Origin of the sequence: Mycobacterium sp. 4D054 (genome assembly GCF_052245755.1) — a bacterium.
GTDB lineage: Bacteria > Actinomycetota > Actinomycetes > Mycobacteriales > Mycobacteriaceae > Mycobacterium.
The window spans coordinates 228,795-328,499 of the sequence record NZ_JBQQCF010000001.1 but is presented as its reverse complement, the minus strand read 5'-3'; the positions used below and the strand labels follow the sequence as shown (position 1 = coordinate 328,499).

At 68.0% G+C, this 99,705-nt stretch carries 88 protein-coding genes and 2 tRNA genes (1 of these 90 cut by a window edge); 25 read left to right on the top strand and 65 right to left on the bottom strand.

Annotated features, from left to right (window positions below; translation table 11 throughout):
- Positions 1-437 precede the first annotated feature (437 nt).
- The 6 genes from tyrS to ACTWP6_RS01465 form a co-directional block, all read right to left on the bottom strand.
- A complete protein-coding gene (gene tyrS, locus ACTWP6_RS01490; protein WP_443186647.1) occupies positions 438-1,712 on the bottom strand; it encodes a tyrosine--tRNA ligase in 1,275 nt (424 codons plus the stop codon).
- A gap of 18 nt (positions 1,713-1,730) precedes the next feature.
- The gene (locus ACTWP6_RS01485; RefSeq protein ID WP_443186646.1) at positions 1,731-2,342 is read right to left on the bottom strand and encodes a DNA-3-methyladenine glycosylase; all 612 of its coding nucleotides are present in this window, start codon (positions 2,340-2,342) and stop codon (positions 1,731-1,733) included.
- Entirely contained in the window at positions 2,332-3,393 is a 1,062-nt protein-coding gene (locus ACTWP6_RS01480; protein ID WP_443186645.1) for an alpha/beta hydrolase, read from the bottom strand. The genes ACTWP6_RS01485 and ACTWP6_RS01480 overlap by 11 nt, the downstream gene beginning before the upstream one ends.
- Positions 3,394-3,402: 9 nt before the next feature.
- Positions 3,403-3,609 (bottom strand): Trm112 family protein, encoded by a 207-nt coding sequence (locus ACTWP6_RS01475; protein ID WP_443186644.1) that lies wholly within the window; start codon positions 3,607-3,609, stop codon positions 3,403-3,405.
- 3 nt (positions 3,610-3,612) lie between these two features.
- Positions 3,613-4,143, bottom strand: a complete 531-nt coding sequence (locus ACTWP6_RS01470; RefSeq protein ID WP_260752421.1) for a hypothetical protein — start codon at positions 4,141-4,143, stop codon at positions 3,613-3,615.
- 64 nt (positions 4,144-4,207) lie between these two features.
- The gene (locus ACTWP6_RS01465) at positions 4,208-7,180 is read right to left on the bottom strand and encodes an acyl-CoA synthetase (protein ID WP_443186643.1); all 2,973 of its coding nucleotides are present in this window, start codon (positions 7,178-7,180) and stop codon (positions 4,208-4,210) included.
- 112 nt (positions 7,181-7,292) lie between these two features.
- Here ACTWP6_RS01465 and ACTWP6_RS01460 point away from each other — a divergent pair, with 112 nt between their 5' ends.
- Positions 7,293-9,092, top strand: a complete 1,800-nt coding sequence (locus tag ACTWP6_RS01460) for an ABC-F family ATP-binding cassette domain-containing protein (RefSeq protein ID WP_443186642.1) — start codon at positions 7,293-7,295, stop codon at positions 9,090-9,092.
- 182 nt (positions 9,093-9,274) lie between these two features.
- Here ACTWP6_RS01460 and argH read toward each other — a convergent pair whose 3' ends face one another.
- Genes argH through argC form a run of 8 tightly spaced genes read right to left on the bottom strand, consistent with a single transcriptional unit; the run spans position 9,275 to position 17,645 of the window.
- The gene (gene argH, locus ACTWP6_RS01455) at positions 9,275-10,687 is read right to left on the bottom strand and encodes an argininosuccinate lyase (protein ID WP_443186641.1); all 1,413 of its coding nucleotides are present in this window, start codon (positions 10,685-10,687) and stop codon (positions 9,275-9,277) included.
- 34 nt (positions 10,688-10,721) lie between these two features.
- Positions 10,722-11,924 (bottom strand): argininosuccinate synthase, encoded by a 1,203-nt coding sequence (locus tag ACTWP6_RS01450; RefSeq protein WP_260752417.1) that lies wholly within the window; start codon positions 11,922-11,924, stop codon positions 10,722-10,724.
- A 26-nt stretch (positions 11,925-11,950) separates the two neighbouring features.
- Positions 11,951-12,466, bottom strand: coding sequence for an arginine repressor (locus ACTWP6_RS01445; RefSeq protein WP_260752415.1), 516 nt, complete (start codon positions 12,464-12,466; stop codon positions 11,951-11,953).
- Positions 12,433-13,368 carry an ornithine carbamoyltransferase gene (gene argF / locus ACTWP6_RS01440; RefSeq protein ID WP_260752412.1) on the bottom strand — a complete coding sequence of 312 codons (936 nt, stop codon included), beginning with the start codon at positions 13,366-13,368 and terminating at the stop codon, positions 12,433-12,435. Before argF ends, ACTWP6_RS01445 begins: the two co-directional genes overlap by 34 nt.
- Positions 13,365-14,552, bottom strand: coding sequence for an acetylornithine transaminase (locus ACTWP6_RS01435; protein WP_443186640.1), 1,188 nt, complete (start codon positions 14,550-14,552; stop codon positions 13,365-13,367). Before ACTWP6_RS01435 ends, argF begins: the two co-directional genes overlap by 4 nt.
- Positions 14,549-15,421 carry an acetylglutamate kinase gene (argB, locus tag ACTWP6_RS01430; RefSeq protein ID WP_260752411.1) on the bottom strand — a complete coding sequence of 291 codons (873 nt, stop codon included), beginning with the start codon at positions 15,419-15,421 and terminating at the stop codon, positions 14,549-14,551. Before argB ends, ACTWP6_RS01435 begins: the two co-directional genes overlap by 4 nt.
- Positions 15,418-16,614 carry a bifunctional glutamate N-acetyltransferase/amino-acid acetyltransferase ArgJ gene (gene argJ / locus ACTWP6_RS01425; protein ID WP_396884541.1) on the bottom strand — a complete coding sequence of 399 codons (1,197 nt, stop codon included), beginning with the start codon at positions 16,612-16,614 and terminating at the stop codon, positions 15,418-15,420. The genes argB and argJ overlap by 4 nt, the downstream gene beginning before the upstream one ends.
- Positions 16,611-17,645, bottom strand: a complete 1,035-nt coding sequence (gene argC / locus ACTWP6_RS01420; protein WP_443186639.1) for an N-acetyl-gamma-glutamyl-phosphate reductase — start codon at positions 17,643-17,645, stop codon at positions 16,611-16,613. Before argC ends, argJ begins: the two co-directional genes overlap by 4 nt.
- Positions 17,646-17,765: 120 nt before the next feature.
- Here argC and ACTWP6_RS01415 point away from each other — a divergent pair, with 120 nt between their 5' ends.
- The gene (locus tag ACTWP6_RS01415; RefSeq protein ID WP_443186638.1) at positions 17,766-20,918 is read left to right on the top strand and encodes an ATP-binding protein; all 3,153 of its coding nucleotides are present in this window, start codon (positions 17,766-17,768) and stop codon (positions 20,916-20,918) included.
- 2 nt (positions 20,919-20,920) lie between these two features.
- Here ACTWP6_RS01415 and pheT read toward each other — a convergent pair whose 3' ends face one another.
- The 3 genes from pheT to ACTWP6_RS01400 are packed head-to-tail and all read right to left on the bottom strand — an operon-like array spanning position 20,921 to position 25,318.
- Positions 20,921-23,407, bottom strand: coding sequence for a phenylalanine--tRNA ligase subunit beta (pheT, locus tag ACTWP6_RS01410; protein WP_443186637.1), 2,487 nt, complete (start codon positions 23,405-23,407; stop codon positions 20,921-20,923).
- On the bottom strand, positions 23,407-24,450 hold the full coding sequence (pheS, locus tag ACTWP6_RS01405) for a phenylalanine--tRNA ligase subunit alpha (RefSeq protein ID WP_443186636.1): 1,044 nt from the start codon (positions 24,448-24,450) through the stop codon (positions 23,407-23,409). The genes pheT and pheS overlap by 1 nt, the downstream gene beginning before the upstream one ends.
- Before the next feature lie 43 nt (positions 24,451-24,493).
- On the bottom strand, positions 24,494-25,318 hold the full coding sequence (locus ACTWP6_RS01400; RefSeq protein WP_443186635.1) for an adenylate/guanylate cyclase domain-containing protein: 825 nt from the start codon (positions 25,316-25,318) through the stop codon (positions 24,494-24,496).
- A 94-nt stretch (positions 25,319-25,412) separates the two neighbouring features.
- Between ACTWP6_RS01400 and ACTWP6_RS01395 the strand changes: the two genes are divergently transcribed.
- Positions 25,413-26,519 carry an oxygenase MpaB family protein gene (locus ACTWP6_RS01395; RefSeq protein WP_443186634.1) on the top strand — a complete coding sequence of 369 codons (1,107 nt, stop codon included), beginning with the start codon at positions 25,413-25,415 and terminating at the stop codon, positions 26,517-26,519.
- A gap of 4 nt (positions 26,520-26,523) precedes the next feature.
- Positions 26,524-27,762 (top strand): acyl-CoA dehydrogenase family protein, encoded by a 1,239-nt coding sequence (locus ACTWP6_RS01390; protein WP_443186633.1) that lies wholly within the window; start codon positions 26,524-26,526, stop codon positions 27,760-27,762.
- Here ACTWP6_RS01390 and ACTWP6_RS01385 read toward each other — a convergent pair.
- From ACTWP6_RS01385 to infC, 6 genes are all read right to left on the bottom strand, one after another.
- On the bottom strand, positions 27,759-28,238 hold the full coding sequence (locus tag ACTWP6_RS01385; protein ID WP_443186632.1) for a hypothetical protein: 480 nt from the start codon (positions 28,236-28,238) through the stop codon (positions 27,759-27,761). The two genes, ACTWP6_RS01390 and ACTWP6_RS01385, sit on opposite strands and share 4 nt — an antisense overlap.
- On the bottom strand, positions 28,219-29,115 hold the full coding sequence (locus ACTWP6_RS01380; protein ID WP_443186631.1) for a PE-PPE domain-containing protein: 897 nt from the start codon (positions 29,113-29,115) through the stop codon (positions 28,219-28,221). The genes ACTWP6_RS01385 and ACTWP6_RS01380 overlap by 20 nt, the downstream gene beginning before the upstream one ends.
- A gap of 294 nt (positions 29,116-29,409) precedes the next feature.
- Complete coding sequence (locus ACTWP6_RS01375) at positions 29,410-30,156, bottom strand: TrmH family RNA methyltransferase (RefSeq protein WP_443186630.1); 747 nt, start codon at positions 30,154-30,156, stop codon at positions 29,410-29,412.
- Positions 30,157-30,179: 23 nt separating this feature from the next.
- A complete protein-coding gene (gene rplT / locus ACTWP6_RS01370) occupies positions 30,180-30,569 on the bottom strand; it encodes a 50S ribosomal protein L20 (protein WP_011780528.1) in 390 nt (129 codons plus the stop codon).
- Positions 30,570-30,622: 53 nt separating this feature from the next.
- A complete protein-coding gene (gene rpmI, locus ACTWP6_RS01365) occupies positions 30,623-30,817 on the bottom strand; it encodes a 50S ribosomal protein L35 (RefSeq protein WP_260752385.1) in 195 nt (64 codons plus the stop codon).
- Between the two features lie 6 nt (positions 30,818-30,823).
- Entirely contained in the window at positions 30,824-31,435 is a 612-nt protein-coding gene (gene infC / locus ACTWP6_RS01360; protein WP_260758105.1) for a translation initiation factor IF-3, read from the bottom strand.
- Positions 31,436-31,676: 241 nt separating this feature from the next.
- On the opposite strand from infC, the gene ACTWP6_RS01355 reads away from it, so the two are divergent.
- The 5 genes from ACTWP6_RS01355 (at position 31,677) to ACTWP6_RS01335 (ending at position 38,290) form a co-directional block, all read left to right on the top strand.
- A complete protein-coding gene (locus ACTWP6_RS01355; RefSeq protein WP_260752384.1) occupies positions 31,677-32,057 on the top strand; it encodes a DUF1844 domain-containing protein in 381 nt (126 codons plus the stop codon).
- Positions 32,058-32,109: 52 nt separating this feature from the next.
- Positions 32,110-35,412: a bifunctional lysylphosphatidylglycerol synthetase/lysine--tRNA ligase LysX gene (gene lysX / locus ACTWP6_RS01350; protein WP_443186629.1), complete on the top strand. Its 3,303-nt coding sequence runs from the start codon at positions 32,110-32,112 to the stop codon at positions 35,410-35,412.
- A gap of 84 nt (positions 35,413-35,496) precedes the next feature.
- The gene (locus ACTWP6_RS01345) at positions 35,497-36,798 is read left to right on the top strand and encodes an alpha/beta hydrolase (protein WP_443186658.1); all 1,302 of its coding nucleotides are present in this window, start codon (positions 35,497-35,499) and stop codon (positions 36,796-36,798) included.
- A 10-nt stretch (positions 36,799-36,808) separates the two neighbouring features.
- Positions 36,809-37,051, top strand: a complete 243-nt coding sequence (locus ACTWP6_RS01340; RefSeq protein WP_260752379.1) for a PspA/IM30 family protein — start codon at positions 36,809-36,811, stop codon at positions 37,049-37,051.
- 48 nt (positions 37,052-37,099) lie between these two features.
- Positions 37,100-38,290 carry a winged helix DNA-binding domain-containing protein gene (locus tag ACTWP6_RS01335; protein ID WP_443186628.1) on the top strand — a complete coding sequence of 397 codons (1,191 nt, stop codon included), beginning with the start codon at positions 37,100-37,102 and terminating at the stop codon, positions 38,288-38,290.
- Here ACTWP6_RS01335 and ACTWP6_RS01330 read toward each other — a convergent pair.
- The gene (locus ACTWP6_RS01330) at positions 38,263-38,778 is read right to left on the bottom strand and encodes a GNAT family N-acetyltransferase (protein WP_260752371.1); all 516 of its coding nucleotides are present in this window, start codon (positions 38,776-38,778) and stop codon (positions 38,263-38,265) included. The two genes, ACTWP6_RS01335 and ACTWP6_RS01330, sit on opposite strands and share 28 nt — an antisense overlap.
- A gap of 2 nt (positions 38,779-38,780) precedes the next feature.
- On the bottom strand, positions 38,781-41,696 hold the full coding sequence (gene uvrA / locus ACTWP6_RS01325) for an excinuclease ABC subunit UvrA (protein ID WP_260752370.1): 2,916 nt from the start codon (positions 41,694-41,696) through the stop codon (positions 38,781-38,783).
- A gap of 167 nt (positions 41,697-41,863) precedes the next feature.
- On the opposite strand from uvrA, the gene ACTWP6_RS01320 reads away from it, so the two are divergent.
- Positions 41,864-42,541 (top strand): MBL fold metallo-hydrolase, encoded by a 678-nt coding sequence (locus tag ACTWP6_RS01320; RefSeq protein WP_260752368.1) that lies wholly within the window; start codon positions 41,864-41,866, stop codon positions 42,539-42,541.
- A gap of 34 nt (positions 42,542-42,575) precedes the next feature.
- Complete coding sequence (locus ACTWP6_RS01315; RefSeq protein WP_443186627.1) at positions 42,576-43,460, top strand: fructose bisphosphate aldolase; 885 nt, start codon at positions 42,576-42,578, stop codon at positions 43,458-43,460.
- A gap of 84 nt (positions 43,461-43,544) precedes the next feature.
- On the opposite strand, the gene ACTWP6_RS01310 is transcribed toward ACTWP6_RS01315, so the two are convergent.
- The 9 genes from ACTWP6_RS01310 to uvrB all read right to left on the bottom strand — a co-directional run bounded on the left by ACTWP6_RS01310 (position 43,545) and on the right by uvrB (position 51,111).
- Positions 43,545-43,988, bottom strand: coding sequence for a universal stress protein (locus ACTWP6_RS01310; protein ID WP_260752366.1), 444 nt, complete (start codon positions 43,986-43,988; stop codon positions 43,545-43,547).
- 204 nt (positions 43,989-44,192) lie between these two features.
- Entirely contained in the window at positions 44,193-45,152 is a 960-nt protein-coding gene (locus ACTWP6_RS01305; protein WP_313901320.1) for a hypothetical protein, read from the bottom strand.
- 162 nt (positions 45,153-45,314) lie between these two features.
- Entirely contained in the window at positions 45,315-45,992 is a 678-nt protein-coding gene (locus ACTWP6_RS01300) for a cutinase family protein (RefSeq protein ID WP_260752362.1), read from the bottom strand.
- Positions 45,993-46,121: 129 nt separating this feature from the next.
- Positions 46,122-46,442 (bottom strand): DMT family transporter, encoded by a 321-nt coding sequence (locus tag ACTWP6_RS01295; RefSeq protein ID WP_260752361.1) that lies wholly within the window; start codon positions 46,440-46,442, stop codon positions 46,122-46,124.
- The gene (locus ACTWP6_RS01290) at positions 46,442-46,768 is read right to left on the bottom strand and encodes a DMT family transporter (protein WP_260752360.1); all 327 of its coding nucleotides are present in this window, start codon (positions 46,766-46,768) and stop codon (positions 46,442-46,444) included. Before ACTWP6_RS01290 ends, ACTWP6_RS01295 begins: the two co-directional genes overlap by 1 nt.
- Positions 46,768-47,328 carry a TetR/AcrR family transcriptional regulator gene (locus tag ACTWP6_RS01285; RefSeq protein ID WP_260752351.1) on the bottom strand — a complete coding sequence of 187 codons (561 nt, stop codon included), beginning with the start codon at positions 47,326-47,328 and terminating at the stop codon, positions 46,768-46,770. Before ACTWP6_RS01285 ends, ACTWP6_RS01290 begins: the two co-directional genes overlap by 1 nt.
- A 61-nt stretch (positions 47,329-47,389) precedes the next feature.
- A tRNA-Cys gene (locus ACTWP6_RS01280) sits at positions 47,390-47,460 on the bottom strand.
- Positions 47,461-47,508: 48 nt separating this feature from the next.
- Positions 47,509-48,912, bottom strand: a complete 1,404-nt coding sequence (locus ACTWP6_RS01275) for an MFS transporter (protein WP_443186626.1) — start codon at positions 48,910-48,912, stop codon at positions 47,509-47,511.
- A gap of 39 nt (positions 48,913-48,951) precedes the next feature.
- Complete coding sequence (gene uvrB, locus ACTWP6_RS01270; protein WP_260752348.1) at positions 48,952-51,111, bottom strand: excinuclease ABC subunit UvrB; 2,160 nt, start codon at positions 51,109-51,111, stop codon at positions 48,952-48,954.
- Between the two features lie 82 nt (positions 51,112-51,193).
- Here uvrB and ACTWP6_RS01265 point away from each other — a divergent pair, with 82 nt between their 5' ends.
- Complete coding sequence (locus tag ACTWP6_RS01265) at positions 51,194-51,700, top strand: DUF402 domain-containing protein (protein ID WP_260758103.1); 507 nt, start codon at positions 51,194-51,196, stop codon at positions 51,698-51,700.
- An 86-nt stretch (positions 51,701-51,786) separates the two neighbouring features.
- Positions 51,787-52,311, top strand: coding sequence for a hypothetical protein (locus tag ACTWP6_RS01260; RefSeq protein ID WP_260752347.1), 525 nt, complete (start codon positions 51,787-51,789; stop codon positions 52,309-52,311).
- Here the strand turns inward: ACTWP6_RS01260 and coaE are convergent.
- From coaE to rpsA, 3 genes are all read right to left on the bottom strand, one after another.
- On the bottom strand, positions 52,308-53,525 hold the full coding sequence (coaE, locus tag ACTWP6_RS01255) for a dephospho-CoA kinase (protein WP_443186625.1): 1,218 nt from the start codon (positions 53,523-53,525) through the stop codon (positions 52,308-52,310). The genes ACTWP6_RS01260 and coaE overlap by 4 nt on opposite strands.
- A gap of 25 nt (positions 53,526-53,550) precedes the next feature.
- Positions 53,551-54,774 (bottom strand): zinc metallochaperone AztD, encoded by a 1,224-nt coding sequence (gene aztD / locus ACTWP6_RS01250; RefSeq protein WP_260752339.1) that lies wholly within the window; start codon positions 54,772-54,774, stop codon positions 53,551-53,553.
- Between the two features lie 116 nt (positions 54,775-54,890).
- Entirely contained in the window at positions 54,891-56,330 is a 1,440-nt protein-coding gene (gene rpsA, locus ACTWP6_RS01245) for a 30S ribosomal protein S1 (RefSeq protein ID WP_260752338.1), read from the bottom strand.
- A 152-nt stretch (positions 56,331-56,482) separates the two neighbouring features.
- Between rpsA and ACTWP6_RS01240 the strand changes: the two genes are divergently transcribed.
- A complete protein-coding gene (locus ACTWP6_RS01240) occupies positions 56,483-57,685 on the top strand; it encodes a PrsW family intramembrane metalloprotease (protein ID WP_443186624.1) in 1,203 nt (400 codons plus the stop codon).
- Here ACTWP6_RS01240 and ACTWP6_RS01235 read toward each other — a convergent pair.
- Both ACTWP6_RS01235 and polA read right to left on the bottom strand, forming a co-directional pair.
- Positions 57,682-58,491 (bottom strand): acyl-CoA thioesterase, encoded by an 810-nt coding sequence (locus ACTWP6_RS01235; RefSeq protein WP_443186623.1) that lies wholly within the window; start codon positions 58,489-58,491, stop codon positions 57,682-57,684. The two genes, ACTWP6_RS01240 and ACTWP6_RS01235, sit on opposite strands and share 4 nt — an antisense overlap.
- 83 nt (positions 58,492-58,574) lie before the next feature.
- On the bottom strand, positions 58,575-61,310 hold the full coding sequence (polA, locus tag ACTWP6_RS01230) for a DNA polymerase I (protein ID WP_443186622.1): 2,736 nt from the start codon (positions 61,308-61,310) through the stop codon (positions 58,575-58,577).
- Positions 61,311-61,464: 154 nt separating this feature from the next.
- Here polA and ACTWP6_RS01225 point away from each other — a divergent pair, with 154 nt between their 5' ends.
- Both ACTWP6_RS01225 and ACTWP6_RS01220 read left to right on the top strand, forming a co-directional pair.
- A complete protein-coding gene (locus ACTWP6_RS01225; RefSeq protein ID WP_260752330.1) occupies positions 61,465-61,926 on the top strand; it encodes a Zn-ribbon domain-containing OB-fold protein in 462 nt (153 codons plus the stop codon).
- Positions 61,923-63,122 carry a lipid-transfer protein gene (locus tag ACTWP6_RS01220; RefSeq protein WP_443186621.1) on the top strand — a complete coding sequence of 400 codons (1,200 nt, stop codon included), beginning with the start codon at positions 61,923-61,925 and terminating at the stop codon, positions 63,120-63,122. Before ACTWP6_RS01225 ends, ACTWP6_RS01220 begins: the two co-directional genes overlap by 4 nt.
- Positions 63,123-63,233: 111 nt before the next feature.
- Here ACTWP6_RS01220 and ACTWP6_RS01215 read toward each other — a convergent pair whose 3' ends face one another.
- The 6 genes from ACTWP6_RS01215 to ACTWP6_RS01190 form a co-directional block, all read right to left on the bottom strand.
- Positions 63,234-63,995 carry an ABC transporter ATP-binding protein gene (locus ACTWP6_RS01215; protein ID WP_443186620.1) on the bottom strand — a complete coding sequence of 254 codons (762 nt, stop codon included), beginning with the start codon at positions 63,993-63,995 and terminating at the stop codon, positions 63,234-63,236.
- Positions 63,982-64,839 (bottom strand): ABC transporter ATP-binding protein, encoded by an 858-nt coding sequence (locus tag ACTWP6_RS01210; RefSeq protein WP_443186619.1) that lies wholly within the window; start codon positions 64,837-64,839, stop codon positions 63,982-63,984. The genes ACTWP6_RS01215 and ACTWP6_RS01210 overlap by 14 nt, the downstream gene beginning before the upstream one ends.
- Positions 64,836-65,981, bottom strand: a complete 1,146-nt coding sequence (locus tag ACTWP6_RS01205; RefSeq protein WP_260752319.1) for a branched-chain amino acid ABC transporter permease — start codon at positions 65,979-65,981, stop codon at positions 64,836-64,838. The genes ACTWP6_RS01210 and ACTWP6_RS01205 overlap by 4 nt, the downstream gene beginning before the upstream one ends.
- Positions 65,978-66,988, bottom strand: coding sequence for a branched-chain amino acid ABC transporter permease (locus ACTWP6_RS01200; RefSeq protein WP_443186618.1), 1,011 nt, complete (start codon positions 66,986-66,988; stop codon positions 65,978-65,980). Before ACTWP6_RS01200 ends, ACTWP6_RS01205 begins: the two co-directional genes overlap by 4 nt.
- A gap of 94 nt (positions 66,989-67,082) precedes the next feature.
- Positions 67,083-68,294 carry a branched-chain amino acid ABC transporter substrate-binding protein gene (locus ACTWP6_RS01195; RefSeq protein WP_260752317.1) on the bottom strand — a complete coding sequence of 404 codons (1,212 nt, stop codon included), beginning with the start codon at positions 68,292-68,294 and terminating at the stop codon, positions 67,083-67,085.
- 224 nt (positions 68,295-68,518) lie between these two features.
- Positions 68,519-69,148 carry an ANTAR domain-containing response regulator gene (locus ACTWP6_RS01190; RefSeq protein ID WP_260752313.1) on the bottom strand — a complete coding sequence of 210 codons (630 nt, stop codon included), beginning with the start codon at positions 69,146-69,148 and terminating at the stop codon, positions 68,519-68,521.
- Positions 69,149-69,218: 70 nt separating this feature from the next.
- On the opposite strand from ACTWP6_RS01190, the gene ACTWP6_RS01185 reads away from it, so the two are divergent.
- A tRNA-Leu gene (locus ACTWP6_RS01185) sits at positions 69,219-69,295 on the top strand.
- A 78-nt stretch (positions 69,296-69,373) separates the two neighbouring features.
- Positions 69,374-70,702, top strand: a complete 1,329-nt coding sequence (locus ACTWP6_RS01180; RefSeq protein ID WP_396884539.1) for an adenylate/guanylate cyclase domain-containing protein — start codon at positions 69,374-69,376, stop codon at positions 70,700-70,702.
- Here ACTWP6_RS01180 and ACTWP6_RS01175 read toward each other — a convergent pair.
- From ACTWP6_RS01175 to ACTWP6_RS01145, 7 genes are read right to left on the bottom strand one after another with little or no spacing between them, the layout of a single operon-like run.
- Entirely contained in the window at positions 70,677-71,180 is a 504-nt protein-coding gene (locus ACTWP6_RS01175) for a Dps family protein (protein ID WP_260752310.1), read from the bottom strand. The two genes, ACTWP6_RS01180 and ACTWP6_RS01175, sit on opposite strands and share 26 nt — an antisense overlap.
- 32 nt (positions 71,181-71,212) lie before the next feature.
- Positions 71,213-73,003, bottom strand: a complete 1,791-nt coding sequence (locus ACTWP6_RS01170) for a DUF2339 domain-containing protein (RefSeq protein ID WP_260752308.1) — start codon at positions 73,001-73,003, stop codon at positions 71,213-71,215.
- 43 nt (positions 73,004-73,046) lie between these two features.
- Positions 73,047-73,691, bottom strand: coding sequence for a response regulator (locus ACTWP6_RS01165; protein WP_260752307.1), 645 nt, complete (start codon positions 73,689-73,691; stop codon positions 73,047-73,049).
- Positions 73,688-74,821 (bottom strand): MacS family sensor histidine kinase, encoded by a 1,134-nt coding sequence (gene macS, locus ACTWP6_RS01160; RefSeq protein ID WP_443186617.1) that lies wholly within the window; start codon positions 74,819-74,821, stop codon positions 73,688-73,690. Before macS ends, ACTWP6_RS01165 begins: the two co-directional genes overlap by 4 nt.
- Positions 74,818-75,570, bottom strand: coding sequence for an amino acid ABC transporter ATP-binding protein (locus ACTWP6_RS01155; RefSeq protein ID WP_260758102.1), 753 nt, complete (start codon positions 75,568-75,570; stop codon positions 74,818-74,820). Before ACTWP6_RS01155 ends, macS begins: the two co-directional genes overlap by 4 nt.
- Positions 75,571-75,609: 39 nt before the next feature.
- Positions 75,610-76,521, bottom strand: coding sequence for an amino acid ABC transporter permease (locus tag ACTWP6_RS01150; RefSeq protein ID WP_443186616.1), 912 nt, complete (start codon positions 76,519-76,521; stop codon positions 75,610-75,612).
- A 15-nt stretch (positions 76,522-76,536) separates the two neighbouring features.
- Positions 76,537-77,457, bottom strand: a complete 921-nt coding sequence (locus tag ACTWP6_RS01145) for an ABC transporter substrate-binding protein (protein ID WP_443186615.1) — start codon at positions 77,455-77,457, stop codon at positions 76,537-76,539.
- Positions 77,458-77,658: 201 nt separating this feature from the next.
- On the opposite strand from ACTWP6_RS01145, the gene ACTWP6_RS01140 reads away from it, so the two are divergent.
- From ACTWP6_RS01140 to ACTWP6_RS01115, 6 genes are all read left to right on the top strand, one after another.
- Positions 77,659-78,252 (top strand): HdeD family acid-resistance protein, encoded by a 594-nt coding sequence (locus ACTWP6_RS01140; protein WP_443186614.1) that lies wholly within the window; start codon positions 77,659-77,661, stop codon positions 78,250-78,252.
- An 80-nt stretch (positions 78,253-78,332) separates the two neighbouring features.
- Positions 78,333-79,793, top strand: a complete 1,461-nt coding sequence (locus ACTWP6_RS01135) for a cytochrome ubiquinol oxidase subunit I (protein WP_443186613.1) — start codon at positions 78,333-78,335, stop codon at positions 79,791-79,793.
- 9 nt (positions 79,794-79,802) lie between these two features.
- On the top strand, positions 79,803-80,843 hold the full coding sequence (cydB, locus tag ACTWP6_RS01130) for a cytochrome d ubiquinol oxidase subunit II (RefSeq protein WP_443186612.1): 1,041 nt from the start codon (positions 79,803-79,805) through the stop codon (positions 80,841-80,843).
- Entirely contained in the window at positions 80,840-82,459 is a 1,620-nt protein-coding gene (gene cydD, locus ACTWP6_RS01125; RefSeq protein WP_443186657.1) for a thiol reductant ABC exporter subunit CydD, read from the top strand. The genes cydB and cydD overlap by 4 nt, the downstream gene beginning before the upstream one ends.
- The gene (locus ACTWP6_RS01120) at positions 82,446-83,924 is read left to right on the top strand and encodes an ATP-binding cassette domain-containing protein (RefSeq protein ID WP_260758100.1); all 1,479 of its coding nucleotides are present in this window, start codon (positions 82,446-82,448) and stop codon (positions 83,922-83,924) included. Before cydD ends, ACTWP6_RS01120 begins: the two co-directional genes overlap by 14 nt.
- A complete protein-coding gene (locus ACTWP6_RS01115) occupies positions 83,921-84,427 on the top strand; it encodes a DUF4190 domain-containing protein (protein ID WP_260752299.1) in 507 nt (168 codons plus the stop codon). Before ACTWP6_RS01120 ends, ACTWP6_RS01115 begins: the two co-directional genes overlap by 4 nt.
- Here the strand turns inward: ACTWP6_RS01115 and ACTWP6_RS01110 are convergent.
- The 8 genes from ACTWP6_RS01110 to ACTWP6_RS01075 all read right to left on the bottom strand — a co-directional run bounded on the left by ACTWP6_RS01110 (position 84,411) and on the right by ACTWP6_RS01075 (position 94,549).
- Positions 84,411-85,292, bottom strand: a complete 882-nt coding sequence (locus ACTWP6_RS01110) for an acyl-CoA thioesterase II (protein WP_260752296.1) — start codon at positions 85,290-85,292, stop codon at positions 84,411-84,413. The genes ACTWP6_RS01115 and ACTWP6_RS01110 overlap by 17 nt on opposite strands.
- Before the next feature lie 17 nt (positions 85,293-85,309).
- Positions 85,310-86,728, bottom strand: a complete 1,419-nt coding sequence (gene pyk, locus ACTWP6_RS01105; RefSeq protein ID WP_260752295.1) for a pyruvate kinase — start codon at positions 86,726-86,728, stop codon at positions 85,310-85,312.
- A gap of 27 nt (positions 86,729-86,755) precedes the next feature.
- Complete coding sequence (locus tag ACTWP6_RS01100) at positions 86,756-88,264, bottom strand: glutamate synthase subunit beta (RefSeq protein ID WP_260752291.1); 1,509 nt, start codon at positions 88,262-88,264, stop codon at positions 86,756-86,758.
- Positions 88,257-92,813, bottom strand: a complete 4,557-nt coding sequence (gltB, locus tag ACTWP6_RS01095) for a glutamate synthase large subunit (RefSeq protein ID WP_443186656.1) — start codon at positions 92,811-92,813, stop codon at positions 88,257-88,259. Before gltB ends, ACTWP6_RS01100 begins: the two co-directional genes overlap by 8 nt.
- A 79-nt stretch (positions 92,814-92,892) precedes the next feature.
- Positions 92,893-93,306 (bottom strand): DUF2752 domain-containing protein, encoded by a 414-nt coding sequence (locus tag ACTWP6_RS01090; RefSeq protein WP_443186611.1) that lies wholly within the window; start codon positions 93,304-93,306, stop codon positions 92,893-92,895.
- A complete protein-coding gene (locus ACTWP6_RS01085) occupies positions 93,296-93,724 on the bottom strand; it encodes a TM2 domain-containing protein (RefSeq protein WP_260752289.1) in 429 nt (142 codons plus the stop codon). The genes ACTWP6_RS01090 and ACTWP6_RS01085 overlap by 11 nt, the downstream gene beginning before the upstream one ends.
- Before the next feature lie 112 nt (positions 93,725-93,836).
- Positions 93,837-94,079, bottom strand: coding sequence for a hypothetical protein (locus ACTWP6_RS01080; RefSeq protein ID WP_443186610.1), 243 nt, complete (start codon positions 94,077-94,079; stop codon positions 93,837-93,839).
- A 179-nt stretch (positions 94,080-94,258) separates the two neighbouring features.
- Complete coding sequence (locus ACTWP6_RS01075; protein WP_443186609.1) at positions 94,259-94,549, bottom strand: CDGP domain-containing protein; 291 nt, start codon at positions 94,547-94,549, stop codon at positions 94,259-94,261.
- Here ACTWP6_RS01075 and ACTWP6_RS01070 point away from each other — a divergent pair.
- A complete protein-coding gene (locus ACTWP6_RS01070) occupies positions 94,494-94,622 on the top strand; it encodes a hypothetical protein (RefSeq protein ID WP_443186659.1) in 129 nt (42 codons plus the stop codon). The genes ACTWP6_RS01075 and ACTWP6_RS01070 overlap by 56 nt on opposite strands.
- Before the next feature lie 79 nt (positions 94,623-94,701).
- Here ACTWP6_RS01070 and ACTWP6_RS01065 read toward each other — a convergent pair whose 3' ends face one another.
- The 5 genes in view from ACTWP6_RS01065 to trpC are tightly spaced (each overlapping or abutting the next) and all read right to left on the bottom strand, a layout consistent with a single transcriptional unit that may run on beyond the window.
- Positions 94,702-95,823, bottom strand: coding sequence for a hypothetical protein (locus tag ACTWP6_RS01065; RefSeq protein ID WP_443186608.1), 1,122 nt, complete (start codon positions 95,821-95,823; stop codon positions 94,702-94,704).
- A complete protein-coding gene (gene lgt / locus ACTWP6_RS01060; protein WP_443186607.1) occupies positions 95,790-97,043 on the bottom strand; it encodes a prolipoprotein diacylglyceryl transferase in 1,254 nt (417 codons plus the stop codon). Before lgt ends, ACTWP6_RS01065 begins: the two co-directional genes overlap by 34 nt.
- Entirely contained in the window at positions 97,040-97,828 is a 789-nt protein-coding gene (gene trpA, locus ACTWP6_RS01055; RefSeq protein WP_260752283.1) for a tryptophan synthase subunit alpha, read from the bottom strand. Before trpA ends, lgt begins: the two co-directional genes overlap by 4 nt.
- Entirely contained in the window at positions 97,825-99,087 is a 1,263-nt protein-coding gene (gene trpB / locus ACTWP6_RS01050; RefSeq protein WP_443186606.1) for a tryptophan synthase subunit beta, read from the bottom strand. Before trpB ends, trpA begins: the two co-directional genes overlap by 4 nt.
- Positions 99,088-99,705 carry the 3' portion of an indole-3-glycerol phosphate synthase TrpC gene (gene trpC, locus ACTWP6_RS01045; RefSeq protein WP_260752281.1) on the bottom strand. 201 nt of this gene lie beyond the right edge of the window, so only the last 618 of its 819 coding nucleotides appear in the window; the start codon falls outside the window, past its right edge — the gene reads right to left on this strand; its stop codon occupies positions 99,088-99,090. It lies immediately after the preceding gene.

The window sequence follows — 99,705 nt, the reverse complement described above, 5'->3', positions numbered from 1 at the left end:
TCATCAAACAAGACACCAAAAACTGGCATCCAAAAACAACCCACCCCTAAACGGGAAAAAGAGGCAGGCCAAAAAACAACAAACAAAAACCACCAAACACACTATTGAGTTCTCAAACAACACGCCCCAGACCTGCCGCGCAACAACCCCGGCTCGAAAGCCGTGATCCTCGTGCGGACAGACGAGGACATCCGCCGGAGCGGACTTCCCTCTGGAGTGCCGCCGCGCTCTCCGGGTTTTGGGCCCGTGTCGCAGCGACTCCGATAAGTTACGTCAGGGATAACGCCGAGTCAAATCTGCTGCTAGAGCGCGTTTTTCGAACGGTATCCGGTGCACGCCCCGTCAGGGGTTTTCGGCTCGCGATCATTCAACGACCGGCCCACCGGATTTGTTCCCCATTGCCGATTACGCGCTGACCAGGCGATTCGTCCACGACATCAGCCCACCCGCTCTATTCCGGCGACATTGCGCTTGCCGCGGCGGAGCACCAACCACTTGCCGTGGAGGTAGTCCGAGGGCTGGGGCGACCACTCGTCTGTGGTGATCTTCACGTTGTTGACCGACACCCCGCCTTCGGCGATGGTCCGGCGGGCCGCGCCCTTGCTCGCGGAAAGTCCTGTGGAGACAAGCAATTCCGTGATCGAGTCGTTACCGCCCGGCTCGAGCTGGGCCACCGAGGCCTCTCTCAGCGCCGCCGCCAACGTGGGTTCGTCGAGCTCCGCCAGCTCTGCGCGCCCGAACAGCGCCTGGCTCGCGTGCTCGACGGCCACGGTCGCCGCCTCGCCGTGCACCAGGTTGGTGAGCTCTCGGGCCAGCCGTCGCTGGGCCGCCCTTTCATGCGGACGTTCGGCCGTCGCCTGCTCGAGCTCGGCCAGCTCGTCGGCGTCGAGGAACGTGAACCAGCGGAGATACGGCACGACGTCGGCGTCGGCGGTGTTGACGAAGTACTGGTACCAGGCATACGGGCTGGTCATGTCCGGATCGAGCCAAAGGCTGCCGCCGCCGGTGGACTTGCCGAACTTCTTGCCTTCGGAGTCGGTCACCAGCGGAGTGGTCAGGGCGTGCACGCTGGCTCCGGCCTTCTGCCGGACCAGCCGCACGCCGGCGATGATGTTCCCCCATTGATCAGATCCGCCGACCTGCAGGGTGCAGCCGTACCGCTGGTGCAGTTCGACGTAGTCATTGGCCTGCAACAGCATGTAGCTGAACTCAGTGTAGGAGATGCCTTCCCCCTCAAGCCGCCGGCGGACGGTGTCGCGGTCGAGCATCACGTTGACCGAGAAGTGCTTGCCGACATCGCGCAGGAACTCGATCGCCGACAGCTCACCGGTCCAGGACAGGTTGTCGACGACGACCGCACCGGTGCGCGAATCGTCGAACTCCACAAACCGCTCAAGCTGACCGCGGATGCGATCCGCCCAGTCGGCGACGGTGTCGGCGGTGTTCAGCGTTCGCTCCCCCACATCGCGCGGATCACCGATCATCCCGGTGGCACCCCCGGCGAGCACGATCGGGCGATGGCCGGCCTGCTGGAATCGGCGCAGAGTCAACAGCGGGATCAAATGACCGGCGTGCAGGCTCGGCGCCGTGGGATCGAATCCGGAATACACCGTGACGGGTCCGTCGGCCAGGGCCTCACCCAACGCATCGCGATCGGTGGACTGTGCGATCAGTCCGCGCCATTCCAATTCATCGAGGATCGACGTGCCCATGGCACCGATCTTCCCGTACTAGTCGCTCTGGCCCGGCACCGGTGCCCGCGGACTGCGCCGGTAGGCCGACACCTCGGGATGGCCGGGCAGCCACATCCGCCACGGGCGGTCGGCGGCCTTGCTGACTCCGACGCGCGGCCCGGCCTCGCCGACCCGCAGGTCGCCCAGCTCCACGCGGACCGGAGCCGACGGATCGAACAGATCGATTCCGTTGTCGTCCATCGTGATCCCGAGCGCCGAGCACAGATTGCCGGGACCTCGCGCCAGCGCGGTTTCGCGCACCGCGGGTCCGCGACGGGTCCAGGCCCGGTCATGACCGGTGTCGATCACCGCCGCACGCATCAACACGGCCGCCGCGACGCCGTCGGTCGCGCACACCACGTTCGCGCAGACGTGAATGCCGTGGCTGCGGTAGGTGTAGAGCCGTCCGGGCGGACCGAACATCACGGAGTTGCGCAGACCCGGCCCGCGGTAGGAGTGTGCCGCGGCATCCGGCCACGGCCCGTCTTCGGGTCCGCCGTAGGCCTCGACCTCGACAATCGTCGCGGTCACCCGGCGGCCGGTCAGGCGGGACCCCAACAGCAGCCGCGCGGCAGTGAGCGGATCGACCTCGAGCAGATCAGCCGACACGTCCGGGCTGGAACACGTCAGCGAGAGCACCGGCGACGACGCGATACGCGACGTTCTCTTCGGCATGGATCCCGGGGAAGAAGTAGAAACCGTGCGGCATGCCGTCCGGGAAATACTCGTGCGCGACACCCCCAGCCGCGCGGATCCGAGCGGCGAATGATCGGGCGGAATCGACGATCGGATCGTGGGTGCCGGCCACGACGACCGCAGGCGGATAGTCCGTCAGATCGCCCTCGATCGGGCTGATCCACGGATGGTTCCACGCCGCGGTCGCCACATAGGCGCCGCGGATGAAACCGGCGAAGGCCATGTCATAGACGATGCCGCGCGGCGCCAGCTCCAGGAACGACGGCCATCGTTCGAACTGGAAGTCGGCGAATGCGCCCAGCATCACCACGGCGTCCGGCACCCGCACCCCCTCGTCGCGGGCCCGCAGCGGGATCGCAGCGGCGAAGTTCGATCCCGCCGAATCCCCCGCCACGACGACGTGGGTGGTGTCGGCGCCCAGATCCACTCCGTGCCGGCTGATCCAGGTGTAGACGTCGAACGCGTCGTCGAACGGGATGGGGAAGGCGTGTTCGGGCGCCGACCGGTAGTTGGCCGAGACCACCAGAGCGTTGTTGGTGAAGGCCAGTTTCCGGGCGAGAAAGTCGCAGTCCTCCGAGGAACCGACGGTGAACCCGCCGCCGTGGTAGTAGACGATCACCGGCAACAGACCGGACGCGCACGACCGGGGCCGATACACCTGGCAGCGCGCCACGCCGTCGCGCACCGGCAGATAGACCTGATCGACGTCGACGTCGGGTACCGCTTCGGCTCCGGTGGCCGGCACCAGCGCGGGATCGGCCTGTCGCCCATCGCCGATGTAGCCGGAGCGCACCGGCGCGATCATCAGGTCGCGCAGAGCAACCGGCTGACGGTTGTTCACGAGCACCCGGTACGTCGGCATCGCGGGATCGTCGGCATCGATGTAACTGAGCCCGTCGATCACCGTCGGCGCGGTGACGTCCTTCGTCCCTGGCGGAATCTCGCGCAGTGAATCCCGGACCAAACCGTCTACCTAGGACTGCCCGGCGGCCGACATCAGTCGCTGATGCTCCTCGTCGTCCACATCGACGGCCTCGTCGATCAGTAGCACCGGGATGCCGTCGTCGATGCGGTACTTGCGACGCAGCCGCGGGTTGTACAGCGCGTCATCGACCTCGACCAACGGGCCGCGGTCCTGCGGGCAGACCAGGATGGCCTTGAGGGTTTCGTCCAGCGCCATCGGTCAGCGACCCGGCATCGGGAAGATCGTGTCGCCGTCCTGGATCATCGGGTTGCCCTGATTGGGCGCCCACGCCGGACCCGTCGGGCCCATGCCGACCTGCGGGCCCGGAGACGTCGGACCGGACGGCGTCCCGTTCGCAGACTGGGCGAGCACCTTGCGCTGATAGTTCAGCGTCGACTGCAGCGCCTCGATCAGCGGGCCCTGGTTGGGACGCGAATCCAGGCCGGCCGCCAGCGCCTGGGTGTTGGCGATCGACGGCCGGATGCCGCGGGCGCGCAGGTTCATCACCTGCTCGATCAGCTTCGAGACCTGACCACCGCCGCGGCCGCTCTGGTACTCCTGCGAGATCATCATCAGGACCTGGTCGGGTGAGATGGCCGGCTTGGGCGGCTCCTCGGCTTTAGTGGTGGGCTGTGCGGACGCCGTCGGCGCGACGCCGACGACCAGGCCGAATCCGAGAGCGGCCCCGAGGAGCGCTCCCGTCGCCGCGCGGTGCAGCGACCAACCGGTCTTCTTGTCCTGCGTCGTCATCCCAACCTCCACGCAACCTCGGTAGTCGCCCCGGCGAGCCTAACAGCGCACACCGGGGCGGGCATCACTGCTGACCGCCCGCGATCTCGGTGCGCACGGCAGCGGTCAACCGCTTGTACCGATTGCTATCGGGGTCCAGGTACCAGGCGTTACGGGACGGCTTCGGGATGCCCTTCTCCTGCAGCGGCCCTGCCAGCGGACGGAACGTCGCGGTCAACGTCATATCGGAGACGACGTGCACGATGTCGGGGGCCTCACCGGCCGGCAGGTCGGCGAGCGCCTCGGACAGGTCGGCCGACGGGATGCTGCCGCCGGGGCACAGCGCCAGCGCGGTGACGGCCAGCGTGTCACCGTTGTCGGCTTCCACCCCGTAGGTGACCGCCATGTCGACGGCACCGAGTCTGCCGACCGCATCGTTGACCGTCGCGGCGAACACCGCCCCCCGCGCCGCGTGGATCACCGACGCGCGGTTGTCGACCAACCAGTAGTCGCCGTCCTCGTCGCGGCGGAACAGGTACTCGGTGGACACCCAGGTGTCGGCGGGGGCGAACACGCCGCGCTTGACCGAGGCCAGCGGGTCCACGGGTCCGCGCGGGTGCGCCAGCAGCACACCCACCTCCCCGGCCTCGGCACGCCGCACGAAACCCTGATCGTCCTCGAGGATCAGGTCGCCGTCGGGGTCGTAAGCGGCCAGCGCGATCTCGCCTCCGCCCGGCAGCGGCCTGCCCTTGCTGCCGATTTTGGCGCCCTTGACGTTGGCCAGCACCGCCTGACCGTCGGTGGTGGCGAAGAACTCGACGACGTTGGCCGGTTCGAACACCTCGACGACCCGCTTCCACAGCCCCGCGGGCATTCCGGAGCCGATGAACAGCCGGATCGGATGGCCGCCGTTCAGCGCGAACGCCGGGTCGTCGATGACCTCGCGCAGCATCGCCCAGGTGTAGGACACCACCGTCACGCCGTACTGCCGGATCTCCTGCAGGAAACGGTCCGGGCGCAACTCGCGCGACAGGGCCACCCGGGCGCCGCCGACGACCGCACCGCCGAGGCTGACCAGCAGTCCCGATTGGTGGTGCAGTGGGGTCAGGCAGTAGACGGTGTCGCTGCGGCTGAGATTGGCCGCCGAGGCGGTGCCGAACGCCGACAGCGCCCAGCGGTAGTTGGTGATCTGGCGGGCGACCAGGTCGCCGCTGATCGTGCTGAACCCGATGAACGCCAGGTCGCGGGCCAGGCCGGGGTTGGGCCGGTACCAGCCGGGCAGGTCCACCTGGTCCGGGTCGATCTTCTCCATGTCGACCACGTCGGCGTTGTCGGGCAAGTGGAGGTCGCGGGATTCTCCGCCGCCGAGCACCAGCACCCGCATGTCGAGCTTGCGCGCCACGTCGAGGTTGGTGGGGTCGGCGATGACCTCGGTCACCGCGCCCAGCCGCGCAGCTTCGGCGAGGTCGGCGTCGGGCGGCATCAGCACGGCCACCGCGCCGAGCCGGGACAGGGCCGCGATCGCGACCAGAGCGCTGGGCCGGGTTTCCATCAACACACCGACCCGGGTGCCCTGTCGCACACCGACCTCGATCAGGCCGCGCACCACGTTGTTGATGCGGCGGTCGACGGCCTCATAGGTGTGCACCCGCCCGTCGAATAGCAGTGCTTCACCGTTGGGCATATCTCGGGCCTGCTCACTCATGATGCGGCCCAACGAGATTCGCGTGTGGTCGTTGACCTGGCCGAGGCGGGCCAGGCGCGGCAGGGTGCGCGCGGTCTCCACGGCGAGGGCCCGCGCCGACTTGTTCGCCGTGACGAGCGCGTCGGCGGCGGACTTGGCCAGCGTGAAGGCCATCTCGGTGGCCGCGGTGGCACTGTGCGCCAGCCGTGAGGTCAGCGACACCCCGCTCTCGGTGGGCTCGGACGGCTGCACCGGCATCGGCGTGACCCCGTCGGGCATACTGCCACCGCTGTCGAGCCAGCGCACCCACTCGGCCACCGTCGGCCAGGTCTGGGTCGCGGCCTTGGATCCCACCACGAGCCCGAAATGGCCTGCGCGGATCAGGAACTCGTAGACATCGGCCTGCGGCGCGGCCCGCTTGATGCCCCGCACCGACGCCGGCTGCCCGATGTCGTCGACCTCGCCGATCACGGCGAGCACCGGGCAGCTGATGTCGGACAGCGTCACCAGGTCACCGTGGATCGAGAAGCCACCGGTCATCATGCGGTTGTGCGCGATGAACTGCTTGAGCAGCTCGGAGATCGCGGGCCCCGACCACGCGATCCAGCCCTCGGAGGCCAGGAACCGCCGCTGCTGCTCGCGCGGCAGCAGCGCCTCCCGGTCGTGTAGCTGACGCAGGAAATCCAACCGAGACTGCGCGGTCTTGACCGGATCGAGCATCTGAAATCCGGTGCGCGCCAACCATCCCGGGATGTCGATGCGGCTGAACACGTGGTCGGCCATGAAGTCGGCGGCCGCCGGTGCCAGGCTTGCCGGCAGGTTCATCGGAAGCGCGGCCAGCGTGTCGACCGGCGACCCGAACGCGACGATGCTGGCCAGATCCTTGGACCGGCGATACGCCGCCGTCTGATAGGCGAACATGCCGCCCTGCGAGTAACCGGCCAGGTGGACGTCACGCCCGGTGACGGTTTTGACCGTGTCGATGGCCTCGCTGAGCGCGACCACGTGATCGGCGAGGTTGCGCTGCATCCCGCCCTCGATCTTGTCGGGAGAACCGAAGTCGATGACCCACGGGTCGATTCCGGCCTTGTGCAGGATGCCGACGGCGCCCTCGTCGCGGGTGACGTCCCACATGTCGGCCGACATCATCATCGGGTGCACCATCAGCACCGGTGCGCCGACGGGCTTGCCGCCCGGCCGGGTATCGGGCGGGAAGTAGCGGCGCAGCCGGTACATCGGCACGCTCTGGACGATCTGGAACGGCGACGGCACGGCGCCGGTCTCCAGCCCGCCGTAGCGCAACACCTCGAGCCCGTTCTGTGCAGTCGCGACCAGTCGCCCCACAGGCCTCGTGATCGCCGAGAGGTCCACCACTGCTCACTCCCCACTGTGCCGTCCAGCCGCCTGATTCCGACGTGGTCATGATGGCACAGGGCGGATCGCCGGTTTCTGGTAACGACCGTGGGCCCACTAGTGTCAGCAGACGATGGCACACCTGCTCGGGGGTGAGAACCTCCACCTGGAGTACCCCACCGGGGTGGTGTTCGACTCGGTGACCCTCGGCGTCGGCGACGGCGAAAGGATCGGCATCGTCGGACGTAACGGCGACGGCAAGTCCACCCTGCTCGGGTTGTTGACCGGTCAGATCGCCCCGCACGCCGGCCGGGTGACGCGCCGCGGCGGGGTACGGGTCGGTGCGCTCGACCAGGCCGACATCCTCGATCCCGACCACACGGTGGGCTGGTCGCTCGTCGGCGGTCGGGCCGAACACGAGTGGGCCGGCGACGCCCGGATCCGTGATGTGATCGGCGGACTGGTCGCCGATATCCCGTTCGACGCGCCCGTCGGCACGCTGTCGGGCGGCCAGCGCCGCCGCGTGCAGCTGGCGGCGCTGCTGATCGACGAATGGGATGTCATCGCGTTGGACGAGCCCACCAACCATCTGGACATCCAGGGCATCACCTGGCTGGCCGAGCATCTCAAGCAACGGTGGGCGCGCGGATCGGGCGGGTTGCTGCTGGTCACCCACGACCGCTGGTTCCTCGACGAGGTGGCCACCACGACGTGGGAGGTGCACCCCGGCGGCAGGGGGGTGCGCGGCAGCGTCGTCGAGCCATTCGAGGGCGGCTACGCGGCCTACGTGCTGCAGCGCGTCGAACGCGATCGGCAGGCCGCGGCAGTGGAAGCCAAACGTCAGAACCTGATGCGCAAGGAACTCGCGTGGCTGCGCCGCGGACCGCCGGCACGGACGTCGAAACCGAAGTTCCGCATCGACGCGGCCAACGCGCTGATCTCGGATGTCCCGCCGCTGCGCAACAGCGTCGAGTTGTCCCGGGCGGCGATGGCCCGTCTCGGCAAGGACGTCATCGATCTGCTCGACGTCTCGGTGTCCTATCCGGGCGGCCGAGAAGTGCTGCACGACATTGAATGGCGGATCGCCCCGGGTGAACGCACCGGCATCCTCGGCGCCAACGGCGCGGGCAAGTCCACGCTGTTGGGCCTCATCGCGGGCACGGTGACGCCGACGACGGGTCGGGTCAAGCGCGGCAAGACCGTGCAACTGGCGGTGCTGGACCAGGAGTCGCGCGAGCTCGAGGCGGTGGCCGGCGACATGGTCCGCGAGGTCCTCGGCCGGCTGCAGACCAGCTACCAGATCGACGGCAAGGACGTCACGCCCGCGCAACTGCTTGAGCGCCTGGGCTTTCCCCGCGCGCATCTGTCGGCGAGGGTCGGCGAGCTGTCCGGCGGCCAGCGGCGACGGCTGCAGTTGATGCTGGTGCTGTTGTCCGAGCCGAATGTGCTGGTGCTCGACGAGCCGACCAACGATGTCGACACCGACATGCTCACCGCGACCGAGGATCTGCTCGATTCCTGGCCCGGCACCCTGATCGTCGTCTCCCACGATCGTTATCTGCTGGAACGCATCACCGATCAGCAATACGCGATCCTGGACGGCCGCCTCCGGCACCTTCCCGGCGGCATCGAGGAATACCTGCGACTGGCCGGGGAACGACCGGAGTCGCCCGAGCCGCGGGCGAAACCCGCTGCCGCCGAGCAGTTGTCGGGCGCGCAATTGCGCACCATCGAGAAGGAGATCGCCTCGATCGACCGGTCGCTGGCCAAGCTGGCCGACCGGATCACCGCCAAACACGACGAGATGGCCCACCATGATCAGTCCGACCATGTCGGCTTGGGCCAGCTCACCGAACAGCTGCGAGACCTGGAAAGCCAGGTGGCCGAACAGGAGTCGCGCTGGCTGGAGCTCTCGGAGAGGCTAGAGAGCTAGATGACCTACCTGCTGCGGCCGGTCGTGCTCTGTCTGCGCTACTGGCCGCAGCTGGCAATGCTCGCAGTATCGATGTGTTCTCGACGGTGATCCGGGCTCTCGACCACCGGATCGGCCAGGCGGCGCGCGGCCAGCCACTGGCGCACGGGCCGGGTGTCCGTGCCGATGGATGGTAGCGGCAGTTACCGCCTCAACCGGAGCCGCAACGAATCCGCGGCATCGCGCACCGCGCTCAACTGCCGGGCCACCTGGACCGGCGCAGTTCCGCCACGCGCGTCGCGTGAGTTGACCGAGCCCTCGGTGGTGAGGACGTCGCGCACGTCGGGGGTCAGGGCCGGATGGATGCCGGTGAGCTCGGCGTCGGCGAGCTCTTCGAGCCCGATCCCGCGGGCCTCGGCGGCGCGTACCGCCGCGCCGGCGGCTTCGTGGGCGACGCGGAACGGCACCCCGCGGCGCACAAGCCATTCGGCGACGTCGGTGGCCAGCGTGTAGCCCAGCGGGGCGAGCCCGGCCATCCGGTCGACGTCGAAGCGCAGGGTCGCGACCAGGCCCGCCATCGCGGGCAGCAGCAGCTCCAGCTGCGCCACCGAGTCGAAGACCGGTTCCTTGTCCTCCTGCAGGTCGCGGTTGTACGCCAGCGGTTGTGCCTTCAGGGTGGCCAGCAGCCCGGTGAGGTTGCCGATCAACCGGCCGGACTTGCCGCGGGCCAGTTCGGCGATGTCGGGGTTTTTCTTCTGCGGCATGATGGAGCTGCCCGTCGACCACGCGTCGTGCAGCGTGACGTAGCCGAATTCCGTTGTGCTCCAGAGGATGATGTCCTCGGCGAGGCGCGACAGATCGACGGCGATCATGGAGAACACGAACGCCGCCTCGGCCGCGAAATCCCGGGACGCGGTGGCGTCGATCGAATTGTCCGCTGCGGAACCGAAACCGAGTTCGTCGGCGATCGCGTCGGGATCAAGGCCCAGCGACGAGCCGGCCAGCGCACCGGAGCCGTAGGGCGACACCGCGGCCCGCTTGTCGAAGTCAGCGAGCCGGTCGACGTCGCGCAGCAGCGGGTGCGCGTGGGCGAGCAGATGGTGGGCCAGCAGCACGGGCTGCGCCGACTGCAGATGGGTTTTGCCCGGCATGATCGCGGTGGGGTGCGCGGCCGCCTGGGTCTGCAGTGCGGACACCACGTCGAGCACACCGTCGGCGACCCGCCGGATCGCGTCGCGCAGCCACATCCGGAACAGAGTGGCCACCTGGTCGTTGCGCGAACGCCCCGCCCGCAGACGGCCGCCGAGGTCGGGGCCGACCCGGTCGATCAGGCCGCGCTCCAGCGCACCGTGCACGTCTTCGTCGGTGACCAGCGGTCCGAAGCTGCCGTCGGCGACGTCAGCGCCGAGGCTGTCCAGACCGGCGAGCAGCCCGTCACGTTGTTCCTCCGTCAGCAGACCGGCACCGAACAGCACCCGCGCGTGCGCTTTCGACGCCGCGACGTCGTAGGGGGCCAGTACCCAGTCGAAGTGGGTCGACTTGCTGAGCGCGGCAAGGGCGTCGGCCGGTCCGTCGGCGAAGCGGCCGCCCCACAGCGAACCCTCGTTGGTGCTCATGCGTGTGCCCCCGTCGCCGCGGTGCCGCGCGCGGTCACTTGCCCGCCAGGTCCCGGCGCGCCGACAGGCTCGACGACAGTCCGTGCACGTGCACGAAACCCTTTGCCGCGGACTGGTCGAAGGTGTCGCCCTCGTCGTAGGTGGCGAGGTTGAAGTCGTACAGAGATTCCTGGCTCCGGCGTCCATTCACCGCGATGTGGCCGCCGTGCAGCACCAGCCGGATCTCGCCGGACACGTGCTCCTGTGTCTTGGCGACGAACGACTCCAGCGCGGTCTTCAACGGGGAGAACCAGAGTCCGTCATAGACCAGTTCGCCCCACTTCTGGTCGGTGGTGCGCTTGAACCGGCCGAGTTCGCGCTCCAGGGTGACGTGCTCGAGTTCGGTGTGCGCGGTGATCAGGACCATGGCGCCGGGCGCCTCGTAGATCTCGCGGCTCTTGATGCCGACGAGGCGGTCTTCGACCACGTCCAGGCGGCCCACCCCTTGGGCGCCGGCCCGCTCGTTGAGTTGCTCGATGGCCTGCAGCACGGTGACAGGGTTGCCGTCGATCGAGACCGGCACACCCTTCTCGAAGCCGACGATCACCTCGTCGGGGGTGCTCCAGTTGACCGTCGGATCCTCGGTGTAGTCGTAGACGTCCTTGGTCGGCGCGTTCCAGAGGTGTTCCAGGAAGCCGGTTTCCACGGCGCGGCCCCAGACGTTCTGGTCGATCGAGAACGGTGACCGCTTCGTCACGTTGATCGGGATCGCGTTCTCCTCGGCGAACGCGATGGCCTTCTCGCGGGTCCAGGCGTAGTCGCGCACCGGAGCCAGCACCTCGAGGTCCGGCGCCAGCGAGGCGAATCCGACCTCGAAGCGCACCTGGTCGTTGCCCTTGCCTGTGCAGCCGTGGGCGACGATGCCGCCGCTGTGCTCGCGGGCCGCGTCGACGAGGTGCTTGACGATCAGCGGCCGGCTCAGTGCCGAGACCAGCGGGTAACGGTCCATGTAGAGGGCGTTGGACTGGATGGCCGGCAGGCAGTACTGCTCGGCGAATTCGTCGCGGGCGTCGACGACGACGGCCTCCACGGCGCCGCAGTCCAGCGCACGCTGCCGCACCACTTCCATGTCCTCGCCGCCCTGGCCGAGGTCGATGGCCACCGCGACGACCTCACGGCCGGTCTCCTTGCCGATCCAGCTGATCGCCACCGAGGTGTCCAGACCGCCGGAATACGCGAGGATGACGCGCTCGGACATAACGAAACTCCTTCTGTTGAACTGCTTCAGGCTTGTGAAAGGTTCTCGATGGTGGCGGCCAGCTCGGCGCCGGTCATCGGTTCGCGGGCGATCACGAGGATGGTGTCGTCACCGGCGACGGTGCCCACCACGTACGGCAGCGCGGCCCGGTCCAGCGCGCTGGCCAGGTAATGCGCGGCGCCCGGCGGCGTGCGCAGCACGGCGAGGTTGGCGCTGGAGTCGGTGGACACCAGCAGATCTCCGAGCAGCCGGGTGACGCGTTCGGTGCCGCCCGCGACACCTCGCACCGGGCTGCCGTCCTCGGGGACGATGTAGACGCCGACACCGCCGTCGGCGCCCCGCAGTTTGACCGCGCCGAGCTCTTCGAGGTCGCGCGAGAGCGTCGCCTGCGTGACCTCGATACCCTCGTCGGCCAGCAGCGCGGCCAGCTCACCCTGGCTGCGCACCGACTGCGACGACAGCAGCGCAACGATGCGGGCCTGCCGGCCCGCGCGGGTGCCGGCCGCCGTCACCGCCCGACCCCCGCCCGCTCCAGCAGCCACACCAGCAGTGCCTTCTGCGCGTGCAGCCTGTTCTCGGCCTCGTCCCACACCGCGCTCTGCGGCCCGTCGATCACGTCGTCGGTGATCTCGTGGCCGCGGTGCGCGGGGAGGCAGTGCAGCACAACGGCTTCGGAATCCGCGCGGGCCAGCATGTCGGCGTTGACCTGGAACGGGCGGAACGGCCGCACCCGGTCGAGGCCGTCGTTCTCCTGCCCCATCGAGGTCCAGGTGTCGGTGACCAGCACGTCGGCGCCGGAGGCCGCCTGCACCGGGTCGTCGGTGAGCGTGACCGTGGCCCCGGTCTGGTGGGCCCGGGTCTCGGCTGCGGCGACGAACATCGGATGCGGCTCGAAACCCCGCGGCGCGGCGATGGTGACGTCGATGCCCGCGGTCACCCCGCCGAGCATCAGCGAGTGCGCCATGTTGTTCGCGCCGTCGCCGAAATAGCTCAGCCGCAACCCTTTCAGCGCGCCCTTGCGTTCGCCCAGCGTCTGCAGGTCGGCCAGCACCTGGCACGGGTGGAACTCGTCGGAGAGCGCGTTGATGATCGGCACGCGGGATCCCGACGCCATCGCGGTCAGGCGCTCCTGGGCGAAGGTGCGCCACACGATCGCGTCGACGTAGCGGGACAGCACCTGCCCGGTGTCTTCGAGGGTCTCCTCGCGGCCCAGCTGGGTGCTGCGGCCGTCGACCACGACGGCGTGCCCGCCCAGCTCGGCGATGCCCATCTCGAACGAGAAGCGGGTGCGGGTCGAGTTCTTCTCGAAGATCACCGCCACCCCGCGCGGCCCTTCGAGCGGCCGGCGGCTGAAGCGGTCCGTCTTGAGCTCGGCGGCCAGCGCCAGCACCTCGGCCTGCTCTTCGGGCGAGAAGTCGTCGTCGCGGAGGAAGTGCCGGGTCATCGGGGTGTCTCCTGTGCCGCCTGGTCGAGGATGGAGGGAAGTGCCGACAGGAACGTCGCTACGTGGGTCTCGGTGATCACCAGTGGCGGCGCCAACCGGACGACGGCGGGGGCCGCGGCGTTGACCAGGAAACCCGCTTCGCGTGCCGCGATTTCGACGGGCTTGGCGGCGTCGGCGGCGAGCACGATGCCGAGCAGCAGCCCGCGGCCGCGGACGTGGTCGACCAGCGGATGGCCGAGTCCCTCGATGCCGTGGGCGATCGTCTTGCCGAGCACGCCGGCGCGCTCCACCAGTCCTTCGTCGGCGAGCACCTTCAGCACCGCCAGGGCCGCGGCGGTGCACACCGGGTTGCCACCGAAGGTGCTGCCGTGCAGGCCGGGCGTGAGCAGCTCGGCGGTGGCGCCCACGGCCAGGCACGCCCCGATCGGCAGCCCGCCGCCGAGACCCTTGGCCAGCGTCACGATATCGGGGGTGATGCCGTCGTGCCGGTGGGCGAAGAACGCGCCCGTGCGGCCGATACCGGTTTGCACCTCGTCGAGCGCCAGCAGCGCGCCGTGCGCGGTGGTGATCTCGCGCGCGGCCGCCAGGTAGCCGGCCGGCGGGACGACGACGCCGCCCTCCCCCATGATCGGCTCGAGGAACACCGCGGCGGTGTCGTCGTCGACCGCGGCGCGCAGTGCGTCGACATCGCCGTAGGGCACGTGGGTCACGTAGCCGGGCAGCGGTTCGAACGGCGCCTGCTTGGACGGCTGTCCGGTCAGCGCGAGCGATCCCATCGTCCGTCCGTGAAACGCGCCCTGGGCGGCAACCAGTTTCGTGCGACCGGTGAGCCGGGTGATTTTGAACGCGACCTCGTTGGCCTCGGTGCCGGAGTTGCAGAAGAACGCCTTCGCCGGCGCGCCCAGCAGCCCGACCAGCGACTCGGCCAGCGCGACACCGGGTTCGGTGGCGTACAGGTTCGAGGTGTGGCCCAGCGTGTTCAGCTGGCGGGTCACCGCCTCGATCACCGCGGGGTGGCGATGCCCCAGCACGTTGACCGCGATACCGCCGAGCAGGTCGACGTAGGACTTGCCGTCGGTGTCGATGACGACCGCGCCGTCGCCGGCCGCCAGCGCCAGCGGCGGGGTGCCGTAGTTGTTCATCATCACCGTCGACCAGCGGTCCAGCAGGTTTCCGTCGGTCACGCGCTCACCACCTTCGTGCCCGCTCCCTCGTCGGTGAACAGTTCGACCAGCACGCAGTGCTCGACCCGGCCGTCGATGACGTGCGCGCTGGGCACGCCGCCGTCGATGGCGCGCAGGCACGCTTCGATCTTGGGCACCATGCCCTCCTCCAGGCTGGGCAGCAGGTCGGCCAATGCGTCCGAATTGATCTGGCTGACCAGGGAATCGCGGTCCGGCCAGCGGGTGTAGAGCCCCTCGACGTCGGTCAGCATCAGCAGCTTCTCGGCGCCGAGCGCCTCGGCCAGCGCGGCGGCGGCGGTGTCGGCGTTGATGTTGTACACCAGCCCGGCGGCGTCCGGGGCGATCGTGGACACGACCGGGATGCGGCCGGCGTCGATGAGGTCCAGCACGGCGTCGGTGTTGACCTTCTCGACGTCGCCGACCAGTCCGATGTCGGTGGCCACCCCGTCGACCATCACGGTGCGGCGCACCGCGGTGAACAGGTGCGCGTCCTCACCGGTGATACCGACGGCGTAGGGGCCGTACGCGTTGATCAGGTTCACCAGTTCGCGGCCGACCTGACCGAAGAGCACCATCCGGGCGACGTCGAGCACCTCAGGGGTGGTGACCCGGAAACCGCCCTTGAAATCGCCTGCGATGCCCAGCTTCTTGAGCATGGCCGAGATCTGGGGCCCGCCGCCGTGCACCACCACGGGGTGGATTCCGCAGTTGCGCAGGAAGACCATGTCGGCGGCGAACGCCGCTTTGAGCCTGTCGTCGGTCATCGCGTTGCCGCCGTACTTGACCACCACGATCTTGTCGTTCAGTGCGGTCAGCCACGGCAGCGCGGCGGCGAGCACCGCCGCCTTGTCCGAGGTGGTGACGGTCATGAGCTGTATGCCGAATTCTCTTCGACGTACGCGTGGGACAGATCGGTGGTGCGGATCGACGCCGCCCCCGAACCGACACCGAGGTCGACCACGACCGCGATCTGTTCACCCGACAGATCGACCTCACGCGCTCCCGGTGCGCCGACGCTGTTCACACACACCGGAGAACCGTTGAAGGACACGGTGATCCGCTCGGCATCGAGCTTCACCGGCGCCATGCCGACCGCGGCCAGCACCCGTCCCCAGTTGGGGTCGGAGCCGAACAGCGCGGTCTTGACCAGGCTGTCGCGGGCGATCACCCGCGCGGCGGTCAGCGCGTCGTCCTCACTCTCGGCGCCGGTGACGGTGATCAGCACCCGCTTGGTGACACCTTCGGCATCGGCCTGGAGCTGAGCGCACAGGTCGTCGCACACCCGCAGCACCGCGTCGTCGAGATCCTGCTGGCTGGGCGTCACCTCGCTGGCCCCCGAGGACAGCAGCAGGACGGTGTCGTTGGTCGAGCAGCTGCCGTCGATGTCAAGACGATCGAAGGTGCGTGACACCGCGTTCCTCAGCGCCGCCTGCAGAGCCTGCGAATCGGCGACGGCATCGGTGGTGATGACGCAGAGCATCGTGGCCAGCGACGGGGCCAGCATGCCGGCGCCCTTGGCCATCCCGCCGACCGTCCATTTGTCGTCGTGGTGCAGCGCAACCTGTTTGGGCACGGTGTCGGTGGTCATGATGGCCCGTGCGGCTTCCTCACCACCGGTGAGTCCGCCGGCCATCTCGTGCACGATCTCCCGGACGCCGGCCAGTACCTTGTCCATCGGGAGCCGGTCGCCGATCAGGCCGGTCGAGCACACGGCGACCTCGATCGCGCCGGTCTCGGTGCCCCAGTCCGACAGCGCGGACGCGACCGCCTCGGCGGTGGCATGGGTGTCCTGGAATCCGCCGGGACCGGTGCACGCGTTGGCGCCCCCGGAGTTCAGGATGACTGCGCGCAGCCGCCCGGTGGTCAGCACCTGCTGCGACCACAGCACCGGCGCGGCCTTGACCTTGTTGCGGGTGAACACGCCCGCGGCCGCATGGTCGGGGCCTTCGTTGAACACCAGCGCCAGATCCAGGTTGCCGGAGGCCTTGATCCCCGCGGCGATGCCGGTGGCCCGGAAGCCGGCGGGCGCGGTGACGCCCTGGGTGCGCAGCAGCTGTGTCATGGAGCCACTCCGACAGTCGAGAGACCTTCGGTCTCGGGCCAGCCCAGCGCGAGGTTCATCGACTGCACTGCTGCTCCTCCGGTTCCCTTCACGAGGTTGTCGATGGCGGCGACGGCGATGAACGTCGAGGCGTCCTCGTCGACCGCGATGGCGAGCTGCGCGGCGTTGCTGCCGATCACCGCACCCGTCTTGGGCAGCTGACCCTCGGGCAGCAGGTAGACGAAAGGTTCATCGGTATAAGCCTTCTCGTAGGCCGCCCGCAGTTGCGACACCGTCGCGTCGGTGCGCGCCGTGCAGGTCGCCAGTATCCCGCGCGAGGTGGGGATCAACACCGGGGTGAACGACACGGGGACGTCCGCGCCGGTGAGAGCGCGAAGCCCCTGGGCGATCTCGGGGGTGTGCCGATGCTTGCCCCCGATGTTGTACGCCCGTGCCGATCCGATGACCTCCGCGCCGAGCAGATCGACCTTGGCCGACCTGCCCGCCCCGGAGGTGCCGCTCACGGCCACCACGGTCACGGCGGGCTCGACGAGCCCTCCGGCGAGCGCGGGCCACAGCGCGAGCAGCGCCGCGGTCGGATAGCAGCCGGGCACCGCGACGCGTTTGGCGCCCCGCAGCCGCTCCCGGCCCCCGGGCAGCTCGGGCAGCCCGTAGGGCCAGCTACCCGCGTGCTCGCAACCGTAGAACCGCTGCCAGGCGGCGGGGTCGGTGAGCCGGAAGTCGGCGCCGCAGTCGACGATCAGGACGTCCGGGCCGAGCTGCTCGGCCAGGGCGGCCGAGTGCCCGTGTGGCAGGCCGAGGAAAACCACGTCGTGGCCGGTCAGCACGTCGGCTTCGGTCGGCTCGAGCGTGCGGTCGGCCAGGGGCAGCAGGTGCGGGTGGTGCTCGGCGAGCGTCGTTCCGGCGCTGGAGGCCGCAGTCAGCGCGCCGATGGTCAGCCTGCCGTCCGCGTAGGCCGGATGACCGAGCAGAAGACGCAGAATCTCTCCCCCGGCATAACCGCTGGCACCGGCGACCGCGACGGATGTCATGCCGAAATCATGCATGGTTATGCACAAAACTGCAAATTCATTACCGGTGGTCTGCGGCCCCGGCGACGGTTCCACACCTTACGCTGATTCCACTCGGTCCGATCGCTGCAGGAGGTTCCGATGGAACCGTATTCCTGCCGCGCGTGCGGATTGTCGCTGCGTCCCGGGGCACGCTTCTGCGACGGTTGCGGCGCGCGAGCACCGAGCGGTTCCGACGCAGAATACAAGCAGGTGACCATCATGTTCGCCGACGTCGTGCGATCGATGGCGATCGCACGAACAGTGGGCCCCGAACGCCTCGGCGAGATCATGGCCGAGCTGGTGGGCCGGGCGACTGAGATCGTGCAACGTCACGGTGGGGTTGTCAGTCAGTTCACCGGCGACGGATTGATGGCGGTGTTCGGGGCGCCGATCGCGATGGAGCATCACGCCCTGTGCGCATGTCGAGCCGCGCTCGCGGTGTGTGCGCAGACACGTCAGGTGGCCGAGGAGGTGCGCGCTCGCGACGGCATCGAGCTGCAACTGCGGGTGGGACTGAACTCCGGACAGGTGATCGCCGGGGAGATCGGGGTCGGAACGCTCGGGTACACCACCATTGGCGAACACGTCGGCCTGGCCCAACGGATGGAATCGGTCGCGCCACCCGACGGTGTCATGCTCAGCGGGTCCACCGCACGGCTGGTCGAACGCTCTGCCACTCTCGGGCCACCCGAAAGCGTTGCCATCAAAGGGCAATCGGTTCCGTTCCCGGTCCGCCGCCTGCTGGCGGTGCCCGACGACCCCGTGCCCCCTCCGGGCCACGGCGAGCCCCTCGTCGGAAGATCCGAGGTGGTGGACACCATCGGCGCACTTCTTGACCGCACTGTCGGTGGCCGCGGCGGCGTGACGCGCATCGTAGGGCCCGCGGGGATCGGCAAGACCCGAATGGCCCGGGAGGCGTGCCGAATCGCCGCCGCGCGAGAGATGGCTGTGTACGGAACCTATTGCGAAGCGCACACACGGCATGTCTCCGCGGGGGCCGTGGCAAGACTTCTACGGACGGTGCTCGCCGTCGCCGACGACCCACCGGCCAGAGCCAGGGCCCGCGTGCGTGCCGCCTGTCCCGGGGCCGACACCGGCGATCTTCTGCTGCTTGACGACCTGCTCGGCATAGGCGATGCGTCGACGCCTCTTCCCGACATCACACCGGAAGCGCGGCTGCGCCGGATGACCGCACTGGTTCAACGGTGTCTGCTCGCCTGTGAGGCGCCGACGGTGTACTTGGTCGAGGACGCGCACTGGATCGACACCGCGAGCGAATCGATGTTCGGCGAACTCGCTGACGCGCTGGGCCACGCGCACGCCTTGCTGCTGATCACCCATCGGCCCGAGTACTCGGGCATCCTCGCCGAGATCCCGGGCACGGCGTCGCTGATGCTGCAACCCCTGCGGGGTTCGGAAACCTCGGCGCTGGTCACGGCCATGCTGGGCACCGACCCCACAGTGGGTGCGCTGACGGATCAGATCGTCGAGAAATCCTCCGGCAACCCGTTCTTTGCGCACGAGATCGTGCGCGATCTTGCCGAGCGCGGTGTGTTGGAGGGCAGCCGCGGACACTACCGGTGCACCCATCCGCTCGACGAAATCCCGGTGCCGCCAACGCTGCAAGCGACGATCGCCGCTCGGATCGACCGCCTCGGCGCTGTTGCCAAGTCGGTGCTCTATGCCGGCGCAGTGGTCGGAATGCACGTCGACGCAAGCGTTGTGGGAGCCCTGCTCGACAATGTGCCGACGTCCGCTGCTGTTGCCGAACTGTGTCAGGCCGAGCTCGTCGAACCCGCGCCCACGGTTGCGTCGACCGGATTCGTCTTCTGCCACCCGGTCGTGCGGGCCGTCGCCTACGAATCGCAGTTGCGGTCCACCCGCAACCGACTGCACCGCCGGGCCGCAGGCGCGCTGGCGCAGACCGATGCAGTGACGGCGGATCAGCACGCGGCGATGATCGCCGAGCACCTGCACGCCGCCGGCGATCTTCGCGCAGCCTGCGAATGGCACATGCGGGCCGGAAATTGGCTTCAGCGTCGCGACCGCGCCGCGGCCTGGGCCAGTTGGCAACGGGCTCGCGCTGCGGCGACCGGGTTGCCCGAGAGCGACCCCGACCGGGCGAGGATCTTGACGACGGTTCTGACCCGCTTGTGCACTGAAGTGTCCAAGACCGGCGGGAACCTTTCCGACGCCGGGTTCGACGACCTGCGGGCGCTGTGCACCGCCTCGGGTGACGACCGGTCCCTTGCCATCGGCACCGCCGGCATGATCATGGGCCTGACCGGCCAGCACCGGCACCGGGAGGCTCTGGCTCTGACCGTCGACCTCCAGTCGTTGATCGAGTCGGTCGGCGATCCGGCACTGACGTGCGGCCTCCTGCCGGCGATCACCTATGCCATGTCGGAGGTCGGCCGGCTCCGCGAGGCGCTACGGCTGGCAGAAAAGGTGATCGGACTTGCCGCAGACGATGTGGCAAAGGGCAACGTGCTCTTCGGCTCTCCCTTGGTGAGCGCCATCAGGATGCGGGGGCTCTACCGTCTGTGCCTGGGCATCGACGGGTGGCGAACTGATGGTGACGCAGCGATCGCCCTGTCGAGGCATCTCGATCCGACGAGCCGCGTCTCGTCCGTGCTGTACAAGTACATCCTCGCGGTGCCGGTAGGCGCGTTGAAGGTAGACCGCGTCGCCCGTCGGCAGACAGCCGAAGCGCTGTCGGTCGCCGAGCAGGCAGGTGACCGGCACACCCTTGCGCTGGCGCGTATCGCCCGGGGCTTGGTGCTGGTCCATGGACGCGATCCTGGAGAGGAGGGCACCGTCCTGCTTCGGCAGGCTCGTGAATCGGTCACCACCGGCGGATTCACCTTGAATGCGGTCGCCCTCGTCGATCCTGCCCTGGCCCTGGTGTCGGCGCGGGCCGGGGAGCTAGGACACGCCATAGATCTCAGCCGCGGCGCTATCGCGCAGATGTCACACAGCGGTGAGGTGCTCTCCATGGGCGTCGCGACGACGGTACTGGTGGAGTCGCTGCTCGCCCGCGGCGCCGAAGGGGATCGGGCCGAAGCGATCGCTGCAGTCCAGCGTCTCGCGGCGATCCCCACCGACGACGGCTTCGTCCTCAATGAACTTCCGGTACTGCGGCTGCGTGCGCTCATCGCCAGATCCGACGGCGACATGTCGGCCTTCCACCGATTGCGGGAGAGCCACCAGAGGCGATGCGCGGCAGCAGGGTTCGACCTACCCGCCTACTGACCTCAGCGGCGCTGGGCAGCGCCCACCGCATCGGCCGCCGCCGCCACCGCGGCCTCGCGGGCCGCGCTGGCCTCTTCCTCGGTGAGCGTGCGGTCCGGCGCGCGGAACCGCAACGCCAACGCCAGCGACTTGCGCCCCTCGCCGATCTGTGGACCGGTGTACACGTCGAAGATCCGGACGTCTTCAAGCAGCTCGCCGGCCCCGGTCCGCACCGCGTCCACCACGCTCTGCGCCGCGACGTCCTCGTCCACGACCAAGGCGATGTCCTGGAACACCGCCGGGAACGGCGACACCGCCGGCACCGGTAAACGCTCGAGAAGCGGCACCGCGTCGAGATCTATCTCGACCGCGCAGGTCCCCTTGGGCAGGCCGGATCGTTCGACGACCGCCGGGTGCAATTGCCCGGCGTGCCCGACGACGACGTCGCCGACCAGGATCTCCGCGCATCGACCGGGATGCCACGGCAGGTATTGGGCGGCCCGGAAGGTGAACTCGATGCCGGCGGCGCGGCCGATGATGCGCACGGCCTCGAAGGCGTCGGCGGCCTCGACGGGACGCCCCCGGCCCCACGGCCCTGCCGGTTCACGCAGTCCGGCCAGCACCACCCCGACGTGCTGGGGCTGGCGAGGCAGCGATGCGTCCAGCGCGGCGATCTCGTCGTCGGTGGGACGCCGGTCGTTCGGGATGCGCTCCACGGCCTTGGTCTCGGCGCTCGGCTGCACCACCTGCGCGATCGCGAACAGCGCCACGTCGGCGGCACCCCGGGAGACGTTGCGGGTCAACGCTTCGAGCAGTCCCGGCAACAGAGTGGTGGCCAGGTGCGGCCTGTCCGACTCGAGCGGGTTGAGCACCTCGGCGGTGTTCCGGCGCGGATCGCCGGCTTCCAGCCCCCACTGGTCGAAGATTCCCGCGGGCAGGAACGGAGTGGGCAGAATCTCCACGAAACCGTTGAGAGCCAGCGACTTTCCGATGGCGCGCCGACGCTTCTGGACGGCCGTCAGGCCGCGGCCGGCCGGGGCGGCGGGCAGCACCGACGGGATGACGTCCAATCCTTCGAGACGCATCACCTCCTCGACCAGATCGGCGGGCTGCCGGATGTCGGGCCGCCAGCTGGGCGGGGTCGCGGTCAGCGTCGCATCGTCGACGACGACCGCGGCACCGATCTGGGTCAGCCGCTTGCGGGCGGTGCCCTCCGGGTACGCGACGCCGGCGGTTCGGTCCGGCAGATCGACCGGCATGCTCACCGGCGGATGCGTCCAGTCCTCGCGAGGCGGATCGCCGCGCCAATCGGTGAGCGTGGGTTCGACTGTGCCACCGGCGATCTCGGCGAGCAGCCTCGACGACCGGTCCAGCGCGGCGACCGAGACGGCCGGGTCCACGGTGCGCTCGTAGCGCCGGCCCGCCTCGCTGTGCAGGCGCAGCCGGCGTTGAGTGCGCGACACCGCTGCAGGGTCCCAGACCGCCGCCTCCAGCAGGACGTCGGTGGTGGACTCACGCACCTCGGTGGTCCCCGCCCCCATCACACCGCCGATCGCCGCGGTCGCGGCGTCGTCGACGATCAGCACGTCGACCGGATCGAGCGTGCGCTCGACATCGTCGAGGGTGACGACCTTCTCCCCCTGCTCGGCGAAGCGCACCCGGAATCCGCCGGTGATCAGGCTGCGGTCGTGAGCGTGCATCGGGTGGCCGAGTTCGAGCATCACGTAGTTGGTGACGTCGACCGCCGGAGAGATCGCCCGGATTCCGCTGAGCAGCAATCTGCGCTGAAGCCACCACGGCGACACCGCCTGTGGGTCGATCCCGGTGACCGGGCGCAGACCGAACCGCTGCACTCCCGTGCCGGCGTCGATGGTGACCGGCAGCGCCTCGCCGTCGGCGGGCAGTGGGGGCACATCCGCGGGGTCGACGAACTCGAGGTCGTAGGCATTGGCGATCTCGCGCGCCATGCCGCGAACCGACAGGCAGTAGCCCCGGTCCGGGGTGATCGCGAGATGGAACACCACGTCGTCGAGGCCGAGGACGTCGGCAGCGGCAGTGCCCGGTTCGGCGGTCCCCGGCGGCAGCACCAGGATCCCGGAGTGGTCCGTACCGAGGTTGAGTTCGGACACCGAGCAGATCATGCCCTCGGAAGTGCGCCCGTACGTCTTGCGCGTCGCGATGGTGAAATCGCCGGGAAGCACGGTGCCGGGCAGGGCCGCCACGACCAGGTCGCCGACATTGAAATTGGTTGCCCCGCACACGATGTCACGGATGCCCGACGACCCCACATCGACCTTGACCGCGCGTATCGGTTTCTTGAACTCGGTGAGCTCTTCGATTTCGACGACGCGACCGATGGTCAGCGGCCCGCTGACGGGCCCGACCGGGATGATCTCTTCGACCTCGTGGCCGATCCGGATGAGTGTCTGCTCGAGCTCGTCGGCGGGCACGTCCCAGCCCGGTGCGCCGGCTTGCACGGTGTCGCGGAGCCAGCTGTACGGAAGACGCATCAGGCTCCCACCCCGAACGGCAGCGAGAATCGGACGTCACCCTCGACCATGTCGCGCATGTCGGGGATGCCGTTGCGGAACTGCAGGGTTCGCTCCAGGCCCATGCCGAACGCGAAGCCGGAATACACCTGCGGGTCGATACCGCAGGCGCGCAGCACGTTCGGGTTCACCATCCCGCAGCCGCCCCACTCGACCCAGCCGGGTCCGCCCTTCTTGTTCGGGAACCAGATGTCAACCTCCGCGGACGGCTCGGTGAACGGAAAGAAGTGCGGCCGGAACCTGGTGCGGCCCTGCGGGCCGAACTGAGCGCGGGCGAACGCGTCGAGCGTGCCGCGCAGGTTGGCCATCGTCAGCCCCTTGTCCACGGCCAGACCCTCGACCTGGTGGAACACCGGGGTGTGGGTGGCGTCGAGCTCGTCGGTGCGGAAGGTGCGCCCGATCGAGATGATGTACACCGGTAGCTCGCGTTCCAGCAGCGCCCGGATCTGCACCGGTGAGGTGTGCGTGCGCAACACCTGCCGCGAACCTTCCGGTGCGACATGGAACGTGTCCTGCTCGCTGCGGGCCGGATGATCGGGCGGGAAGTTCAGCGCGTCGAAGTTGAACTGCTCGGTCTCGACCTCGGGACCCTCGGCGAGTTCCCAGCCCATCGCGACGAACGTGTCGGCGACGTTCTCGGCCAGGATCGTGATCGGGTGCCGCGCTCCCACCGGCTGACGGGTCGACGGCAGGGTGACGTCGATACGCTCGGCGACCAGGACGGCGGCGTCACGCTCGGCGCGAAGGACGGCCAGGCGCTCGTCGTAGGCGGCCTGCGCCTCGGTGCGCGCCACGTTGACCCGCTTGCCCGCGTCGGCACGGTCGGCCTTCGGCAGAGATCCCAGGGCCTGGCGTGCCAGCGCGATCGGCGAACGGTCGCCGAGGTGCTCGGTCTTGGCCTTGGCGAGCTCGTCGAGGGTCGAGGCCTGGTCGAACGCGCGGCGAACCGCGCTGACGGCGTCGGCCAGCGCTTGGTCTGATAGGTCTACTGGCTGCTCAGCCACCCGGCGATCATAGGCGATGCGTCGCCGGGCGCTTCGCGCGCGATCACTCTCCGGCGGCGGCCTCGTCGTCCTCGCCGCCAGGTGCCTGCCGCAGAGTTCTGAGGCGGTACATGGCGAAGTCGGCCGGCACGCCGTCCTGCCGCGCGGCGAAGACGTGTCGGCGCAGCTTCCGGGCCGAGACGCCCAGCGTCTGGAATTCCTCGTCGGGGATGCGTTCCAGGGTCGCTTCGGAGACCACCAGCTCGCCGCGGGTGGCGCGTTCCATTACCCGGGCCGCCAGGTTCACGTCGATGCCGAGCCAGTCCGAGCCGATGCGCTGCGGACGGCCGGTGTGGATCCCGACCCGCATCCGCGGCGTATACCCGTCGAGGTCAAGCGCTTTGACCGCCTGTCGGGCGGCGATGGCGGCCCGCACCGCGGTGGTGGGGTCGGCGAACACCGCCATCAGGCCGTCGCCCATGCGCTTGACGATGTGCCCGCCGGATTCCAGCAGCGGCGGTTCGACCACCTGAGACACCCGCCGCAGCAGGCGCAGGGTGGCGTCGTCGCCGGCCCGCAGCGACCACGCCGAGAAGCCCACCAGATCGGTGAACACCAGCGTCACCTCGGCGTTGGCCGGGCGACCCGAGACACGCTCGGTCAGTGCCTGCCAGACCTGCAATGCCCCCAGGCTCACCTCGCGGGTCGCCGCATCGCGTCCCAGGATGCGGTCGGCGGCCCGGGCGGCGGCCCGGGGGCCGCCGACACCGCTGGCCGAGAGCGGATCCCCGAAGTCGGGATCCCCCGGCAACGCCCGCCGGGTGCGACGAAGAAACGCGATGAGGCCGTCGTGGTGATTCACGCCCTTCAACCAGCCGACCGCGTCCACGGCGCAAGCCTAATCCAGCGGCCCCGGGCCCCTTCCGATTCATAGACAACGGTCGTTGTCAGCGCCTATCGTGGAACAGGTGCGATCAACGGCGATGGCAGATTCCCCCGCGGCTCCCTTCGAGTCTTCCGCGGGGTCCCCCGACGGGTGTCTCTCAGAGCGCTCCTCGACGACCTCGGCGACCCACCCGCTGGGCCCGGATTCGCTGACGTGGAAGTACTTCGGTGACGTCCGTACCGGCATACTCGGCGTCTGGATCGGTGCCATCCAGAACATGTATCCGCAACTCGGCGCCGGTGTCGAGGACCATTCAATCCTGCTGCGCGAACCCCTTCAGCGGGTGGCGCGCTCGGTGTATCCGATCATGGGCGTGGTCTACGACGGTGACCGTGCCGCGCAGACGGGAGCCCAGATCCGCGGCTTCCACAACACCATCAAGGGCGTCGACGCCGAGGGCCGTCGGTACCACGCACTGCACCCCGAGACGTTCTACTGGGCACACGCGACATTCTTCATGCTGATCATCAAGACCGCCGAGTACTTCTGCGGCGGCCTGACCGAAGCCGAGAAGGAGCAGCTGTTCGAGGAGCACGTGCAGTGGTACCGGATGTACGGGATGAGCATGCAGCCGGTCCCCGAGTCCTGGGAGGCATTCTGCGAGTACTGGGACCGCAAATGCCGCGAGGAGCTGGAGATCAACCAGGCCACACTGGACATCTTTTCGATGCGGATCCCCAAGCCGTGGTTCGTGATGATGCCCACCCCCCTCTGGGATCAGATCTTCAAACCGATGCTCGGCGCCCAACGCTGGGTTGCCGCAGGCGTTTTCGACCCCGCCGTGCGCGAGCGGGCCGGCATGCGGTGGACACCGGGCGACGAGATCGTGCTTCGCCTGTTCGGCAAGCTGGTCGAGCTCGCGTTCCTCGCCGTGCCCGACGAGATCCGGCTCCATCCCCGTGCGGTCGCGGCCTACCGCCGCGCCGAGGGCAAGATCCCCGCCGACGCTCCGCTGGTGGAGGCCCCAGGGTTCATGGCCCCGCCGCGGGACCGGCGCCACATGCCGATGCACTACCTTCCGCCGCAGAAATCTTTGTTGACTCGCGTCGGCGCGCTGGTTCATACCACGTTTTTTCTGGCGGGCTCTCTGGCCGGGGCACGCCGACCGGCTGTCAACCGTCGCGGATCGGGTAAGGCAGCCTGAACGCATGCTCGAATGGTCTGACGTCGACATCGCTGTGCGCGACGCTGTACGGGAGTTCGTGGACAAGGAGATCCGGCCGCACCTCGACGAGCTCGAGAGCGGTGGGCTGGAGCCCTACCCCATCATCCGAAAGCTGTTCTCGACCTTCGGGATCGACGCGATGGCCAAGGAGTCGCTGGAGAAACGCCTCAACCGCTTGCGTGACGGCGACGAGCGACCGGCGAAATCCGGTGGCGGCATGTTCGGCGGCGGCTCGCCCGGCATGGGGTTCGTGCTCATCAGCGAGCTGTGCCGGGTGTCGATGGGTCTGGTGACCGGCATGGGCGTGAGCTTGGGCCTGACCGTGCCGACGATTCAGAGCCGCGGCACGCTGGCTCAGCAGGAACGCTGGCTTCCCGGCCTGGTGACCTACGAGAAGATCGGCGCGTGGGCGATCACCGAGCCCGATTCCGGCTCGGACGCGTTCGGCGGCATGAAGTCCTACGTGGTGCGAGACGGCGACGACTACATCCTGAACGGGCAGAAGACGTTCATCACCAACGGTCCGGACGCCGACGTGGTGGTGGTCTACGCCAAGTTGGACGAGGGTGACGGCGCCGACAAACGCGACCGCAAGGTCCTGACCTTCGTCCTGGACAAGGGCATGGACGGCTTCGAGCAGTCCAAGCCGTTCCGCAAGATGGGCATTCACTCGTCACGCACCGGTGAACTGTTCTTCCACAACGTGCGCCTGGGACGCGACCGGCTGCTCGGTGAGACCGAGTCCGGCGGCGGCGACGCCCAAGATTCCAGGGACAGCGCCCGCTCCAGCTTCTCGACCGAGCGCATCGGTGTGGCGGCCATGGCGCTCGGCGTGATCGAGGAGTGTCTGCGGCTGAGCGTGGACTACGCCAAGAGCCGCAAGTTGTGGGGCCAGGAGATCAGTCAGTTCCAGCTCATCCAGCTCAAGCTGGCCAACATGGAAGTCGCGCGAATGAACGTGCGCAACATGCTGTTCCGCGTCATCGAGTCTGCACAGGCCGGCACCCCGACCTCCCTGGCGGAGGCGTCGGCGATCAAGTGGTACTGCTCGCAGGCCGCCACTGACGTCGCGATGGAGGCCGTGCAGTTGTTCGGTGGCAACGGCTACATGACCGAGTACCGCGTCGAGCAGCTCGCCCGGGACGCCAAGTCCCTGATGATCTACGCGGGAAGCAACGAAGTCCAGATCACCCACGTGGCCCGGGGGCTGCTCAGCGGCTAACCGTCGGCGCCGCCGTCGTTGCCGGTGTTGTTGTCACCGTTGCCGCCGTCGTTCCCGCTGTTGTTGCCGTCGTCACCGCTGCCGCCGCCATTGCCGCTGTTGTCGCCGCCGTCATTCCCGGTGTCGTTGCCGCCGACGTCGTTCGCCCCGGCGTCGTTGTCACCGTCGTTGCCCCCGCTGTCGTCGCCCGGCTCCGCTTCGATTTCTCCGCCCGGCAACTCGTTGTCCTCGGTGGGTTTCGTGCCGTCCTGCGACGGATTCTGCTCCGGGGTGTGCGCCTGGGTCCCGGGCTGGACTTCGGGTTCGAAGACGACGGTGGGGACGCTTCCGGCCGACCGTTCGATCAGCTTCTGGCTGTCGTTGTTCACGTCACCGGTCTGTGCGACGGGTCCGGTCTGCCCGGTGGTCTCGCCCGCCGGCGCGGGACCGAGGGATCGCTGGGACGCCCCGCTCTCTTCAGGACCGGGCTGCGACATCGTCAGCTGCGGAGTAACCGTGGACCCGGTCAGCTCCTCGGCCGCTCGTGGACAGCTGCAGGTCATCCAGGTTCGGTGGAATACCGACCGTCCACTTGGGCCGGTTGTAGGCAGAGTCGATGATCGGCCTCAGCAGGTCGTCCATGAAGTCGACGAACCGCGGGTCGAAGCCCCAGTCGAGCATCGGCCGCAGCAGCGGGAGCAGCGGGGTCTGGATCAGCACCGTGGTGAGGCTGCCGCCGGCGTCGTTGGCGTCGATGTAGTACTTCGTCGGCACAGTGAAGATGTCGGTCCAGGCCGCCTTGACGTGCAGGTCGACGCCGCCCATCACGGCGTTGAGCACGGCCAGCAGATTGAACGGATTGTCCGGCCAGTCCGAGACGCCGTCGTATTCGGCCATCACGACCATGACGTGGTAAGGGGTCTCCGGCAGCGGCTGATACGGGATGCCGCCGACGGTCATCATCAGGGGATTCGGCGCACCGTAGATCATCACGTTGAAGCGCGTGGGATCTGGGCGTTGGTCGGGCTCGAGAGCCATCAACATGCGCACGACCCGGTCGACGGCGGGAGCACCCTCCGACACGCCACCGATGGTGATGAGCTCGTCGGGCTTGTCCCTCAGCGTGTCGACCACCGCCGTGTAGAGGCTCTGCGTTCCCATTTCCACCGAGTACACGAAGTCGTCGGTGCCCGGGAACGGCACGCTGACGCGGGTGTACTCGCCGAAGAAGCCGCCGAACGCGGTCGACATCTGCTCGTCGGTCAGTTCGGCATAACCTCCCTTGCCCCCGACCAGCAGTGCCGTCGCGCCGTTCGCGACGGCCGGCGCAAACGCCACCCCGATGATCCCGATGAATGTGACCAAGCGCTTCATGGTCCCCACCCGCCCCCGTGTAGGAAGTTTCCCCTTAGTCTCCGAGGCTACGAATCAGCAAACTTTTCAACAATGGACCAACGGGTCCATTTTCGGCCTGGATCCAGGGACTAGATCCCTGCCGGATACCTCGTGAATCCGAGGAACGATCATGATCAGGACGCGTTCAGCGGTGACACCAAGCCGACCTGTCCGCCAGGCGGCAACGCCGTGCCGGATCTGTGTAAGAAGGCCTCGTGCGGTTCCGGCAACGGCCAGGCGGCGGCGTACGGACCACCCCGGACGTAGGAAGGTTCAGAGATGGTCGCGGGCTCGTGCGCTCTGGTACAAGCAGATCGCTGCCGCGGAGGCTACGTTGAGGCTCTCGGCGTGACCGGGCATCGGGATGCGGATTCCGGCGGTGGCGAGTTCGACGACTTCGGCGGGCAGCCCGTGGGCTTCCGGACCGAACAGCCACGCCGTGGGGACCGACAAATCCACCTTGTCGAGGCTGACCTGGCCGTCGAGCACCGTCGCCAGGACCTGAAGGCCGGAATCCCTGAGCCGGGCGACGGCACCTGCCGCGTCCGGCGCGCTGATCACCGGGACCGAGAAGATGCTGCCCGCCGAGGCGCGCAGGCACTTGCCGTTGTAGGGGTCGACGCTGTCGCCGGCGAGCACCACCGCGTCGGCGCCCATCGCGTCAGCGACGCGGATCAGTGTGCCCGCGTTGCCCGGCTCAGAGATGCCGACCGGCACCGCGACCAGTGTGGGGTCGGCGGCCAGCACATCGTCGAGGCTGGTTTCCGGCATCGAACAGACCGCGACCAGGCCGACCGGAGTGACGGTGTCGGACAAGGCTTTTGCGGCCTTGTCCGACACCAGGTGCACCGGCGCGCTTCCCAGCAGCGCGGTGAATCGCTCCGCGGCGGTCTCGGTGGCGAAAACCTCGTGAACGAGACCGCGCCGCATCGCTGCCTCGACGAGGTTGGGACCTTCGGCGAGGAAACGTGCGGCGCGGCGGCGCCCGGTGTGGCGGTGCAGTTTGACTGCCGCCACCACCCGGGCAGAACGCTCGGTGAGGGTCAGGCAGCCTCGCCCGACGGAGCGTTGACATCCTCTGGCAGCGCGGCCTTGGCGACCTCGACCAGCGCGGTGAAGGCGGCCGGATCGCTGACGGCGATCTCGGCGAGGTTCTTCCGGTCGACCTCGACACCAGCGGCCTTGAGGCCCTGGATCAGCCGGTTGTAGGTGATGTCGTTGGCGCGGGCGGCGGCGTTGATGCGCGAGATCCACAACTTGCGGAACTCGCCCTTGCGGGCGCGACGGTCACGGTAGGCGTAGGTCAGCGAGTGCAGCTGCTGTTCCTTGGCCTTGCGGTACAGCCGGGACCGCTGTCCGCGGTAGCCCTTCGAGGCCTTCAGTACGGTGCGCCGCTTCTTCTGCGCGTTGAGTGCGCGCTTCACGCGTGCCATGGGGGTCTTCCTATCTCGGTGGGGTCAGATTCAGGCTTCAGTCGGCTGCGGCTCTAGCCGTTGAGCATCTTCGCGATGCGTTTGGCGTCGCTGGGCGACACCGTGGTGCGGCCGTCGAGCCGACGCGTGCGCTTGGACGGCTTGTGCTCAAGAAGGTGCCTGCGGTTGGCCTTCTGACGGACGATCTTGCCGGTTCCGGTGCGACGGAACCGCTTCGAAGCGCCGCTGTGGGTCTTCGCCTTGGGCATGTTTCCTCAGTTCTTCGGTGTGTCGGTGGGTGCTTCGCCGGACTGCGCGTCGCCGCGCCGCGCCGACGGGGTGTCGGCATCCTGCGCCGCCTTGGCGCGAGTCTTCGCACCGCGGTGCGGCGCCAGCACCATCGTCATGTTGCGGCCGTCCTGCTTGGCGGACGTCTCGATGAAGCCGTAATCGGCGACATCGGCGCCCAAGCGTTGCAGGAGCCGGAAACCCAGTTCGGGCCGCGACTGCTCGCGTCCGCGGAACATGATCGTCACCTTGACCTTGGACCCGGCTTCCAGGAAGCGGATGACGTGACCCTTCTTGGTCTCGTAGTCATGCGGGTCGATCTTGGGACGCAGCTTCTGTTCCTTGACGACGGTCTGCTGCTGGTTCTTGCGAGACTCGCGCGCCTTCTGGGCCGTCTCGTACTTGAACTTGCCGTAGTCCATGATCTTGCACACCGGCGGCTTGGCGTCCGGGGCTACTTCGACAAGGTCGAGATCGGCATCCGCGGCGACGCGGAGTGCATCTTCGATGCGCACGATGCCTACCTGTTCACCGCCCGGTCCGATCAGGCGGACTTCAGGTACGCGGATGCGCTCGTTGACGCGGGTCTCAGTGCTGATGGGGCCTCCCTGGATAGTTCCTGCTGTCCTCGCGGAACCCCATCACCGCCGGCGCGCTGTTCCCGAGAAACAGACAAGCCCTGCTCGAAGCAGGGCCCAAAGCCGACCAGGACAGACATCGTCGATGCCTGTGACCGGACCGCGTAGCCTTCGGATAGCCCGTGGCCGGCGGTGGGAGTTGGGACTCCACTTGCTGTCCCTGGCGTCAGCCGGGACGGTCGCGCATGCCAGTCTAGCAGGCATGACCGATAGCTCTGACATCCCCGAATCCGACGGCGTCGAAGACCTCGCCGGATCGGCCGAGGTGCGCGAACTGGCGACCATACCCGCGGTCGAGGTGATCACCCGCGCGGCCGTGATGCTGATGAGTGCCGCCGCCGAGAAGCTCGGGCTGTCGGACGCCGACCCGGAACAGAGCCCGTACCTCGACCTCGACGAGGCTCGCCGCCTGATCACCGCGCTTGCCGGGCTGGTCACCGCTTCGGCGGAGTACCTCGGCCCGCACGCCGGCCCGGTCCGCGACGGGTTGAAGACGCTGCAGCTGGCGTTCCGCGAGGCCAGCGCCGCACCCGACGAGCCGGGACGCGGTCCGGGCGAGAAATACACCGGCCCGGTCTGGTAGCACCGCCGGACATCCCCGCAAGTCACAGGCCGAGCGAATATCCTCGCGCCCTATGACCCCAACCAGCCTCGTCCGGGCACATCCGACGTCCAGTCACCGCTGGGTGCCCGCAGCGGCCGGCTGGATCGTGGGTGTGATCGCGACGTTGTCGCTGGTGGCCAGCATCTCACCGTTGGTCCGGTCGCTGATCCGGGTGCCGCGCGAGTGGGTCAACGACTACATCTTCAACTTTCCCGACACCAGTTTCGCCTGGGCGTTCGTGCTGGCTCTGTTGGCCGCCGCGCTGGCCGCGCGCAAACGCATCGCGTGGTGGATCCTCGTCGGCTACATGGTCGCGGCGGCCGGCTGGAACATTGCCGGTCTCGCCGACGGAGGTGAGCGCTGGTTCCAGGAAGTCGGCGAGATCATCGGCCTGGGCTTCCATCTGGCCGCGATCGCGTTCCTGCTGCTGGCCCGCAAGGAGTTCTGGGCGAGGGTCCGTCGCGGCGCACTGCTCAAGGCGGCCGCCACGCTGGTTGCCGGCATGGCCGTCGGCACGCTCGTCGGCTGGGGGTTGCTTGAGCTGTTCCCGGGATCTCTGGCCCGCCCGGACCGGTTCTGGTACGCGCTGAACCGCGTCACCGCGTTCGCCGGCGCCGACGCCGATTCGTTCAGCGGGCATCCGCACGTGTTCGTCAACGCGCTGCTCGGTCTCTTCGGAGCGGTGGCCCTGATGGTGACGGCCATCGTGCTGTTCCAGTCGCAGCGCGCCGAGAACGCGCTCACCGGCGAGGACGAGTCGGCGATCCGCGGCCTGCTGGAGCTGTACGGCAAGAACGACTCGCTGGGTTATTTCGCCACCAGGCGCGACAAGGCGGTCGTCTTCGCCCCGAGTGGACGCGCCGCGATCACCTACCGGGTCGAGGTCGGTGTGTGCCTGGCCAGTGGGGACCCGGTGGGTGATCCGAAGGCCTGGCCGCAGGCCATCGCGGCGTGGCTGAAGCTCTGCCAGACCTACGGCTGGGCCCCCGGCGTGATGGGGGCGAGCTCGGCGGCGGCGCAGGCGTTCCGGGATGCCGGGCTCAGCGCACTCCAACTCGGGGACGAGGCGATCCTGCATCCGGAGAACTTCCGGCTGTCGGGCCCCGACATGCGGGCGGTCCGCCAGGCCGTCACCCGCGCACGGCGTTCCGGGGCCACCGTCCGGATCCGCAGGCACCGGGAGTTGTCCGCTGACGAGATGAACGCGGCGATCGAACGCGCCGACGCCTGGCGGGACACCGAGGACGAACGGGGCTTCTCCATGGCGCTGGGACGGCTCGGTGATCCGGCTGACGGGGACTGCCTGCTCGTCGAGGCGGTCCAGGGCGGTCAGGTCGTCGCGATGCTGTCCTTGGTCCCGTGGGGCGGCAACGGGGTGTCGCTGGACCTGATGCGCCGTTCCCCGCACTCCCCCAACGGCACCATCGAGCTGATGGTCAGCGAACTGTGCATGCAGTCCGAGGACATCGGCGTCACCCGGATCTCGTTGAATTTCGCGATGTTCCGCTCCGCGTTCGAGCAGGGCGCACAGTTGGGCGCCGGTCCGGTGGCGCGACTGTGGCGCTGGCTGCTGGTGTTCTTCTCGCGCTGGTGGCAGCTGGAGACGCTGTACCGGTCCAATATGAAGTACCAGCCCGAGTGGGTGCCGCGGTACGCATGCTACGAGGACGCCCGGCTGGTGCCCCGCGTCGGGGTGGCGTCGGTGATCGCCGAAGGCTTTCTGGTGCTTCCCTTTTCGCGGCGCCACGACCAACCGCACACCGGCCACCACATCGCCGCGCCGGACCCGCTGATGGCCACCGGCCTGTTGCACAGCGACGGCACGGCACCCGACGGGATCGGCCTGCAGGCCGCTCCGGCCGACGAGGAGCAGCCCAGGTTGCCCGAGCAGGTGCGGGTCCGGATGGCCAAACTCAAGGCCCTGCAGGCCCAGGGCGTGGACGCCTACCCCGTGGGCAACCCGCCGAGCCACACCGTCACCGACGCCTTGGCGGCCGCGAGCAGCGCCGAAGTCACCGTGGCGGGCCGGGTGCTGCGGCTGCGTGACTATGGCGGTGTGCTGTTCGCCCAGCTGCGTGACTGGTCCGGCGAAATCCAGCTGGTACTGGACAATTCACAGCTCACAGACGGCACCACCGCCGACTTCACCCGCACCATCGACCTCGGCGACCTGATCGAGGTCACCGGGACGATGGGCCACAGCCGGTCAGGCACCTGGTCGCTGCTGGCGACGGCCTGGCGGCTGACCGGCAAGTGCCTGCGTCCACTGCCCGACAAGTGGAAGGGGCTCACCGATCAAGAGGCGCGGGTGCGTGCCCGTTACGTCGACCTCGCCGTCAACACCGAAGCCCGGGATCTGATCCGGGCGCGCAGCGGGGTGTTGCACGCGATCCGGGAAACCTTGGTGTCGAGAGGGTTTCTGGAGGTCGAGACGCCGATCCTGCAGCAGATACACGGCGGCGCGAATGCACGGCCGTTCCTGACCCATATCAACGCCTACGACCTCGACCTATATCTGCGGATCGCACCGGAGCTTTACCTGAAGCGGTTGTGCGTCGGCGGTGTCGAGCGGGTGTTCGAGCTCGGCCGGGCGTTCCGCAACGAGGGTGTCGACTTCAGCCACAATCCCGAGTTCACGTTGCTGGAGGCCTATCAGGCGCACGCCGACTACCAGGTGTGGATCGACGGTTGCCGGGAGCTGATCCAGAACGCCGCGCAGGCGGCCAACGGCGCGCACGTGTTCATGCGGCCCCGCGAGGACGGTGTGCTCGAACCCGTGGATATCTCCGGGCAGTGGGCGGTCAAGACGGTGCACGGCGCGGTGTCGGAGGCGCTCGGTGAACAGATCGGCCCCGATACCGACCTGGCGACGCTGCGGCGGCTGTGTGACCGGGCGGGGATCCCGTACCTGACGCACTGGGACGCCGGTGCGGTGGTCCTGGAGATGTATGAGCACCTGGTCGAGGACCAGACCCGGGATCCGACGTTCTACAAGGATTTCCCGACGTCGGTCTCGCCGCTGACCCGTCCACACCGAAGCATCCCGGGGGTGGCCGAGCGCTGGGATCTGGTGGCCTACGGCGTCGAGTTGGGCACCGCCTACAGCGAGCTGACCGATCCGGTGGAGCAACGCCGGCGGTTGCAGGAGCAGTCGCTGCTCGCCGCGGGCGGGGACCCGGAGGCGATGGAACTCGACGAGGATTTCCTTCAGGCGATGGAGTACGCGATGCCGCCGACAGGGGGCCTCGGCATGGGTGTGGACCGCGTCGTCATGCTCATCACCGGGCGCAGCATCCGCGAGACGCTGCCGTTCCCGCTGGCCAAGCCGCGGTAGCCCGGCCGTCGTACCGAACCGCGTTGGCAGGAGGATCACAGCTCGTCTACAGCCACGCCGGTCAATCTGGATGTCGTGACGTTGATGCACGGTTGGTTGCCGGTGGCGGTGCAGACCCTGACGCTCGTCGCCGTGATCACCGCGGTCGGGTGGCGGACCCGGCGGTGGCGCATGGTGTGGGTGCCGTGGTCGGCGCTGATCGGGGCGGTGCTCGCGTTCGCGGTGTACTGCTATATCAGGTCGGCCGGGGTCGCCGACGACACCAATCCGGCACCGCGCACCTTCTGGGTATGGATCGCGTTGTCCGGCTTCGCTTTCGGTGTGTTGGTGGCGGGCTGGCGCGGGGCGGGGTGGTGGCGCCGGGGCGTGGCCGCGCTGGCCCTGCCGCTATGCGTGCTCTCCACGGCGTTGGTGTTGAACCTGTGGGTGGGCTACCTCCCCACCGTGCAGACCGCATGGAACCAGCTCACCGCGGAACCGTTGCCCGACCAGACCGACCAGGTCACGGTCGCGGCGATGGCGAGCCGGCACCATGTCCCGATCAAGGGCAGTGTGGTCGCCGTCGACATCCCAGGCAGCGCATCGGGTTTCAAGCATCGGCAGGAGTTCGTCTACCTGCCTCCCGCATGGTTTGCCACTGATCCTGCCCCGGCGCTGCCGGCAGTGATGATGATCGGCGGCGAGTTCAACACCCCGGCCGACTGGATGCGCGCCGGCGGCGCGGTCAAGACGCTCGACGACTTCGCCGCCGCGCACGGCGGTTACGCACCGGTGGTCGTGTTCGTCGATCCGGGCGGGACCTTCAACAACGACACCGAATGCGTCAACGGCACCCGCGGCAACGCCGCCGACCACCTCGTCGGCGATGTCGTGCCGTACGTCAAGTCCAGGTTCGGTGTCGGCGCGAACTGGGGTGTCGTCGGATGGTCGATGGGCGGCACCTGCGCAGTCGATCTGGCCGTCATGCACCCCGACGTGTTCGGCACGTTCGTCGACATCGCCGGTGACGCCGCACCCAACGCCGGCACCCAGGCCGAGACGATCGACCGACTCTTCGGGGGCAACGCGGCCGCGTACGCGGAGTTCGATCCGGCGGCGGTGATCACCCGGCACGGCCCCTACCGCGGCGTGACCGGCTGGTTCGACGTCAACGACGCCGTCGGCGTGGCCGGGGATCCGAAACCCAATGCCCAGGCGGTGGCCGCAAATTCGCTGTGCGCGCTCGGTCACTCGGCGGGGATCGGCTGTGCGGTGGTGAGTCAGCCGGGTAATCACGACTGGCCGTTCGCCTCGACGGCGTTCACCGCCGCGCTGCCCTGGCTCGCGGGCAGGATCGGAACCCCGTCGGCGCCGCAAGTGGACCTGCCCGGGACAGTCCGCGGGTAGCGTGGGGACCATGCCGGACATTCCCAGCGGCGAACCCGAAACGGGTTACACCTCGGACGGGGTGCCGACCTTCGATTCCGTTCGCGAAAAGATCGAGACGCGGTATGCGACCTCGATCGGCTCTGCCGAACTCGCCTCGGAGACGCCGGAGGGACGCGCCGTCGAGGATCAGTACGACGCGCGCCAGCGCGCGGCCGCCGAGCGGCTCGCCCAGATCCGGGAATCGATGGCGCCGGAGCCGGACGAGAAGTAGCCGCGCTCTCATCAAGGTGTCGGCCCCTGGCGGTACCGTTCGACCTCGATGCGGTCTATCACACTCGACGAGCGGCGCGCCCGGCTCGCCGTCCGTCATCTGCTGGTCCCCCAACCGGACGCGCCGGCGACGGCCGAGGCGGTTACCGGCCGGCTGGTCGGGCTGCACGCCACCGACCCGGCCACTCCTCACCTGTCGCTGTGGAGCAGGGTGCCCGGATACCGCGTCGCCCATCTGAACGCCGCACTCTACGAACAGCGCTCGCTGATCAAGCACCTCGCGATGCGCCGGACGCTGTGGGTGATCCGTCCGGACGACCTGCCGGCCGTGCAATCGGCAGCCGGCGTGCGCGTCGCCGGCAACGAAGCCCGCCGACTGGCTCTCGACGTCGAGAAGGCGGGCGTGGCAGACGACGGCCGGCAATGGCTCGAGACCGCCTGTGCGGCGGTGATTCGGTATCTGCACGAGGCCGGACCGTGCACGGCGCGGCAGCTACGGGAAGCACTTCCCGAGCTGACCGGAACTCACAACCCCGCCCCGGGCAAGGCGTACGGCGGGGAAGGCCACCTGGCACCGCGGGTGCTGACCGTGCTCTCCGCGCGGGGCGACATCGTGCGCGGCCCCAACGACGGCGGCTGGACCACCTCGCGGCCCCGGTGGGTTCAGGCCCGGCAGTGGCTGGCCCCGACCGAACCGATGCTGCCCGAGCGGGCGCGGGCCGCACTCGTCCGCCGATGGTTGTACGCCTTCGGACCTGCCACCGTCACCGACGTCAAGTGGTGGTTCGGCACCACCCTCGGCTGGGCCCGGCAGGCCCTGGCCGACCTCGACGCCGTCGAGGTCGACCTGGACGGTGTGCCTGGATACGTCCTGCCAGGAGACGACGAACCTGTCGCCACCGCGGCCCCCTGGTGTGCGCTGTTGCCCGCACTGGACGTCACGACGATGGGATGGGCGGAACGCGCCTGGTATCTCGGGCCGCACCGTGACAGCGTGTTCGACCGCAACGGCAACGGCGGCCCCACAGTGTGGGTGGACGGGCGCATTGTCGGTGCGTGGCGCCAAGACGCGGACGGGCGGGTACAGCTGGTGCTGCTCGAAGACGTGGGAAGCCAAGTACGCAAAGCACTTTCAGACCGTGCCGATGCGCTGACGGAATGGCTGAGCGGGGTGCGGGTGAATCCGCGGTTCCCGTCCCCCGCGAGCAAGGGTCACGCGGGCTCAGACAGCGTCCGCTGAAGCAGGATGGTGTCCAGCCATCTGCCGTGTTTGAACCCGACCGCCGACAACCGTCCGGCCTCGGTGAAGCCGCGCCGGCGGTGGAGGGTCAGCGACGCATGCGCATCAGCGTCCACGATGACGGCGATCACCTGCCGGATCCCGGCTGCCGCGCAGTCGTCGAGGAGCCTGTCCAGCATGGCTCCGCCGACACCTCGACCCGCCGCGGCGGGCGCGACGTAGACGGAGTCCTCGACCGTGAAGCGGTAGGCACGGCGGGTCTTCCATGGTGCGCAGTAGGCGAAACCGAGCACCTCACCGTCCGCGACGGCGGCAACGTAGGGCAGGCCGGCGCCGGTCACCGCCGCCATGCGGCGCGCCAGGTCGTCCGGTTTCGGTGGATCCATTTCGAACGTCGCCACGCCCGTTTCCACGTAGTGGGTGTAGATCGCGCCGATGGCTTCCACGTCGCCCGGCCCCGCGGGCCGGATGGTCACAGCGCTGGGCACGGTCAGGCGCTGACCTTGCTCCGGTTGCGCGACTTCGGCTTCGGCTTCAGCGTGGGACGAGCCACCCCGAGCGTCTCGGCCAGGAAATGCCCCGTATAACTGTCCGGATTGGCGGCCACATCCTCGGGCGTGCCGGTGGCGACCACGGTGCCGCCACCCGAACCACCTTCGGGCCCCATGTCGACGACCCAGTCGGAGGTCTTGATCACGTCGAGATTGTGCTCGATGACGATCACTGTGTTGCCCTTGTCCACCAGGCCGTTGATCACCTTCAAGAGCTTGCGGATGTCCTCGAAGTGCAGCCCCGTGGTCGGCTCGTCGAGGATGTAGATAGTCCGGCCGGTGGAACGTTTCTGCAGTTCGGAGGCGAGCTTCACGCGCTGGGCTTCGCCACCAGACAGCGTGGGCGCGGGTTGGCCCAGCCGGACATACCCCAGCCCGACGTCGACCAGCGTGTTGAGGTACCTGTGAATCGAACTGATCGGCGCGAAGAACTCGGCCGCCTCCTCGATCGACATGTCCAGCACCTCGGCGATGGTCTTGCCCTTGTAGTGCACCTCCAGGGTCTCGCGGTTATAGCGAGCGCCCTGGCACACCTCGCAGGGGACGTACACGTCGGGCAGGAAGTTCATCTCGATCTTGATGGTGCCGTCGCCCGAGCATGCCTCACAGCGGCCACCCTTGACGTTGAACGAGAACCGGCCCGGCTGGTACCCGCGGACCTTGGCTTCGGTGGTCGCGGCGAACAGGGTGCGGATCTTGTCGAACACCCCGGTGTAGGTCGCCGGGTTGGAGCGCGGGGTCCGCCCGATCGGAGACTGGTCGACGCGGACGAGCTTGTCGAGGTGGTCGAGTCCGTTGATACGGGTGTGCCGGCCCGGCACCAGCCGGGCGCCGTTGAGCTTGTTGGCCAGTACCGAGGCCAGGATGTCGTTGACCAGCGTGGACTTGCCCGATCCGGACACCCCCGTCACCGAGGTGAGCACTCCGAGTGGGAAGGCCACGTCGATGTCGCGCAGATTGTGTTCGCGCGCCCCGACGACGGTGAGCTGGCGCTTCTTGTCGACCACCCGGCGCAGCTCCGGCACCTCGATCTGTTCCTTGCCCGACAGGTAGGCACCGGTGATCGAATCCGGATTCTTCAGTAGGTCCTCGTAGGGCCCGCTGTGCACGATCTGACCGCCGTGCTCGCCGGCCGCGGGCCCGATGTCGACCACCCAGTCGGCGTGGGCGATGGTGTCGAGGTCATGCTCCACCACGATCAGGGTGTTGCCCAGGTCGCGCAGCCGGACCAGGGTGTCGATCAGCCTGCGGTTGTCGCGCTGATGCAGACCGATCGAAGGCTCGTCGAGCACGTAGAGCACGCCGACCAGGCCTGACCCGATCTGGGTGGCCAGCCGGATGCGCTGTGCCTCCCCGCCCGAAAGCGTGCCCGCCGCGCGCGACAGCGACAGATAGTCCAGCCCGACGTCGAGCAGGAACCCGAGCCGGGACTGGATCTCCTTGAGCACCTGACCGGCGATCGCGGCTTCTCGGCGCCCCAGGGTCAGCGCGTTGAGGAACTCCGCGCACTCGGCGATCGACAGCTCGGCGACCTCGGCGATGGACTTCGGGCCGAACTTCCCGGCGGTCATCGTCACCGCGAGGATCTCCGGTTTGAGGCGGGTGCCGTTGCACTCCGGGCACGGCACGTCACGCATGAAACCCTCGAGCCGTTCCTTGGTTTGCTCGGAGTCGGTCTGCTCCATGCGGCGGTGCAGGAACGCCATCACGCCTTCGAAGTCGGCGTAGTACGACCGGGTGCGTCCGTAGCGGTTCTTGTACCGGACGTGCACCTGTTCGTCGCAGCCCTCCAGGATTGCCCGGCGCGCCTTGGCCGGCAGCTTCTTCCAGGGGGTGTTGACGTCGAACCCAAGTTGGTCGCCCAAACCGGACAGCATCCGGGTGAAGTACTCGGCGGTGTTGCCCATCGACCAAGGCGCGATCGCCCCCTCGGCCAGGGTCAGGTCGGGATCGGGCACCACGAGGTCAGGGTCGACCTCCTTGCGGATGCCGAGGCCCAGGCATTCTGGGCATGCGCCGTAGGGCGAGTTGAACGAGAACGACCGGGGCTCGAGATCGTCGACGGCCAGCGGGTGTCCGTTCGGGCAGGCCAGCTTCTCCGAGAAGCGCTGCTCGCGGTGCGGGTGATCGTCGTCGCGGTCGACGAACTCCAGCACGACGATGCCGTCTGCGAGGTTCAGCGCGGTCTCCACCGAGTCGGTCAGGCGCTGCTTGGCGCTCGCCTTGACCGTCAGTCGGTCCACCACCACTTCGATGTCGTGTTTTTCCTGCTTCTTCAGCTTCGGTGGCTCGCTCAGCGGATAGACCACCCCGTCGACCCGCACCCTGCTGTAGCCCTGCGTGTTGAGCTTGTCGAACAGGTCCACGAACTCGCCCTTGCGGGTGCGCACCACCGGCGCGAGCACCTGGAACCGGAGTCCCTCGTCCATCGCGAGGACCTGGTCGACGATCTGCTGCGGGGTCTGCTTGGCGATCCGCTCGCCACACACCGGGCAGTGCGGGGTGCCCGCGCGGGCATACAGCAGGCGCAGGTAGTCGTACACCTCGGTGATGGTGCCGACCGTCGAACGCGGGTTGCGGTTGGTGGACTTCTGGTCGATCGACACCGCCGGGGAGAGACCCTCGATGAAGTCGACATCGGGTTTGTCCATCTGCCCGAGGAACTGGCGGGCGTACGCCGACAGCGATTCGACGTAGCGCCGCTGGCCCTCGGCGAAGATCGTGTCGAAGGCCAGCGACGACTTGCCCGACCCCGACAGCCCGGTGAACACGATCATGGCGTCGCGCGGCAGGTCGAGGTCGACTCCGCGCAGATTGTGCTCCCGGGCACCCTTGACAACTAGGCGGTCAGCCACCGATGCCCCTTCTGATACTCAAATGTCTCTCGGCCCTGTTTCGTGCGTGGGCGCAGTACAGAACCATGCTAGGTCTGACCACCGACAAGCCTTCTGCGACGGTGCCGCCGCCGCATTCTGCGACGGTGCCGCCGCCGCCCGGAGAGCACGAAGTAACGTGAGTGCCCATGACAGTCGTCGACGACAACTACACGGGCCACGTCGAGCCCCAGCGAGCGGCGCGACGCACACTTCCGGGCGCGTCGATCATCAAGGTGTCGGTGGGCCCTATGGACAACAACGCCTACCTGATCACCTGTTCCCAGACCGGTGAGACGTTACTCATCGATGCCGCCAACGACGCGGGCATCCTGCTCGAGCTCATCGACAAGCACGCCCCGACGCTGTCGCTGATCGTCACCAGCCATCAGCACCAGGACCACTGGCTGGCGTTGAAGGACATTGTGGACAGCACCGACGCTCCGACGGCGGCGCACAGCCTGGACGCCGGTCCGCTTCCGGTGAAGCCGGACCGACTGCTGTCCGGCGGCGACACCCTCAGCGTTGGGCAATTGAACTTCGACGTCATCCATCTGCGCGGCCACACACCCGGATCGGTGGCTCTGGCGCTGAGCGGGCCGGCCACCGACGGCAGGGTGCACCTGTTCACCGGTGACTGCCTGTTCCCCGGCGGTGTCGGCAAGACCTGGAAGGAAGGCGACTTCGAACAGCTTCTCGGCGATGTCACCGAGCGCGTGTTCGACGTCTTCGGTGATCAGACCGTGGTGTATCCAGGACACGGCGACGACACGACGCTCGGGACCGAACGCCCCCGTCTGGGCGAATGGCGCGAGCGCGGTTGGTGACCGCGGTATCGAGAAGAAGGTTCAGGAAGGGATCATGAGCAGCGATCAGTTCAGCAAGGCCAAACGGGGGGCCGGGTTCATTGCCGCACTCGACCAGAGCGGTGGCAGCACGCCCAAGGCGCTCAAGCTCTACGGCATCGCCGAGGACGCATACTCCGGTGACGCCGAGATGTTCGATCTGGTGCACCAGATGCGGACCCGCATCATCACCAGCCCGAGCTTCGACGGTGACCGGATCCTCGGGGCCATCCTTTTCGAGGACACCATGGACCGGCAGATCGAAGGCCGCGACACCGCCGACTACCTGTGGAACGTCAAGCAGATCGTCCCGTTCCTGAAGGTCGACAAGGGCCTGGCTGAGGAGAAGGACGGCGCTCAGGTGATGAAGCCGATCCCCGGCCTTGACGATCTGCTCGCCCGAGCCCGCGACAAGGGTGTTTTCGGCACCAAGATGCGGTCGGTGATCAAGCTCCCGGGCGCAGGCCTGGAGGAGGTCGTCAAGCAGCAGTTCGAGATCGGACGGCAGATCCTGGCCGCCGGCCTGGTGCCGATCATCGAGCCGGAGGTGGACATCCACAGCCCCGAGAAGGGCAAGGCCGAGGAACAGCTGAAGGCCGCGATCCTCAAGGAGCTCGACGGCCTGGGCGATGATCAGGCCGTCATGCTGAAGCTGACGTTGCCGGACGTCGACAATCTCTACCGCGAGCTCGTCGAGCACCCGAAGGTGCTGCGCGTCGTCGCGCTGTCGGGCGGCTACAACCGGGATCAGGCCTGCGACAAGCTCGCAGCCAACCAGGGCGTCATCGCCAGCTTCTCCCGTGCGCTGACCGAGGGGCTGACCGCCCAGCAGAGCGACGACGAGTTCAACGCCGCGCTGGACGCCGCCATCACCGCGATCGCCAAGGCGTCGAACACCTGATCTGCGACATGAAAAGAACCCTGGGCCGGCGGTGCCGGCCCAGGGTTCTTTCTCGTTAGTTCCAGATCAGTCGTTCGTTCCAGGTCAGGAGGTGTGCACGATCAGCACGTCGCTCTTGGATCGTCGCGCCACGTTGGCCGGAACGGATCCGAGCAGTCGGCCCGCGATCGTGCTCAGGCCCACGTTGCCGACGACCAGCAGGTCGGCCTTGACCTCCTCGGCGAGATCGACGAGCGCGTCCACCGGCGCTCCCACGATCGCCTTCTCTTCGATGTCCTGCGCACCGGCGGCCTTGGCCCGGTCGCGGGCCTCCCGCAGGATCGCGTAGATCGGAGCGTTGCCGGACATCTTGTAGCCCTCGTCCTTGAGCACGTCCGCGGCGCGCGCGTCCTCGTTCTGAGGGAAGTAGGCGGTCGCGACAATGAGCTTCGCGTTCGCCCCGGCAGCGATCTGACCGGCGCGGTCCACGGCACGCAGCGACGAATCAGATCCGTCCGTACCAACCACCACCGTTTGATAGGCGCTCATCCATATCCTCCCAGGGTCAGTTGCAACGCCACCCGAGACAGTAGCCTGCTGGCAGGCGAACCTGGGTGCGAATCACCACACAACGATGGCAGTTGCCCGGTTTTCATTCCATCACATGCAGGCAACGTCACTCGACGCACGTGACGTGACGCCCGGTACACGACGAGCAATCACACAGTGCGCCACCACGAGAATTGCCGTGCCTCACCATTGCTCGCGGTTCCGCTTCGGCCCGACCTCCTGCAGTGCGGGTTCGCCGCCCGGTGGCGCACCGGCCGACCACGCGGTGCCCTCGCAGACCAGGTCACGCGGGACCGGCAGGGTGGCGGGCAACAGCGGCAACGCAGGAACCGCGTCGCCCAACGGCACGGGCGGCAGACCCAGAGGCGCCGCCGGCACCGGTGCCGCCGCGGGCACCGGGACGACCGGGACGACGGGACCGGGCGCCGCCGGGGGTACCGACGCCGCATGCAGCACCGGCGCCGATTCGGCGGGCACCACAGCGTCGGCGGCCGGCGCCGCCGCAACCGGCGCGGGTATTGCCGGTGGCACTGCTGGTTCGGCGGATGCCGATACCGGAGCGGGTGCCTCTACGGCCGGAAGTGGCGCTGCAGCAACAGGTTCGACGACCGCCGGCGCCGAAGCCACCGGCAGGGCTGCCGCCGGCTCAGGCGCGGGCGCCACCGCGGCCAACTCCACCGGCGCCGCGAGCGGTACCGGTGGGGCACCGGCAGTCACCACCGGCGGCCCCGCCGGCGGGACGACTACCGGAATCGGCGGTGCCGCAACGGGAACCGCGGGCACGACGGGGACGGACGCGGCCGCGGGGGGCGCAGGCACCGCCGCGGCGTGAATGACGGCAGCGGCCTCCACCGGAGGTGGCAGCGGACCCGGTGCCGCGAGCGCTGCGACACCGTGCACGACATCGGCGACGGGAATGGCCGGCATCGCCGGCGGCTCCTCGGGGACAACATTGCCCAGCGCGTTGGCGGCGGTGTCGAGGGTCTCGGGAACGCTGGGCGGTTCGGCGGCCAACTGCTGCACCATCTCCAGGCACGGGACGCCGGGGCTGGGTTCGGCGGCAGCGGGTGCGCAGTAGATGGCCGGCCATATGACGCTGAGTGCGAGCGCAGCGACGCCGATGCGGTCGACCATGGGTGACATCGTCTTTCCTCGTGCTTCCAACGGTGCCCCCACCCGTAGTGAAAACCTAGCGGGAATCACGATCAATTGACGGATCGGTTACCGAACCGATACCGCTCAGACCTCGCATGGTGACCCGACGATCTACGCAGACCAGAACCGTTGCAAATCCGGCAAATTCGCTCACGAATCCCGGCCGAGAACCCGATTCGTGACGAAAGTCGCCGCCTCGTTCACCATTCCGTTCCACGGATACGACCAGTGGGCAAACATGTTGTTACCACGAGAGCAGTACGGGTCTCCGTCGGCGCACAGGTCGATCGTCATGTGCGCGTACTGCGGGCTGATCTCGGTCAGCGGCCCGAGCATGGCCTGGTCCCGAGACGGGTTGGCGAACACCGCAACCGCGACCACGTGGTTGACCATCGCGTCGGGAAGTGGTGCGGGGGTGAAGAACCAGATCTTGCGGTTACCGATGGTGATCAGGTCGATGACCCCGGCACCCTGCGACATCCCCCCGAGGACGATCTTGGTCTGGGGACACATGCCGGCCACGTACTGCACGTGCTTGTTGGCATCCACCGCGCCGGCCGATGTCGACTTCGAGAAGTTCCAGCTCGCCGGATAATTGACCGCGTAGGCCGAGACCTTCTTCCCGAGCAGCTTCTTCTTCACGGCATCGACGAACGCCCTCCCGACCGGGCCGAAACCCTGCTTGTCACTCGTGCCGCGGGCGAAAACGATCTCGACATCAGGGCATGACACAGCCCCAGCAACAGGAGCAGCCGCGGTGGAGACCGACAGCGCCGAGGCCGTCACCACCGCAACACACAGCGATCGGACCACCTGGCATGCGCGCACGCGACAACGCTGACACACTTCTAGCAAAGTTGAACTACACGGCAACGCAACGGTGATCCAATAGATGCCGTTCCGTGCTGCAACAAAATGTGCATTGCCGTCAGCATGCGGATAATCGCGCCACCCAGCTCAGTGGCTGGATCCGAGCTCGACCAGCAGCACCCCGACAGCGATGAGTACGATCCCGCCCATCATCCGCCGGTTCAGCGGCTCATCGAACAGCAATCTCGACGCCAGCGCCGTCAACGCCACCCCGGCCGCTGCCCAGATGCCGTAGGCGACACCGAGGGGCATCCCGTGGCGCAGCGAGAACCACAGCAGCGTGAAGGCCAGCACATACCCGACGGCCACGATCGCGTAGAACGACGACCGCCCTCTGGCGGCGACCCGCAACGCGAGCGTCCCGGTGACCTCGCTGGCGATGGCTGCGATCAGGAAGAGGTACTGCATCATTGCGCCTCATGCCGGGAGCCGGTCTCGACCAGCACCACGCCGCCGATGATGCACAGCAGGCCGACACCCATGACCGCCGTGAGTGCCTCGCCGAAGAGCACCGCGGACAGCACCGCGGTCAACGCCACACCTGCGGCGCCCCAGATCGCGTACGCCACACCGAGTCCCATCCCCCGTTTGAGGACAATCGCCAGAAAGACGAAGGACGCGAGGTAGCCGAGCGCAACGACGATGTAGAGCGCCGGTGCGGTGGCCGACCCTTTGAGCGACAGCGTCGCCGCGACCTCACTGCCGATGGCCAGTCCCAGGTACAGCCATGTCATCAGGCCTTCTCCCCCAGCAACTCAAGCGCCAGCGAAAGCACCTGCGGCCGTTCGTGTTCAGCGAGCGGGAAGGTGGCGGACGAATCGGACAGCCACGCACCGTCGGCGAGCATCCTCGCCGCATGCAGGCGGGCGCGCTCCTGCGGCGGCAGACCGGACGGGACGTGCACCCAAGGGTGAAAACGCTCGGTCCAGCGGGCGAGCATGCGGTCGGCCGTCTTCGGGTCGCTGAGCATCACCAGGTCCGACCGCCGATGCCGGGTCAGCAGCGCCCACCGCAGGTAGGCGCTCAGGCGTTGCCGCGGCGACGCCGCGTCGAGTGGAACGTCGAGGCAATGGGCCAATTGCCGCTCCTGGGAGTCCACGATGTGGTCGACCAACGCCTCCATCAGCGCGGACTTCGTCGGAAAGTGGTACAGCAGTCCCGGCTTGGTCAGCCCGCACGCCTGCGCCACGGAGTCGAAGGAAACCGGGGTGCCGGCGTCGAGCAGGTCGCGGGCGGTGTCGAGGATGCTCGTCAGCGACGATGGGCGCCCGCGGACCGGAGGGGTCGAAGTCACCGGTTTACTTTACCGTCCGGTTGGTAAAGTAAACCGGCGGGGACCACGGATACTTCATGCGAGCGAGTGACGGGATTCGAACCCGTGTAAACGGCTTTGCAGGCCGGTGCCTAGCCACTCAGCCACACCCGCACTGAATACGAGTGTCGCAGTGCGCTGTCGGTGCGGGAACAGTTCGGATCAGCGTGATCGTGAGCGACTACTGAAGGTCGAAGCCACCGTCGCGCCGGCGGCGAGCATGGCGAAGACGCCGAACAACCACCGCGCCGCGGCAGCGTCGCCCGCGCTCGCCAGATTGGCAATGACTCCGGCCAGCGCCGCACCGAACGCCGCCGAGATCACCTGCACGGTGTTGATCGCCGCCGCGGCCGCGGGCCCCTCGGCCGGATCGTCCACCTTGCTCATCGCCCACGCCGACAGATGCGGCCACGCCATACCCACCCCCGCCCCGCTGATCATCAGACCCACTGCCCAGATCGCGACCAGCACCGGCCCGGTGTCGCCGCGTTGGATCACCGCGCAGATCATCAGTCCGGCGGCCATCACCAGCGGTGCGACCGCGACCGTGCGCCGGATCGTGCGCTGCCCCGTCAGCGAAGCGCTGGCGATCTCGCTCGCCGTCCACCCGATCGCAAGTCCGGCGCCCAGGAATCCGGCCGCCACCGGTGTCAGATGCGCGAGCCGCTGACCGAACAGCGGCACATACATGTCGACCATCGTCGCGGCCATCAGCGCGCCGAGCGTCAGGTAGATCCATTTCAGCGGTCCCGGCTTGAAAGCACTGGGCGGCAACACCGAAGCACCGGCCCGCTTGTCGATGACGACGAACACAACCACCAGGCCGACACCGACGGCCACCAACGCCACGGTGAGCCGCGGATCGTCCGCGACCCCGGCAACGCTGACCGACAGCGCGGCCGCACCGAGCAGCATCAGCGACTGCAGCGGCGCGCGGAAGGGCTGCCGAGCGGCCGCGGCGATGCCGGAACGCGATGGCAGGGCCAGCGGCACCAGCGCCGACATCACGGTGGTCAGCACCACCAGAACACCGAAAGCCCAACGCCATGAAGCATATTGGGCGAACAAGCCGCCGGCGGCCGGCCCGGCCAGCGTGCCCACCCCCCACATCGCCGATACGAGTGCCGACGCTTTGGTCCACAGCGCGCGCGGCAACACCGTGTTGATCACCGCGTACCCGAGGCCGGCCAGCAGGCCGCCCGCGGCGCCCTGCACGGTGCGTCCGACGAGCAGCCACTCCATGGCCGGCGCGGCAGCGCATCCGAGGCTGCCGAGCCCGAACACGGTCAGGCCCAGCAGGTAGGCCGACCGCGGCCCCACACGCATCAGCACCGGATGCACGGTGGCCGCCGCCATCACCGACCCGACCAGGTACACCGTCGTCACCCACGCGTAGAACCGGTAACCGCCGATGTCGGCCACCGCACTGGGCATCAGGCTGATGGTCAGGAACTCATTGGTGGCGTACAACGCAACACCACCGGCGAGCACCGTCGAGGCACCGAGGTTCTTGGGGCCGAGCAGTTCACGCCAGCTGTTTGCGGCCACGGTTTCGGTCTCGGTCACGGTCTCGACCGTAGGACCTCAACAGCGGTTGAGATCAAGTCATTTGAGACCCGCGGCGTCCATGCCACGGAGTTCCTTCTTCAGGTCGGCGATCTCGTCACGGATGCGGGCCGCCAACTCGAACTGCAGGTCTCGTGCCGCGGCCATCATCTGCGCGGTCAGATCCTTGATCAGGTCGGCGAGCTCGGCGCGCGGCATGTTGGAGGTGTCGCGGCCCTCGATCACCCCGGCGCTCACCGCACGGCCCGGTTCACCGGGCGCGCGCCGGCCCCGTGACGCGTTGCGGCCGGAGCCACCGACCTCCACCGCCTCGGTATCGTCGGCCTCCCGGTACACCTGGTCAAGGATGTCGGCGATCTTCTTGCGCAACGGCTTCGGATCGATGCCGTGCTCGGTGTTGTAGGCGATCTGCTTGGCGCGGCGGCGCTCGGTCTCGTCGATGGCCTGCTTCATCGAATCGGTCACCTTGTCGGCGTACATGTGCACCTCGCCGGAGACATTTCGCGCCGCACGACCGATGGTCTGGATCAGGCTGCGCGGCGACCGCAGGAACCCCTCCTTGTCGGCATCGAGGATCGCCACCAGGGACACCTCCGGCAGGTCGAGACCCTCTCGCAACAGGTTGATGCCGACCAGCACGTCGTACTCACCGAGGCGCAGCTGACGCAGCAGCTCCACCCGACGCAGGGTGTCGACCTCCGAGTGCAGGTAGCGAACGCGGATCCCCATCTCCAGCAGATAGTCCGTCAGGTCCTCGGCCATCTTCTTGGTCAGTGTCGTCACGAGCACGCGCTCGTCACGTTCGGTCCGCTTGCGGATCTCACCGATCAGGTCGTCGATCTGGCCCTTGGTCGGCTTGACGATGACCTGGGGGTCGACCAACCCGGTCGGACGGATGACCTGCTCGACGAACTCACCGTCGGCCTGGCTGAGCTCGTAGGAACCGGGCGTCGCCGACAGGTACACGGTCTGACCGATCCGGTCGGCGAACTCCTCCCAGGTCAGCGGACGGTTGTCCACCGCCGACGGCAGCCGGAATCCGAAGTCCACGAGGTTGCGCTTGCGGGACATGTCGCCCTCGTACATGCCGCCGATCTGCGGCACGGTCACATGGGACTCGTCGATGACGAGGAGGAAGTCCTCGGGGAAGTAGTCGATCAACGTGGCGGGCGCGGTGCCCGGACCGCGGCCGTCAATGTGCCGCGAGTAGTTCTCGATGCCCGAACAAAAGCCGACCTGGCGCATCATCTCGACGTCGTAATTGGTGCGCATCCGCAGCCGCTGGGCCTCCAGCAGCTTGCCCTGCCCCTCCAGCTCGGCCAGGCGCTCCTCGAGTTCCTGTTCGATGCTTGCGATGGCCTGGGCCATGCGCTCGGGTCCGGCGACGTAGTGGGTGGCCGGGAAGATCCGCAGCGAGTCGACCTTGCGGATGATGTCGCCGGTGAGCGGGTGCAGGTAGTACAGCTCTTCGATCTCGTCGCCGAAAAACTCGATGCGCACCGCGAGCTCTTCGTAGGACGGGATGATCTCGACGGTGTCGCCCCGGACCCGGAAGGTACCGCGGGTGAACGCCATGTCGTTGCGGGTGTACTGCACGTCGACCAGCAGCCGCAGCAGGTCGTCGCGCGGCACCTCGTCGCCGACCTTGAGCTCGACCGAGCGGTCCAGATAGGACTGCGGGGTGCCCAGACCGTAGATGCACGAGACCGACGCGACCACCACCACGTCGCGGCGGGACAGCAGGTTCGACGTCGCCGAGTGGCGTAGGCGCTCCACGTCGTCGTTGATCGAGCTGTCCTTCTCGATGTAGGTGTCGGTCTGCGCGATGTACGCCTCGGGTTGGTAGTAGTCGTAGTAGGAGACGAAGTACTCGACGGCGTTGTTGGGCAGCATCTCCCGCAACTCGTTGGCCAGCTGCGCGGCCAGCGTCTTGTTCGGCGCCATCACCAGGGTGGGACGCTGAAGCCGTTCGATGAGCCAGGCGGTGGTCGCCGACTTACCGGTGCCGGTGGCGCCCAGCAGCACCACGTCCTTCTCCCCCGCCCGGATGCGGCGTTCCAGCTCGTCGATGGCGGCGGGCTGATCGCCGGCGGGCTCGTATTCGCTGACCACCTCGAAGCGCCTGCCGGTGCGGACGATCTCGTCCACGGGGCGGTACTCCGAGTGCGCAAGCACTGGGTGTTCGGTCGCAAAAGCCATTTCACCAGGGTAGAACCTGATACCGACACGTTCTGTTCCTGCAGCACGCGACCAGCAGCCGCCTGCGCTTATCCTGGTCGGCATCCACCCTCCCAAGCACGAGACCTTCGACCTTGCGGCCGGCACCAACACCGACCCCAAGGGCATCGTCCGGGCGGTCGAGCGGTACACCGTTCGGCCGTGGGGGCTGTACATGGCCCGGCCGGCACCCGGGCGTGCTCAGTTCCACTACCTGGAGTCGTGGATGCTGCCCACCCTCGATCTGCGGGTGACGGTGTTCCATTTCAACCCGGGGCACGAGCGTGATCAGGACTTCTATCTCGATGTCGGCGTCTACCGCCCGGGCCCGACCTGCTGGGAGGGGACAGACCACTATGTCGACCTCGTGGTGCGCACCGGACAGGACGTGCAGGTCAGCGACATCGACGAGTTGGCCACCGCACTCGCCGAAGGGCTGCTCGACCGGCAGGCCGGCGAACGTGCGATCCGCACGGCGGTCACCACCGTCGAGGCGCTGGCCCGACACGACTACGACCTCGACCGGTGGTTGTCCGGGCTCGGGATGCCGTTGACCTGGCGCGGTCTGTAACGGTCGCGGGTGCGCCTGCGATCTTGATTCCGATGGCCATGACTGTGTATGCGACCGAGCAAAGACGGACGGTAATCTCTCGTTTCATGGTTGCCGCCCCGCGCACGCGGACCGCTGTTACGACCGCCGCCGCCCTGGTGGCCGCCGTGCTGGCGGCCCCGGTCGCCTCGGCTCAACCGCAGGACCCCGCCACCGAGATCCAGCCGGCCCCGGCCGAGCCGGAGGTGCTTCACAACGTCCTCTACCGGGCCCGCGCCGACGGCACCTCTCGGGGCGCGGTGGTCGCGTACCGGATGGACGACGAGAACGTCAACAGCGCGCAGCCCACGCTGCTGCCCGGCCAGACCTTCGAGATCAACGCCGTGCTCGCCGATCCCGCAAAGGCGGGCATGGAGCTGTCGATCGAGTGGCCGTACGGATCGAACCTGCACTGCGAGATCCTCGTGGACGATCAGATCGTGGCGAAGGCCGATCAGTTCATCGCGCCGCGACTGTTCCGGCCGAAAGACGATCCGCTCTACGGGGTCCTGCAGTGCGGTGCACCGTTGAACCTTCCGATCGATGGCGGGTCGCCTGCGCCCGCCGAGCCGGCGGTTGCGGACGCTCCCTAGCCCGACGGCCGCCAGCCGGTGGCCTGCGCCCACTCCCAGGCCCGGCGGTAATTGTCGAGGAACCACGGCTCCTTCGCGTCGGCGTAGGCCCCCGTGGTCGGATGCTCCCGCGCGGTGACGCCCTGCTTGAGTTCGAGGTACTCGGACTGAGCAGCGGGGTTGGCTTTCAGCCAATCGACGAACAGCAGCGCGAACTGCTGGTTGGGCCAGCCGTCCACCCGCACGTGCACGTTGGTCGGGCGTCCCGGGTCGGCCGAGCAGTACAACCGCTTGCCCCACCGGTCGGCGCTGTCGGAGTGGTCGAATTCGGCCACGGTGCTGGGCCCGTCGGGCTTGCCGACATCGGAGGTGACCGAGGTGGGCACATACCCGGCGCCCCGCATCGCCTCGGCGAGTTCGTCGGCGACCTCCAGAGACGGCACGGTCACCTGCACGTCGATCACGTCCCTGGCGTCCAGGCCTGGTACCGCGGTCGAGCCGATGTGGTCCACCCGCGAGGCGCGGTGACCGCAAGCGGTCCGCAACCGGGCCAGGATCCGTTGCGCCTGCGCCGGCCACTGCGGGTCGGCCGGGACCAGCTGCGGCGCCGATGACGCCGGGGTGCCCGCCTCGAGGTTGCGGGCGAACGGCTGGATGCGCTCATGCCACAACGCGCGGGCCTTCTCCACGAGTTCGCCGGCGCTGCCCGAGTTGTCCAGCCAGACGTCGGCCACGACGCGGCGCTGTTCTTCGGTGGCCTGTGCCGCGATGCGCGCCCGGGCGTCCTCCTCGGAGAAATTGCGGTACTCGATCAGGCGTTTGACCCGCACGTCCTCGTCGGCGTGCACGATCACCACCAGCGGGAACATCGGCGCCATCTGCGATTCGACCAGCAGGGGGATGTCCTCGACGATCACGGCATCGTGCGCGGCGGCCTCGATCAGCTCCGAACGGCGTTGCCCCACAAGGGGATGCACGATCCCATTCAGCGTGGCCCGCTTGTCCTGGTCGCTGAACGCGATCGCCGCCAGCGCCGGCCGGTTCAATGCGCCGTCGGGCAGCAGGATCTGCTCGCCGAACGCGTCGACCAATTTGGCCAGGCCGGGGGTCCCCGGTTCGACCACCTCGCGGGCGATCACGTCGCCGTCCACGACGATCCCGCCGAGCTCGCTGAACGTCGCCGACACCGTCGACTTGCCCGCCCCGATTCCTCCGGTCAACCCAATGCGCAGCACTGCATCAGTGTGTCAGGCCGTGCCGTCAGCCTTCGACCCCCGTCAGCTCGACCGGCCGGTGGCTCAGCGCGGTATCGGCGACCACCGAACCGTTCGCGAGGTCGATTGCGACCAGACGCCGTGCGTGCGGATCGCTGACGTAGGCCACGCCGTCCTGGACGTGCAGGTTCGGCATCGGAGACTGCCACTCGTCGGGCTCGGTCCACGCCCCGATCGCCGGGAAGTACCCGATGCGCTGCGCACTGACCGGATCGAACACATGCAGGGCACCATCGGTGCCCAGGATCACGGCCTCCCCTTCGGGGCCGCGGTCCAGGGAACGGAAGCTGTAGCTGGCCTCCAGCGGGATCACGCGCAACGAGCCCGTCGCGGTGTCGGTCAGCGTGAACCGTTGCGGCCGTTCGATGTCGGCTTCGGGCTCGGTCTTGTAGTCACCGAGAACGACCGGGGATTCCTCGCTGCCGGCCTGGTTTCCGATGCGGCCGTAGGGATCTGGGCTGGAGACCTTCTGAATGTCGTTGCCGCGCACGATGAGCAGGCCGTCCTCGCAGCCGAACGTCAGCACTCCGCCGGCCGCCGCCGCCTCGCCGTGCAGACCCGGGCACTCATCGGTCGCGGCGATCCGGGTTCCCGCCGCGTCGAGGGTCTCCAGGCCGGTGCGCCCGCGCTCGTCACCGACGCTGACGACCACGGTGCCGTCCTGTCGCGCCACCGCGACTCCGTGATGCGGACTTGTCGTCAGCACATTTTCGGCGTCCCCGTCGCCGTCGAGCAGCGCGTGCGGGTCAACCACGTCGACGGCCCCGGTGCCGTCGCTGAACAGGGTCAGCCGGTCGTCGTGCGCGACGACGTGGCCGGGCTCGTCACCGCCGAACCGCAGGTCGGTCAACGCGGGTTCGGCGGTGTAGTGGTGCCCGTGATCACCGTGCGCGTCCGTCCAGGTCCCCATGTCGAGCACCGCGAAGCCGTCGGCCTGGGAGACCAGGACGTGGCGTCCGTTGGCGGCGGCGTTGAGCCGGACGAACCCGTCCAGCGGGATGTCGGCGATCTGCTGCAGCGTGGCCGCGTCGAGAACCAGCACTCCCCCGTCATAGCTCAACGCCAGGCGCGGCGTCGGTGACGACTCCTCGGTCTGTGCGGCCGGAACGCGCGATTCGGACTGCTCGATGGGCGGCGCACTCTCCGGCGTGGCGCAGCCGGCACCGAGAAGGGCCGCGGACAGGACAGCGAACAGTCGGGTTGTCGTCATGGGCACGATCCAACACGTTAATGAAAATCATTGTCAAAAAGCGATACGTGCACCTGTCGGATCCGGAGACGACGAAGGCCCCGACTCCACGGAGCCGGGGCCTTCGATCGGAATTGTCAGGCGTTGCCTGCGAGCTTCTCCCGCAGGGCGGCGAGCTGAGCATCGCTGGCCAGCGAGCCACCCGTCGACTCCTCGGACCGCGACGATCCGTTGGCGACCGGCTTGGCGGCCTCGGCGGCCTCGGCAGCGGCGAACTTCTCCATCTGCGCGGTGTGCATCTTGTGGCGGCGCTCGGCCTCGGCGTACCGCGCCTCCCACTCGTCACGCTGCTTCTCGAAGCCTTCGAGCCACTCGTTGGTGTCGGCGTCGAAGCCCTCGGGGAAGATGTAGTTGCCCTGGTCGTCGTAGCTGTCGGCCATGCCGTACTTCCAGGCCTCGAACTCGTCGGAGTAGTCCTCGTTGGCCTGCTTGAGGCTCAGCGAGATCCGGCGACGCTCCAGGTCGATGTCGATGACCTTGACCATCGCGTCGTCGCCGACCTGGACCACCTGGTCGGGCACCTCGACGTGACGCTCGGACAGCTCCGAGATGTGCACCAGGCCTTCGATGCCCTCCTCGACGCGGACGAACGCACCGAACGGCACCAACTTGGTGACCTTGCCCGGAACGATCTGACCGATCGCGTGGGTGCGGGCGAAGTGACGCCACGGGTCTTCCTGGGTCGCCTTGAGCGACAACGAAACCCGCTCCCGATCCATGTCGACGTCGAGCACCTCGACGGTGACCTCGTCGCCCACCTGGACGACCTCGGACGGGTGGTCGATGTGCTTCCAGGACAGCTCGGAGACGTGCACCAGACCGTCGACACCGCCGAGATCGACGAACGCGCCGAAGTTGACGATCGAGGACACCACACCCTTGCGGATGGCGCCCTTGGTCAGCTGATTGAGGAACTCGCTGCGCACCTCGGACTGGGTCTGCTCCAGCCAGGCGCGGCGGGACAGCACCACGTTGTTGCGGTTCTTGTCGAGCTCGATGATCTTTGCCTCGATCTCCTTGCCGATGTACGGCTGCAGATCGCGGACGCGACGCATCTCCACCAGCGAGGCGGGCAGGAAGCCGCGCAGGCCGATGTCGAGGATCAGGCCGCCCTTGACGACCTCGATGACGGTGCCCTTGACGGCCTCGTCCTTTTCCTTGAGCTCTTCGATGGTGCCCCAGGCCCGCTCGTACTGAGCGCGCTTCTTGGACAGGATCAGGCGGCCTTCCTTGTCCTCCTTGGTGAGGACCAGAGCTTCGACCTCGTCGCCGACGGACACAACCTCATTGGGGTCGACGTCGTGCTTGATGGACAGCTCACGGGAAGGGATGACGCCTTCAGTCTTGTAACCGATGTCGAGCAGGACCTCGTCGCGGTCCACCTTGACGATGGTCCCTTCGACGATGTCGCCATCGTTGAAGTACTTGATGGTCTTGTCGATGGCGGCGAGGAAGTCTTCCGCGGAGCCGATGTCGTTGACGGCTACCTGCGGGGAAGTGACGGAGGGACTTGGCATGTGGTGGGTTGCTCCGGACAGGTTTAATCGTAGGGACAGATGAGTGTTTTGTTGGCGGCACCCGCGAATCGCACACACAGGTACACGTCGAGGCTACTCGACTGGGTCCATGCAGGACAAACCCGCCTCCCCTGACCCGCTACCCTGCTGTCGTGGCGTACGCCGGCGCTCCTGGGGGGCCTCACCGATTCCGTCATCTCGGAGCGCCGTTCGCGCGTCGAGTCCGCACGGTCGGCGCACCGTTGGGCCTGCTCATCGCGCTGGGCACCCTGGCGGGGCTGATCGTCATCCTGCTGACACTGGCCAACCCGGTCGGGACCGCGATCGGGTTCGTGCTGTCCAGCCTGGCGATGGCCGTGGTGGTGCTGGCCTATCTGTGGCTGGACCGCTTCGAGCCTGAGCCACCGCGACTACTTCTGCTGGCGTTCATCTGGGGCACGTCCGTGGCGGTCGTCGTCTCGGCGCTCCTGCAGATCTTTCTGGACGCGTGGCTCAATCCCGCGGTGGATCCCGACGCGACCGGCGTCAGCCCATTCACGCTGGTCATCGGCGCACCGGTGACCGAGGAGGCCGCCAAGGGACTGTTCCTGCTGCTGATGATGACCGGCGCCAGACGCAACGAGATGAATTCGCTGACCGACTGCCTGGTGTACGCCGGGCTGGTCGGGGCCGGCTTCGCCTGGCTGGAAGACATTCTCTACATCGCCAACGGTGAGTCGCTGGCGGACTCTCTGGTGACCGCGGCGCTGCGGCTGGTCATGGGGCCGTTCGCGCATTCGCTGTTCACCACGCTGTTCGCGCTCGGCGTCTGGTTCGCGCTGCAGCGACGCAGCGGCGCCGGAAAGGCCGGCTGCATCCTGCTGGGTTACGCGGGGGCGGTCGCGCTGCATGCGATGTGGAATGGCTCGTCGCTGCTGGGCACCGGCGCGTACTTCGGGATGTACGTGTTCTGGATGATGCCGGTATTCGCACTTGCGATCGCCCTGGCGGTCAACAGCCGGCGTCGAGAGCAGCGCATCGTCACCGAGAAGCTCCCCGGGATGGTTTCCGCGGGCGTCGTCACGCCGAACGAGGCCACATGGTTGGGGTCGATGGGGACCCGCAAGCAGGCCGTCGCCGAGGCCACCCGCTTCGGCGGAAAGGAGGCCGGTAAGTCGGTCAAGCGGTTCGCCCACGAAGTCGCCGGACTGGCTTTCGTCCGCGATCGCATCGATCGCGGCTTCGGCGACGACCGGGTGACGGCGCTGCTGTACGAGGACACCCATGCCGTGCATGCCGCCAGGTCGGCGTCTCCGGCGCTACAGCGGATGGCGGGTTTCCGGACCCACGCGCCGCAGTGGCCTAGGTCTTCCTAGGTCTTGAAGTAGACGACCTGGTGGGTGGTGACCAGCAGGTCGCCCGACCTGCTCCAGATCTCGCCCGACTGGTCGAAGTAGCCGCGCGCGAACCGGTTCGCACGGGACCGGCACAGCACGAATTCGCCGTCGACCGCGGACAGTTCATCCGCGTCGACATGGAAATAGGTGGTCAACGAGATGGTTCCGGCCGGACACAGCGCGCCGCGACGCAGGAACACCCGCGGGTAGAAGATGTCGCTGAGCGCGGCCAGGGACGGGAAGTCCACGGCGCGCCCCTGCCGGTCCCGCACCCACAACGTGGTGGTCGACGAGTCCACCGGCCCGCCGTCCGGCCCGGGGACGGCGCCCTCGACGTAGCGCATGTCGTAATTGCCGGCCCACACCACCATCTCGGGCAGACCGGTCGGCACGATGTCCTCCGGGGCGGGCGCCGAAGGTGGCTGTCGCTCGGTGTCCGACCAGGTGTCTCGGCGGAACCCGAACACCGCGGTGGCGTTGGTCCTGATCGAACCTTCCTGCGACAACTCGATCAGCCAGTGCTGATTGGTGCGGTTGGTGCGCACGGGCTTGGTGGCGATGTCGAATTCACCGTCGAGCACAGGCGCCACAAAGTTCACCGTCAACGCGACGGGGTCACCGGCGCGGTCGGGCTGCAATTGGACGGCACGCAGCAGCGCGGCGGCGGTCACCCCGCCGAACGGGCCGACCATGTTCGCCCAATCCGGGCTGGTGTGTCCGCGCAGCACTCCCCTCGACTCGGTGGGTTCGAGTTCGATCGCCGCCCCGAACGAGTGTTTCGGCATGCACGATCCTTCCGCCAATTATGTATGCAACCCTACATAATACCGTGGCCTGAGCGGAAGCCCCGTCGACCGCACGGGTCCGGCTAATGCGCCGCGGAATCCCAGCTGCGGCCGTAGCCGACGGACACCTCCAACGGCACGTCGAGCTGATAGGCGCTGCCCATCTGCTCGCGCACCAGCGCGTCGAGCTGGTCGCGCTCGCCGTCGGCAACCTCGAACAGAAGCTCGTCGTGCACCTGCAGCAGTATGCGTGACGACAGACCTGCGTCTTTGATCGCCCGGTCCACGTTGATCATCGCGACCTTGATGATGTCTGCGGCGCTGCCCTGGATGGGCGCGTTGAGCGCGGCGCGTTCGGCGGCCTCACGCACCTGCCGGTTGCTGCTGTCAAGCTCGGGCAGATAGCGCCGACGGCCGAACACGGTCGAGGTGTAGCCATCCTTGCGGGCCTGGTCCACCACGTCGCGCAGGTAGTCCCGCACCCCGCCGAACCGGGCGAAGTACTGCTCCATCTGTTCCTTGGCCTCTTCGGTGGAGATCTTGAGCTGCTGTGAGAGCCCGTAGGCGCTCAGCCCGTAGGCCAGTCCGTAGGACATTGCCTTGACCCGGCGCCGCAACTCGGCGGTGACCTCGTCGATCGGCACCGAGAACGCCCGGGAGGCGACGAACGAGTGCAGATCCTCGCCGGTGTTGAACGCCTCGATGAGACCTTCGTCCCGGGAGAGGTGAGCCATGATCCGCATTTCGATCTGGCTGTAGTCGGCAGTCATCAACTCGCCGTAGCCCTTGCCGACCACAAACGCGTCCCGGATCCGGCGCCCCGCCTCGGTGCGGATCGGGATGTTCTGCAGGTTCGGTTCCGTCGAGGACAACCGCCCGGTGGCCGCGATCGTCTGGTTGAACGTGGTGTGAATCCGGCCGTCGGAGGCGACCGCGTTGAGCAGCCCGTCGACGGTGACCTTCAGTCGGGTCGCGTCGCGGTGAGCCAGCAGATGCTGCAGGAAAGGATGCCCGGTCTTGTCGAACAGCGACTGCAGCGCGTCCGCGTCCGTGGTGTAACCGGTCTTGGTCCGCTTCGTCTTCGGCATCTCCAGCTCGTCGAACAGCACGACCTGCAGCTGCTTCGGTGAGCCCAGGTTGATCTGCTTGCCGATCACGGCATAGGCCGCCTCGGCAGCGTCGCGGATCTGGGCCGCGAACTCACTTTGCAGCCCCGACAGCATCTCCAGATCGACGGCGATGCCCGCGGTCTCGAGCTCTGCCAGCACCCGCTGCACCGGCAGCTCCATGTTGCCCAGCAGCGCTGTGGAGTCGATGCGCGCGAGTTCCTCGTCGAGCGCATCGGCGAGGTCGGTCACCGCGCTGGCACGCAGCAGCAAGGTCTGCACAGCCTGGTCGTCGACACCGTCACCGTCGTCGAGAAGCGAAAGCTGTTGTTGCTCAGGGTTGTCCGCACGCAGTTCACGTTTGAGGTAGCGCAGCGACAGATCGTCGAGGGCGAAACTGCGCTGCCCGGGACGAACCAGGTACGCGGCCAGCGCGGTGTCGGAGGTGACCCCGGCCAACGTCCAGCCCCGCCCCTGCAGGTCGTGCATCGCAAGCTTGGCCTCGTGCAGCGCCTTCGGCACTTCTGGATCAGCCAACCAGGACGCCAGCGCCTTCTCGTCCTCGGGATCGAGACGGGCGGTGTCGATGTAGCGCCCGTCGCCGCCTGAGGCGACGATCGCCAGCGCGGTCGCGTCGCTGTCGAAGGCGAGGTGGTTGCCGACCACGGCCAGTCCGAAGCGCCGGCCGTCGCTGTGGTCGGTCAGCCAGCCGGCCAGCGTGCCGGGTTCCAGCGCCTCACCGCGGACCTCGAACCCCTCGTCGACCTCGGGATCGGCCGAGGCCAGCGTATCGAAGAGCCGGTCGCGTAGGACACGGAACTCGAGGTCGTCGAACAGGCGGTGAATCTGGTCGCGGTTCCAAGGCTGCATGCGCAGCGTGTCGGGGGTCTGCGCCAGCGGCACGTCCTTGACCAGCTCGGTGAGCTCGCGGTTGAGCACGACGCTGGACAGGTGCGCGCGCAGCGCGTCGCCGACCTTGCCCTTGACCTTGTCGACGTTGTCGACCAGCGACTGCAACGAGCCGTACTCGGCGATCCATTTCGTCGCCGTCTTCTCGCCGACCCCGGGAATGCCGGGAAGGTTGTCGCTCGGGTCGCCGCGCAGCGCCGCGAAGTCCGGGTACTGCGCGGGGCTCAGCCCGTACTTCTCCTGGACGGCCTCGGGGGTGAACCGCGTCAACTCGCTGACGCCCTTGCGCGGGTACAACACCGTGACGTCGTCGCTGACCAGTTGCAGCGCGTCGCGGTCGCCGGTGACCACCAGGACGCGGTGCCCTTCGCTCTGGGCCTGCGTCGCCAGCGTCGCGATGATGTCGTCGGCCTCGAAACCGGGCTCGGCCAGCACCGTGATTCCCAGCGCGCCGAGCACCTCTTTGGTGATGTCGATCTGGCCGCGGAATTCGTCGGGCGTGGCCGAGCGGCCCTCTTTGTAGTCCGGGTATTTGTCCTTGCGGAACGTCTGCCGGGACACGTCGAACGCGGCTGCGATGTGGCTGGGCTGCTCGTCGCGCAGCAGGTTGATCAGCATGGCGGTAAACCCGTACACCGCGTTGGTGGTCAACCCGCCCTGGGTCTTGAAGTTCTCGGCGGGCAGCGCGTAGAACGCCCGGAAGGCCAGCGAGTTGCCGTCCAGCAGCATCAGGGTGGGCTTGGCGCCGGCCTCCGGTTTACCGGCTCTGGTCTCCGATGCAGTCTTGGCAGGGCTCACGGACATCACTCTAGGCATCTGGGCCGACAGCAGCTGCGCCCGTCGCCGCAATCATCGCGCCGGCCCGCTCGTTGAGCGGACGCGCCGCCGGGAACTGACCGGACGACACCAAACTGGAACACGTTTCAGTTTCCCGGCCGGACTCGGTACGCTGACCCGCGTGTCAGCTTCTACGCAACCTGCGATCGACGGGTGGTTCGCCACGGATGGGTCGGGGGATCCGTATCTGATCGGTGGTAAGTGTCATCTGTGCGGGACGTTTGTGTTCCCGCCGCGGGCCGATAATTGCCCGAATCCCGGGTGTGAGGGTGATGAGCTGGCCCAGGTGCCGTTGTCGCGGCGGGGCCGGTTGTGGAGCTACACCGAGAACCGGTATGCCCCGCCGCCGCCGTATCCGTCCCCGGATCCGTTCGAGCCCTTCGCCGTCGCGGCGGTCGAACTGGCCGCCGAAGGGCTGATCGTGTTGGGCAAGGTCATCGAGGGCACCCTGGCCGCCGACCTGACAGTGGGCATGGAGATGGAACTGACCACGATGCCTTTGTATGTCGACGACGACGGGGTGCAACGCATCGTGCACGCCTGGAAAATCGCCGAGACAACCACGGAAGGTCAGGCCCGATGAGCCCGGAACCGGTCTACATCCTGGGTGCGGGAATGCACCCCTGGGGCAAATGGGGACGCGACTTCACCGAATACGGGGTCGTGGCCGCGCGCGCCGCCCTGGCCGAAGCCGGCTTGGACTGGCGCCAGATCCAACTCGTCGCCGGCGCCGACACCATCCGCAACGGCTACCCCGGCTTCGTCGCCGGGGCCACCTTCGCCCAGAAACTGGGCTGGAACGGCATCCCGATCACCTCCAGCTACGCCGCCTGCGCCTCGGGCTCGCAAGCCCTGCAGTCCGCGCGCGCCCACATTCTGGCCGGACTGTGCGAGGTCGCCCTGGTCATCGGCGCCGACACCACCCCCAAAGGTTTCTTCGCCCCCGTCGGCGGGGAACGCAAAAACGACCCCGACTGGCAACGCTTCCACCTGATCGGGGCCACCAACACCGTCTACTTCGCCCTGCTGGCACGGCGCCGCATGGACCTCTACGGCGCCACCGTGCAAGACTTCGCCGCGGTCAAAGTCAAAAACGCCCGCCACGGCCTGGCCAACCCCAACGCCCGCTACCGCAAAGAAGCCACCGTCGACGATGTGCTGGCCTCCCCGGTGGTGTCCGACCCGCTGCGCCTGCTCGACATCTGCGCCACCAGCGACGGCGCCGCCGCCCTCATCGTGGCCTCCAAAGCCTTCGCCGAAAAACACCTGGGTTCGGTCGAGGGAGTCCCCTCGGTGCGCGCGATCAGCCTGCAATCCCCCCAATACCCCCAGCACCTGCCCGAGCTGCCCGACATCGCCACCGATTCCACCGCCGTGGTCCCCGGACCCGAGCGGGTGTTCAAAGACCAGATCCTCGACGCCGCCTACGCCGAAGCCGGCATCGGCCCCGAAGACCTGAGTCTGGCCGAGGTTTACGACCTGTCCACCGCGCTGGAACTGGACTGGTACGAACACCTCGGCCTGTGCGCCAAAGGTGAGGCCGAACACCTCCTACGCACCGGCGCCACCACCCTGGGCGGCCGCATCCCGGTCAACCCCTCCGGCGGGCTGGCCTCCTTCGGCGAAGCCATCCCCGCCCAAGCCATCGCCCAAGTCTGCGAACTGACCTGGCAACTCAAAGGCCAAGCCACCGGCCGCCAAGTCGAAGGCGCCACCGTCGGCATCACCGCCAACCAAGGCCTCTTCGGCCACGGCTCCTCAGTCATCCTCGCCACCTAAAACACCCCCACCCCGCGCGAGCGTGCGCAGAATCGCCGAATTACCCGGCATGTCGCCCGCAGACACGCACGCTCGCGAGTAGGAAAGGGCACCCAAAAAAAAGGGGAGAGATCAGGCCACGCCGAGGTAGGCCGCGCGGATACTCTTGTCTGCCAACAATGTCCGAGCATCGCCGGTGCGGGTGACCTCCCCGGTCTCCAGGATGTAGGCCCGGTCCGAGCGGCTCAACGCCTGCTGGGCGTTCTGTTCGACCAGCAGCACCGTGGTGCCGGTCCCGTTGATCTCGGCGATGATCTTGAAGATCTGCGAGATCACCATCGGCGCCAACCCCATCGACGGCTCGTCGAGCAGCAGCACTTTCGGCCGCGCCATCAACGCCCGGCCGATTGCCAGCATCTGCTGCTCCCCGCCCGAAAGCGTTCCCCCGACCTGGCTTCGACGCTCCGCGAGCCTCGGAAACGTCTCCAACACCCAGGCGAGGCGCTCGTCGTGTTCGCCCTTCGAGGCGAATTTACGTCCGTAGCAGCCCATTTCCAGGTTCTCGATGATCGTCATACCCGGGAAGACACCACGGCCCTCCGGCGCCTGGATCAAACCGTCGGCCACCCGCTTGTGCGCCTTGACCCGGCTGATGTCTCTGCCGTCGAACCAGACCGACCCCGACGTCAGCGGCAGCAGGCCCGAGATCGCGCGCATCATCGTGGTCTTGCCCGCGCCGTTGGACCCGAGCAGCGTGACCAGTTCACCCTCGTGCACGGTCAGCGACACCGAGTGCAGAGCTTTGATCCGGCCGTAGTGCACGACGATATCGCGCACTTCCAGCAACACCGGACGGGAATCAGGTTGTGCGGCGGTGTTTTCAGGCGAGCTCATCGTCGGGCACTCCCAGATAGGCGGCGATGACCTTCGGGTCCTCGCGGATCTCGGCCGGCAGTCCGTCGGCGATCTTACGGCCGAACTCCAGCACCACAATGCGGTCGGTCACCCCCATCACCAGTCGCATGTCGTGTTCGATCAGCAACACGGTGTAACCCTCGTCGCGGATTTTGCGGATCAGGTCGATCAACGCCGACTTCTCACTCGGGTTGAAGCCGGCCGCCGGCTCGTCGAGGCAGAGCAGCTTGGGTTCGGTGGCCAGCGCCCGCGCGATCTCCAACCGGCGCTGGTCGCCGTAGGGCAGGTTCTTCGCCTTCTCCTCGCCGCGGTGCGCAATCCCCACAAAATGGAGCAATGCAGCCGATCTTTCGATCGCCGACCGCTCTTCGCGGCGGTGCCGCGGCGAGCGGATCAACGCCCCGGGGACCGAGGTGCGGTGCCGGGCGTCGGTACCGACCATGACGTTCTCCAGCGCGGTCATCTCACCGAACAGCCGGATGTTCTGGAACGTGCGGGCGATCCCCAGCCGGGTGATCTGGTGGCGTTTGATCCGCTCGATCGTCGAGCCGTCGAACGTCACCGATCCCGAGGTCGGTCGGTAGACACCGGTGATCGCGTTGAAGCAGGTGGTCTTACCGGCGCCGTTGGGTCCGATCAATCCCAGAATCTCCCCGCGGCGGATGTTGAACGTGACGGCATCCAGCGCGGTGAGCCCACCGAACTTCACGGTCAGATCCGTGGTCTGCAGCAGGACCTCGCCTTCGTCAGCCCGGATCTCGCGGTGCACGCCGGCGATCTCGGCGATGCTCTCCTCGAACACCTCTTCGTCGGGCGACGTCATTTGACCGGCTCCGTATCGGTCGGCTGGGTGCGCAGCAGTTTGCGCGCGGCGCTGGAGTAGGTGAGCAGATGCTGGCGTGCCGGGAACAGACCCTGCGGCCGGAAGATCATCAGCACCACCAACGCCAACCCGAAGAACAGGTATTTCAGGTTGCCCATGTCGATGCCCAGGAAGTGAACGCCGAGAAGGCGGTTGGGCAGGTACACGATGATGAACGCACCCAGGATCACACCCAGCTTGTTGCCCTGCCCGCCGAGCACCACCGCGCACAGGAACAGCATCGAGTTGATGATGTTGAACGTCGGCGGAGCCACGTACTGAACCTGCCCGGCGTACAGCGCGCCCGAAAGCCCGCCGATCGCCGCGCCGATGGTGAAGGCCCACAGCTTGAACTTGAAGGCGTTGACCCCCATCACCTCGGCGGCGTCCTCGTCCTCCCGCACAGCGATCCAGGCGCGCCCGACACGGCTGCGCTCGAGGTTGCCGACGAGCAGCAGGATGCCGACGATCAGGATGAGCCCCAACCAGAACCACCACGTGCCGTAGTTCGCGTCGCCGCTCGAATTCGCCACGGAGAACACCCCTTCGGGGTGCTGCGCGTCCTCCCGGAAGTGCGGGAACGCGACCTCGTTGAGTCCCCGGGGCCCGTTGGTGATGTCGGCGAGGTTGTCGGCCAGCAGCCGGATGATCTCGCCGAAGCCGAGGGTCACGATCGCCAGGTAGTCGCCGCGCAGCCGCAGTGTCGGGGTACCGAGGATCAGTCCGGACAGCGCGGTGACCGCCATCGCCAGCGGCACACAGGCCAGCCACGCCCACGGCGTGGTGAGAATGCCCTTCGGACTCATCTGGTTCCACGGGCTCTCGGGGCTGGTGAGCAGCGCCACCGTGTAGGCGCCCACGGCATAGAACCCGACGTAGCCGAGATCGAGCAGACCGGCCTGACCGACGACGACGTTGAGGCCGATCGCGATGATCGCCACCATGGCGAACTGGGCCATGGTGCCGCCGAAGCTGATACCCGGAGTGTCCAGGAACGCCGGCGTGAAGAGCGGGGACAGCGCGATCCCGGTGAACAGGATGATCCCGAACACCCACTTCTGCGGACGGGTCAGTCCGTCCCACCAGTCCATCACTCGTGTCATACGCGTGCCTTCCCGAGGCTCTCACCGAGAATGCCGGTCGGACGAACCAGCAGTACGAGCACCAGCAGCACGAACGCGACGACGTCACGCCACTGGGTGCCGAACACGGCCTGCCCGTAGTTCTCCATCACGCCGAGCAGCAGACCGCCGAGCAGCGCCCCGCGCAGGTTGCCGATCCCGCCGAGCACGGCGGCCGAGAACGCCTTGATACCCAACAGGAATCCGCCCGAGTAGATGATGCCCTGCGGGACCTTGAGGGTGTACAGCAGCGCGGCGGCGCCGGCGAGCAACCCACCGATGAGGAACGTCGTCATGATGATGCGTTCCCGCGAGACCCCCATCAACGTGGCCGTGGTCGGGTCCTGCGCGACGGCACGGATGCCGCGGCCGAACTTCGTGCGGTTGATCGCGGTGTCAGTGAGCACCGCGAGCACGAGCGCTGAGACCACGATCACGACCGTGACGTTCGAGACGGCCACCCCGAAGAGCTCGAACTGGGTCTTGGGCTGCACCAGCACGATGGGCTGCTGGGCGTTCGGACCGCCGTAGCCCGGTATCAGCTTGGGCAGGATGAACAGCACGAACTGCTGCAGCACGAACGACATCCCAATCGCGGTGATCAGGAACGTCAACGCCCGCGCATTGCGCTTGCGCAGCGGGCGGTAGGCGATGAATTCCAATCCCACGGCCGCGCTGCCGGACACCAGCATCGCGAACAGCATCGCGAAGCCCAGATAGACGATCGTCAGGGCTACGCCCTTGCTGTAGGCGTTGCCGCTCGGCGTGAAACCCAGGATGACGTCCAGCGCGAAGTACGCGCCGAACATGCCCAGCATGAAGATCTCCGAGTGCGCAAAGTTGATCAGTCGCAGCACACCGAACACGAGGGTGTAGCCGACAGCGACCAAGGCGTAGATCGCTCCCCATGACAGGCCGTCGATCGTCAACTGCCAGAAGCTGTCCACCAGCGCTCCGACGTTGAAGTTGATGTTTGCGGCCAGGTTCATCCGGCGGTGGGCTCCTCAGCGATGCGGAAGTTCTTGTGCGACAACGACGAAGCGCGCCCGAGTCGGATGTCTCGAACGCGCTTCGCCTCAGCCCTTACTGGACGTCGTAGATCCAGATCAGAGTGGTGGTGAGCTCACCTTCCGGAGTCCATTGATACTCGCGGGCCACACCCTGGCCCTGGTAGTTACGCACGTAGTCGAGCAGCGCGGGCCGGGTGATCGCACCCGAGTCGATGCCCTTCAGAAGGATCGTGCCCAGGTCGTAACCCTCGGCACTGTAGGTACCGGGCTCCTGATTGAACTTCTCGGTGTACTCATCGGCGAAAGACCCGGTGGCCGGCCCGCAGGGGCATGCCAACACAGCGCCCTTGGCCGACTCGCCGGCCTGCTTGACGAACTCGGGGTCCTTGGTGCCGTCGGCGCTGGCGAAGACGCCCTCGAAGCCGCCGTCCCTGAGCTGCTGCGCGAGCGGAGCCGCTTCGGCGTAGTAGCCGCTGAAGAACACCGAATCGGGAGCGGCGCCCTTGATCTGGGTGACAGCCGCCGAGAAGTCCTTGTCACCCTTCTTCACCGAGATGTTGCAGGCCGAGTCGGCCACCGGCCCGAGCGTCTCGCGAACGGCCTGTGCCAGACCCAGACCGTAGTCGGTGCTGTCGTCGACGACGCAGACCTTCTTGTGTCCCAGGGAGTTCTTCAGGTAGTTGGCGACCGACGGGCCCTGCACGCCGTCGTTGGCCAACCCGCGGAAGAACGTCTTCCAGCCGTTCTTGGACAGGTCGACGTTGGTCGCCGACGCCGTGACGGCGACCAGACCGGCCTGGTCGAAGACGCCGCCGGTGGCCTTGGTCTCACCGGAGAAAGCCGGTCCCACCAGACCGATCGTGTACTGATCGTTGACGATCTGCGGGGCGATGCCGGTGGCCTTCTGCGGATCTCCCTCGGTGTCGAACGGGATGAGCTGTACCTGACAGCCCGGGTTGGCGGCGTTGTGCTTGTCGACCGCCAACTGCACACCGTTTTTGATGTTGATGCCCAGTGCGGCGTCGGGGCCGTTGAGCGCTCCGGCCATCGCGATGGACACCGGCGGGCAGGTGGCGTTTCCGTCGCCGGCCGGGTCGGCAGGCGTAGCACCCTGCGACGCGGCGACCTCGGCGCCGTTCTCGTCGATCTGCACCTTTTCCACGATCTTGAGGTTCGTCTGCGACGCCTCTTCTTCGGGCGTGCCCTGACTGCAGCCGGCCAAGGCCAGCACAACCAGACCCGCGCTTCCGACAGCAAATGCCTTGCGTGCCACGCGACCGCGCACGTATCACCTCCGGTTCAGTGTTCTGCTCGACGCCGTCGGCCGGACCGTCCAGAAACCGAAACGACACGGCGGCGATGCTTCGCCGACGACCATAACCAACGCATGCCCGCGGTGCGTGCTGTTGGAAAACGCGTCGCGCGGATAATTCGGCGTGACCGGTCAAAAGACGCGGCGTGGAAACGCAGAGTTAACGGCGCGGCCGCGCCGCGCCGGATTTTCGCCGGTTACGACGGCGTGTCGGTGGGCGGGTCCAGCGTCTCGACGACCACCTCGGCCACCCGCTTCATCGTGGTACGACGGTCCATCGCCGCGCGCTGGATCCACTTGAACGCCTCAGGCTCGGTCATCCCCTGCTTCGTCTGCAGCAAACCCTTTGCCCGCTCGACGAGCTTGCGGGTCTCCAGCCGGTCGGAGAGGTTGGCGACTTCCTTCTCCAGCTCGGCCATCTCGCTGAAGCGGCTGACCGCGACCTCGATCGCCGGGATGAGGTCGGTGACGCTGAACGGCTTGACCAGGTAGGCCATCGCCCCGGCGTCGCGGGCGCGTTCGACGAGTTCACGCTGGCTGAACGCGGTCAGGATCACGATCGGGGCGATGCGCTTGCTGGCGATCTCCGAGGCGGCGTCGATACCGTCGCGGCGCGGCATCTTGACGTCCATGATCACCAGATCCGGGCGCAGCGCCTCGGCCAGCTCGACGGCCTCTTGACCGTCGCCGGCCTCACCGACGATCTCGTAGCCCTCCTCGCGCAGCATTTCCGCCAGGTCGAGCCGGATGAGGGCCTCGTCCTCGGCCACGAGGACTCGGCGCGGCGTGACGACGGAGTCGGACGGCGACGCGGGAGCAGAAGACATGGACAACATTGTGAACGGCGCAGGCGGGATGAGCGAGCGCGGGGCCATCCTCTATGGTGGTAGGCCGCGCGCCCTCGTATCCCAACTGGCAGAGGAAACGGATTCAAAACCCGTACAGTGTGAGTTCGAATCTCACCGAGGGCACCACCTGGTCGGCGCACTCGCGCCTCTGACGATCCGCCTATTCCGCCAGGTCGACAGGCGTCGCGGCGATAACCTTTGCGGGTGCGGAACCTACGGCCGGTCTGTGTGCCCGAGGTGACGCTGGGCCGCCGTCCCTGGTCACCGAGCCGGCACCGCGACGACCGTGTGGCCCGGCGGCTGCGCGTGCTGGTGATCGCCAGCTGGATCGCCGCGGCCGTGTCGATCAGTTTCGGAATCTTCCAGTTGATCCTCGGCGGCGCGCTGTGGTGGGTGGGCGCGATCAACATCTGTTGCGGCGTAGTGTTTTTGGCGATCCCACGGCTGTGTCCGCTCGGGCCACTCGTAGCCCCGCTGACGTTCGTGGTCTTCGCCTACACCTCGGTCGGCTTCTTCTGCTACACCGTCGGTACCGGCTCGGGACTGCAGTTCTACTTCCTGGTCGCGTCCTCGCTGGTGGTGCTGATCCTCGGCATCGAGCGGATCGCGCTGGCCTCGGCCATCGCCGCGGTCGGTGTGGCCCTGACGATCGCGCTGGAACTGACCGTGCCCCACGACCGGGGGCTCGGGCCGTCCTGGACGCTGACCGTCGGCTTCGTCAGCTCGGTGGTGGGGTCGGCGGTGATGATCGTGGCCACGATCTGGTACACCCTGCGCGAGATCGAGCGGGCCGAGGCCGCCATGGAGGCCGAGTACGACCGCTCAGAACAGCTGCTGGCCAACATTCTTCCCGAGACCATCGCCGAGCGGCTCAAGGAACCCACGCGCACGGTCATCGCCGACGGGTACGACGACGCGTCGATCCTGTTCGCCGACATCGCCGGCTACACCGCGCGTGCCAGCGAGACCGCGCCGGCCGACCTGGTGCGTTTCCTGGACCGGCTGTACACCGACCTGGACGCGCTCGTCGACCGGCACGGCCTGGAGAAGGTCAAGACCAGCGGCGACTCGTACATGGTGGTGGCCGGGGTGCCCACTCCCCGGCCGGACCACCTTCAGGCGCTGGCCGACCTCGCCCTGGACATGGCCGACGCGGTCGCCGACCTGAAGGACCCGCAGGGACGCGACGTCCCGCTGCGGATCGGCATGGCCAGCGGACCGGTGGTCGCCGGCGTCGTCGGGGCGAAGAAGTTCTTCTACGACGTCTGGGGTGACGCGGTCAACGTCGCGTCGCGGATGGAGACCACCGACGTCGAAGGCCGAATTCAGGTGCCGGACACGGTGCAGGAGCGACTACGCCACGAGTTCGTCCTCGAGGAACGCGGCGTCGTCGACATCAAGGGCAAAGGCCCGATGCACACCTGGTACCTGGTGGGGCATCGGGCCGACTCTGGCAGATGCGCCCGCTCGGCGGAGGGTGGCCGACTTCCCCGCTCCGCGGAGGGTGTCACACCTTCCGGTTCTCCGACTTGACCAGCCAGGCCAGCTTCTCCAGCCCGTCGATCAGCTGGTGCAGGATGTCGGCGGTGCTCGGATCCTCGGCGTCGACGGTGTCGTGCACCGACCTGAGGGTGTCCACCACCGCGTAGACACGGACGGTGATCAAGTCGACGACGTCACCGGTGCTGTGCTCGTAGGCGGGAAACTCCGGCAGCGACGTCGTCGCCGCGACGGTGTCCGACCTGCCGTCGGGCACCGCGTCCAAGGCGCGCATCCGCTCGGCGACGGTGTCGCTGGCCACCCGCGCGAAGTCGACGACCTCGTCGAGCTGCAGGTGCAGATCGCGGAAGTTGGTGCCGACGACGTTCCAGTGCGCCTGCTTACCCTGCAGATGGAGTTCGATCAGATCGACCAACACCTGCTGAAGTGCGGCGCCGAGCTCCGGAGAGGCCTGGACATTGACGACCTCGGCTTCGGTCCTGCGTGCGTTCTTCGTGATGCTCATGCTCATGACAACCACTCCTTTTTTAGACTGAGTCCAGTTTAGCGGGTGTTCCTCGTCACAGCCTCCTTGTCCTGCCTGTCCAGCAACCGTGCGTACCCGGCGCCCATCCCGAGCAGGGTGAGCCCGGCGGCGATGAACACCCCCACCCGGAACATCCCGTCCAACGTGCCCAGGTCGAACAGGAAGAGCTTGGCCATGGCCGCGGCAACCAGGCCCAATCCCCCGCTGATCGGGACCGACCGGGCCTCCCGCGGCAGGCGGGCGGCAAGGCCGAACGCTGCCGCCGCCATCGCGATCCAGCAGATGGTTGCGGCCATATGCCCGGCGAAGAAACCCCCGTCCCCGTCGGAGATCAGCACCCCGGCGGTCACCGTGAACGACGTGACCGCGTAGATGACCACCGCTGCGGCCCCCAGCCACAATGCGCTCTCGGTGGGATCCCAGGCCCAGACGATCGCGACCGCGGCAGCCGCCAGCAGGAGGCTGGACACCAGGGTGGAGACGCCGGTGCCGGTGCTGATCCGGGTGGCCTCGAGCAACATGTCCGGCGGCGAATAGCTCAGGTGCGCGCAGGCGCCGATGGTCGCGAAGCCGATCGCCGCCCAGCGGGCGACGGTGTCGCGCCGTGCGGCCACCGCCACCACCACCGCCATCGCCAGCAGCACGGGCCCGGCGACGCGGCCGTCGAACGCGGCGGTCACGGCGATCAGCGCGGCGATCGCCGACGTCGCCGCGAACACCTGCCGCACCACACCCGACACCCCGGGCAAACGGTCGGCGACGAGCACGACGGCCAGCAGCGCCGCGGCCAGTGCCGCGGCCATCAATGCCGCGACGATGCGGTCCACCGCCAACCCCACGCAGAGCACGGGCAGCAGACCGGCCGCGGTCAGCAGCGCCAGCGCGGCGCGATTCCTGGTGCCGGGCAACAGGATCAGCGCCGCGGTCAGCGCGATCGCGGCGGCGATTCCGCACGCGCCGGCGAGCCAGAGATCATGCCGGCCGGCGATGTGCCGGGCCGCCAGGGCCGCCAGCAGCGGCAGCACCGCGGCGGCGATGCGTGCGGCGTGCAGCCACAGCCAGTCCCTGCCCAGCTGGACGGGCAACGACACCGCCGCCAGCGTCAGCATGAATCCGACCAGCAGCAGCGAGATTCCGTCGGTCACGATCGGGGCCAGTCCGATCAGCGGCACCAGCACGAGCAGGCCCAGGTGCTGGGAATCCCAGCGCCGCGCCACGGCGAGACCGCCGGCCGCGACCGCGGATGCAACGATCAGCCCGATGGCTGCAGGCATCCAGTCATAGATCGCCGTGACAGCGATGACGTCGATGTAGGCCGCAGCCACCCCGGTGGCGACCAGGGCGATCGCGCCCACCCGTCCCCCGGGCCGGCTGTCCTGCCACCATCCCGCCGCAACCAGGCCCGCGGCCAGGACGGCACCGGCGCCGACCCGGAACTCGGGGCGCAGGATTCCGGCCTGGGCGGCAAGCACCAGCAGCAGCACGACACCGATCAGCGTGACCGCCACCCCGGCGACAGCCAGCAGCTTGCCGATCCAGCCCTCCGAACGTTCCATGGGCTTTCTGGGCGCGGCGGGTCCAGCGGGAGGCACCGGCGGTGGCCAAGGTCGCTGCGGCGCCGGGGCATACTGCGGCCAGTACGGCGGCGGGGCCGGGGCCGGGGCCGCTGACGGTGGCACAGGTACCGGGCGGTCGGCCAGGATCCGGTCCAGTTCGGCCAGATCGGCAGAGACCCTGGCCAATTGCCGTGAGATCGCGGCGAAGTCCGCGGAGAGCCGGGTGATGACGGCGGTGTGCGGTTGCGTCATACCGCCATCGTCACAACGGGCACGCCCCGGCGGATGAGTACAACTACTCGTCCAGACCGTGCTCCATCGCGTAGCGGGCCAGCTCGACGCGGTTGCCGACCTGCAGTTTGCGGAACGTGGCCTGGACGTGGTTCTCGACTGTGCGATGACTCAGGGACAGTCGCGACGCGATCTGCTTGGCCGTGAGCCCCTTGGCGACATGGCGCAGAATCTCGATCTCGCGCTCGGTCAACGTGGGCCCGGCCGGGGTGTCGCGCTCGATGCGCCGAAACTCCCCCAACACCAGACCCGCCAGGCCGGGGGTGAACACTGCCCGACCCGACGCGGTGGCGCGCACCGCGTCGGTCAGCACCTGCTTGGAAGCGCTTTTGACCAGGTATCCCGTCGCGCCCGCCTTGACGGCTTCCAGCACGTCGTCGCGCTCATCGGAGGCGGACAACACCAGCACCCGGGACGCCGGGGACACCGCGAGGACCTCGGCGGTCGCCTGGGCGCCGTCCCCGTCACCCAGCCGCATGTCCATCAGCACCACAGCGGGTTTCACCACTGCGGCGCGGCGCTTCGCCGAGGCCACGCCGTCCGCCGTGGCCACCACGTCGAAACCCTCGTCAGCCAGGTCCCGTGCCACCGCGTCACGCCAGATCGGGTGGTCGTCGACCACCATCACCGAGATGGGCTGACCGGTCATCGCGATGCGTCCGGGGTACGCGGCACAGTTAGCTCCCACTCCACACCCAACCCCGGGCCGGTGTTCAGCACAGCCTGACCGCCCAACGAATTCATCCTTCCCACAATTGAATTCGCGACACCCATACGACCTTCGGCGACCGCTTCGGCCAGCCGCCCTTCCGGTATGCCCACGCCGTCGTCGCGGACGCTGACGGTCACCGTGTCGCCCAGGTCCTCGACAAGAACATACGCGTGCGCCCCGGCTCCAGCATGCTGGTCCACGTTGTCGAGCGCGTTGCCGATCGCGGCGCACAACTCGTCGGCGACGGCGGCGTCGAGCAACACGGGATCGGCGGGCACGCTGACCGACACCCGATCCGATGCCCTGCGCCGCAGCATCGCGGCGAGGTCGGACGCCGGGCTGTCGCGCGATGCGGGCTCGGCGGTGCTGACCAGCCGGCGCAACGCGCGCTCCTGCTCGCCGGCCAGCTCGGCCAGTGCGGCGGTGTCTCCCCCGATCTCACGCCCGCGGCGGGCCACCAACGCCAGCACCTGGATCGCCCCGTCGTGAACCTGCCTGGACAGTCGTTCCCTCTCCTGCAACGACGCCGACAACCGGGCGGCCCGTTCCAGTTCGGCGTGCGCACGGCGGGCCGTCTGGGCGGCCAGACCGACCGCGAGTCCGACCGCCAACTCGATCACGATGGTGGCGTTGCGGCCGACGTCGATGCTGACGTACCCCTTCAGCGCGGCGCTGGCCGCGACCACCGCCACCCCTGCGATCATTCCGGCGACCGGTCCGGACAGGATGGCCGCCGAGATCGTGGCGTTGGTGGCCCACAACGTGGTCGGCCACGACTGGTTGTCCAGTACCCATTGATCGGAGGCGATCAGCTCCGTGGACAGCATCAGGGCGACAACGACAGCGATCTCGGCCAGCACCCAGGCGCGGCGCCGCCCGAAACCACGAAGATAGGCGACCGCGCAGGCCGCACTCCAGGTGATCAGCAGTACGAACAGCACCCAGCCGGCCGCGGGATGTTCGAGATCGTCGTTGACCGCGAGCTGGAAGCCCAACGCGTACACGCAGCTGAGCAGCCGGAACACCTGGGCGGCCCGCCACAGCGGCGTGGCCGGATCGGGCGTCACATCACTTTGGAGAGAAACGCCTTCGTCCGTTCGTGTTGAGGGTTGGCCATCACCTCACGCGGATCTCCGCGCTCCACCACCACACCGCCGTCCATGAACACCAGTTGGTCGGCGACCTCGCGGGCGAAGCCCATCTCGTGGGTCACCACGATCATCGTCATGCCTTCGGACGCCAGCTTCTTCATGACGCCCAGCACCTCACCGACCAGTTCGGGATCCAGCGCCGAGGTCGGTTCGTCGAACAGCATCAGCTTCGGATTCATCGCCAGCGCCCTGGCGATCGCCACGCGCTGCTGCTGACCGCCCGAAAGCTGCGCCGGATACGCTTCGGCCTTGTCGGCCAGACCGACCTGCGCCAGCAGTTCCCGGCCCCGCTCGGTGGCCTCCTTTTTCCCGACCCCCTTGACCTGGATGGGCGCCTCGACGACGTTGCCCAGCGCGGTCCGGTGCGGGAAGAGGTTGAAATGCTGGAACACCATGCCCACGTCGCGGCGCTGCCGCGCCACGTCGCGAGGCTTCATCTCGTGCAGTTTGCCGCCGCGCTCGTTGTAGCCGACCAGCGATCCGTCAACGTAGAGTCGGCCGGCGCTGACGGTCTCGAGGTGATTGATGCACCGCAGGAACGTTGACTTACCGGATCCGGAGGGGCCGACCAGGACAAGCACCTGCCCCTTGTGCACATCCAGTGTGATGCCCTTGAGCACCTTGAGCGCACCGAAGTCCTTGCACACCAACTCCGCCTTGACCATCGGCGTCGCACTGATTGCATCTGCCGTCATACCCGTCCTCTATTTCACCGGAGGCAGTTGTGCCAACGCGAGAGCCTCAAGCTGTTTTGTGGTCAGCTTGCGCGAGGCTCCCCTGGAGAAGTACCGCTCCAGGTAGAACTGGCCCACCATCAGGATGCTCGTAATCACCAGGTACCACGCAGCGGCGACCAGGAGCAGCGGCACCGGCTCGAAGATCCGGGCGGCGATCTCGCGGGTGGCGATGCTGTACAGGTCGAAGGCGTAGGGCACGGCGGTGACCAGTGACGTCGTTTTCAACAGGCTGATCAGCTCGTTGCCGGTCGGCGGGATGATCACGCGCATCGCCTGCGGCAGGACGGTTCGGCGCATGGCCTTGCCCCACGACATGCCCAGCGCCGTCGACGCTTCCATCTGACCTTCGGGGACCGACATGATCCCGGCACGCACGATCTCGGCCATATAGGCGGCTTCGTTGAGGCCCAGTCCGATCACCGCGAGCACAAACGGAATCGAAAGGTCTTGTAGCTCAATGTGGAAGAACGACGGGCCGAACGGTACGCCGAGCTGAATGTTCCGGTAGATCGTGGGGAACAGGCCCCAGAACGCCAGCTGCACGTAGATCGGCGTGCCGCGGAAAATCCAGAGAAAGACCCACGCCACGGAACTGAGCACCGGGTTGTCAGACAGTCGCATCACGGTGAGAACGACACCCAGCACGATGCCGATGATCATCGAGTAGATGGTCAGCTGCAGCGTGTTGAAGACGCCGAGCAGGATGCGTTCGTGGAAGAAGTACTCCCTGAACGTCGACCAGCCGTAGGCCGGGTTGGTCGCCGCCCCGTACAGGAACAGCCCGACCATGACGAGGATGACGGCCGCCGCCAGCCACCGCCACGGATGGCGCAGCGGGACGGCGTCGATCGACTGTGGCGGCGTGCCGGCATCACTCATCGCTGTCAACGTCTCCTAGGAGACCGCGCCGTTGATCACCGGCTTGTCGATCATGCCCTCTTCGAGCCCCCAGTTGGCGGCGATCTCCTTGTACTTTCCGTTCTCGATCAGATGCTCGAGCGCCTGCAGCAGCGACTGCGCCAACGGGGAACCCTTCGCGACCGGCCACCCGTAGGGCGCCGAGTCGAAGGTCTCGCCGGCCTGTTCGAGCTTGCCGTTGGTCTGCTTGATCGCGTAGAGCGTCACCGGGGAATCGGCCGACATGGCGTCCGCCTGGCCGAGCACCACCGCGTTCGTGGCGGCGTCCTGGCTGTCGAACGGGATGACCTCGATCGCGGGCTTGCCCTCGTCGGTGCACTTCTTGCTGCGCGCGGGCAGCTCTTCGGTCTCCTGGACCGTCGTCGCCTGCACCGCGACCTTCTTGCCGCACGCGTTCTCCGGGTCGATGTCGCCGCCGGCGGGTTGCGCCCACAGCGTGCCGGCCGAGAAGTAGGTGACGAAGTCGACCTGCTGCTCGCGCTCCTTGCTGTCGGTGAACGACGACATGCCGACGTTGAAGGTGCCGCCCTGGATCGACGGGATGATCTTGGCGAAGTCGGCCTCCCGGTAGTCCGGGGTGAGACCCAGGGTGCCGGCGATGGCGTTCATCAGGTCGACGTCGAAGCCGACGATCTTGCCGCTCTCGTCCTTGAACTCGTTCGGCGCGTACGGGATGTTCACGCCGACGACGAGTTTCCCGGTCGACTTGATGGCCTCCGGCACGGTGTTCGCGATCGCCTCGACCTTCTCCGCGGGCGCGGCCGCGGTCGGGGATCCCTCGTCGCTAGGTTCCTCCGAGCTGCTCGAACAGCCCGACAGGGCCAGGGCGCCGGTCGCAGCGAAGATGGCCGCGATGCGCCAGATCTTGGTCCGGCGGTCTTGGATTCCACCCAACACAGGTTTGCCTCTACTTTCTTCTTCGGGTCGTCCGCGTTTCCGCCTGAGTCCCCTCAGAACCAGGCATTCCCAGCCAGGAACGTTAACGACCGATGATCCGGCGCGCAGCGCCGGTAACAGGACATTAACGACACGATGGAGACATCACAGCCGTACTGCGAAAACAGGGTAGGCATGTCGCCCGTGTGTCACACTGCGCGCATGGAAACCGCTGCTCCCCCAAGCATGTTGCAGCACCTGTGGAAGTCGGCGCTGGTGTCCGGCCTTCTCGCCGTCGCGCTGGGCGTCATGGTGCTCGTCTGGCCGGCCATCACCGTGGTGGTGGCCGCGATCTTCTTCGGCGCCTATCTGTTGATCGCAGGCGTCTCGCAGGTGGTCTTCGCGTTCAGCCTTCACGTGTCCGCCGGCGGACGGGTACTGCTGTTCCTCAGCGGCGCGGCCGCCCTAATCCTGGCGGTGCTGTGCTTCCGCAGCCTGCAGGAATCAATCCTGCTGCTGGCCATCTGGATCGGTATCGGGTTCATCTTCCGCGGGGTGGCCACCGCGGTGTCGGCCATCAGTGACCCGACTCTGCCCGGTCGAGGGTGGGAGATCTTCATCGGCGTGGTCAGCCTCATCGCCGGCGTGATCATGCTCGCCTCGCCCTTCGACTCGTTGGCCACGTTGACGATGGTCGTCGGCATCTGGCTGATCGTGCTCGGCGTGTTCGAGGTGGTGTCGGCCTTCGGCATCCGCTCGGCCAGTAAGAACCTCGCGCCGACCAGAGATCCGGTCGTCACGTCCGCGCCGGAATGAGACGAAAGTCCTAGCCATGCGACGCCCGACCTCTACTACACTTTGTCGTAAATCGGACTTGTAGAGCCTGGGAGTGGCGCATGGACGCATTGGATGTGTCGCGGTGGCAGTTCGGAATCACCACCGTCTATCACTTCATCTTCGTCCCGCTGACCATCGGGCTGGCGCCGCTGATCGCCGTCATGCAGACGGTTTGGCACGTCACGGGCAACACCGCCTGGTACCGGCTGACGCGCTTCTTCGGCAAGCTGTTCCTGATCAACTTCGCGATAGGTGTGGCGACCGGCATCGTGCAGGAGTTCCAGTTCGGGATGAACTGGAGCGAGTACTCCCGCTTCGTCGGTGACATCTTCGGCGCCCCACTCGCCTTCGAAGGCCTGATCGCGTTCTTCTTCGAGTCCACGTTCATCGGCCTGTGGATCTTCGGCTGGAACCGGTTGCCGCGCCTGGTCCATCTGGCCTGCATCTGGATCGTCGCGTTCGGCGTCAACGCCTCGGCCTACTTCATCATCGCGGCGAACTCCTTCATGCAGCATCCGGTCGGCGCGCGCTACAACCCGGAGACCGGGCGGGCCGAACTCGTCGATTTCGTGGCGTTGCTGACCAACAACACCGCCATCTGGGCCTCGCTGCACGCCATCACCGCGGCACTGCTGACCGCCGGGGCGTTCGTCGCCGGCATCTGCGCGTGGCTGATGGTGCGCGCACAGCGGCGCGGCGGTGAAGACGTCGAAGCCAGGACCATGTACCGCCCCGCCACGATCCTGGGCAGTCTGGTCGCACTGATCGCCGCCGCGGGCTTGTTCTTCACCGGCGACATCCAGGGCAAGCTCATGTTCGACCAGCAGCCGATGAAGATGGCGTCGGCGGAATCCTTGTGCTACACCGCAACCGACCCCGACTTCTCGATCCTGACCGTGGGGACGCACAACAACTGCGGCAGCGTCATCCACCTCATCGAGGTTCCCTATGTGCTGCCCTTCCTGGCCGAGGGCAAGTTCTCCGGTGTGACGCTGCAGGGCGTCGAGGATCTGCAACGCGCGGCCGAGCAGAAGTTCGGTCCCGGCAACTACCGCCCCAACCTGTTCGTGACCTACTGGTCATTCCGCGCGATGATCGGATTGCTGCTGGTGCCGGTGGCGTTCGCGCTGGTGAGCCTTTGGCTGACCCGCCGGGGACGGATCCCCGACCAGCGCTGGTACGGAACCTTCGGACTGCTGACCCTTCCAACGCCGTTCCTGGCCAGCTCGGCCGGCTGGATCTTCACGGAGATGGGCCGGCAGCCCTGGGTGGTGGTCCCCAATCCCACGGGTGACCCGATGGTCCGGATGACCGTGCAGGAGGGCGTGTCCAACCACGCGGCAGGCACCGTGATGTTCTCGCTGGCGGTGTTCACGCTGCTGTACGGCGCGCTGGCGGTGGTGTGGTTCTACCTGTTGCGGCGATACGTGACCGAAGGCCCGCAGGAACACGACTCCGAACCGGCGCCTCCGGCACCGCCCGACGAGAACGACGTCGCACCCCTGTCGTTCGCCTACTAGGAGATTGTCATGGGACTCCAGGAACTGTGGTTTGTCCTGATCGCCGTGCTGTTCCTCGGCTTTCTGGTGCTCGAGGGTTTCGACTTCGGCGTCGGCATGCTGATGGCCCCGATGGGCACCATGGGGCCCGGCGATCCCGACAACCGGCGCCGCGCGGTCCTCAACACCATCGGCCCGGTCTGGGACGCCAACGAGGTGTGGCTGATCACCGCGGGCGCAGCGATGTTCGCCGCGTTCCCCAACTGGTACGCGACGCTGTTCTCGGCGCTGTACCTGCCACTGCTGGCGATCCTGTTCGGCATGATCCTGCGGATCGTCGGCATCGAATGGCGCGGCAAGATCAACGATCCGCAGTGGCGGCGCTGGGCCGACGTCGGGATCGCGCTCGGCTCATGGCTACCCGCGTTCCTGTGGGGTGTCGCATTCGCGATTCTGTTGCGCGGCTTGCCGATCGACGCCGACGGCCAGGCCCATGCCGGCATCGGTGACGTGCTCAGCCCGTACACCTTGCTGGGCGGATTTGCGACGGCGACGCTGTTCGTGTTCTACGGCTCGGTCTACCTCGCGCTGCGCACCGCGGGCGCCCTGCGCGAGGACGCCTTCCGCGTGGGCCGCATCATGTCGGTGCCGACGATCGTGCTCGCCGGCGGCTTCGGCTTGTGGACCCAGCTGGCCTACGGCCGCACCTGGACCTGGTGGGCGCTCGCTGTCGCGGTGCTCGCGTTGCTGACCGCGGTGGCCCTGATGTGGGGACAGCGCCGTGAGGGGCTCGCATTCGTGTCCATGGTGATCGTGATCGCCGCGGTGGCAGTGCTCATCTTCGGCTCGATGTATCCCAATCTGCTGCCGTCGACACTGAACCCGGACTGGAACGTGACGATCTACAACGGGTCCTCGACGCCGTACACGCTCAAGATCATGTCGTGGGCGTCGCTGACCCTGCTGCCGCTGGTGCTGGGTTACCAGGCCTGGTCTTACTGGGTGTTCCGCAAACGCGTCACCGCCGAGGCCATTCCGGAATCCATCGGACTGTCGAGGCGGCCGTCCTGACCGATCCCACCCGCGCCCCGATCGACCCGCGACTGTGGCGAGCCTCGACGGCGACGCGCCGATTCCTGGCCGTCACCACGGTCTGCGGCGTGCTCATCGCGGCGTGCACGATCGCCTCGGCGGTCGTCCTTGCCGATGTGGTCGCCCGGGTGATCACCGACCCGGCCTCCCGCAGCGTCGACGCGCTCGCCGCCCAGATCACGACCCTGGCGGCGCTGTGGACGGCTCGCACCCTGGTGCAGTGGCAGCAGGGCCGGCTCGCCCAGCACGGGGCCAGCGCCGTCATCGCCGACCTGAGCGAACAGGTGTTGACGGCGGCCACCTCGCTGCCGCCGCGCGAGCTCGCCACCCACCGCGACGACGCCGCGGTGGTGATCACCCGGGGACTCGACGGGTTGCGGGCGTACTTCATCGCCTACCTGCCCTCGCTGTTCCTGGCCGCGGTGCTGACCCCGGCCACCGCGGTGGTCATCGCGCTCTACGACTGGAAATCCGCCGTGATCGTGCTGATCGCGCTGCCGCTCATTCCGGTGTTCATGATCCTAGTCGGTCTGGCCACGGCGGACCGGTCGGCAGCGGCGCTGACGGCGATGTCGACGTTGCAGTCTCGGCTACTGGACCTGGTGGCGGGCCTGCCCACCCTGCGGGCGCTGGGCAGAGCAGAAGGGGCCGCGGAGCGGATCGCCGAACTGGGTGCCGCGCACCGCCGTTCGGCGATGGCCACGATGCGCATCGCGTTCTTGTCCGCGCTGGTGCTGGAATTGCTGGCCACGCTCGGGGTGGCGCTGGTCGCGGTCGGGGTCGGCATGCGGTTGGTGTTCGGTGAGATGACCTTGACCGCCGGGCTGACCGCGCTGCTGCTCGCCCCGGAGGTGTTCTGGCCGCTGCGCCGGGTCGGAGCCGCATTCCACGCCTCCCAGGACGGCAAGACGGCGGTGCAGGCGGCGTTCCGGTTCATCGACGCCGCCCGGCAGCCGCCTGCCGGAGACGCGCCGGTGCCGGGTGCTGCGGTCACCGTCGAGGTCGACGTCCCGGCGATGACGGCACAGCCCGGCCGCGTGACGGTACTGACCGGTCCGAACGGCATCGGCAAATCCACGCTGCTACAGGCGATCCTCGGCCTGGACCGCCCGACGGCCGGGCGGATCCAGATCAACGGCCTCGACGTGGGTGACCTGGATACGCGGCAGTGGTGGTCGCAGGTGGGATGGCTGGCGCAGAGACCCGTGCTGATCCCGGGCACCGTGCGGCAGAACCTGGAGCTGTTCGGCCCGCTGAATGATCTCGAAGCCGCTTGCCGGGACGCTTGTTTGGACGAGGTGCTCGCCACGCTGCCCGCCGGTCTCGACACCGTGGTGGGGCGCGGCGGGGTCGGGCTGTCGCTCGGGCAGCGGCAGCGACTCGGACTGGCCCGGGTACTCGGATCCGGGGCGCCGCTGGTTCTGTTCGACGAACCCACCGCCCACCTCGACGGACCCACCGAAGCGCGGGTGCTGGAGGCGATCGCGCGTCGCGCCGCCGGCGGGGCCACGGTGATCGTGGTCGGACATCGCGCCTCCGTCCTGGCGATCGGCGATGTGGTGGTGGACATGGGCGGTGACCGTGTCCGGTCCTGACCCCCTCGTCCAGGCGTGGCCTCTGCTGGCCCCGCGGGCGCCACGAATCGCGCTGGCCGTGCTGCTGGGGGCCTTGTCACTCGGCAGCGCGCTGGCGTTGACCGCGGTGTCGGCGTGGCTGATCACCCGGGCCTGGGAGATGCCGCCGGTGCTGCACCTGACCGTCGCCGCGGTCACCGTGAGGGCCCTGGGCATCTCGCGCGGCGTGCTGGGGTACTGCGAGCGGCTGGCCTCACACGACACCGCGCTGCGGGCGGCAGGCACCGCCCGGGCACGGTTGTTCACCAGGCTGGCCGACGGCTCGGAGAACGTCGTGATGCGGCGCAGCAGCGGCGAACTGGTGTCCCGCGTCGGTGCGGGGGTGGACGAGATGTCCGACGTCGTGGTGCGGGCTGTCGTCCCGATCGGCGTCGCCACCGTTCTGGGGGCGGCCGCCGTCGCGGTGATCGCCGTCATCTCGCCGGCGACGGCCGCGGTGCTGACGGTCTGCCTCCTCATCGCTGGCGCGGTGGCGCCGGCACTGGCCGCCCGCGCCGCTTCAGCTGCGGAAAGCGTTGCCACCGAACATCATTCACAGCGCGACAACGCGGTGATGCTGGCCCTCGAACACGCCCCCGAACTGCGGGTCAGCGGCCGACTCGCCGACGTGATCGCCGAGGCGGGCGCCGAACAGCGCCGCTGGGGCCGGGCGGTCGACCGGGCCGCGGCACCGGCGGCCGTCGCCGCGGCCGCACCGACCGCCGCCGTCGGGGTCAGCGTGCTGGGGGCTCTGTTCGCCGGAATCTCATTGGCGGGCACCGTCGCGCCCACCACCCTCGCGATCCTGATGCTGGTGCCGTTGGCGGCGTTCGAGGCGACCGCAGCGTTGCCGGGCGCCGCCGTGGCGTTGACCCGGGGGCGCATCGCCGCCCGGCGTCTGCTCGCTCTCACCGAACCCGCAGACGGCGACCGCAGCAGGCCCGTCGTCGCCCCGTTGCGCCTGAAGCCCGGCGAGCGCGTCGCGGTGGTCGGGCCGAGCGGCAGCGGCAAGACCACCCTGCTGATGCAGACACCGGGGGTGTTCTTCGCCGAAGATGCCCACCTGTTCTCCACCACGGTGCGCGACAACCTGCTCGTGGCACGCGGGGACGCGACCGACGATGAGCTGCGGGATGCGTTGCGGCGCGTCGGTTTGAGTGCGTGGCTCGACGGGTTGCCTGAGGGGCTGTCGACAGTACTCGTCGGCGGCGCCGCCGCGGTCTCGGCCGGGCAGCGCCGGCGGTTGCTGCTTGCCCGAGCGCTGGTGTCCACCGCCCCGACGATCCTTCTCGACGAACCGACCGAGCACCTCGACGCGGCCGACGCCGACCGGATGCTGACCGACATCCTCACGCCGGGGGCGATGTTCGACTCCGGCCGCACGGTCGTCGTCGCCACTCATCATCTGCCCCGGGACGTCCCTGTGACGGTAATCTCACCGGCATGAGCGAACCGCCGCCTCCTCCGCCCGGCAGCTACCCCGGCGGCTATCCGCCGCAGCCCTACGGTGGGTACGGCGGCTATGGCGGATACGGCGGGTACCCGCCGACGCCGGCGGCCCCGAAGAACGGTCTGGGCACCGCGGCGCTGGTGCTGGCCATCGTCGGTCTGCTGCTGTGCTGGACGGTCGCCGGCGGCGTGCTGCTCGGCATCGCTGCGATCGTGCTCGGCTTCGTCGCCCGGGGCCGGGTCAAGCGAGGTGAGGCCACCAACGGCGGCGTCGCCCTGGCCGGCATCGTGCTGGGCGCCGTGTCGATCGTCGCCGGGCTCGTCCTGGTCGTGATCTATGCGACGTTGGGGGTCGCGCTGTTCAACGACCTCGGTGGCGGCGACTACGTCGACTGCCTGCAGCGGGCCGGGTCCGATCAGGAGGCCGTGCAGCGGTGTGCCGACGAGTTCACCGAGCGGGTCGAGGAGTCCTTCTCCGTCACCGTCACTCCGACGCCGTAGCCCGCCCGGGGAAGTACTTGACAATGCCTTCCTGCACGACCGTGGCCAGCGGCTGACCCGAACGGTCGAAGAAGTGGCCGCTGCCCAGCCCCCGGGACTCCGCGGCCACCGGGGAGGTCGTCGAGTACAGCACCCAGTCGTCGAACCGCACCGGCCGGTGAAACCACACCGAATGGTTGGTGGTGACCGCGAAGATCCGGTCGTGTCCCCACGACAATCCGTGGGTGGTGATGATCGAGTCGAGCACCGTGGTGTCGGATGAGTACACCATCGCCGCGGCGTGCAGCACGGGGTCGTCGGGCAGTACCCCCTGGGCCTTCATCCACACCCGGTTGTGGGTGAGCTTGTCACCCTTGTCCCGCATGATCCAGGCGGGGTCGTTGGTGTACCGCCATTCGATGGGACGCAACGCGTTGGCGAAATGCGGAACCACCTGCTCGTAACCGCGCAACAGATCGTCGATGGGCGGCACCGACAGCGGGTCGGTCGGTGGCGGCGGCTCCACGCCGTGTTCGAGACCCTTTCCGCCGGCCAGGTAGGACACCATCGCGGTGGTCAGCAGCTCGCCCTTCTGCATCACGTCGACGCGGCGGTTTGCGAAACGCCGCTCGTCGCGCAACCGCACCACCCGGAACTCCAGATCCTGCTCCGGATCACCACCAGCGATGAAGTGCACCGACAGCGCGCTCGGGGGCGTGGGATGGTTCAGGCTGCGGCTGGCGGCCACGAACGCCTGCGCCATCATCTGCCCGCCGAAGGTTCGGACCGGGTTCTTGCTCGGGTGGACGCCGACGAAGGTGTCGTCATCAAGCCGGTCCAGGTGGAGTATCGCCAGCAGCTCCTCGAAGTCGGCATGTGGCGACACAGACACTCCCTCGGCGGCTAGACGTCGTCCTCCCCGATGCGGTGGACGTGGATCAGATTCGTGGAGCCTACTGTGCCGGGCGGCGCACCCGCGACGATGACCACCAGGTCGCCCCGCTTGTAGCGGCCGAGGTTGAGCATCGACTGGTCGACCTGGCGGATCATTCCGTCGGTGGTGTCGATGTGCGGGACGATGAACGTCTCGGTGCCCCAGGTCAGCGCCAACTGGCTGCGCACCTCGGGCAGCGCGGTGAACGCCAGCACCGGCAGCGGCGTGTGCAGCCGGGCCAGCCGGCGCACGGTGTCGCCGGACTGGGTGAAGGCGACGAGTGCCTTCGCGTCCAGGCGTTCACCGATGTCGCGCGCGGCGTAGGAGATCACCCCTCGCTTGGTGCGGGGCACGTGGGTCAGCGGCGGCGCCGCCACCGAGTTCTCCTCGACCGCGGAGATGATGCGCGCCATGGTGCGCACCGTCTCGAACGGGAACTTACCCACCGAGGTCTCCCCCGACAGCATCACCGCGTCGGCGCCGTCGAGCACCGCGTTGGCGACGTCGGACGCCTCCGCCCGGGTGGGCCGTGAGTTCTCGATCATCGACTCCAGCATCTGCGTGGCCACGATGACGGGTTTGGCGTTCTCCCTCGCCATCTGGATCGCGCGCTTCTGGACCAGCGGAACTTCCTCCAGCGGCAGCTCCACGCCGAGGTCACCGCGGGCGACCATGATCGCGTCGAACGCCAGCACGATGGCTTCGAGGTTGTCGATGGCCTCGGGCTTCTCCAGTTTCGCGATCACCGGGACCCGCCGGCCGACACGGTCCATCACCTCGTGGACCAGTTCGACGTCGGCGGGCGAGCGCACGAACGACAGCGCGACCAGGTCGACGCCCAGGCGCAGCGCGAACTCGAGATCGTCGATGTCCTTCTCCGACAGCGCGGGCGCCGAGACGTTCATGCCGGGCAGGGACATGCCCTTGTTGTTGCTGACTTTGCCGCCCTCGGTGACGGTGCAGACCACGTCGGTGCCGTCGATGTGCTCGACGACCAGACCGACGTTGCCGTCGTCGACGAGGACCCGGTCGCCGGGGCGGGCGTCCTGGGCCAGCCGCTTGTAGGTGGTGGAGACCCGGTCGTGGTTGCCGAGGAAGTCCTCGGTGGTGATCCGGACGGTCTCGCCGTTGGCCCACACGGTGGGTCCGTCGGCGAACCTGCCGAGCCGGATCTTCGGCCCCTGCAGGTCGGCGAGGATTCCGACGGCCCGCCCGGTGGCGTCGGACGCGGCACGGACACGCTTGTAGTTCGCTTCGTGATCGGAGTACTCACCGTGGCTGAAATTGAGCCGGGCGACGTCCATCCCGGACTCGACGAGTTGCCTGACGGCCTCGTCGGAGGCGGTGGCCGGACCCAACGTACAGACGATCTTCCCGCGTCTATTCACGGCTACCGAGCATAGTCGTTGATCGATTCAGATGACGGCCAGCGGCAGCGCACCGGGCCGGACCGGCGCCGGGAGATCCGAGTCACCCATCAGATAGGCGTCCACGGCGTGCGCCGCACTGCGACCTTCGGCGATCGCCCACACGATCAGCGACGCGCCGCGATGGGCGTCGCCGCAGACGAACACCCCGGGTGCGTCGGTCTGCCAGTCCGATCCGCACGAGAGGGTGCCGCGCCGGTTCAGCGACAGACCGAGTTCGTCGAGCAGCGTCATGCGCTCGACCCCGTCGAACCCGATGGCCAGCAACGCGAGGTCGCACGGTATCTCCAAGGCGTCGCCGACCGGAACGATGTGCCGGCGTCCCGTCTCGTCGCGCTCGACCTTCACCTCGGCGATCTCGATCGCTCGCAGGTTGCCGCGATCGTCGCCGAGGAACCGCTGCACCGCCACCTCGTAGCGCCGGTGCCCGCCCTCGGCATGCGCCGGAGACAACCGGGTGCGCAGCACGATCGGCCACGTCGGCCACGGCGACCGCGACTCGTCGCGATACTCGGGCGGTTCGGGGTTGTAGTCCAGCTGAGTCACCGACGTGGCGCCCTGCCGATGCGCGGTGCCGAGGCAATCGGCCCCGGTGTCACCGCCGCCGATGATGACCACATGCCTGCCCTCGGCGCTGATCTGGCTCGGTCCGTCGCCCTCACACTCCCGGTTGGCCGGGACCAGGTGCTCCATCGCCAGATGCACACCGTGGAGGCCGCGCCCCTCGACGTCGTTGTCCCGGGCCCGCAGCGCGCCGACCGCGAGCACGACAGCGTCATGCTGGGCCCTCAGCTGTTCCACCGGAAGGTCCACTCCCACTTCGCATTCGGTGACGAAACGGGTCCCCTCCGCGCGCATCTGGGCCAGCCGTTGGTTCAGCGTGGACTTCTCCAGCTTGTATTCGGGGATGCCGTAGCGCATCAACCCGCCGATGCGGTCGTCGCGCTCGTACACGGTGACGTCGTGACCGGCCCGGGTGAGCTGTTGTGCGGCAGCCAGTCCGGCCGGACCGGACCCGACGACCGCCACCTTCTTTCCGGTGGAGATCGCCGCGGGTTGAGGCTCGACCATGCCGTCCATCCAGGCCTGGTCAGCGATGGTCTGCTCGATGCGTTTGATCGTGACGCTGCCGCCGGTGTGCTCCTCGGATATCGACAGCACGCAGGCGGCCTCGCACGGAGCCGGACACAGCCGGCCGGTGAACTCCGGGAAGTTGTTGGTCGCATGCAGCCGGTCGCTGGCTGCGTCCCACCGGCCGCGGCGCACCAGGTCGTTCCACTCGGGGATCAGGTTCCCGAGCGGACAGCCGGCAGTTCCGGAGTGGCAGAACGGAATTCCGCAGTCCATGCAGCGCCGGGCCTGCTGGGACACCTCGCCGGCGCGCTGGTGCGGATCCTGACGTTCGTAGACCTCGCGCCAGTCCCCGACCCGTTCGTCGACCGGCCGCTTGGCGGCCTCCACCTTGGCGACTTCGAGAAATCCGTGCGGATCAGCCACGGCTGGCCTCCATGATCGCAGAGTCGACATCGCGACCCTCGGCCTTCGCCATCCGGGTCGCTTGCAGCACGCGCTGATAATCGCGCGGCATGATCTTGGTGAATTGGGCGCTGCGCCTGGGCCAATCGGACAGCAACGAGGTCGCGACGGCGCTGCCGGTGTACCGCGCGTGCCGGGTGACGACATCGTGCAGCCACGCGAGATCCTCCGGTTCGAGCCGCTGCAGCTCCACCATGTCGGTGTTGACCCGCTTCGGGTCGAGGCCGAGCACGAACGCAATGCCGCCCGACATGCCCGCCGCCATGTTGCGGCCCACCTTGCCCAGCACCACCACCCGGCCGCCGGTCATGTACTCGCAGGCGTGGTCGCCGACGCCCTCGACGACGGTCAGCGCACCCGAGTTCCGTGCCGCGAAGCGCTCCCCCACCCGGCCGCGCAGGTACAGCTCACCGGACGTCGCCCCGAACAGCAGCGTGTTGCCGGCGATCACGTTGTCCTCCGGCAGGAACAGCACGTCGTCCTGCGGTTTGACGATGATCTTGCCGCCCGAAAGACCTTTGCCGACGTAGTCGTTGGCGTCCCCGACGAGCTCCAGTGTGACCCCGGGCGGCAGGAACGCGCCCAGGGACTGTCCCGCGGACCCGGTCAGGGTGATGTGCACGGTGTCCTCGGGCAGTCCCTGGGCACCGTAACGTCGGGTGATCTCGCTGCCCAGCAGGGTTCCGACGGTCCGGTTGACGTTGCGGACGGGCAATTCCAGGCGCACCGGGTGCGCGTCCTCGAGGGCGCCTTCGGCCAGTTGGATCAGGGTCTGGTCCAGGGCCTGATCGAGTGCGTGGTACTGGTCGCGGACCCGGCGCCGGGCGGCGGGCCGGCCGGTGTGAGCGTCGGCGGGCACCGCGAAGATCGGCGACAGGTCCAAACCCTTGCTCTTCCAGTGCGCGACGCCGTCGGCGGTGTCGAGCATCTCGGCGTGCCCGACCGCCTCGTCGACGCTGCGGAAACCGAGCTCGGCCAGATACCGACGGATGTCCTCGGCGATGAACCGGAAGAAGTTCTCCACGAATTCGGGCTTGCCGGTGTAACGGGCGCGCAGCTCCGGGTTCTGCGTCGCCACCCCGACCGGGCAGGTGTCGAGGTGGCAGACCCGCATCATGATGCATCCCGACACCACCAGCGGCGCGGTGGCGAACCCGTACTCCTCGGCGCCGAGCAGCATCGCGACCATGACGTCGCGGGCGGTGCGCATGCCGCCGTCGCACTGGACGGTGATGCGGTCACGCAGACCGTTGAGCATCAGGGTCTGCTGGGTGTCGGCCAAGCCGATCTCCCAGGGCGCGCCGGCGTGTTTGAGGCTGGTCAGCGGCGCAGCACCGGTGCCGCCGTCGTAGCCGGAGATCAGCACCACGTCGGCGTGTGCCTTGGACACACCGGCGGCCACCGTCCCGACGCCGACCGAGCTCACCAGCTTGACGTGGATGCGCGCGTCGGCGTTGGCGTTCTTCAGGTCGTGGATCAGCTGCGCAAGGTCCTCGATCGAGTAGATGTCGTGGTGCGGCGGCGGGGAGATCAGCCCCACGCCGGGCGTCGAGTGCCGGGTCTTGGCGATGCTCGGATACACCTTGTATCCCGGAAGCTGGCCGCCCTCACCGGGTTTGGCGCCCTGCGCCATCTTGATCTGGATGTCGGTCGCGTTGACCAGATAGTCGCTGGTGACACCGAACCGGCCCGAGGCGACCTGCTTGACGGCACTGCGCCGCTTCGGGTCATAGAGCCTCTCGGCGTCCTCTCCGCCCTCGCCGGAATTGGACCGGCCCCCGAGGTTGTTCATCGCCACGGCCATCGTCTCGTGGGCCTCTGCCGAGATCGACCCGTAACTCATCGCACCGGTGTTGAAGCGGGTGACGATGGAGTCGACGGATTCCACCTCTTCGAGCGGGACCTCGGGCCGCAGCCCCTTCTTGAATTCGAACAGGCCGCGCAGCGCTCCCCCCTCGCGGGCCAGCCGGTCGACCTCGGCGGAGTACTTCTCGAACACCTCGTAGCGGCCAGTGCGGGTCGAATGCTGAAGCAGGAAAACCACTTCCGGACTGAACAGATGCAGCTCGCCCTCGCGGCGGAACGCGTACTCACCGCCCACCTCCAACCGCCGGTGCACCCGCTCGGTCGGGTTCTCCGGGTAGGCACGGCGGTGCCGCAGCTTCACCTCCTCGGCGATGACGTCGAGACCGACGCCACCGAGCTGGGTGGGCGTGCCGGTGAAGTACTCGTCGATGACGTTCTTGTCGATACCGATCGCTTCGAACGCCTGCGCGGCGGTATAGGAGGCGACCGTCGAGATGCCCATCTTGCTCATCACCTTCATCACCCCCTTGCCGAGCGCTTTGAGGTAGTTGCGCACCGCGGTGACCGGTTCGATCCCGGTGAGCTCACCTTCGCGGATGAGGTCCTCGATGGACTCGAACGCCAGATACGGGTTGACCGCGGCCGCGCCGAAGCCGATCAGCATCGCGATGTGATGGACCTCGCGGGCATCGCCGGTCTCGACCACCAGCGCGACGGTGGTGCGTTCCTTGGTACGCACAAGGTGGTGGTGCACGGCCGACACCGCCAGCAGCGACGGGATCGGCGCCTTGGTGTGGTCGGAGTCCCGGTCTGAGATCACCAGTGTGCGCGCGCCCTTGGCGATGGCCTCGCTGGCGCGCAGGCGCAGGTCCTCCAGCGCGTCGGCCAGCCCCTCGCCGCCGCGTTCGACGTCGTAGAGCGCCCGCAGCACCGCGGTGCGCAGGCCGGGATGTTCACCGTCGTCGTTGATATGGACGATCTTGTTGAGCTCGTCGTTGTCCAGAACCGGCCAGCTGAGCCGGATCTGGCGGCAGGACGCGGCCGACGGTTCCAGCAGGTTCTGCTCGGGCCCCATCACTCGGGCCATCGATGTCACGATCTCCTCGCGGATCGCGTCCAGCGGCGGGTTGGTCACCTGGGCGAACAGTTCGACGAAGTAGTCGTAGAGCAGCTTCGACCGCTGCGACAGCACAGCGGCGGGCGTGTCGGTGCCCATCGACCCCAGCGGCTCGGCGCCCGAGGCGGCCATCGGGGTCAACAGAATTCGCAGATCCTCCTCGGTGTAGCCGAAACTGACCTGCCGGCGGACCACCGATTCGTGGTTGGGATGCACCCGGGCGCGGTCGGGCAGCGTCTTCAGATCCAGCAGACCGGCATGCAGCCATTCGCCGTAGGGTTCGGCGGCGGCGAGTTCTTCTTTGATCTCATCGTCGGAGACGATGCGCCCCGCGGCGGTGTCGATCAGGAACATCTTGCCGGGCTGCAGCCGGCCCTTGGCGACGATCTCGGCCGACGGCACGTCGAGCACACCGGCCTCACTGGCCAGGATGATGCGGTCGTCGATGGTCCGCCACCACCGTCCGGGCCGTAATCCGTTGCGGTCCAATACTGCTCCGACGAGCGCGCCATCGGTGAAGGTGACACAGGCGGGCCCGTCCCAAGGCTCCATCAGGGATGCGTGGAACTGCCAGAAGGCACGCTCGGGCGGTTCCATCGTGGTGGTGTTCTCCCACGCTTCAGGGATCATCATCAGCACGGCATGGGGCAGGCTGCGGCCGCCGAGGTGGAGCAGCTCCAGGACCTCGTCGAAAGACGCGGAGTCGGAGGCGCCGGGCGTGCAGATCGGCGACAGCCTGCTCAGGTCGCCGGGGATGGTGGCGCTGGCAAGCTTGGCTTCGCGGGCGTGCATGCGGTTGCGGTTGCCGCGCACGGTGTTGATCTCACCGTTGTGGGCGACGAAGCGGAACGGGTGGGCCAGCGGCCAGGACGGGAACGTGTTGGTGGAGAAGCGGCTGTGCACGATGGCGATCGCGCTGACACAGCGTTGGTCGCGGAGGTCGGAAAAGAACTGCGGCAGCTGCAGTGTGGTCAGCATCCCTTTGTAGACCATGGTGCGGCTGGACAGTGACGGAAAGTACACGCCGTCACGTTCAGCGCGTTTGCGCACCGGATACACCAGCCGGTCGAGTTCGAGCCCGGCCGGCCGGACCCCGCCACGGGCGGGCGCGGTGACGAACAGCTGCGCCATGTGCGGCATGCAGTTGACCGCCGTGGAACCCAGCTCGGCTCCGGCAGGATCGACGGGCACCTCGCGCCAGCCGAGCACCTCAAGGCCCTCGTCGGCGGCGATGGCTTCGACGGTCTCGCGGGCGCTTTCGCGGGCGCTGTGGTCCTGCGGCAGAAAACACATGCCTGCGGCGAAGGTGTTGGCCCCGTCGGCGGCGGGTTCTGGCAGCGGGAAGTCGGCGACCTCACGCAGCAGCTCGACGGGTAGCTGGATCAGGATGCCGGCACCGTCGCCGCTGCTGGCTTCGGCGCCTGCAGCGCCGCGGTGCTCAAGGTGTTCCAGCGCAATCAGACCGTCCGCGACGATCGAGTGTGAACGGCGGCCCTGGATGTCGGCCACCATGGCCACCCCGCAGGAATCCACCTCGTTGTCGGGGTCGTACAAACCTTGGGGTTCGGGCAAAGCCGAATAGAGCATGGACACCGGCCTCCAGTCCTGAATTCGAATCAGGGACTGCACCGGCCCGTCGGTCGAGTGTATCAGCGCCGCAGCAGAGCTACCCGTCGAGAACCGTCGGGACCAGCGGGAATCCAGGCAGATTGCGGACCACCGTCCACGCCAGGACCGCTGTGATGACGACCACGTAGGTGGGCATGGTGAAGGCGGGCCTGCCATGGCGACGGCGCAGCAGAACCCAGGCCAGGAGCAGCGGCGCACCGATGAGGATGAAGGCGTTGTCGACGAACGCCGCTGCCAGATCACCGTGCAGCAGATCGTGGGTCATGCGCAGCCCACCGCAGGCCGGACAGTTCCACCCGGTCAGAGCTTGGAACGGGCACGGCGGAAACACGAATGTCGGGCTGTGCGGGTCACCGATGCCGATGTAGGCGAGCGCGCCGGCGGCCGCGGTCGCGGCGCCGAGCCCGAGCAGCAGTCGGTGACGGGTGGGTGAGGTGGAGCTAGGTCCCATCGCGCAGCGGACGCCCCTCCGGATCGCGCACCTTGTCGGTGAGGATGAGGACTGCGTCGACGATGCCCCAGATGATGGCGACGATGCCGCACGTGAGTAGCCCCACGACGAGCTGGATGACGCCAAGCTTCGTGTAGCCCAGATAGATGCGGCCGATGCCGACCAGCCCGACAAGGCCGAGCAGCTGCAGCAGCCCGCCTACTACCTTGGATTTGTCCGACAGCGGTTCGCCGGTGATCGGGTGGCGGCCCCACGGTGCGGCAGGGTCGGGGTATCCGGCCGAATAACCGCCCACGGGCGGCGGATAGCCGCCGGGAGGGGGTGCGTACTGCGGTCCCGGTGTCGCATAGCCCGGCTGCGACGGTGGTGGCGTGTGCGGATTTCCGCTGTCGTTACCGCTGTACGGGGGCTCGGTCATCACACCAGCATGCCAGAGCCCACCACCTCTCAGCAGGTGGCGGTGCGGGCGTTTCCGCCCGCGGGCGCGCTCCACCGTCGGGCCGACTTACGCGGCCCGACGTGCGGGCGCGTCAGCCGAAACCGAACCCGAACACGGGCCAACCGAACCCCCAGCCCCATCCGGGCCAACCGTAGTTGTACGTCCAGGGGCCGGGTTGCGTGGTGATCTGCGAACTACCGTTGGTTTGGCACTGCGTGGTGTTTGGGGCTGTGTTGACGCACTGCGGTATCGCGTTCGCCTGAGAAGCGGACAGCAGCACCCCGATGCCCAACGCCAGAATCCACGCCAGCTCAAAAGGCAATTTTGTGGTCATGACCTGCTCCGATCGCAGCGATCAGTCTACTCCGATCAGGTCCGGATGTGACCCCGCTGACCACGGGATCTGGAGATGGGGGTGGTGGTGCTGGGTGGGTGTCACCGCCATCGAGAATCACACCAGGACAACGGTTTCGGTCGCGACCGGACCGGCTGGCGAATAGGCTGGGCCGCCGTTCAGTCGTTGATGTGCGTCGGTGGGTCGGCGAACGCCAGATCCGGGGTGTAATGGCCGGGACCCATCAGGCCGCAGTGCTTCTCGGGCACCAGATGCGAACTGAAACCGCTGGGCACCCAGCGGGCCACTGCCACGCAGCGTTGCCAGGTGCCGTCGGATTGGACAGGTCCATCGCACTTGCTGATAACGGGTCCTCCGTACAGACAACCGGCACCGGCGGGCGGTGCTGAGGCGATGAGCCCGATGGGTATCAGCAGGGCAGCCGATGCTCCGACGATGCAGCGCTTCATGGTTGTCTCCCGTCACCACCTCGCCAAGGGTTCGCCGATCGTCGGGCAGGTCGGCGACTCTGCCAGCAACTGACGACGCTACCGCGTGACCATCTGAATTTTGCGGCCTTCGGGTTTCCCGGCCCGGTTACCGTGGCACCGCCGACGGACGGTCAGCGATCGCGGCGACGCCGAATCCACTCACGGACTCGGCCCGCAACCTCGGATCGGACTGTGCCGGCGAACGATTGGGCGGGAGAAGGGCGCCGCGCGACCTCCGGCTCGTCGGGGGTGGATTCTGGCTTCGCTTCTGCTCCAAAAGAATCCGCCGGTTGCGGGACCGACTCGGCGTCGCCTTCAGCCACTTCGGCGCCGGCCTCGGCCTGGGTCTCGGCGTCCTCCGGTTCCCCAGCATGTCCGGTTTCGGTGTCGCCTTCTGCGACTTCGCCCTTATCGGAGACCTGCTCGGCTACACCGCCACCCTGAGCATCGGTCTCGGTCTCGGCGAGGAGCTCCTCAGCCTCGGCCTCACCCTCGACCGCAGCCTCATGAGCTTCCGACGCCTGGGCGACAGCCCCAGCCACCTCATCGGACTCCACCGAACCCACACCGACGGTCTCAGCCTCGGCCTCCGGCTCAGTCTCCTCGGAAACCTGCTCGGCTACACCGCCACCCTCAGCGTCGGCCTCATCCTCATCGACCAGCGCCTCAGCATCGGCCTCAGCCTCATCGACCCACGCCTCAGCCTCGGCCTCCGGCTCAGTCTCCTCGGAAACCTGCTCGGCTACACCGCCACCCTCAGCGTCGGCCTCATCCTCGACCAACGCCTCAGCATCGGCCTCAGCCTCATCGACCCACGCCTCAGCCTCGGCCTCCGGCTCAGTCTCCTCGGAAACCTGCTCGGCTGCACCGCCACCCTCAGCGTCGGCCTCATCCTCGACCAACGCCTCAACATCGGCCTCAGCCTCACCGACCCACGCCTCAGCCTCGGCCTCCGGCTCAGTCTCCTCGGAAACCTGCTCGGCTGCACCGCCACCCTCAGCGTCGGCCTCATCCTCGACCAACGCCTCAGCATCGGCCACACCCACAACCGCGGCCTCATGAGCCTCCGACGCCTGGGCGACAGCCCCAGCCACCTCATCGGACTCCACCGAACCCACACCGACGGTCTCAGCCTCGGCCTCGGCCTGTGACTCACCCTCGATCTCGACGATCGACTCGTCAGCCTGCGCCTCACCCTCAGCCGCCTCATGAGGCTCCATCACCGAGTCGACATCGACCTCGGCGACCTCCACGGCGTCGACACCCTCGAGACCTTCTTCAGCTGCTTCCGAACTGATGGAGTCAGCCCGGGCCGCCAACAGCTCGGCCTCGCCCTCACCCTCGACGGCAGCCGCATGAGCCTCCGGCTCTCCGCGACAGCCTCGGCGACCTCATCGCCCTCCACCGCCCCGAGACCCGCGGACGCGGCGGCGCTCCGATCCTCCGGCTCGGCGGCTTCCAACTCGGCGACCAAGGCTTCCAACTCTGCGTCCTCCTGCGCCGACGCCCTGGCCTCGTCCTCGTCGGCGACCTTCGCCGCGGCGACGATCCCGACGGCCGAGGCGACAGCCAGATCCTTCGCCCGGTCCTCGACGCCGGCCTCGGCGGCGGCGTGGCCGCGCAGTGTGGCCGGGTCTTCACGACCCTTCGGCGCGACCATGATGTACACGACGGCACCGATGAAGATGAACGTCGAGGTAAACGAATTGATCCGGATGCCAGCCAGTTCGGTCGCGGTGTCGCTGCGCATCAGCTCGATCCAGAACCGGCCGACGCAGTACCCCGCCACATACAGCGCGAACAGCCGACCGTGACCGATCTTGAACCGGCGGTCGACGACGATCAGCACCGCGAACACAAGCAGGTTCCACAGCAACTCGTACAGGAAGGTGGGATGCACGACCTGGACCAGCTCACCGGTCGACACCCCGTTGAGCGAATCCGGCACGCCGGCCGCGTTCACCCGCTCGTAGATCTCCAGTCCCCACGGCAGCGTGGTCTCACGGCCGTACAGTTCCTGGTTGAAGTAATTGCCGAGGCGCCCGATCCCCTGTGCCAAAACGATTCCCGGCGCGATCGCGTCACCGAACGCGGGCAGCGGTATGCCCCGTCGTCGGCACGCGATCCACGCGCCGACACCGCCGAGCGCCACCGCACCCCAGATACCGAGACCACCGTCCCAGATCCGCAGCGCGGCCATGGCGCCCACACCGTCTTCACCGAAGTACGTTCGCCAGTCGGTCATCACGTGGTAGAGGCGTCCGCCGATCAGGCCGAACGGCACCGCCCACAACGCCACGTCGTAGACGACGCCGGGTTCACCGCCGCGGGCCACCCATCGCCGGTCGCCGATCACGAGCGCGGCGATGATGCCGGCGATGATGAACAGCGCGTACGCGCGGACGGGGAACGGCCCTAGATGCCAGACCCCCTGAGACGGACTGGGGATGAACGCCAGGACCGTTGTCGTCACGCAGTGATCCTCTGCCGCACACCGTCAGCGAGCTCTTCGGTCAACGCCCGCACCGCCGGGATGCCCTCCTTGAGGGCCGACACCAGGGCTGAACCGACGATCACCCCGTCGGCGTAAGCGCCGATCTCGGCCGCCTGCTCGCGTGAGCGCACCCCCAGCCCGACGCCCACCGGAATGTCGGCCACGGCCTTGACCCGGCGCACCAGCTCCGGCGCGGCGTTCGACACCGCATCCCGAGCGCCGGTGACGCCCATCGTCGAGGCGGCGTAGACGAACCCGCGCGACGCGTGCACGGTCGTGGCCAGCCGCTCCGGCGTCGATGACGGCGCCACCAGGAAAATCCGGTCCAGGTCGTGGGCCTCCGAAGCCGCCAACCACTCCCCCGCCTCGTCCGGGATCAGGTCCGGCGTGATCATGCCGAGCCCGCCTGCCGAGGCCAGGTCGCGGGCGAACGTGTCAACGCCCTTGCGCAGCACCGGGTTCCAGTAGGTCATCACCACGGCGCGACCGCCCGCGTCGCTGATCGCCTCGACCGCACGCAGCGCGTCGTACACCCGCACACCGCCGCGCAGCGCCACCTCCGTCGCCGCGGCGATCGTGGGCCCGTCCATCCCCGGGTCGGAATACGCGACACCGACTTCGACGATGTCACAACCTGATTCGACCAGAGCGACCATCGCCGCGATCGACGAATCGACGTCGGGGAAACCTGTCGGTAGATAACCGATCAGCGCCGACCGGCCGTCGGCGCGGCAGGATTCGAACAACCCGGCCAGGCGACTCATGCCGTCCCGTCCTCCATCAGACCGAACCACTTGGCGGCCGTCTCGACGTCTTTGTCGCCGCGACCGGACAGATTGACCAGAATGATCGACCCGGATCCCAGCTCTTGGCCCAGCTTCAGCGTCCCGGCCACCGCATGCGCGGACTCTATCGCCGGGATGATCCCCTCGGTGCGGCTCAGCAGCGACAGTGCGTCCATCGCCTCGGTGTCGGTGACGGGGCGGTACTGCGCGCGTCCCAAATCCTTGAGCAACGCATGCTCGGGCCCGACGCCGGGATAGTCCAGACCGGCTGAAATCGAGTGGGATTCGATGGTCTGGCCGTCCTCGTCCTGCAACAGGTAGGAGTACGAACCCTGGAAGGCTCCCGGTGAGCCGCCGGTGAATGTCGCGGCGTGCCTACCCGTTTCGACACCGTCTCCGGCGGCTTCGAAGCCGTACAGCTGCACACCGGGGTCGTCGATGAACGCGTGGAAGATGCCGATCGCATTGGACCCGCCGCCCACGCACGCGGCCACCGCATCAGGCAGCCGGCCGGCCTGGTCGAGCATCTGGGCGCGAGCCTCGAGACCGATCACCCGCTGGAAGTCGCGCACCATCATCGGGAAGGGGTGGGGTCCGGCGGCCGTCCCAAAGCAGTAGTAGGTGTTGTCCGCGTTGGTGACCCAGTCACGGAACGTCTCGTTGATCGCGTCCTTCAGCGTCTTGGAACCCGACTCCACCGCGACCACCGACGCGCCGAGCAGCCGCATCCGTGCCACGTTGAGCGCCTGCCGCGCGGTGTCCACCGCACCCATGTAGATGACGCATTCCAGTCCCATCAAGGCGCACGCCGTCGCGGTGGCCACGCCGTGCTGGCCGGCGCCGGTTTCGGCGATGACCCGGGTCTTGCCCATCTGCTTGGCCAGCAGGGCCTGCCCCAGCACGTTGTTGATCTTGTGGGATCCGGTGTGGTTGAGGTCTTCCCGCTTCAGGAAGATGCGCGCTCCACCGGCGTGCTCGCTGAGCCGCTCGGCCTCGTACACCGGCGAGGGCCGCCCGGTGTAGTGGCGCTGCAGCCTGTCGAGTTCATCGAGGAATGCCTGGTCACCGCGGGCCTTTTCGTAGGCGGCGGTCACCTCCTCGATGACGGCCATCAGTGCCTCAGGAACGTACCTGCCGCCATAGACACCGAAGTGCCCTCGTTCGTCGGGGTCGTGGGACGTGGGCTCGGCGACCGCGGCGCTGGCGCGCGGCAGTTCCGGCCCGGCGAAATCAACCACTTAACGCGCTGGCTTCGGGCACGACGGATGGGTACCGGCGGTCACCAGGTCGGCAACAGCACTGCGCGGATCCCCGCTGGTGACCAGGCCCTCCCCGACCAGCACCGCGTCGGCGCCGGCACCGGCGTAGGCGAGCAGGTCGGCGGTGCCCCGCACTCCCGACTCGGCGACGCGGATCACCTTGCTCGGCAATCCGGGGGCGATGCGGGCAAAGCAGTCCCGGTCGACCTCCAGGGTCTTGAGGTTGCGGGCGTTCACCCCGATCACCGAGGCCCCGGCCTGCAGCGCGCGGTCGGCCTCCTCCTCGGTGTGCACCTCCACCAGGGCGGTCATGCCCAGGGACTCGGTGCGCTCCAGGAGCGACTCCAGCACAGGTTGTTCCAGCGCCGCGACGATCAACAGCAACATGTCCGCACCGTGGGCCCGGGCCTCGTGGATCTGGTAGGGACGGACGATAAAGTCCTTGCGCAGTACGGGAATCGACACCGCGGCCCGCACCGCGTCGAGGTCGTCGAGCGACCCGTTGAAGCGCCGCTGCTCGGTCAGCACGCTGATGACCCGCGCACCGCCGTCCTCGTAGGCGCGGGCGAGTTCGGCGGGATCGCCGATCTGGGCCAG

Coding starts and splice junctions, on each gene's coding strand:
- tyrS (WP_443186647.1), bottom strand. CDS start 1,712: ATGGGCACGTCGATCCTCGATGAATTGGAATGGCGCGGACTGATCGCA.
- ACTWP6_RS01475 (WP_443186644.1), bottom strand. CDS start 3,609: ATGGCGCTGGACGAAACCCTCAAGGCCATCCTGGTCTGCCCGCAGGAC.
- ACTWP6_RS01470 (WP_260752421.1), bottom strand. CDS start 4,143: ATGACGACGCAGGACAAGAAGACCGGTTGGTCGCTGCACCGCGCGGCG.
- ACTWP6_RS01460 (WP_443186642.1), top strand. CDS start 7,293: ATGGCACACCTGCTCGGGGGTGAGAACCTCCACCTGGAGTACCCCACC.
- argH (WP_443186641.1), bottom strand. CDS start 10,687: ATGAGCACCAACGAGGGTTCGCTGTGGGGCGGCCGCTTCGCCGACGGA.
- ACTWP6_RS01450 (WP_260752417.1), bottom strand. CDS start 11,924: ATGTCCGAGCGCGTCATCCTCGCGTATTCCGGCGGTCTGGACACCTCG.
- argF (WP_260752412.1), bottom strand. CDS start 13,368: ATGACCCGGCACTTCCTCCGCGACGACGACTTCTCGCCCGAAGAGCAG.
- argB (WP_260752411.1), bottom strand. CDS start 15,421: ATGACCGTCACCACCTCGGACAAGGCGGCGGTGCTCGCCGCCGCGCTG.
- argJ (WP_396884541.1), bottom strand. CDS start 16,614: ATGACACAGCTGCTGCGCACCCAGGGCGTCACCGCGCCCGCCGGCTTC.
- argC (WP_443186639.1), bottom strand. CDS start 17,645: ATGACATCCGTCGCGGTCGCCGGTGCCAGCGGTTATGCCGGGGGAGAG.
- ACTWP6_RS01415 (WP_443186638.1), top strand. CDS start 17,766: ATGGAACCGTATTCCTGCCGCGCGTGCGGATTGTCGCTGCGTCCCGGG.
- pheT (WP_443186637.1), bottom strand. CDS start 23,407: ATGCGTCTTCCGTACAGCTGGCTCCGCGACACCGTGCAAGCCGGCGCA.
- ACTWP6_RS01395 (WP_443186634.1), top strand. CDS start 25,413: ATGGCAGATTCCCCCGCGGCTCCCTTCGAGTCTTCCGCGGGGTCCCCC.
- ACTWP6_RS01390 (WP_443186633.1), top strand. CDS start 26,524: ATGCTCGAATGGTCTGACGTCGACATCGCTGTGCGCGACGCTGTACGG.
- ACTWP6_RS01385 (WP_443186632.1), bottom strand. CDS start 28,238: ATGTCGCAGCCCGGTCCTGAAGAGAGCGGGGCGTCCCAGCGATCCCTC.
- ACTWP6_RS01380 (WP_443186631.1), bottom strand. CDS start 29,115: ATGAAGCGCTTGGTCACATTCATCGGGATCATCGGGGTGGCGTTTGCG.
- rplT (WP_011780528.1), bottom strand. CDS start 30,569: ATGGCACGCGTGAAGCGCGCACTCAACGCGCAGAAGAAGCGGCGCACC.
- rpmI (WP_260752385.1), bottom strand. CDS start 30,817: ATGCCCAAGGCGAAGACCCACAGCGGCGCTTCGAAGCGGTTCCGTCGC.
- ACTWP6_RS01355 (WP_260752384.1), top strand. CDS start 31,677: ATGACCGATAGCTCTGACATCCCCGAATCCGACGGCGTCGAAGACCTC.
- lysX (WP_443186629.1), top strand. CDS start 32,110: ATGACCCCAACCAGCCTCGTCCGGGCACATCCGACGTCCAGTCACCGC.
- ACTWP6_RS01345 (WP_443186658.1), top strand. CDS start 35,497: ATGCACGGTTGGTTGCCGGTGGCGGTGCAGACCCTGACGCTCGTCGCC.
- ACTWP6_RS01340 (WP_260752379.1), top strand. CDS start 36,809: ATGCCGGACATTCCCAGCGGCGAACCCGAAACGGGTTACACCTCGGAC.
- ACTWP6_RS01335 (WP_443186628.1), top strand. CDS start 37,100: ATGCGGTCTATCACACTCGACGAGCGGCGCGCCCGGCTCGCCGTCCGT.
- ACTWP6_RS01320 (WP_260752368.1), top strand. CDS start 41,864: ATGACAGTCGTCGACGACAACTACACGGGCCACGTCGAGCCCCAGCGA.
- ACTWP6_RS01315 (WP_443186627.1), top strand. CDS start 42,576: ATGAGCAGCGATCAGTTCAGCAAGGCCAAACGGGGGGCCGGGTTCATT.
- ACTWP6_RS01310 (WP_260752366.1), bottom strand. CDS start 43,988: ATGAGCGCCTATCAAACGGTGGTGGTTGGTACGGACGGATCTGATTCG.
- ACTWP6_RS01305 (WP_313901320.1), bottom strand. CDS start 45,152: ATGTCACCCATGGTCGACCGCATCGGCGTCGCTGCGCTCGCACTCAGC.
- ACTWP6_RS01295 (WP_260752361.1), bottom strand. CDS start 46,442: ATGCAGTACCTCTTCCTGATCGCAGCCATCGCCAGCGAGGTCACCGGG.
- ACTWP6_RS01290 (WP_260752360.1), bottom strand. CDS start 46,768: ATGACATGGCTGTACCTGGGACTGGCCATCGGCAGTGAGGTCGCGGCG.
- uvrB (WP_260752348.1), bottom strand. CDS start 51,111: ATGGCTTTTGCGACCGAACACCCAGTGCTTGCGCACTCGGAGTACCGC.
- ACTWP6_RS01260 (WP_260752347.1), top strand. CDS start 51,787: ATGGTTGCCGCCCCGCGCACGCGGACCGCTGTTACGACCGCCGCCGCC.
- aztD (WP_260752339.1), bottom strand. CDS start 54,774: ATGACGACAACCCGACTGTTCGCTGTCCTGTCCGCGGCCCTTCTCGGT.
- rpsA (WP_260752338.1), bottom strand. CDS start 56,330: ATGCCAAGTCCCTCCGTCACTTCCCCGCAGGTAGCCGTCAACGACATC.
- ACTWP6_RS01235 (WP_443186623.1), bottom strand. CDS start 58,491: ATGCCGAAACACTCGTTCGGGGCGGCGATCGAACTCGAACCCACCGAG.
- polA (WP_443186622.1), bottom strand. CDS start 61,310: ATGTCCGTGAGCCCTGCCAAGACTGCATCGGAGACCAGAGCCGGTAAA.
- ACTWP6_RS01220 (WP_443186621.1), top strand. CDS start 61,923: ATGAGCCCGGAACCGGTCTACATCCTGGGTGCGGGAATGCACCCCTGG.
- ACTWP6_RS01215 (WP_443186620.1), bottom strand. CDS start 63,995: ATGAGCTCGCCTGAAAACACCGCCGCACAACCTGATTCCCGTCCGGTG.
- ACTWP6_RS01210 (WP_443186619.1), bottom strand. CDS start 64,839: ATGACGTCGCCCGACGAAGAGGTGTTCGAGGAGAGCATCGCCGAGATC.
- ACTWP6_RS01205 (WP_260752319.1), bottom strand. CDS start 65,981: ATGACACGAGTGATGGACTGGTGGGACGGACTGACCCGTCCGCAGAAG.
- ACTWP6_RS01200 (WP_443186618.1), bottom strand. CDS start 66,988: ATGAACCTGGCCGCAAACATCAACTTCAACGTCGGAGCGCTGGTGGAC.
- ACTWP6_RS01190 (WP_260752313.1), bottom strand. CDS start 69,148: ATGTCTTCTGCTCCCGCGTCGCCGTCCGACTCCGTCGTCACGCCGCGC.
- ACTWP6_RS01175 (WP_260752310.1), bottom strand. CDS start 71,180: ATGAGCATGAGCATCACGAAGAACGCACGCAGGACCGAAGCCGAGGTC.
- ACTWP6_RS01170 (WP_260752308.1), bottom strand. CDS start 73,003: ATGACGCAACCGCACACCGCCGTCATCACCCGGCTCTCCGCGGACTTC.
- ACTWP6_RS01165 (WP_260752307.1), bottom strand. CDS start 73,691: ATGACCGGTCAGCCCATCTCGGTGATGGTGGTCGACGACCACCCGATC.
- ACTWP6_RS01155 (WP_260758102.1), bottom strand. CDS start 75,570: ATGGTCAAGGCGGAGTTGGTGTGCAAGGACTTCGGTGCGCTCAAGGTG.
- ACTWP6_RS01150 (WP_443186616.1), bottom strand. CDS start 76,521: ATGAGTGATGCCGGCACGCCGCCACAGTCGATCGACGCCGTCCCGCTG.
- ACTWP6_RS01140 (WP_443186614.1), top strand. CDS start 77,659: ATGGAAACCGCTGCTCCCCCAAGCATGTTGCAGCACCTGTGGAAGTCG.
- ACTWP6_RS01135 (WP_443186613.1), top strand. CDS start 78,333: ATGGACGCATTGGATGTGTCGCGGTGGCAGTTCGGAATCACCACCGTC.
- cydB (WP_443186612.1), top strand. CDS start 79,803: ATGGGACTCCAGGAACTGTGGTTTGTCCTGATCGCCGTGCTGTTCCTC.
- ACTWP6_RS01115 (WP_260752299.1), top strand. CDS start 83,921: ATGAGCGAACCGCCGCCTCCTCCGCCCGGCAGCTACCCCGGCGGCTAT.
- gltB (WP_443186656.1), bottom strand. CDS start 92,813: ATGCTCTATTCGGCTTTGCCCGAACCCCAAGGTTTGTACGACCCCGAC.
- ACTWP6_RS01090 (WP_443186611.1), bottom strand. CDS start 93,306: ATGGGACCTAGCTCCACCTCACCCACCCGTCACCGACTGCTGCTCGGG.
- ACTWP6_RS01085 (WP_260752289.1), bottom strand. CDS start 93,724: ATGACCGAGCCCCCGTACAGCGGTAACGACAGCGGAAATCCGCACACG.
- ACTWP6_RS01080 (WP_443186610.1), bottom strand. CDS start 94,079: ATGACCACAAAATTGCCTTTTGAGCTGGCGTGGATTCTGGCGTTGGGC.
- ACTWP6_RS01070 (WP_443186659.1), top strand. CDS start 94,494: ATGAGCCCGATGGGTATCAGCAGGGCAGCCGATGCTCCGACGATGCAG.
- ACTWP6_RS01075 (WP_443186609.1), bottom strand. CDS start 94,549: ATGAAGCGCTGCATCGTCGGAGCATCGGCTGCCCTGCTGATACCCATC.
- trpA (WP_260752283.1), bottom strand. CDS start 97,828: ATGAGTCGCCTGGCCGGGTTGTTCGAATCCTGCCGCGCCGACGGCCGG.